This is a genomic window from Mixta mediterraneensis, assembly GCF_030283135.1.
GTDB lineage: Bacteria > Pseudomonadota > Gammaproteobacteria > Enterobacterales > Enterobacteriaceae > Pantoea > Pantoea mediterraneensis.
Genome location: NZ_JASUAZ010000010.1, coordinates 1 through 115,343, shown reverse-complemented (window position 1 = coordinate 115,343; position 115,343 = coordinate 1). Strand labels below are relative to the sequence as shown.

At 51.4% G+C, this 115,343-nt stretch carries 111 protein-coding genes, 3 tRNA genes, 1 other RNA gene, 7 pseudogenes and 1 other annotated feature (1 of these 123 running past the window's edge); of the genes and pseudogenes, 64 read left to right on the top strand and 58 right to left on the bottom strand.

What is annotated here, in order from left to right:
• Window positions 1-71 carry the end of a ribonuclease T gene (rnt, locus tag QRY16_RS09230; protein ID WP_193404062.1) on the top strand. It extends 598 nt beyond the left edge of the window, so 71 of the gene's 669 nt are visible here — the last part of the coding sequence; the start codon falls outside the window, past its left edge; it ends in the stop codon at window positions 69-71.
• 38 nt (window positions 72-109) lie between these two features.
• Here the strand turns inward: rnt and QRY16_RS09225 are convergent, their stop codons facing one another.
• Window positions 110-445, bottom strand: a complete 336-nt coding sequence (locus QRY16_RS09225) for a Grx4 family monothiol glutaredoxin (protein WP_176035873.1) — start codon at window positions 443-445, stop codon at window positions 110-112.
• Between the two features lie 361 nt (window positions 446-806).
• Between QRY16_RS09225 and QRY16_RS09220 the strand changes: the two genes are divergently transcribed.
• Window positions 807-1,577: a C40 family peptidase gene (locus tag QRY16_RS09220; RefSeq protein WP_193404061.1), complete on the top strand. Its 771-nt coding sequence runs from the start codon at window positions 807-809 to the stop codon at window positions 1,575-1,577.
• 80 nt (window positions 1,578-1,657) lie between these two features.
• Here the strand turns inward: QRY16_RS09220 and cydH are convergent, their stop codons facing one another.
• A complete protein-coding gene (cydH, locus tag QRY16_RS09215) occupies window positions 1,658-1,747 on the bottom strand; it encodes a cytochrome bd-I oxidase subunit CydH (protein WP_193404060.1) in 90 nt (29 codons plus the stop codon).
• Between the two features lie 288 nt (window positions 1,748-2,035).
• On the opposite strand from cydH, the gene purR reads away from it, so the two are divergent.
• Window positions 2,036-3,061 (top strand): HTH-type transcriptional repressor PurR, encoded by a 1,026-nt coding sequence (gene purR / locus QRY16_RS09210; protein WP_289776360.1) that lies wholly within the window; start codon window positions 2,036-2,038, stop codon window positions 3,059-3,061.
• On the opposite strand, the gene punR is transcribed toward purR, so the two are convergent.
• Entirely contained in the window at window positions 3,058-3,963 is a 906-nt protein-coding gene (gene punR, locus QRY16_RS09205; protein WP_289776359.1) for a DNA-binding transcriptional activator PunR, read from the bottom strand. The genes purR and punR overlap by 4 nt on opposite strands.
• 107 nt (window positions 3,964-4,070) lie before the next feature.
• Here punR and punC point away from each other — a divergent pair, with 107 nt between their 5' ends.
• The gene (punC, locus tag QRY16_RS09200; RefSeq protein ID WP_289776358.1) at window positions 4,071-5,273 is read left to right on the top strand and encodes a purine nucleoside transporter PunC; all 1,203 of its coding nucleotides are present in this window, start codon (window positions 4,071-4,073) and stop codon (window positions 5,271-5,273) included.
• 312 nt (window positions 5,274-5,585) lie between these two features.
• A complete protein-coding gene (gene cfa, locus QRY16_RS09195; protein ID WP_289776357.1) occupies window positions 5,586-6,734 on the top strand; it encodes a cyclopropane fatty acyl phospholipid synthase in 1,149 nt (382 codons plus the stop codon).
• 50 nt (window positions 6,735-6,784) lie between these two features.
• Here the strand turns inward: cfa and QRY16_RS09190 are convergent, their stop codons facing one another.
• A complete protein-coding gene (locus QRY16_RS09190; protein ID WP_289776356.1) occupies window positions 6,785-7,438 on the bottom strand; it encodes a riboflavin synthase subunit alpha in 654 nt (217 codons plus the stop codon).
• A gap of 203 nt (window positions 7,439-7,641) precedes the next feature.
• Here QRY16_RS09190 and QRY16_RS09185 point away from each other — a divergent pair, with 203 nt between their 5' ends.
• The 6 genes from QRY16_RS09185 (at window position 7,642) to QRY16_RS09160 (ending at window position 11,709) form a co-directional block, all read left to right on the top strand.
• Window positions 7,642-9,015: an MATE family efflux transporter gene (locus tag QRY16_RS09185; protein ID WP_289776355.1), complete on the top strand. Its 1,374-nt coding sequence runs from the start codon at window positions 7,642-7,644 to the stop codon at window positions 9,013-9,015.
• Window positions 9,016-9,168: 153 nt separating this feature from the next.
• Window positions 9,169-9,245 (top strand) — tRNA-Val (locus QRY16_RS09180).
• A 3-nt stretch (window positions 9,246-9,248) separates the two neighbouring features.
• Window positions 9,249-9,325 (top strand) — tRNA-Val (locus QRY16_RS09175).
• A 10-nt stretch (window positions 9,326-9,335) separates the two neighbouring features.
• Window positions 9,336-9,412 (top strand) — tRNA-Val (locus QRY16_RS09170).
• A gap of 343 nt (window positions 9,413-9,755) precedes the next feature.
• Window positions 9,756-11,168, top strand: coding sequence for a pyruvate kinase PykF (gene pykF / locus QRY16_RS09165; protein ID WP_289776354.1), 1,413 nt, complete (start codon window positions 9,756-9,758; stop codon window positions 11,166-11,168).
• A 304-nt stretch (window positions 11,169-11,472) separates the two neighbouring features.
• Window positions 11,473-11,709 (top strand): major outer membrane lipoprotein, encoded by a 237-nt coding sequence (locus QRY16_RS09160; RefSeq protein ID WP_006118977.1) that lies wholly within the window; start codon window positions 11,473-11,475, stop codon window positions 11,707-11,709.
• Between the two features lie 99 nt (window positions 11,710-11,808).
• Here the strand turns inward: QRY16_RS09160 and QRY16_RS09155 are convergent, their stop codons facing one another.
• Genes QRY16_RS09155 through sufA form a run of 7 tightly spaced genes read right to left on the bottom strand, consistent with a single transcriptional unit; the run spans window position 11,809 to window position 18,465 of the window.
• On the bottom strand, window positions 11,809-12,831 hold the full coding sequence (locus tag QRY16_RS09155) for a L,D-transpeptidase family protein (RefSeq protein ID WP_289776353.1): 1,023 nt from the start codon (window positions 12,829-12,831) through the stop codon (window positions 11,809-11,811).
• 56 nt (window positions 12,832-12,887) lie between these two features.
• Window positions 12,888-13,304 carry a cysteine desulfuration protein SufE gene (gene sufE / locus QRY16_RS09150; RefSeq protein WP_193404053.1) on the bottom strand — a complete coding sequence of 139 codons (417 nt, stop codon included), beginning with the start codon at window positions 13,302-13,304 and terminating at the stop codon, window positions 12,888-12,890.
• Window positions 13,305-13,325: 21 nt separating this feature from the next.
• A complete protein-coding gene (gene sufS, locus QRY16_RS09145) occupies window positions 13,326-14,549 on the bottom strand; it encodes a cysteine desulfurase SufS (RefSeq protein WP_289776366.1) in 1,224 nt (407 codons plus the stop codon).
• Window positions 14,549-15,826 carry a Fe-S cluster assembly protein SufD gene (gene sufD / locus QRY16_RS09140; RefSeq protein ID WP_289776352.1) on the bottom strand — a complete coding sequence of 426 codons (1,278 nt, stop codon included), beginning with the start codon at window positions 15,824-15,826 and terminating at the stop codon, window positions 14,549-14,551. The genes sufS and sufD overlap by 1 nt, the downstream gene beginning before the upstream one ends.
• Entirely contained in the window at window positions 15,801-16,547 is a 747-nt protein-coding gene (gene sufC / locus QRY16_RS09135; RefSeq protein ID WP_289776351.1) for a Fe-S cluster assembly ATPase SufC, read from the bottom strand. Before sufC ends, sufD begins: the two co-directional genes overlap by 26 nt.
• 42 nt (window positions 16,548-16,589) lie before the next feature.
• Window positions 16,590-18,083, bottom strand: a complete 1,494-nt coding sequence (sufB, locus tag QRY16_RS09130) for a Fe-S cluster assembly protein SufB (protein WP_289776350.1) — start codon at window positions 18,081-18,083, stop codon at window positions 16,590-16,592.
• A gap of 7 nt (window positions 18,084-18,090) precedes the next feature.
• Window positions 18,091-18,465 carry a Fe-S cluster assembly scaffold SufA gene (gene sufA, locus QRY16_RS09125; protein ID WP_193404049.1) on the bottom strand — a complete coding sequence of 125 codons (375 nt, stop codon included), beginning with the start codon at window positions 18,463-18,465 and terminating at the stop codon, window positions 18,091-18,093.
• A gap of 391 nt (window positions 18,466-18,856) precedes the next feature.
• On the opposite strand from sufA, the gene QRY16_RS09120 reads away from it, so the two are divergent.
• Entirely contained in the window at window positions 18,857-19,261 is a 405-nt protein-coding gene (locus QRY16_RS09120; RefSeq protein ID WP_193404048.1) for a hypothetical protein, read from the top strand.
• Between the two features lie 33 nt (window positions 19,262-19,294).
• Here QRY16_RS09120 and ydiJ read toward each other — a convergent pair.
• Window positions 19,295-22,348: pseudogene (gene ydiJ, locus QRY16_RS09115) on the bottom strand (D-2-hydroxyglutarate dehydrogenase YdiJ).
• Between the two features lie 210 nt (window positions 22,349-22,558).
• On the opposite strand from ydiJ, the gene ydiK reads away from it, so the two are divergent.
• On the top strand, window positions 22,559-23,674 hold the full coding sequence (gene ydiK / locus QRY16_RS09110; RefSeq protein ID WP_289776365.1) for an AI-2E family transporter YdiK: 1,116 nt from the start codon (window positions 22,559-22,561) through the stop codon (window positions 23,672-23,674).
• A gap of 258 nt (window positions 23,675-23,932) precedes the next feature.
• Window positions 23,933-24,039, top strand: an RNA gene (gene rprA / locus QRY16_RS09105) — antisense sRNA RprA.
• A 65-nt stretch (window positions 24,040-24,104) separates the two neighbouring features.
• On the opposite strand, the gene ppsA is transcribed toward rprA, so the two are convergent.
• A complete protein-coding gene (ppsA, locus tag QRY16_RS09100; RefSeq protein WP_289776349.1) occupies window positions 24,105-26,489 on the bottom strand; it encodes a phosphoenolpyruvate synthase in 2,385 nt (794 codons plus the stop codon).
• A gap of 455 nt (window positions 26,490-26,944) precedes the next feature.
• Here ppsA and ppsR point away from each other — a divergent pair, with 455 nt between their 5' ends.
• Together ppsR and QRY16_RS09090 are read left to right on the top strand one after the other, a co-directional pair.
• Window positions 26,945-27,772, top strand: coding sequence for a posphoenolpyruvate synthetase regulatory kinase/phosphorylase PpsR (gene ppsR / locus QRY16_RS09095; RefSeq protein ID WP_289776348.1), 828 nt, complete (start codon window positions 26,945-26,947; stop codon window positions 27,770-27,772).
• A gap of 153 nt (window positions 27,773-27,925) precedes the next feature.
• Window positions 27,926-28,972, top strand: a complete 1,047-nt coding sequence (locus tag QRY16_RS09090) for a 3-deoxy-7-phosphoheptulonate synthase (RefSeq protein ID WP_289776347.1) — start codon at window positions 27,926-27,928, stop codon at window positions 28,970-28,972.
• A gap of 1 nt (window position 28,973) precedes the next feature.
• Here the strand turns inward: QRY16_RS09090 and QRY16_RS09085 are convergent, their stop codons facing one another.
• The 16 genes and pseudogenes from QRY16_RS09085 to QRY16_RS09010 form a co-directional block, all read right to left on the bottom strand.
• The gene (locus QRY16_RS09085; protein ID WP_289776346.1) at window positions 28,974-30,410 is read right to left on the bottom strand and encodes a protein adenylyltransferase SelO; all 1,437 of its coding nucleotides are present in this window, start codon (window positions 30,408-30,410) and stop codon (window positions 28,974-28,976) included.
• Between the two features lie 79 nt (window positions 30,411-30,489).
• The gene (locus QRY16_RS09080; RefSeq protein ID WP_289776345.1) at window positions 30,490-31,236 is read right to left on the bottom strand and encodes an EAL domain-containing protein; all 747 of its coding nucleotides are present in this window, start codon (window positions 31,234-31,236) and stop codon (window positions 30,490-30,492) included.
• 281 nt (window positions 31,237-31,517) lie between these two features.
• Window positions 31,518-31,976 (bottom strand): NlpC/P60 family protein, encoded by a 459-nt coding sequence (locus tag QRY16_RS09075; RefSeq protein ID WP_289776344.1) that lies wholly within the window; start codon window positions 31,974-31,976, stop codon window positions 31,518-31,520.
• A gap of 73 nt (window positions 31,977-32,049) precedes the next feature.
• Complete coding sequence (gene btuD, locus QRY16_RS09070) at window positions 32,050-32,799, bottom strand: vitamin B12 ABC transporter ATP-binding protein BtuD (protein ID WP_193404039.1); 750 nt, start codon at window positions 32,797-32,799, stop codon at window positions 32,050-32,052.
• Window positions 32,800-33,346, bottom strand: a pseudogene (locus tag QRY16_RS09065) (glutathione peroxidase).
• 39 nt (window positions 33,347-33,385) lie between these two features.
• A complete protein-coding gene (btuC, locus tag QRY16_RS09060; RefSeq protein WP_289776343.1) occupies window positions 33,386-34,369 on the bottom strand; it encodes a vitamin B12 ABC transporter permease BtuC in 984 nt (327 codons plus the stop codon).
• A gap of 96 nt (window positions 34,370-34,465) precedes the next feature.
• Complete coding sequence (locus tag QRY16_RS09055) at window positions 34,466-34,834, bottom strand: DUF2502 domain-containing protein (protein WP_289776342.1); 369 nt, start codon at window positions 34,832-34,834, stop codon at window positions 34,466-34,468.
• A 202-nt stretch (window positions 34,835-35,036) separates the two neighbouring features.
• A complete protein-coding gene (ihfA, locus tag QRY16_RS09050; RefSeq protein WP_003853259.1) occupies window positions 35,037-35,339 on the bottom strand; it encodes an integration host factor subunit alpha in 303 nt (100 codons plus the stop codon).
• 4 nt (window positions 35,340-35,343) lie between these two features.
• Window positions 35,344-37,731 (bottom strand): phenylalanine--tRNA ligase subunit beta, encoded by a 2,388-nt coding sequence (gene pheT / locus QRY16_RS09045; RefSeq protein WP_289776341.1) that lies wholly within the window; start codon window positions 37,729-37,731, stop codon window positions 35,344-35,346.
• Window positions 37,732-37,745: 14 nt separating this feature from the next.
• Entirely contained in the window at window positions 37,746-38,729 is a 984-nt protein-coding gene (gene pheS, locus QRY16_RS09040) for a phenylalanine--tRNA ligase subunit alpha (RefSeq protein WP_289776340.1), read from the bottom strand.
• A 71-nt stretch (window positions 38,730-38,800) separates the two neighbouring features.
• Window positions 38,801-38,926, bottom strand: a sequence feature (Phe leader region).
• Window positions 38,877-38,921: a pheST operon leader peptide PheM gene (gene pheM / locus QRY16_RS09035; RefSeq protein ID WP_106120997.1), complete on the bottom strand. Its 45-nt coding sequence runs from the start codon at window positions 38,919-38,921 to the stop codon at window positions 38,877-38,879. (Overlaps the previous feature by 45 nt.)
• Window positions 38,927-39,041: 115 nt before the next feature.
• The gene (gene rplT, locus QRY16_RS09030; protein ID WP_193404033.1) at window positions 39,042-39,398 is read right to left on the bottom strand and encodes a 50S ribosomal protein L20; all 357 of its coding nucleotides are present in this window, start codon (window positions 39,396-39,398) and stop codon (window positions 39,042-39,044) included.
• Window positions 39,399-39,437: 39 nt separating this feature from the next.
• The gene (gene rpmI / locus QRY16_RS09025) at window positions 39,438-39,635 is read right to left on the bottom strand and encodes a 50S ribosomal protein L35 (RefSeq protein WP_004157374.1); all 198 of its coding nucleotides are present in this window, start codon (window positions 39,633-39,635) and stop codon (window positions 39,438-39,440) included.
• A 100-nt stretch (window positions 39,636-39,735) separates the two neighbouring features.
• Entirely contained in the window at window positions 39,736-40,287 is a 552-nt protein-coding gene (infC, locus tag QRY16_RS09020; RefSeq protein ID WP_193404360.1) for a translation initiation factor IF-3, read from the bottom strand.
• A 3-nt stretch (window positions 40,288-40,290) separates the two neighbouring features.
• The gene (thrS, locus tag QRY16_RS09015) at window positions 40,291-42,219 is read right to left on the bottom strand and encodes a threonine--tRNA ligase (protein ID WP_289776339.1); all 1,929 of its coding nucleotides are present in this window, start codon (window positions 42,217-42,219) and stop codon (window positions 40,291-40,293) included.
• A gap of 244 nt (window positions 42,220-42,463) precedes the next feature.
• Entirely contained in the window at window positions 42,464-43,225 is a 762-nt protein-coding gene (locus tag QRY16_RS09010; RefSeq protein ID WP_193404031.1) for a DUF481 domain-containing protein, read from the bottom strand.
• A gap of 350 nt (window positions 43,226-43,575) precedes the next feature.
• Here QRY16_RS09010 and ghoS point away from each other — a divergent pair, with 350 nt between their 5' ends.
• Together ghoS and QRY16_RS09000 are read left to right on the top strand one after the other, a co-directional pair.
• Window positions 43,576-43,884, top strand: coding sequence for a type V toxin-antitoxin system endoribonuclease antitoxin GhoS (gene ghoS / locus QRY16_RS09005; protein ID WP_193404359.1), 309 nt, complete (start codon window positions 43,576-43,578; stop codon window positions 43,882-43,884).
• A gap of 86 nt (window positions 43,885-43,970) precedes the next feature.
• Entirely contained in the window at window positions 43,971-44,864 is an 894-nt protein-coding gene (locus tag QRY16_RS09000) for a fructosamine kinase family protein (protein ID WP_289776338.1), read from the top strand.
• Between the two features lie 4 nt (window positions 44,865-44,868).
• Here QRY16_RS09000 and QRY16_RS08995 read toward each other — a convergent pair whose 3' ends face one another.
• Window positions 44,869-45,405, bottom strand: a complete 537-nt coding sequence (locus tag QRY16_RS08995) for a YniB family protein (RefSeq protein ID WP_193404029.1) — start codon at window positions 45,403-45,405, stop codon at window positions 44,869-44,871.
• 155 nt (window positions 45,406-45,560) lie between these two features.
• On the opposite strand from QRY16_RS08995, the gene hxpB reads away from it, so the two are divergent.
• The 6 genes from hxpB to QRY16_RS08965 all read left to right on the top strand — a co-directional run bounded on the left by hxpB (window position 45,561) and on the right by QRY16_RS08965 (window position 50,875).
• Window positions 45,561-46,229 (top strand): hexitol phosphatase HxpB, encoded by a 669-nt coding sequence (gene hxpB / locus QRY16_RS08990; RefSeq protein ID WP_193404028.1) that lies wholly within the window; start codon window positions 45,561-45,563, stop codon window positions 46,227-46,229.
• Between the two features lie 176 nt (window positions 46,230-46,405).
• Window positions 46,406-47,242 carry a 5-dehydro-4-deoxy-D-glucuronate isomerase gene (gene kduI, locus QRY16_RS08985; RefSeq protein WP_289776337.1) on the top strand — a complete coding sequence of 279 codons (837 nt, stop codon included), beginning with the start codon at window positions 46,406-46,408 and terminating at the stop codon, window positions 47,240-47,242.
• A 16-nt stretch (window positions 47,243-47,258) separates the two neighbouring features.
• Window positions 47,259-48,020 carry a 2-dehydro-3-deoxy-D-gluconate 5-dehydrogenase KduD gene (gene kduD, locus QRY16_RS08980; RefSeq protein WP_289776336.1) on the top strand — a complete coding sequence of 254 codons (762 nt, stop codon included), beginning with the start codon at window positions 47,259-47,261 and terminating at the stop codon, window positions 48,018-48,020.
• Window positions 48,021-48,156: 136 nt separating this feature from the next.
• Entirely contained in the window at window positions 48,157-48,747 is a 591-nt protein-coding gene (locus QRY16_RS08975; RefSeq protein ID WP_289776335.1) for a metal-dependent hydrolase, read from the top strand.
• Window positions 48,748-48,899: 152 nt separating this feature from the next.
• Entirely contained in the window at window positions 48,900-50,291 is a 1,392-nt protein-coding gene (locus QRY16_RS08970; RefSeq protein ID WP_289776334.1) for an L-cystine transporter, read from the top strand.
• A 197-nt stretch (window positions 50,292-50,488) separates the two neighbouring features.
• Window positions 50,489-50,875, top strand: coding sequence for a DUF6515 family protein (locus tag QRY16_RS08965; RefSeq protein ID WP_193404024.1), 387 nt, complete (start codon window positions 50,489-50,491; stop codon window positions 50,873-50,875).
• 62 nt (window positions 50,876-50,937) lie between these two features.
• Here the strand turns inward: QRY16_RS08965 and osmE are convergent, their stop codons facing one another.
• Window positions 50,938-51,273 carry an osmotically-inducible lipoprotein OsmE gene (osmE, locus tag QRY16_RS08960; protein ID WP_193404023.1) on the bottom strand — a complete coding sequence of 112 codons (336 nt, stop codon included), beginning with the start codon at window positions 51,271-51,273 and terminating at the stop codon, window positions 50,938-50,940.
• Between the two features lie 190 nt (window positions 51,274-51,463).
• Here osmE and QRY16_RS08955 point away from each other — a divergent pair, with 190 nt between their 5' ends.
• The 4 genes from QRY16_RS08955 to cho all read left to right on the top strand — a co-directional run bounded on the left by QRY16_RS08955 (window position 51,464) and on the right by cho (window position 55,270).
• Window positions 51,464-52,051, top strand: a complete 588-nt coding sequence (locus QRY16_RS08955; RefSeq protein ID WP_289776333.1) for a TetR/AcrR family transcriptional regulator — start codon at window positions 51,464-51,466, stop codon at window positions 52,049-52,051.
• A complete protein-coding gene (locus QRY16_RS08950; protein WP_289776332.1) occupies window positions 52,048-53,250 on the top strand; it encodes a multidrug effflux MFS transporter in 1,203 nt (400 codons plus the stop codon). The genes QRY16_RS08955 and QRY16_RS08950 overlap by 4 nt, the downstream gene beginning before the upstream one ends.
• Before the next feature lie 118 nt (window positions 53,251-53,368).
• A complete protein-coding gene (nadE, locus tag QRY16_RS08945) occupies window positions 53,369-54,193 on the top strand; it encodes an NAD(+) synthase (protein WP_289776331.1) in 825 nt (274 codons plus the stop codon).
• A gap of 216 nt (window positions 54,194-54,409) precedes the next feature.
• Entirely contained in the window at window positions 54,410-55,270 is an 861-nt protein-coding gene (gene cho, locus QRY16_RS08940) for an excinuclease Cho (protein WP_289776330.1), read from the top strand.
• An 84-nt stretch (window positions 55,271-55,354) separates the two neighbouring features.
• Here the strand turns inward: cho and spy are convergent, their stop codons facing one another.
• From spy to QRY16_RS08870, 14 genes and pseudogenes are all read right to left on the bottom strand, one after another.
• Entirely contained in the window at window positions 55,355-55,843 is a 489-nt protein-coding gene (gene spy / locus QRY16_RS08935) for an ATP-independent periplasmic protein-refolding chaperone Spy (RefSeq protein WP_289776329.1), read from the bottom strand.
• 282 nt (window positions 55,844-56,125) lie between these two features.
• Window positions 56,126-57,121: a succinylglutamate desuccinylase gene (gene astE / locus QRY16_RS08930; RefSeq protein WP_289776328.1), complete on the bottom strand. Its 996-nt coding sequence runs from the start codon at window positions 57,119-57,121 to the stop codon at window positions 56,126-56,128.
• A 50-nt stretch (window positions 57,122-57,171) separates the two neighbouring features.
• Entirely contained in the window at window positions 57,172-58,500 is a 1,329-nt protein-coding gene (astB, locus tag QRY16_RS08925) for an N-succinylarginine dihydrolase (RefSeq protein ID WP_289776327.1), read from the bottom strand.
• Window positions 58,497-59,960: a succinylglutamate-semialdehyde dehydrogenase gene (astD, locus tag QRY16_RS08920; protein WP_289776326.1), complete on the bottom strand. Its 1,464-nt coding sequence runs from the start codon at window positions 59,958-59,960 to the stop codon at window positions 58,497-58,499. Before astD ends, astB begins: the two co-directional genes overlap by 4 nt.
• Window positions 59,957-61,006: an arginine N-succinyltransferase gene (astA, locus tag QRY16_RS08915; RefSeq protein WP_289776325.1), complete on the bottom strand. Its 1,050-nt coding sequence runs from the start codon at window positions 61,004-61,006 to the stop codon at window positions 59,957-59,959. The genes astD and astA overlap by 4 nt, the downstream gene beginning before the upstream one ends.
• Window positions 60,984-62,204, bottom strand: a complete 1,221-nt coding sequence (locus QRY16_RS08910; RefSeq protein WP_289776324.1) for an aspartate aminotransferase family protein — start codon at window positions 62,202-62,204, stop codon at window positions 60,984-60,986. The genes astA and QRY16_RS08910 overlap by 23 nt, the downstream gene beginning before the upstream one ends.
• 547 nt (window positions 62,205-62,751) lie before the next feature.
• Window positions 62,752-63,657, bottom strand: a pseudogene (locus QRY16_RS08905) (bestrophin family protein).
• A gap of 100 nt (window positions 63,658-63,757) precedes the next feature.
• Window positions 63,758-65,221, bottom strand: a complete 1,464-nt coding sequence (locus QRY16_RS08900) for a YchO/YchP family invasin (RefSeq protein WP_289776323.1) — start codon at window positions 65,219-65,221, stop codon at window positions 63,758-63,760.
• Between the two features lie 182 nt (window positions 65,222-65,403).
• Window positions 65,404-66,201, bottom strand: a complete 798-nt coding sequence (locus tag QRY16_RS08895; RefSeq protein ID WP_289776322.1) for a glucose 1-dehydrogenase — start codon at window positions 66,199-66,201, stop codon at window positions 65,404-65,406.
• Window positions 66,202-66,212: 11 nt separating this feature from the next.
• Window positions 66,213-67,250 (bottom strand): ABC transporter permease, encoded by a 1,038-nt coding sequence (locus tag QRY16_RS08890; RefSeq protein WP_289776364.1) that lies wholly within the window; start codon window positions 67,248-67,250, stop codon window positions 66,213-66,215.
• Window positions 67,251-67,297: 47 nt separating this feature from the next.
• Complete coding sequence (locus QRY16_RS08885; RefSeq protein ID WP_289776321.1) at window positions 67,298-68,830, bottom strand: sugar ABC transporter ATP-binding protein; 1,533 nt, start codon at window positions 68,828-68,830, stop codon at window positions 67,298-67,300.
• 10 nt (window positions 68,831-68,840) lie between these two features.
• Complete coding sequence (locus QRY16_RS08880) at window positions 68,841-69,452, bottom strand: DUF2291 family protein (protein WP_289776320.1); 612 nt, start codon at window positions 69,450-69,452, stop codon at window positions 68,841-68,843.
• A 45-nt stretch (window positions 69,453-69,497) separates the two neighbouring features.
• A complete protein-coding gene (locus QRY16_RS08875; protein WP_289776319.1) occupies window positions 69,498-70,433 on the bottom strand; it encodes a D-ribose ABC transporter substrate-binding protein in 936 nt (311 codons plus the stop codon).
• 63 nt (window positions 70,434-70,496) lie between these two features.
• Window positions 70,497-71,294: a GolD/DthD family dehydrogenase gene (locus QRY16_RS08870; protein ID WP_193404006.1), complete on the bottom strand. Its 798-nt coding sequence runs from the start codon at window positions 71,292-71,294 to the stop codon at window positions 70,497-70,499.
• Between the two features lie 350 nt (window positions 71,295-71,644).
• On the opposite strand from QRY16_RS08870, the gene QRY16_RS08865 reads away from it, so the two are divergent.
• The 9 genes from QRY16_RS08865 to QRY16_RS08825 all read left to right on the top strand — a co-directional run bounded on the left by QRY16_RS08865 (window position 71,645) and on the right by QRY16_RS08825 (window position 82,191).
• Window positions 71,645-72,457: a DeoR/GlpR family DNA-binding transcription regulator gene (locus QRY16_RS08865; RefSeq protein ID WP_289776318.1), complete on the top strand. Its 813-nt coding sequence runs from the start codon at window positions 71,645-71,647 to the stop codon at window positions 72,455-72,457.
• A 706-nt stretch (window positions 72,458-73,163) separates the two neighbouring features.
• The gene (locus QRY16_RS08860) at window positions 73,164-73,655 is read left to right on the top strand and encodes an SH3 domain-containing protein (RefSeq protein WP_289776317.1); all 492 of its coding nucleotides are present in this window, start codon (window positions 73,164-73,166) and stop codon (window positions 73,653-73,655) included.
• A gap of 85 nt (window positions 73,656-73,740) precedes the next feature.
• Complete coding sequence (icmH, locus tag QRY16_RS08855; RefSeq protein WP_289776316.1) at window positions 73,741-74,958, top strand: type IVB secretion system protein IcmH/DotU; 1,218 nt, start codon at window positions 73,741-73,743, stop codon at window positions 74,956-74,958.
• Window positions 74,958-77,075 (top strand): type VI secretion system membrane subunit TssM, encoded by a 2,118-nt coding sequence (tssM, locus tag QRY16_RS08850; RefSeq protein ID WP_289776363.1) that lies wholly within the window; start codon window positions 74,958-74,960, stop codon window positions 77,073-77,075. The genes icmH and tssM overlap by 1 nt, the downstream gene beginning before the upstream one ends.
• 24 nt (window positions 77,076-77,099) lie before the next feature.
• Window positions 77,100-77,798, top strand: a complete 699-nt coding sequence (gene tagF / locus QRY16_RS08845; protein WP_289776315.1) for a type VI secretion system-associated protein TagF — start codon at window positions 77,100-77,102, stop codon at window positions 77,796-77,798.
• A gap of 35 nt (window positions 77,799-77,833) precedes the next feature.
• Window positions 77,834-78,973 (top strand): type VI secretion system-associated FHA domain protein TagH, encoded by a 1,140-nt coding sequence (gene tagH / locus QRY16_RS08840; RefSeq protein WP_289776314.1) that lies wholly within the window; start codon window positions 77,834-77,836, stop codon window positions 78,971-78,973.
• Entirely contained in the window at window positions 78,970-79,743 is a 774-nt protein-coding gene (locus QRY16_RS08835) for a PP2C family protein-serine/threonine phosphatase (protein WP_289776313.1), read from the top strand. The genes tagH and QRY16_RS08835 overlap by 4 nt, the downstream gene beginning before the upstream one ends.
• A gap of 17 nt (window positions 79,744-79,760) precedes the next feature.
• Complete coding sequence (locus tag QRY16_RS08830; protein WP_289776312.1) at window positions 79,761-80,714, top strand: hypothetical protein; 954 nt, start codon at window positions 79,761-79,763, stop codon at window positions 80,712-80,714.
• Between the two features lie 43 nt (window positions 80,715-80,757).
• Window positions 80,758-82,191 (top strand): serine/threonine protein kinase, encoded by a 1,434-nt coding sequence (locus QRY16_RS08825; RefSeq protein ID WP_289776311.1) that lies wholly within the window; start codon window positions 80,758-80,760, stop codon window positions 82,189-82,191.
• 197 nt (window positions 82,192-82,388) lie between these two features.
• Here QRY16_RS08825 and QRY16_RS08820 read toward each other — a convergent pair whose 3' ends face one another.
• On the bottom strand, window positions 82,389-83,066 hold the full coding sequence (locus QRY16_RS08820; protein WP_193403997.1) for a gamma-glutamylcyclotransferase: 678 nt from the start codon (window positions 83,064-83,066) through the stop codon (window positions 82,389-82,391).
• 212 nt (window positions 83,067-83,278) lie between these two features.
• On the bottom strand, window positions 83,279-83,509 hold the full coding sequence (chaB, locus tag QRY16_RS08815) for a putative cation transport regulator ChaB (RefSeq protein ID WP_193403996.1): 231 nt from the start codon (window positions 83,507-83,509) through the stop codon (window positions 83,279-83,281).
• A gap of 371 nt (window positions 83,510-83,880) precedes the next feature.
• Between chaB and chaA the strand changes: the two genes are divergently transcribed.
• Window positions 83,881-84,972, top strand: coding sequence for a sodium-potassium/proton antiporter ChaA (gene chaA, locus QRY16_RS08810; RefSeq protein ID WP_193403995.1), 1,092 nt, complete (start codon window positions 83,881-83,883; stop codon window positions 84,970-84,972).
• A 56-nt stretch (window positions 84,973-85,028) separates the two neighbouring features.
• On the opposite strand, the gene kdsA is transcribed toward chaA, so the two are convergent.
• From kdsA to hemA, 6 genes are read right to left on the bottom strand one after another with little or no spacing between them, the layout of a single operon-like run.
• Complete coding sequence (gene kdsA, locus QRY16_RS08805) at window positions 85,029-85,883, bottom strand: 3-deoxy-8-phosphooctulonate synthase (protein ID WP_289776310.1); 855 nt, start codon at window positions 85,881-85,883, stop codon at window positions 85,029-85,031.
• Window positions 85,884-85,908: 25 nt separating this feature from the next.
• On the bottom strand, window positions 85,909-86,718 hold the full coding sequence (gene sirB1 / locus QRY16_RS08800) for an invasion regulator SirB1 (protein WP_193403993.1): 810 nt from the start codon (window positions 86,716-86,718) through the stop codon (window positions 85,909-85,911).
• Window positions 86,715-87,113: a SirB2 family protein gene (locus tag QRY16_RS08795; RefSeq protein WP_289776309.1), complete on the bottom strand. Its 399-nt coding sequence runs from the start codon at window positions 87,111-87,113 to the stop codon at window positions 86,715-86,717. The genes sirB1 and QRY16_RS08795 overlap by 4 nt, the downstream gene beginning before the upstream one ends.
• A gap of 12 nt (window positions 87,114-87,125) precedes the next feature.
• Window positions 87,126-87,959, bottom strand: coding sequence for a peptide chain release factor N(5)-glutamine methyltransferase (gene prmC / locus QRY16_RS08790; RefSeq protein WP_289776308.1), 834 nt, complete (start codon window positions 87,957-87,959; stop codon window positions 87,126-87,128).
• Window positions 87,959-89,041, bottom strand: coding sequence for a peptide chain release factor 1 (gene prfA / locus QRY16_RS08785; RefSeq protein WP_193403990.1), 1,083 nt, complete (start codon window positions 89,039-89,041; stop codon window positions 87,959-87,961). The genes prmC and prfA overlap by 1 nt, the downstream gene beginning before the upstream one ends.
• A gap of 45 nt (window positions 89,042-89,086) precedes the next feature.
• A complete protein-coding gene (gene hemA / locus QRY16_RS08780) occupies window positions 89,087-90,343 on the bottom strand; it encodes a glutamyl-tRNA reductase (protein WP_193403989.1) in 1,257 nt (418 codons plus the stop codon).
• A 216-nt stretch (window positions 90,344-90,559) separates the two neighbouring features.
• On the opposite strand from hemA, the gene lolB reads away from it, so the two are divergent.
• The 4 genes from lolB to QRY16_RS08760 all read left to right on the top strand — a co-directional run bounded on the left by lolB (window position 90,560) and on the right by QRY16_RS08760 (window position 94,503).
• The gene (lolB, locus tag QRY16_RS08775; RefSeq protein ID WP_289776307.1) at window positions 90,560-91,183 is read left to right on the top strand and encodes a lipoprotein insertase outer membrane protein LolB; all 624 of its coding nucleotides are present in this window, start codon (window positions 90,560-90,562) and stop codon (window positions 91,181-91,183) included.
• Window positions 91,180-92,049, top strand: coding sequence for a 4-(cytidine 5'-diphospho)-2-C-methyl-D-erythritol kinase (gene ispE / locus QRY16_RS08770; RefSeq protein WP_289776306.1), 870 nt, complete (start codon window positions 91,180-91,182; stop codon window positions 92,047-92,049). Before lolB ends, ispE begins: the two co-directional genes overlap by 4 nt.
• A 125-nt stretch (window positions 92,050-92,174) precedes the next feature.
• Window positions 92,175-93,122, top strand: coding sequence for a ribose-phosphate diphosphokinase (prs, locus tag QRY16_RS08765; protein WP_006118899.1), 948 nt, complete (start codon window positions 92,175-92,177; stop codon window positions 93,120-93,122).
• 229 nt (window positions 93,123-93,351) lie between these two features.
• Window positions 93,352-94,503 (top strand): GGDEF domain-containing protein, encoded by a 1,152-nt coding sequence (locus QRY16_RS08760; protein WP_289776362.1) that lies wholly within the window; start codon window positions 93,352-93,354, stop codon window positions 94,501-94,503.
• On the opposite strand, the gene ychH is transcribed toward QRY16_RS08760, so the two are convergent.
• A complete protein-coding gene (gene ychH / locus QRY16_RS08755; RefSeq protein WP_289776305.1) occupies window positions 94,500-94,778 on the bottom strand; it encodes a stress-induced protein YchH in 279 nt (92 codons plus the stop codon). The genes QRY16_RS08760 and ychH overlap by 4 nt on opposite strands.
• Window positions 94,779-95,038: 260 nt before the next feature.
• On the opposite strand from ychH, the gene pth reads away from it, so the two are divergent.
• The 3 genes and pseudogenes from pth to QRY16_RS08740 all read left to right on the top strand — a co-directional run.
• The gene (gene pth, locus QRY16_RS08750) at window positions 95,039-95,626 is read left to right on the top strand and encodes an aminoacyl-tRNA hydrolase (RefSeq protein WP_193403985.1); all 588 of its coding nucleotides are present in this window, start codon (window positions 95,039-95,041) and stop codon (window positions 95,624-95,626) included.
• Window positions 95,627-95,735: 109 nt separating this feature from the next.
• Window positions 95,736-96,827, top strand: coding sequence for a redox-regulated ATPase YchF (gene ychF / locus QRY16_RS08745; RefSeq protein ID WP_193404357.1), 1,092 nt, complete (start codon window positions 95,736-95,738; stop codon window positions 96,825-96,827).
• A 205-nt stretch (window positions 96,828-97,032) separates the two neighbouring features.
• Window positions 97,033-97,224 (top strand): annotated as a pseudogene (locus QRY16_RS08740) (Arm DNA-binding domain-containing protein); the annotation flags it as partial.
• Window positions 97,225-97,459: 235 nt separating this feature from the next.
• On the opposite strand, the pseudogene QRY16_RS08735 reads toward QRY16_RS08740, so the two are convergent.
• A pseudogene (locus tag QRY16_RS08735) lies at window positions 97,460-97,938 on the bottom strand (integrase core domain-containing protein); the annotation flags it as partial.
• Here QRY16_RS08735 and QRY16_RS08730 point away from each other — a divergent pair.
• Window positions 97,931-98,095, top strand: a pseudogene (locus tag QRY16_RS08730) (Arm DNA-binding domain-containing protein); the annotation flags it as partial. The pseudogenes QRY16_RS08735 and QRY16_RS08730 overlap by 8 nt on opposite strands.
• A 31-nt stretch (window positions 98,096-98,126) precedes the next feature.
• Here the strand turns inward: QRY16_RS08730 and fliE are convergent.
• Entirely contained in the window at window positions 98,127-98,438 is a 312-nt protein-coding gene (gene fliE, locus QRY16_RS08725; RefSeq protein WP_193403984.1) for a flagellar hook-basal body complex protein FliE, read from the bottom strand.
• A 231-nt stretch (window positions 98,439-98,669) separates the two neighbouring features.
• Between fliE and fliF the strand changes: the two genes are divergently transcribed.
• The 15 genes from fliF to QRY16_RS08650 all read left to right on the top strand — a co-directional run bounded on the left by fliF (window position 98,670) and on the right by QRY16_RS08650 (window position 112,501).
• A complete protein-coding gene (gene fliF / locus QRY16_RS08720) occupies window positions 98,670-100,403 on the top strand; it encodes a flagellar basal-body MS-ring/collar protein FliF (protein WP_289776304.1) in 1,734 nt (577 codons plus the stop codon).
• Complete coding sequence (gene fliG, locus QRY16_RS08715; RefSeq protein WP_193403982.1) at window positions 100,400-101,392, top strand: flagellar motor switch protein FliG; 993 nt, start codon at window positions 100,400-100,402, stop codon at window positions 101,390-101,392. Before fliF ends, fliG begins: the two co-directional genes overlap by 4 nt.
• On the top strand, window positions 101,385-102,077 hold the full coding sequence (fliH, locus tag QRY16_RS08710; protein ID WP_193403981.1) for a flagellar assembly protein FliH: 693 nt from the start codon (window positions 101,385-101,387) through the stop codon (window positions 102,075-102,077). The genes fliG and fliH overlap by 8 nt, the downstream gene beginning before the upstream one ends.
• Window positions 102,077-103,438 (top strand): flagellar protein export ATPase FliI, encoded by a 1,362-nt coding sequence (fliI, locus tag QRY16_RS08705; protein WP_289776303.1) that lies wholly within the window; start codon window positions 102,077-102,079, stop codon window positions 103,436-103,438. Before fliH ends, fliI begins: the two co-directional genes overlap by 1 nt.
• 19 nt (window positions 103,439-103,457) lie before the next feature.
• Window positions 103,458-103,901: a flagellar export protein FliJ gene (fliJ, locus tag QRY16_RS08700; protein WP_193403979.1), complete on the top strand. Its 444-nt coding sequence runs from the start codon at window positions 103,458-103,460 to the stop codon at window positions 103,899-103,901.
• Window positions 103,898-105,154 carry a flagellar hook-length control protein FliK gene (locus QRY16_RS08695; protein ID WP_289776302.1) on the top strand — a complete coding sequence of 419 codons (1,257 nt, stop codon included), beginning with the start codon at window positions 103,898-103,900 and terminating at the stop codon, window positions 105,152-105,154. Before fliJ ends, QRY16_RS08695 begins: the two co-directional genes overlap by 4 nt.
• A 129-nt stretch (window positions 105,155-105,283) precedes the next feature.
• A complete protein-coding gene (gene fliL, locus QRY16_RS08690) occupies window positions 105,284-105,769 on the top strand; it encodes a flagellar basal body-associated protein FliL (RefSeq protein WP_289776301.1) in 486 nt (161 codons plus the stop codon).
• 4 nt (window positions 105,770-105,773) lie between these two features.
• Window positions 105,774-106,781, top strand: coding sequence for a flagellar motor switch protein FliM (gene fliM, locus QRY16_RS08685; protein WP_289776300.1), 1,008 nt, complete (start codon window positions 105,774-105,776; stop codon window positions 106,779-106,781).
• A complete protein-coding gene (gene fliN, locus QRY16_RS08680; protein ID WP_193403975.1) occupies window positions 106,774-107,181 on the top strand; it encodes a flagellar motor switch protein FliN in 408 nt (135 codons plus the stop codon). The genes fliM and fliN overlap by 8 nt, the downstream gene beginning before the upstream one ends.
• Window positions 107,182-107,183: 2 nt before the next feature.
• Entirely contained in the window at window positions 107,184-107,582 is a 399-nt protein-coding gene (gene fliO / locus QRY16_RS08675; protein ID WP_193403974.1) for a flagellar biosynthetic protein FliO, read from the top strand.
• The gene (gene fliP / locus QRY16_RS08670; RefSeq protein ID WP_419776117.1) at window positions 107,579-108,310 is read left to right on the top strand and encodes a flagellar type III secretion system pore protein FliP; all 732 of its coding nucleotides are present in this window, start codon (window positions 107,579-107,581) and stop codon (window positions 108,308-108,310) included. Before fliO ends, fliP begins: the two co-directional genes overlap by 4 nt.
• A gap of 27 nt (window positions 108,311-108,337) precedes the next feature.
• A complete protein-coding gene (gene fliQ / locus QRY16_RS08665; RefSeq protein ID WP_193403973.1) occupies window positions 108,338-108,607 on the top strand; it encodes a flagellar biosynthesis protein FliQ in 270 nt (89 codons plus the stop codon).
• Window positions 108,607-109,392, top strand: coding sequence for a flagellar biosynthetic protein FliR (gene fliR, locus QRY16_RS08660; protein WP_289776299.1), 786 nt, complete (start codon window positions 108,607-108,609; stop codon window positions 109,390-109,392). Before fliQ ends, fliR begins: the two co-directional genes overlap by 1 nt.
• 629 nt (window positions 109,393-110,021) lie before the next feature.
• Window positions 110,022-110,657: a transcriptional regulator RcsA gene (gene rcsA, locus QRY16_RS08655; RefSeq protein WP_193403971.1), complete on the top strand. Its 636-nt coding sequence runs from the start codon at window positions 110,022-110,024 to the stop codon at window positions 110,655-110,657.
• Between the two features lie 137 nt (window positions 110,658-110,794).
• A complete protein-coding gene (locus QRY16_RS08650; RefSeq protein WP_289776298.1) occupies window positions 110,795-112,501 on the top strand; it encodes a methyl-accepting chemotaxis protein in 1,707 nt (568 codons plus the stop codon).
• Window positions 112,502-112,706: 205 nt separating this feature from the next.
• Here the strand turns inward: QRY16_RS08650 and dsrB are convergent, their stop codons facing one another.
• Window positions 112,707-112,901, bottom strand: a complete 195-nt coding sequence (gene dsrB, locus QRY16_RS08645) for a protein DsrB (protein WP_193403969.1) — start codon at window positions 112,899-112,901, stop codon at window positions 112,707-112,709.
• Between the two features lie 63 nt (window positions 112,902-112,964).
• The gene (locus tag QRY16_RS08640; protein WP_193403968.1) at window positions 112,965-113,123 is read right to left on the bottom strand and encodes a YqaE/Pmp3 family membrane protein; all 159 of its coding nucleotides are present in this window, start codon (window positions 113,121-113,123) and stop codon (window positions 112,965-112,967) included.
• A gap of 316 nt (window positions 113,124-113,439) precedes the next feature.
• On the opposite strand from QRY16_RS08640, the gene QRY16_RS08635 reads away from it, so the two are divergent.
• The 3 genes and pseudogenes from QRY16_RS08635 to QRY16_RS08625 all read left to right on the top strand — a co-directional run.
• Window positions 113,440-113,673 (top strand): DUF2525 domain-containing protein, encoded by a 234-nt coding sequence (locus QRY16_RS08635; protein WP_193403967.1) that lies wholly within the window; start codon window positions 113,440-113,442, stop codon window positions 113,671-113,673.
• A gap of 355 nt (window positions 113,674-114,028) precedes the next feature.
• On the top strand, window positions 114,029-114,811 hold the full coding sequence (locus tag QRY16_RS08630) for a mannosyl-3-phosphoglycerate phosphatase-related protein (protein ID WP_289776361.1): 783 nt from the start codon (window positions 114,029-114,031) through the stop codon (window positions 114,809-114,811).
• A 43-nt stretch (window positions 114,812-114,854) separates the two neighbouring features.
• Window positions 114,855-115,217 (top strand): annotated as a pseudogene (locus tag QRY16_RS08625) (glycosyl transferase); the annotation flags it as partial.
• Window positions 115,218-115,343 lie beyond the last annotated feature (126 nt).

Below are 115,343 nucleotides of genomic sequence, written 5' to 3'. Positions count from 1 at the left end.
GCTGGAAGCGGCTTGGCGGATGGCCTTTGCCGTTTGCGCAAGGAGATGTGGCAGAGAACACCGCTGACTAGCTGACAGTAAAAAGGCCGACTGTGGTCGGCCTTTCGTATTATTCCGCTTCTTTAAACTTCTCAGCGGTTTCTTTGATTAGCGATTGCAGTTCGCCACGCTGGAACATCTCAACAATAATGTCACAACCGCCGACCAGCTCGCCATCAATCCACAGCTGTGGGAAAGTTGGCCAGTTCGCGTATTTCGGCAGTTCCGCACGAATGTCTGGATTCTGCAGAATATCCACGTAAGCGAAACGCTCACCGCAGGCTGACAGCGCCTGCACCGCCTGAGCAGAGAAACCACAGCTCGGCAGTTTCGGCGAACCTTTCATATACAGCAGGATCGGGTTTTCTGCGATCTGGCGCTGAATTTTTTCTACAGTACTCATAATTGCCTTCCTTAATTCGTCATTTCGTGTTTGTTTATTGTAGCGACTTCGTCCCCGGACTGAAAACGGGATTTTGCAGCCGCTGAGGTTAAATCGCCACGCAGGTTGCTTCGTTTAGTCAGCGATAATTCTCTGTTTCACAGACTGGCATGGATACATTAATAATTAGCAATAATTTCGCTGATATAAACCACTGAAATTGCACATTTTAACCCCAAATTAACGCGGCGAACAGATTAATAGAAAAAGGACTTACTTTTTTAAAAAAAACTGGTCTAAAATTGCTTCGGCCCTGATCGCGGATCAGAATTTTCTAACTCTGTTATGGCCTTTTTAACCTGACAGCACAACTTATAACCGGACTATGCGTTTACTGATTACGCTTTTCATCCTGGCTTTTGCCCAACTGTTTTTTAACGTCGCCTCTGCTTCCCCGCAGATGCCGGTTAATGCCAGTCAGCATAAAGCAGAGAAAAAAAGTGCGCGTGAAGACGAGCGGCGCAAGCGTCGTCCGGTGAAAAGTACCGTGAAGAAATCTCGCCAGGTTACCGTTCAGAAACTTAAACTGAAAAAAAAGCGAGCGGCCGTAGCCGCAGTTAACGCCGCCACTCAAAAAAATACGCATAAACTTTCCAGCAAGCGTCACGGTCAATCTCGATCAACGAAAATCGTGAATGAAATTAATGACATCAGCACCCTCAGAATGAGCAAATCTCACCGTCAGCGTTATCAAAAAGCGCGCGCAACCGCGATGGCGAAATTAATGGGACAGCTGGGTAAACCGTATCAATGGGGTGGCGTATCGCCGCATACCGGCTTTGATTGCAGCGGCTTAGTCTGGTACGCCTACAAAGATTTACTGAAGTTCAAAATTCCCCGTACCGCGAACGAAATGTATCATCTGCGTGATGCAGCACCGGTTAAGCGCGAATTGCTGGAGAAAGGTGATCTGGTCTTTTTCCGTATTAACGGACGCGGCACCGCCGATCACGTTGGCGTCTATTTAGGCAACGGTAAATTTATTCAGTCGCCGCGCACCGGCAAAGACATACAGATTAGCGCATTGGGTGAAGATTACTGGCAGCGGCACTATATTGGTGCGCGTCGTATGATGACGCCAAAAACCATTCGCTGAGGTATTTGCCTTCGCAGGCAGAAGAAGCCGGATGACAGAGTGGCCCTCCCAGGCAGACGCTCCGTTATCCGGCTTTTGTATTAGTGCAGAATGGCGGTAAAGCTAAATGCCAGAATCATTAGCAGCGCTGCGCCGCTCGTCATCAACGCCAGTTTTATATCGGTACTCATCACCTCTCCTTAGCCACACAGATTGTAGGGATACTGCATTTTCCCATAAGGTCCGGTAAAAATCTCGTTTTATCCGCTCAGCCTTGTTAGAATCCTGTTTTTGTTGCGCAACATGCGCAACATGCGCAACGTCGGTTCCGTTCACCGTCTTTTTTGGCATTTTTACCTATCCAGACGCCAGATCACAGGCAAAAAAATTGCATTTTGGTGGGCAAAAACCTCAGCCGACGCAATCGTTTAACATGATACTTATCAATAGGTTAAGATAAGTTCAGGAGTCTCTTTTTCATGGCAACAATTAAAGATGTGGCGAAACGAGCGGGAGTATCGACCACCACCGTCTCACACGTCATCAATAAAACGCGTTTTGTGGCAGAAGAAACGCGCAATACCGTCTGGCAAGCCATCAAGGAGCTGCACTATTCGCCAAGCGCTGTGGCGCGTAGTCTGAAAGTTAATCACACCAAAACGCTGGGATTGCTTGCGACTTCCAGCGAGGCGCCTTACTTCGCAGAAATTATTGAAGCCATTGAAAATCACTGTTTTGAGAAAGGTTACACCCTGATTTTAGGTAACGCACACAATGGCTTGCATAAGCAGCGTGCTTATTTATCAATGATGGCGCAAAAGCGCGTCGATGGTTTATTAGTGATGTGTTCCGAATATCCAGACGATCTGTTGAAGATGCTGGAAGAGAATCGAAATATTCCCATGGTGGTCATGGACTGGGGCGAATCACGCGCTGACTTTACCGATACCGTGTTGGATAACGCTTTCCAGGGCGGCTATCTTGCCGGGCGCTATTTGATTGAACGCGGCCATCGCGATATTGGAGCGATTCCCGGACAGTTAGAACGTAATACCGGCGGTGGGCGTCATGCAGGCTTCTTAAAAGCCCTTCAGGAAGCCAACATCCAACCGCGTGCTGAGTGGATAGTCCAGGGAGATTTTGAACCCGAATCAGGTTATCAGGCCATGCAGCAGATTCTCTCGCAAAAACAACGCCCGACAGCCGTATTTTGTGGCGGCGATATAATGGCGATGGGGGCCATTTGCGCAGCAGATGAAATGGGCCTGCGCGTACCGCAGGACATTTCCGTTATCGGCTATGACAACGTACGCAACGCGCGCTACTTCACCCCGGCGTTAACTACCGTACACCAACCCAAGGCGCAGCTAGGTGAAAAAGCGCTGGAAATGTTGTTGGATCGTATTACCAGCAAACGCGAAGAGTCACAAACCATTGAAGTCCATCCGACACTGATTGAACGCCGCTCGGTAGGCTACGGCCCTTTTCGCGATTATCGCCGTTAATTCTCGCTTAACCATTCCTGATTAAGTGTTTGCGCATCACCTAAATAGCTGAGCAACCAACCCAGCGCCGGTGATGCGCGATCTTCTGCCCAACTCACGCAGCACGGACTCTCTGGAAAAGCCATCGGTAGCGTTAGCTCGACAAGCTTACCGGCGTCAAGTAGTGGACGAGCCAGATGCCCTGGCACCATCGCTACACATAAACCTGCCAATACACAATCCAGCCCGGTTTGCCATTCCGGCACCACCACCCGACGCTGATTATCTAGCGTCCAGGTCATACGCCGCGGCAGCGCGCGCGACGTATCTTCCAGGACAAGTGACGGCCAGCTACGCAACGTATCATCATCCAGCTCACTGGCGAGCGTTAAAGGGTGATCGCGCTGAACCACGCAGCGCCAGTTAATTGCGCCCATATCCTGAAAGGCGAAACGTCCTCCCACGGGAATGGCCTGCGTAGCGCCAATCGCCACGTCGACGCGGCTATCTGCTAAGGCGTCCCATACCCCATTGAATACTTCATAACTGATGATCAGTTCCATATCGGGGAAATGGCGGTAAAAATCTTTCACCAGTTGTCGCGTTCGCTCAGGTTTTACAATGCAATCAATCGCAATGCTTAACTGGCCCCGCCAGCCATTTGCCAGCTGCTGACATTGACGCCGGGTCGCAAGCATTTTTTTGATAACACTTCGCCCTTCCCGGACAAAATGTTCACCGGCTGGCGTTAAAACCACTTCACGATGATGACGTTCGAATAACGGCACCGCCAGCCAGGTTTCAAGCTGGCGTACCGTATAGCTAATGGCAGAAGGTACACGATGTAGCTCTTGCGCAGCGGCGCTAAAACTCCTGCCCCGTGCTACCGCGTCCACGACTTCAAGCGCATATTCGGACCACATAATCTGCCTTCAAAAATTTTAACAGGTTAAGACAAATATTAGCGTTTCACAGCGTTTAATGCACCTTCTACACTCTGCCGCGTTCACTCTGCAAAAATGAGAATCAGATGTTATCAAATAAAGGATTTATCCCTTACCTCGCCTTACTCAGCATGCTGGGCTTTCTGGCAACCGATATGTACCTTCCCGCTTTCGGCGTGATGCAGCAAACCTTTGCTACCTCGCCTGGCATCATTAGCGCCAGTATGAGCTTATTCCTTGCGGGCTTTGCCTGTGCGCAACTGTTCTGGGGCCCCATATCAGACAGGATCGGGCGAAAACCGGTTTTACTGGCAGGTCTGGCGATCTTCGCCTTTGGATGCGCAGGGATGTTGTGGGTTACGGACGTCATTTTTATGTTGGCGCTGCGTTTTATTCAGGCGGTGGGAGTGTGTGCTGCCGCAGTCAGCTGGCAGGCTTTGGTGGTTGATCGCTATCCGCAGGCGCGTGCGAATAAAGTCTTTGCCACCATTATGCCTTTAGTCGCGCTTTCGCCGGCGTTAGCGCCCCTGTTTGGCGCATGGCTTATCAGCCATTTTCACTGGCGTTCAATTTTTTTAGTGTTAATGGTCATTGCTCTGGTCCTTATTGCCGTTACTTTGCGTTTACCCGCCAGATCGACAGACATCAGAGAAAAGCATCGCCAACCGGGCTTTCTTTCACTGCTTCGCTCGCGGGTGTTTAGCGGCAATATCCTGATCTATTCTGCCTGCTCAGCCAGCTTTTTTGCCTGGCTAACGGGTTCACCGTTTATCCTGGCTCATATCGGATTAACGCCAGCAGATATTGGTCTGAGCTATATTCCACAAACGCTCGCTTTCCTGACGGGTGGTTTTGGCTGCCGCGCGCTGCTGAATCGTTTTAACGGCGCGCGTTTGCTTCCCTGGCTGTTAGTGCTCTATAGCCTGAGCATAATGGTGCTGTTTGCCGTTGCTCTCGCCGAACTTAACAATTTGACTACGCTATTACTGCCTTTCTGCGGTATGGCGCTGGCAAACGGAGCTATTTACCCGATTGTGGTATCCAGCGCCCTGCTGCCTTTTCCCCATGCAACCGGTAAAGCCGCTGCACTCCAAAATACGCTCCAGTTAGGCTTATGTTTTATCGCCAGCCTGGCCGTTTCTGCCGGCTTACAGCACGCTTTACCTGCCGCTACGCTGATTATGGCGCTGACCGTTGTGCTGGCGTGGCTGGGTTACAAGCTACAGCATCAGGCCAGCGCACAAACTGATATTGCTTCAGCAAAATCCGTTTGCCAGGATAATCACTAAGGCAATGATTTTTTAGATAGCGTCCTAACAATAAGTCGTTGAATATTGACTCACGTGAGAATATACTCATCTGGGTCAATAAATACGCAACAAATCAATAATATATGAGCCTGTTTTTTGGCGACTTTGTCGCTGGGATGGCGTCTGCACGGTTTTAATTTTGATGGTGCCAGACTGAAGTTGTTCTGTTTTCACGCCTCTGTAATACGTCGGATACTTGACGCACGGACCCTTCCGTGACTTTTCTCACAACTCTGGAGAAATTGACTATTCTTTTTCTCAGGTTCAGGTTGAACAGGTGATGGAGAAGCTATGAGTTCATCGTGTATAGAAGAAGTGAGCCTTGAAGAAAACCATTGGTATCGCATCGTCCACGAACTACTGGAACAAGCAGATATTGAAATCAATGGCTCTCGCCCTTGGGATATTCAGATAAACAACCCTGATTTTTTCAAGCGTGTTTTGCAGGAAGGCTCGCTCGGTTTGGGCGAAAGCTATATGGACGGCTGGTGGGAATGCGAAAGGCTGGATATGTTTTTCCATCACGTCCTTAAGCATAAGCTTGATCAAAAACTGCCTCACCATTTTAAAGATACTTTACGTATCGCTGCCGCGCGCTTAACAAATCTGCAATCCAAAAAACGTGCGTGGATTGTTGGTAAAGAGCATTACGATTTAGGAAATGACCTGTTTTCGCTGATGCTCGATCCTTACATGCAATATTCTTGTGCTTACTGGAAAGAAGCTTCGACATTAGACGCGGCTCAGGAAGCCAAACTAGATATGATTTGCCGTAAACTGCAGCTTGAGCCGGGTATGTCGTTACTGGATATTGGTTGCGGATGGGGCGGTCTTGCTGCTTACGCGGCACGTCATTATGGCGTCAACGTACATGGCGTAACCATTTCGGCCGAACAACAAAAGCTTGCTCAGCAGCGCTGTGAAGGGCTAAACGTCACCATTTTGCTACAAGATTATCGTGACCTTAATCAGCAATTTGATCGCATCGTTTCCGTCGGAATGTTCGAACCTGTTGGGCCTAAAAACTATGCGACCTACTTTGATACGGTTGATCGTAATTTAAAACCTGACGGTATTTTCTTACTGCATACCATCGGCGCCATTAAAACAGATATGAATGTCGATCCCTGGATCGATAAATATATCTTCCCCAATGGATGTCTGCCTTCTGTTCGTCATATCGCCGACGCCAGCGAACCGCATTTCATTATGGAAGACTGGCACAACTTTGGCGCCGACTATGACACCACGTTGATGGCTTGGTATGAGCGATTTTTACAGGCATGGCCACAGCTGGAAAACGCTTACGGTGACCGTTTTAAACGCATGTTCTCTTATTATCTGAATGCCTGTGCGGGAGCTTTCCGCGCGCGTGACATTCAGTTATGGCAGGTGGTATTTAGTCGCGGGGTTGAGGGCGGATTACGCGTCACTCGCTGATATTTCCGCTAAATAATTAAAGGCGCTTGCGCCTTTAATTATTTTCTCCGTTATTCCTGAACGGTTTGTTCTGTGAACGTCTTTGTTGCCGCATTTTCACGCTGGGCCAGCACGCGCTCAACCGTGTCGACAATCGCCTGTGTGTGAGGGTCAATTTCAATATTAACGCGGTCACCAAATGTTTTTGCACCGAGCGTTGTGCGCTCCAGTGTTTCAGGAATCAGGTGCACACAAAATTTGGTTTTAGTCACATCACCCACCGTCAGGCTAATACCATCAATCCCGACAAAACCCTTATGCAGGATATATTTCATTTGCGCCGGATCCTGGATTTTAAACCACACTTCGCGGTTATTTTCCGACTGGATGATTTTGCAGATTTCTGCGGTGGTCATAATATGACCAGACATTAAATGCCCGCCGATTTCATCGCTAAATTTCGCGGCGCGCTCAATATTTACCACATCACCCGGGCGCAAATTACCCAGGTTGGTGACGCGTAATGTCTCTTTAATTAAGTCAAAGCTGACGCGATCGTCGTCAATGGCGGTAACGGTTAAACAACAGCCGTTGTGTGCGACTGACGCCCCCAACGCTAAGCCCGGTAATAACGCTTCCGGCAGTTTGACAATATGGGTGCGAAATAGATCTTTCTCTTCAATGGACACGATTTCTGCGGTGCCCTGCACAATACCGGTAAACATAGCCTTTGCCTCTGCGAAGTTTGCGCTAGTTTATCACAGCTAATGCTGGCTGTTAGGTTCCAGCCGTGGGTGCTGCTTTACAGCTTAGCAAAACGCATTGTGTGACAAAGATTGGAGAATTCTGTTACTCCAGTTACACTATGCCGCGCTTTCCTCAGAGATTATCAATGCGCCTTCATTAATTAACTAAGTCAGGTGTTTACGTGCAGAAGTACTTTACAGAAGCGCGTCAATTGCTGGCCCTTGCGGTTCCTGTCATCCTGGCTCAGGTGGCTCAGACTGCAATGGGATTTGTAGATACCATTATGGCCGGCGCGGTAAGCGCCACGGATATGGCCGCCGTCGCTGTCGGCACTTCCATTTGGCTTCCTGCCATTCTGTTTGGTCATGGTCTTCTCCTTGCATTGACGCCCACCGTTGCGCAACTCAACGGCTCAGGCCGCCGCGATCGCATTGCCGAGCAAATTCGTCAGGGATACTGGTTAGCCCTCTTTGTTGCCGTCCTGATCATGCTGGCGCTCTGGAATGCCGGTTATTTGATCCGGGCGATGCACGACATTGATCCGCTACTGGCGCTAAAAGCCGAAGGTTACCTTCATGCCCTGCTGTTCGGCGCACCGGGGTATCTGTTTTTCCAGGTAATGCGTAACCAGTGCGAAGGCATGTCGAAAACCAAACCGGGCATGGTGTTGGGGTTCATCGGGCTGCTGGTAAATATTCCGTTAAATTATATTTTCATTTACGGCCATTTCGGTATGCCCGCATTGGGCGGCGTGGGTTGTGGCGTGGCGACGGCGTCGGTTTATTGGGTGATGTTTATCTGTATGCGCTTTTGGGTGCGCCGGATGGGCGGCATGCGCGATATTCGCATGGCTGGCCGTTTATCGCCGCCCTCACGCCCGATCCTGTCTCGCTTAGTGACGCTGGGTTTACCCGTAGCGTTGGCGCTGTTCTTTGAAGTGACGCTGTTTGCCGTTGTTGCTTTACTGGTTTCGCCACTCGGTATTGTGGACGTCGCGGGTCATCAGATCGCGCTGAACTTTAGCTCACTGATGTTCGTGCTGCCTTTATCGCTGGGGGTCGCCGCCACCATAAGGGTTGGTTACCGTCTGGGACAAGGCTCCACTGAGCAAGCTCGCATCGCGGCCTGGACGGCACAAGGCGTCGGACTCAGTATGGTGGCAGTCACTGCCCTGTTTACCGTTATCTTCCGCCATCAAATTGCGCAGCTTTATACGGATAATCCTGCGGTTATTACGCTTGCCGCGCAACTAATGCTGCTGGCGGCAATTTATCAATTTTCTGATTCAATTCAGGTAATTGGCAGCGGAATTCTGCGTGGATATAAAGATACGCGATCAATCTTCTTCATTACTTTTATTGCCTACTGGCTGCTGGGCTTGCCTACCGGCTATATCCTGGCAATGACTGACTGGGTGTTTCCGCGTCTCGGTCCGGCTGGCTTCTGGTGTGGCTTTATTATCGGGCTGACCTCAGCAGCCATAATGATGTTATGGCGTATCCGCCGTTTGCAGCAAATACCGGATGAACTCATCTTGACCCGCGCCGCACGCTAAGTGGTTGAACGGGCCAGAAAAGGCCCGTTATGGCTAAAAAAACGACGCATAGCGCAGTTGCTCAACAGTCATGCCGGAAAAAGCGTTTTTCCGCTTGCCAGTCTCTCAACCTGCCGTTAATATTCGTCCCCGCTGTCGCCCTGACAGCATGTTGCGCTCTTAGCTCAGTTGGTTAGAGCACCACCTTGACATGGTGGGGGTCGATGGTTCGAGTCCATTAGAGCGCACCAAGTGCGTCCGTAGCTCAGTTGGTTAGAGCACCACCTTGACATGGTGGGGGTCGGTGGTTCGAGTCCACTCGGACGCACCAATATTGCAATGCGCTCTTAGCTCAGTTGGTTAGAGCACCACCTTGACATGGTGGGGGTCGATGGTTCGAGTCCATTAGAGCGCACCACTTGCTGTTTTCTCCCGTTGCGCAACTCCCCTTTTTCCTGACCTGCTTCGCTTACCCGTACCGCTTTTTAATTGGTTTTCGCATACTTAGCGTCTATACTGTGCCGCGTTGTTTACTTGAAAGGTTTCAGCGAATACGTGCTTACTGCAATAACTCAGATTATTTGCGCAACAACAACGTGGCGGTTAACTTGCATAACCGCACAACTTCCCTGCACGCCTGGCCTTCGTCACCTATTCTTACTCTGTATCGTCCTTTTCAGTTTCACTCAGAATTTTCATTTCGGTGCATTGCTATCGAAGCCCAACTTTTATCATCCATCACAACTTATAGATAATCTGTCATGAAAAAGACTAAGATCGTTTGTACTATCGGCCCAAAAACCGAATCTGAAGAGATGCTGACCCAACTGCTTGAAGCAGGCATGAACGTTATGCGTCTTAACTTTTCCCACGGCGACTACGCCGAACACGGCCAACGTATCACTAATATGCGTGCTGTGATGAAAAAAACCGGTCGTCAGGCGGCTATCCTGCTGGACACCAAAGGCCCTGAAATTCGCACCATGAAGCTGGAAGGTGGCAATGATGTCTCCCTGAAAGCGGGCCAGACATTTACTTTTACTACCGATCAAAGCGTTATTGGTAACAATGAACGTGTTGCTGTGACGTATGCTGGCATTACCACAGACCTGAAAATTGGCAATACGGTATTGGTTGATGATGGATTGATCGGCATGGAAGTCGTTGAATTTACAGAAAATACCGTGGTATGTAAAGTGCTGAACAACGGTGATCTCGGTGAAAATAAAGGTGTGAACCTGCCAGGCGTCTCCATTCAGCTGCCTGCACTGGCCGAAAAAGACAAGCGCGACCTGATCTTCGGTTGTGAACAAGGCGTTGATTTCGTGGCCGCTTCCTTTATCCGTAAACGTTCTGACGTGCTGGAAATCCGTGAGCATCTGAAGCAGCACGGCGGCGAGAATATCCAGATCATCTCTAAGATCGAAAATCAGGAAGGTTTGAATAATTTCGATGAAATTCTTGATGCCTCTGACGGCATCATGGTTGCGCGCGGCGATTTAGGGGTGGAAATCCCGGTAGAAGAAGTTATCTTCGCGCAAAAGATGATGATCAAAAAATGCAATAAAGCCCGCAAAGTGGTTATTACCGCCACGCAGATGCTGGATTCGATGATCAAAAATCCACGCCCTACCCGCGCAGAAGCAGGCGATGTGGCTAACGCTATCCTGGATGGGACTGACGCGGTGATGCTGTCTGGTGAAAGCGCTAAGGGTAAATACCCGCTGGAATCGGTTACTATCATGGCGACCATCTGTGAGCGTACCGATCGCGTTATGAAGCCACGCATTGACAGCCAAAACGACACGCGCAAACTGCGCATTACCGAAGCGGTATGTCGTGGTGCGGTGGAAACTGCCGAGAAGCTGGAAGCACCACTGATTGTGGTGGCTACCGAAGGCGGTAAATCAGCTAAAGCGGTACGTAAATATTTCCCTAACGCCACTATTCTGGCATTGACCACTAACGCCACCACCGCACATCAGCTGATCCTGAGTAAAGGTATTGAGACGCGCCTGGTGAACGAAATTGCTTCTACTGATGATTTTTATCGCCTGGGTAAAGAAGCGGCACTGGAAAGTGGTTATGCACAAAAAGGTGATGTCGTTGTCCTGGTATCTGGTGCGTTAGTACCAAGTGGAACCACAAATACAGCATCGGTTCACATGCTGTAATTATTTATTGGTTTTTTATTTAATAAGCGCCTTTTAAAGGCGCTTTTTTATTTTTCACTTAATACAAATGCTGGAAAATTCCAATCGAAAATAACTATTCAAATATGCGTTAAATTAAGGTTAATCCGATTAAATCTCTCTGTTTTCGCTAAATTTTTTTATCATATTCTGCTAACCGCTGTTTCTTTGAGCGAACGATCAAATTTAAGCATCTTCTCATCAAAAAATTATTCTCAACTTAAAAAGCTTTGTGTAATACTTGTAACGCTACATGGAGATTAACTCAATCTAGAGGGTATAAATAATGAATCGTACTAAACTGGTACTGGGCGCGGTAATCCTTGGTTCAACTCTGCTGGCTGGTTGCTCAAGCAACGCTAAAATCGACCAGCTGTCTTCAGACGTTCAGACTCTGAATGCTAAAGTTGACCAACTGAGCAATGACGTGAACGCAGTGCGTTCTGACGTTCAGGCTGCTAAAGATGACGCAGCTCGCGCTAACCAGCGTCTGGACAACCAGGCTCACTCTTACCGTAAGTAAGAGTTCTGGTTTAAAAATGGCGCCCTTGAGGCGCCATTTTTTTCTCTCCTTTATCCCTTCCCTGGGCTCGTGTTATGTCAACAACGGTATTTCCGCTTCTTAATGTGCCTGACTGCCCATCGCCTGGCTGATCGTCTTGCTCTGTCCTTCCTGTGACGTCTGGAGCACGGCTGGCAGTGGCGTATTGCCCTGCACCGCTTCCCCACTGTTTACCAGCACCGGCATGCCGGAACGACGCTCTATCGATGCTTTGATTAGCGCCGTGTCGCTGTTCTCGCTTTTCATAAATTTTTTGAAATTAGCGCTTAATGCAATCGGCATGGTCTGCGGATCGTCCTTGTCGTTGCGCGACAGCGGTTGGTGCACTTCAATATACCGTTTCCCGTCTGGCTCCACCGCGTACTTCACTGGCTGATTGATAATCTGTACCCGTGTTCCTTTCGGTACGCCATTAAACAGCGCTTCAATATCTTCAGAACGCAGGCGAATGCAGCCTGAACTGACACGCATGCCAATACCAAACTTCGCATTGGTCCCATGAATCAGATATTGTCCCGTACCGCGCGCCAGACGCAGCGCAAACAGCCCCATCGGATTATCCGGACCTGCAGGCACCACAGCCGGCAGCGTGACGCCCTCTTTCGCATAGCGCTTGCGAATATTCTGCGTTGGCGTCCAGGTTGGGTTGGGGATCTTCTGGCTGATGCGGGTGATCATGATGGGGGTGGCAGCGCCTAGCTGACCAATACCGATCGGATAAACGATGACCTTATCTTCACCTTTCGGATAATAGTAAAGACGCAGCTCCGCCAGATTCACCACAATACCTTCACGCGGCGTATCAGGCAGGATCATTTGCAACGGCACGGTCAGTTGTGTCCCGGCTTTAGGTAACCAGGGATCTGTCCCTGGGTTCGCTTCCAGCATACCCAGCAAACCAATCTTATATCTGGCGGCGATGTCCTCAAGCGGACGTTTGTTATCAGGGACCTGAGTAAGGACGTTTTCACCAATCAGGCGACTATCAGGCGGAGGTAGAGGATATTCCGTGGCAAAAGTGGGTGCAGAGAGCCCAAAACAGGACAGCAGCAGTGCACCGGCTAAACGTAAAGCAGGTTTCATGCAATTTTCTCGTCAGATAAAAAAACAGACGCCGGTTGGCGTCTGTCGAGTTTAGCTTAGGAGAGGTTCTGAGCGGTATGGCGAATAGACCGAATCATCGCTTCCAGGCCCTGCGAACGCGTGGGCGTGAGATGCTGTAGCAGAGCTAATTCACCGAACCAGTGACGTACATCAAGCGCGACAATTTCGGTGGCAGACAGGTTTTGATAAAGGCTAAAGACTATTGCAATCAACCCCTTAACGATAGCCGCGTCACTGTCACCCTCAAAGTCAATATGCCCATCGGACTGCGGCGTCATGCGGATCCATACCTGGCTTTGACAACCAGAAATAACGTTCTCTGGTTGATGCAAGCTTTCAGAGGATTCTGGGAGTTTCGCTCCCAGCTCTATGATGTAAAGGTATTTCTCTTCCCAGTTAGCGCAACGATTAAAATTGCGAACCAGCTTCTCTTTTTCTGGCAAATTCGCCATTTATGACTCCCTTTACTCTACTCAACCGCCCAGCAGACGATGAATGCGCGTCAGGCCAGCCGCCAGACGATCCGCTTCTTCTTCGCTATTGTAGAAAGCAAAAGAGGCGCGACACATTGCCGGAACGTCGTAATGGCGCATCAGCGGCATAGCGCAATGATGACCGGTACGAATCGCAATGCCATATTGATCGAGGAAACTGCCCACATCAAAGGCATGATGCTTGCCGAGGTTAAAGGCGATCACGCCCGCTCGCGCCTGTGGACCGTAAATTTGAATATCCGGCACCGAAGCCAACTTATCCAGCGCGTAATTCATTAATGCACTTTCACGTTGATGAATGGTATCAAGCCCTAATGCCTGCACATACGCCAGCGCGGCACCTAAGCCGATAATGCCACCCGTATTCGGCGTACCCGCTTCAAAGCGCCAGGGCGATGAGTTCCATGTCGTACCGGTTGGCAGAACCACACTGGAAATCATCGAGCCGCCACCTTCCCAGGGAGGCATGTCATCAAGCAACGTTTTACGACCGTACAACACACCCGTCCCGGTTGGCCCATACAATTTATGGCCGGAAAAGATGTAAAAATCACAGTCGATGTCCTGCACGTCTACTTTGTCGTGCATTACCGCTTGCGCGCCATCAATCAGCGTGACAACACCCGCCGCTTTGGCCTGTGTCACAATCGCTTTAACCGGATTGACCGTTCCGAGCACGTTAGAAACATGCGTCACCGCCAGCAGGCGTGTACGGCTGTCAATCAGGTCAGCAAGCTGTGTCAGCGCCAGCTCACCGGTATCGGTTAAAGGCAGCACGCGGATTTCGGCACCGGTACGCTGCGCAACCATCTGCCACGGCACGATATTAGCGTGATGTTCCATTTCGGTAACGATAACATTATCGCCGGGCTGCAATTGACTGCCGCCCCAGCTATTCGCAACCAGATTGATACCTTCGGTGGTCCCTTTAACAAACACAATCTCTTCTGGCGAAGACGCATTAAGAAAACGTGCCGCCTGATCGCGAACGTTTTCCATGTCGCTGGTTGCTTGTGCGCTAAGGGTATGAATACCACGATGCACGGCAGCATAGCCGTGCTGGTAGAAATGGCTTTCGGCGTTAATCACCGCCAGCGGACGTTGTGCGCTGGCCGCACTGTCAAGATAAGCCAGCGGATGACCGTTGACCTCACGCTTCAGGATCGGAAAGTCCGCCCTGATCCGCTCGAGATCGAAGTTCATCATGAGTCGCCTCCGGGAAAGCGTGCAGCAATACGTTGCAGCACTTCCTGACGCAGCACTTTATTATCCAGTGCTTCAGTCAGTTCTGCGGCAAAAGCATGAATAATCATGGACTGTGCCGCGTCCTGCTCAATACCGCGTGAACGCAGATAAAACATCTGTTCGTCGTCAATGCGGCCTACGGTTGCGCCGTGGCTACATTTAACGTCATCAGCATAGATCTCAAGCTGCGGTTTAGTGTCCACTTCAGCCAGACGTCCCAGCAACAGGTTGTTGTTGGTCATCTGTCCGTCAGTTTTCAACGCGTGCTGAGCCACTTTGATGTGACCATTGAATACCGCACGCCCTTTGTCACGCACGATGGTTTTGTGCATCTGACGGCTAATGCAATACCCTTTATTGTGCTCCAGATAAGTACGGGTATCCGCGACTTCCTGTTTCACTGGCAATACCAGGCTATTAATTGCCAGCTGGGTATTTTCACCGTTTAGCTGCGTACTGGTGTTATGACGTGTCAGCCCGGCTCCCAGCAGAAAGCTGGTGCTGCTGACCTCGGCGTCACGTCCAATCACTATGTCATTGTGCGCGAAGTGATAGCTTTGGCTGTCTTCAAACGCCAGCTTGGTGTGCGTTAAACGGGCATTATCTGCAACGTCAAAGGTAAAACGTGCACCAGTGAAGTGTGAAGTCGCGTTCAGGGTCACGTAATGCTCAATGACTTCTGCTTCTGCGCTTTGTTCAAGTTGCAGATGATGACGATGATGCACAGTATTCATGCCATCCTGCTGACCGCTGATAATATGGAGCAAATACAGCGGACGAGCCGCCGCTTTGCCACGCGCCAGGCGAATCATTGTCACCTCTTCCGCCAGGCTTTCGGTCAGATGCAAAAAGACTTCCGGTTGAACCGGCGCTGGCAGCGGACGACGTTCGGTCGCCAGGCTGTGTTGGATCTCAAACAGCTCAGTGTCAGACGCGCTCAGCGCGGGCTGGAAACGACCATCAACAAATACCAGGCGCACCGCATCCAACGGCAGCGCAAGCGCATCAACCTGTTCGGCACTGAGCGTCTGGGCCTGCGGCAGAACAAACTGCTGAGACAGTAACGACTCCAGCGGCGTGTATTTCCAGTTTTCATGCTTGCGGGTCGGTAAACCCACACGCATCAGTTGCTGCCAATGCTGCTGGGCCTGCAATGAGCGCACGTCGCCACGTGATTCAAACAGGTGATGCCACTGCTGCAGCGCATTATCACTCTTCGTCGGTAAGCCAGCCATAACCCTGCTCCTCCAGCTGTTTCACCAGCGAAAAGTCGCCAGTTTTCACAATTTTGCCTTGATACAGCACGTGCACGAAGTCTGGCTTGATGTAATCCAGAATACGTTGATAGTGCGTAACGATAATAAAGGCGCGCTTCTCATTACGCAGGCTGTTCACACCGTTTGCTACGATTTTCAGTGCATCAATATCCAGACCGGAATCGGTTTCATCAAGAATGCACAGTTCAGGTTCCAGCGCAGCCATTTGCAAAATATCGTTGCGCTTTTTCTCGCCGCCGGAGAAGCCAACGTTTACCGAACGGGTCAGCAAATCTTCCGGCATTTTCAGCAGATGAATTTTGTCTTCAATAAAATCCTGAAAATCAAACCGATCTAACTCTTCCTGCTGGCGATATTTACGTACTGCGTTAACAGAGGTTTGCAGGAAAAACTGGTTGCTAACGCCTGGAATTTCTACCGGGTATTGGAACGCCATGAAAATGCCTTCACCGGCGCGCTCTTCAGGCTCCAGTTCCAGCAGGTCTTTGCCTTTAAACGTGACGGAGCCACCGGTCACTTCATAATCGTCACGCCCCGCCAGGGTCGCAGACAAGGTACTTTTACCCGATCCGTTCGGCCCCATAATAGCGTGAACTTCACCCGGTTTAATTTCGAGGTTCAGGCCACGCAAAATGGCTTTATCTTCAACGCTAATCTGTAAATCTTTAATGCTTAACATACTTAATCCTTCACATTGCTTCCGGCAACGCGTGTGACGGCATCAGCCCACACTGTGCTCAAGGCTGATAGCTAATAGTTTTTGTGCTTCCACGGCGAATTCCAGCGGTAGCTCAGAGAATACATCTTTGCAGAAGCCGTTAACGATCATTGAGATCGCATCCTCTTCGCTGATGCCACGCTGCAGACAATAGAACATCTGATCTTCACCGATACGCGAAGTCGTTGCTTCGTGCTCCAGTTGCGCCGTGTTGTTGCGCGTTTCAACATAGGGGAACGTATGTGCGCCACAGTCCGGGCCAATCAGCATTGAGTCACATTGCGTGAAATTACGTGCATTGGTCGCGGTTGGCATGATTTTCACCAGACCACGGTAGGTGTTCTGGCTTTTACCCGCCGAAATCCCTTTGGAAATGATGGTCGATTTGGTGTTTTTGCCAATATGAACCATTTTGGTGCCGGTATCGGCTTGCTGACGGCCGCTGGTTAAGGCCACGGAATAGAATTCGCCGACCGAGTAATCGCCACGCAGAATACAGCTTGGGTATTTCCAGGTAATTGCCGAGCCGGTTTCGGATTGCGTCCATGACATTTTGCTGTGATCGCCTTCACACAGCGCACGTTTGGTGACGAAGTTCAGAATGCCGCCTTCGTTTTCACCACCGGGGAACCAGTTCTGCACGGTGGAATATTTCACTTCAGCATTTTTGTGGATAATGACTTCAACCACCGCTGCGTGCAGCTGGTAAGTATCCCGGACCGGAGCTGAACAACCTTCGATATAGCTGACGTAGCTGTCTTCATCAGCAATCAGGATAGTTCGTTCAAACTGACCGGTTTTCGCCGCATTAATACGGAAATAGGTAGAAAGCTCCATAGGGCAACGCACCCCTTTCGGGATGTACACAAAGGTACCGTCAGAAGCCACAGCGGAGTTCAGCGCGGCAAAGAAGTTATCATTTGGCGGAACCACCGTACCCAGATACTTTTTCACCAGTTCCGGATGATCGTGGATCGCCTCGCCAAATGAACAGAAGATAATGCCCTGCTCCGCCAGTTTGCTGCGGTAGGTCGTCGAAACGGAAACCGAGTCAAAAATGGCATCCACAGCCACTTCTTTACCTTCACGCACCGGAACGCCCAGCTGATTAAACGCGTTTTCCACTTCCTGCGTCAGGTAATCGCTGGCTGGCGTATTCCCGGAAGCCTGGGTTGCCCCTGGCTCAGAGGCGCAGCTGTCATCGCAATTGCCGCAGGACGGTGCGGAATAATAGCTGTAATCCTGATAATCCAGTTTTTCGTAGTGCGCTTTCAGCCAGTGCGGCTCTTCCATTTCAAGCCAGGCACGGAAGGCTTTAAGACGAAACTCCAGCATCCACTCTGGCTCGTTACGCTTTGCCGAAATTGCGCGCACCACATCTTCATTGATGCCATGCGCAAATTCTTCGGTTTGCAACTGGGTAAAGAAGCCCTCTTTGTAATTGAGCTTGCCTTCCCACATTTGTACATCGTCAGATGCTTCGCTGTGTCGTGACATATTTCACTTACTCGACGCCAAAGCTTTCACCACACCCGCAGGCATGCTGAGCTTTAGGGTTATTAAATTTAAAGATCTGATTCAGGCCCTCGCGGACATAATCCACTTCGGTGCCATCGACAAACGGCATTGCCTGAAGCGGCACAAACAGCGTTGCGCCATGAAACGAGAATTGCAGATCGTCATCGACTGGCTGTTTAACCAGATCCATGACATAACCAAAACCGGCACAGCCGGATTGTTTCACACCCAGACGCAAGCCCTTGACTTCCGGGTCTTGTGCGACCAGATTGAGAATTTGTTGCGCTGCGGTTTCGGTCAGCGTCAGTCCTTTCCAGACGAAATCGTCGGGTGAGAAAGAGTCTGCGTTAACAGATGCCATGTTGATACCTCTTGAGTCTGGACCTTTTCAGGCTATCCCCCTATGGTAGTGATCTGTGAGATCACTTCAACCTCTTGTTTTGCAGGGATAATCATCTTGTGCTGTTTTTAATCGCTGATTTATTAAGCATAGTCTCTTCACGTCACTTTGCGGAAAGGCTGCGATTAGGGAAATGCATTATGTAACCTGTTAAGAAATAGGGAAATTTCATTTCATCACTTTATGATGAAAAGCTTATTGATAGGTTACGCCTTTCTGTGATGTAAACAGATTGTTATTTCCAATTGTACTAACAGGTAATGTTAATCGATAATTTTTTCTACCGAAGCAATTGCAATCCTGATTCAATTGAATATGATAATTATTATCATTCACCTTTCAGGGCGGTTTTATGACGCTTTCTGTCTCAGCCTGGCTTCAGCAGAAAATCGATGAATACACGTTTTCTGTGCGAGACATCACTGTCGACTTCTACCTGTCGCAGGCGAAACTTGACCGGGCCGACTGTTCCATCCAGCAATTACGTCAATTCAACGATACCTGTGTAGATATGGCTGAAATCTGCCAGCTCAACGGTGATGATCACAGTTATCTGCATGCGATGGGTAAACTCCATCACCGGTTAGTGCAGGAAATGGGCAACAGCGATCGTGATCGCCTGTTCCGCATTCAGGCCTACCAACTGGCACGTTTATCCCTTACTCGCCTTTGCCATCAGCTCGCAATGGTGGGTGAGTGGAATAAAGCCACCGCGCTGCAAAGCGACTTTGTTCGTCACGCGGGCTGGATATTCTAATCCAGCCACGTCGTGACGTCGCGCACAATTTTTTTACAAAATCTCTAACAAGGCCTGAAGAGGATGGCGCATCCCATTGCCTTCCACGCGCTTTACCTGGCTACGGCAGGAGAAGCCGGTTGCCAGACAGCGTTGCCGTGGCAGCTTTTGCAATTGTGGATGCCAGGAAAGTGCATAAATTCCCAATGAATTTTCAAGGTTTTTGCTTTCGTGGCCATAAGTGCCCGCCATGCCACAGCAACCGACATTAATATTTTCCAGCTTCGCGCCGAAACGAGAAAAAATGTCCTGCCATTGATTTGGCGTTGATGGCAATGCTGTCACTTCCGTGCAGTGCGCAAATAAATACCAGGCCTCGCCACTGGTGTTTTGCACTGCACGCTCAGTTACCACGGTTTGCAACCACTCCTGCACCAGCTGCACATTGAAATCGCCACGGGTATCGCCCAGCGTCTGGCGATATTCATCGCGGTAACACAACACCGTTGCCGGATCGACGCCGACCATCGGCATAGTCAGCTGCGCGACACGATTAAGGAAATCAGCGGTTTTACGGGCAGTACGCGCAAAACGTTGCAGGAAGCCTTTAACGTGCTGCGCCTTGCCGTTCGGTGAAAAGGGCAACAGTACCGGGTGATAGCCCAGCTTTTCAATCAGCTTCACGAAATCGTTAACCAGCTTAGCTTCGTAAAAGCTGGTAAAGGGATCCTGCACCACCAGCACATAATTTGCGCGCTGCGCTTCAGTCAATGCTTCCAGCTGTTCCAGTGTCATATTCATGGCCGGATGTCCGCTTAGCTGTTGCCTGAGCGTTGGCGAGGAAAGTAACGGCAAATCCACCATGCCGATGTGCTTTTTACTGATTTCGCGTATCCATGGCTGTTTAAGGAGGAAATTAAAGGTTTTAGGCGCTTTCGCCATCAGCGGCGCGTAATTTTCCACTGCCGCGACCAGATGATCGCTCATCGGACGGAGATAGCGCGTGTGATAAAGTTGCAGAAAACGGGAGCGGAAATTCGGTACATCAATTTTGATCGGGCATTGCGTTGAGCAGGCTTTACACGCCAGGCAGCCCGACATCGCTTCTTTCACTTCATGTGAAAAATCATACTCACCTTTATTCGCATGCCAGCTATGGCGCGTGCGGCTGATAAACGTGCGCAAAGAGAGGCGATTCTCAGGTAGCTGCTTTTCCAGTTCGAGCGGATCAACGCCCTGCTCTGCCAGCAGACGCAGCCATTCGCGGGTCAGCGTCGCGCGTCCTTTTGGCGAATGAATGCGATTTCAGGTAATTTTCATTGACGGGCACATCGGACTGCGCACGTCAAAGTTAAAGCACAAGCCATTGCCATTGCACTCCATCGCGCCGCGCCAGTCGTTACGCACCGTTAAGGGAATTTGGCGATCGTATGTGCCGCGCTTGACCGCATCGATCTGCATCATTTCGGCCTGACTGTCGAAAGGCGTGCAAATTTTACCGGGGTTAAGACGATTATGCGGATCAAACGCCGCTTTAATGCGACGAAGCTCATCGAACAACGCTTCACCAAAAAATTCCGGGCTGTATTGCGCACGAAAACCTTTGCCGTGCTCGCCCCACAGCAGACCGCCATAGCGTGCCGTTAGCGCCACCACCTCGTCGGAGATCTGCTTCATCAGCATTTCCTGCTGCGGGTCTGTCATATCCAGCGCCGGACGCACATGCAATACACCCGCATCTACATGTCCAAACATGCCATAACTCAAGCCATGGCTGTCCAGCAGCGCGCGAAATTCGACAATATAGTCAGCGAGATTTTCAGGAGGGACCGCGGTATCTTCAACGAAGGGGATGGGTTTTGCGCGACCTTTGGCATTTCCCAGCAATCCCACCGCTTTTTTACGCATGTTATAGATGCGTTCAATGCCATCCAGATCATCACACAGCTGATAGCCAATTACCCCACCCTGCTGCTGTGTCATTAACGTATCCAGTCGCTGACACAGGCTGCTGAGCTGATCTTCAATCAGCTCAGCATTGTCGCCCGCGAATTCAACGATGTTCAGCCCCTGCATATCTTTATCTGGCACATCCGTAATCAGCTCTTTTACTGAGTGCCAGACGATGTCCTCCCGCGCCAGGTTCAGGACTTTTGAATCGACGGTTTCAACCGATAGCGCTTTGGCCTCAACCATAAACGGTGCATTACGCAGCGCAGAATCGAAAGAGTCATATTTAATATTAACCAGCCGACGAACTTTGGGGATCGGCGTAATATCCAGCCGTGCTTCCGTAATAAAAGCTAACGTCCCTTCTGCGCCGCACAACAAACGTGTCAGATCGAATGTCTGCATATCGTCACTAAATACGTGGCGCAAATCATACCCGGTCAGAAAACGATTGAGCCGGGGGAACTTCTCCAGAATCAGTTTGCGCTGCTCGCGACACCGGCTTATTACCTGCTGATAAATGCGCCCTTCCAGCGTCTGCGTTTGTCCCAGGTTTTCCGCCAGCGCGGTTGCCATTGGGCGCGTATCAAGAATCTCGCCGCCCAGTAACACCGCCCGCAAACCCATGACGTGATCGGAAGTTTTGCCATACACCAGCGAGCCTTGTCCTGAAGCATCGGTATTGATCATTCCGCCTAGCGTAGCGCGGTTGCTGGTTGATAACTCCGGCGAGAAAAAAAAGCCAAACGGCTTCAGATAAGCATTCAGTTGATCTTTAATGACGCCCGCTTCTACCCGCACCCAGCCTTGCTCTGGATTGATTTCCAGAATGCGGTTCATATGGCGTGACATATCAACGATAATGCCCTGATTCAGCGACTGTCCGTTGGTGCCCGTGCCTCCGCCGCGTGGGGTAAAGACCAGGCTGGTAAAACGCTCTTCACTGGCTAAACGGGCGATCAGCGCCACATCAGCAGTGGAACGGGGAAACAGCACCGCATCGGGCAGTAATTGATAAACACTGTTATCGGTGGAAAGGGAAAGACGATCGGCATAGCTGGTCGCAGTGTCGCCGGTAAAGCCTTGCTCTTTCAGCGACTCAAGGAATGTCAGCACCAGTTGAATAAGGCCTGGCGCCTGTGAAATCTGTGGGATCATGAGTGTGAGACCGAGATGTTGTAAACGTTTGCGTCTGTGTGATTTGCTTTAATCCCTCGTTTTATCACATTTTTACTGTGCCTGCCGTTTTTTCAGGAAACGTAAAAACCTTTCCCTTGTGCCCTGTTTAAACGCCATTAAATAGCTCATGATTAAACCGGGCGCGTAAAGCCCGGAATTGAAGGATGTCAACGAGGCCATATGTTAATTATGAAAAGTCAGTACCGGGACATGGATCTACCGCAGATACTGTTTACCTTAATGTTCATTTTACTGCTGATTATCGCCTGTTTATGGGTCGTTCAGCCATTTATTCTGGGCTTTTCCTGGGCCAGTATGGTGGTGATTGCCACCTGGCCGCTAATGCTTAAATTGCAGCGCCTCTTATGGGGACGACGATCGCTGGCAGTTATCGTTATGACGCTTCTGCTTCTGCTGCTGTTTATTATTCCCATCGCGCTATTGGTGAATAGCCTGATCGATAACAGCGCGCCAGTCATCGCCTGGGCAATGCAAGGTCACATGCTGCCTGAGCTGAACTGGCTCAATAGCATTCCGCTGATTGGCGAAAAGCTTTTCTCCAGCTATCAAAAGCTGGTAGCTGGCGGCGGCGCAGCGATTATGGCTAAATTGCAGCCCTATATCGGGCGCACAACGGGGTTTTTCGTGGCGCAGGCCGGCCATTTCGGTCGTTTTATGATCCACCTGGCGGTGATGTTGCTGTTCAGCGTGCTGCTTTACTGGCGTGGTGAACAAGCGGCACACGGCATCCGTCATTTTGCCTTTCGCATGGCGGGACGGCGTGGTGATGCGGCGGTATTACTGGCGGGACAGGCGATTCGTGCGGTGGCGCTGGGCGTCGTAGTGACCGCGCTGGTGCAGGGGGTGTTGGGCGGCATTGGCCTGGCGATTTCCGGTATACCTTACGCCACGCTGTTGACGGTGTTAATGATCCTTTGCTGTCTGGTGCAAATCGGCCCGTTGCTGGTACTGGTGCCCGCCATCATCTATCTCTACTGGAGTGGCGACACAACATGGGGCACAGTTTTATTAGTCTGGAGTTGCGTGGTTGGCACTCTGGATAACGTGCTGCGGCCCATGTTGATCCGCATGGGGGCCGATTTACCCATGATTCTGATTCTGTCTGGCGTGATTGGTGGCTTGATCGCGTTTGGTATGATCGGTTTATTTATTGGTCCGGTCGTGCTGGCAGTTTCTTACCGCCTGGTTTCGGTATGGATGCACGAAGCGCCTTCACCTAATGACGACCCCTTGACGGTGGTTGAGGAACTGGGTGAGCACGACGAAGAACCTCCCGCATCCTGACCTTTCAATGATTAGGGCGGTTAATGGTAATGAACCGCCCGTAATTAATTACGTCTCGTTACTCTTTTTTCCCATAAGCAGATTTTAATAAAAAAACCGGTTTATGACCGGAATCCCCTTCTCACGTTCAAAAAAGATTATTTTATACGCTGTTTCTTACCCCAAATGGCCCTGAGACCGTGACAAAAGGTTATTGGCTTTAAACTAATAAGAGGATTCTTAAAGACGCCAGCGGGCCGGGTGAATAACATGTTTCTTATGTTTTAGATCAACTCTCTGATTTTAAAACAACCTTTTTCCCCTGAGTAAGAAAAGAATTGCTGTGTGTAGTCTTTGCCCATCCCCTGCGGTGGGCTTTTTTTTTGGCTGCTAAAAAGAGGAAAAGGCCAGCAATGCTGGCCTTTGGCTGATTGTGACGCGAATTTGATAGTTATGCCGGGCTGGATAACTCAGCCAGACTTAACCAGGTTTCAACCACGGTGTCAGGATTCAGCGACAAACTATCGATACCTTCTTCCATGAGCCAGGCAGCAAAATCCTGATGATCTGACGGTCCCTGGCCACAAATGCCCACATACTTGCCCTGCTTCTTCGCTGCGCGGATCGCCATCGAAAGCAGCGCTTTTACTGCCTCATTTCGCTCATCAAACAGGGCAGAAACCACCCCTGAATCACGATCGAGTCCCAGTGCCAGCTGTGTCATATCATTAGAGCCGATGGAGAAGCCATCAAAGTGTTGCAGGAACTGATCGGCCAGCAAGGCATTAGATGGGATCTCACACATCATAATGATTTTCAGCCCATCCTGACCACGTTTCAGCCCCTGGCGTGCCAGCTCGTCAACTACCGCTTCGGCCTGGTCTACGGTACGAACAAAAGGAACCATGATTTCAACATTCGTCAGGCCCATGTCATTACGTACACGTTTAACCGCCTCACACTCCAGGGCAAAGCAGTCACGGAAGCTGTCAGCAACATAGCGCCCCGCCCCACGGAAGCCTAACATCGGGTTTTCTTCTTCTGGTTCGTAACGCTCACCGCCGACCAGGTTGGCGTATTCGTTTGATTTAAAGTCAGACAGGCGCACAATCACGCGTTTCGGCGCAAAGGCTGCCCCCAGGGTCGCAATGCCTTCCGTCAGACGCGCAATATAAAACTCAACCGGATCGTCAAAACCTTTCATCATCTGGCGGATTTGCTGCTGCAGTTCTGGCGTTTGCTGATCAAACTCCAGTAACGCTTTTGGATGCACGCCAATCATGCGGTTGATGATAAATTCCAGTCGCGCCAGACCCACCCCTTCATTCGGCAAACAGGCGAAGTCGAATGCGCGATCCGGGTTGCCGACGTTCATCATGATCTTGAGCGGCAGATCAGGCATCTCATCAACCTGAGAGCTGGTGACATCAAAATCCAGTAAATCGTCGTAGACGTAGCCAGTATCGCCTTCCGAGCATGAAACCGTGACTTTGTGACCATCTTTTAGCAAGTCGGTGGCATTACCGCAGCCGACAACCGCCGGAATCCCCAGCTCACGCGCAATGATGGCTGCGTGGCAGGTACGGCCGCCGCGATTGGTCACAATAGCTGAAGCCTTTTTCATGATCGGTTCCCAGTCCGGGTCGGTCATGTCGGTCACCAGCACATCGCCTTTCTCGATGCGGTTCATTTCGCTAATGTCGTGAATTACTTTCACTTCACCCGCACCGATACGATGGCCAATCGCCCGGCCTTCTACCACCACTTTACCTTTTCCTTGCAGGCTGTAGCGTTCCATGACCTGGCCGTTTGAGCGAACCGTTTCCGGGCGCGCCTGCACAATATACAGCTTTCCGGTATGGCCATCTTTTGCCCACTCAATATCCATTGGGCGTTTGTAGTGCTGCTCGATGAGTATCGCCTGGCGCGCAAGGGCCTGGATTTCGTCATCGGTCAGACAGAAGCGATCCCGTTCGGTTTCAGGCACATCTTCAATACGCACCTGCTCGCCATGCTCCCGTGAGTCAGCGTATACCATGCGGACTTTTTTCGAGCCCATATTGCGGCGCACAATCGCCGGACGATTCGCCGCCAGCGTTGGTTTATGCACATAGAATTCATCGGGGTTAACGGCGCCCTGCACCACCATTTCGCCAAGGCCGTATGCCGCAGTAATAAACACAACCTGATCGAAACCGGATTCAGTATCAATGGTAAAAAGTACGCCTGATGAAGCGAGGTCAGAACGCACCATGCGCTGAATACCGGCTGACAATGCAACGCCACGGTGATCGTAACCCTGGTGCACGCGGTAAGAGATGGCGCGGTCGTTAAACAGTGATGCGTAAACATGCTTCACCGCGACCATTACCGCATCGATACCCTGTACGTTCAGAAAGGTTTCTTGCTGGCCCGCAAATGACGCGTCGGGCATATCTTCAGCGGTAGCGGAAGAACGCACCGCAAAAGAAGCTTCTGCATCATCAGCAGAGAGCTGCTGATAGGCCTCAAGGATGGCAGCTTCCAGTTCCGGCTGGAATGGCGTATCCACCACCCACTGTCGAATTTGTTTGCCAGCTTTTGCCAGCTCATTAACATCATCAATATCGGTCTTATCCAGCAGTTCATAGATACGCTGGTTCAGCCCGCTTTGATCGAGAAACTGATTAAATGCATAAGATGTGGTCGCATAACCATTCGGAACGGAAACACCCAGCGACGACAAGTTGGTAATCATTTCACCCAGAGAGGCATTTTTGCCCCCCACCCGATCAACATCATGCATACCAAGCTGATTATACCAGAGCACTAACGGCTGTTCGCCTTTATTGGACATTGAGCTTATCCTTTAAATATGAGTGGGCATATGGAACATCGTGCAATTCGCCAAAACAGCCTGGCACATTGCCCAAATAAAGACTAAGTGTTGAATCGTTAAAGCTTACGATATTTTTTTAAATTCGGAATTGTACCTGTCTTTGTTTGATGTTGCGCAAACGGGCTATTTTTTGCTAAAGGGTTGATGGCGCTATAATGGGACCGATTTCAGCGGCTTATGCCATGATTTTTGTTGCGCAACAAAAAAAGCGCCTATTTTCAGTTCATCCTGAACTGGATCGTAAAATAAAGGTTTAAGAAACGTCATTTCATTTATTATTTGCAGAGCGTTAACCGGTCTCATTATGGAAAAATAAAACCTTCACAGAAGAGAATGATGGATTTTTTTGTTTTAATCTCTCTTATACACCTCGTTGAGCTTTTTACATTCCCGACCAGAAACAGGTATCCCCTATGAGTACTGACAGAAGCGTATTTTATATTTCAGATGGCACCGCTATCACCGCCGAGGTGTTGGGGCACGCGGTGCTATCCCAGTTTCCGGTAAATACCAACAGCGTTACGTTACCTTTTGTAGAGAATGTGCAGCGCGCGCAAGCCGTTAAGGCACAGATTAATGCGATCTACCAGCAGAGCGGCGTTCGTCCGCTGGTGTTCTTCTCGATTGTCACACCTGAAGTACGCGACATCATTGTCCAGAGCGAAGGATTTTGTCAGGACATTGTGCAGGCGCTGGTGGCGCCGCTACAGCAGGAGCTGGGTCTATCGCCTGCGCCTGTCGCGCATCGTACGCATGGTTTAGATGCCAGTAATCTGGGAAAATATGATGCGCGCATCGCCGCTATTGATTACACCCTGGCACACGATGACGGCATTTCATTGCGTGGTCTGGAAGAGGCCCAGGTGATTCTGTTAGGCGTCTCGCGCTGTGGTAAAACCCCCACCAGCCTCTATTTAGCTATGCAGTTCGGTATTCGTGCGGCGAATTACCCCTTCATCGCCGATGATATGGATAATCTGAAGTTGCCCCCTGCTTTGCGCCAGCTTCAACATAAACTGTTTGGTTTGACTATTGATCCTGAACGTCTGGCGGCGATTCGTCAGGAACGCGCGGAAAATACCCGTTACGCCTCAATGCGTCAGTGTCGGCTCGAAGTCGGCGAAGTTGAAGCGCTGTTTCGCACCCATCAAATTCGCTACCTCAATAGCACCAACTATTCCGTCGAAGAGATTGCCACCAAAATTCTCGACATCATGGGGCTGACGCGCCGCATGTACTGATTTCTTTCAGGGCGGCAGCGATGTAAAGCGGTGCTGCCGACAATTTTGTGCCCATTTCTGGTATCTGGGTTGAATTCGCAGACTAATGGTTTATTGTGACCCCCATCACTTCCCGGTATTTCACCGTTGCGAAGAATAGTTTTCGAGAAACCCATGAATAAAACTGACGAACTGCGTACGGCACGCATTGGTGGGCTGATTACGCCAGCCAGCCTGGCGGCAGAACATCCTATTTCTGCGGCTATTGCTGATAACGTAACCGCCGCACGTAAACGCATTGCCCGTATTTTGACCGGGGAAGATCCCCGTTTGCTGGTGGTGATTGGCCCCTGCTCTCTGCACGATCCCAAAGCCGCCTTAGATTACGCTCAGCGCCTTAATGTTTTGCGCGAACGCTATCAGGATCGACTGGAAATTGTGATGCGCGCCTACTTTGAAAAACCGCGCACGGTGGTGGGCTGGAAAGGTCTGATTTCCGATCCCAGCCTTGATGGTAGCTTTGATGTCAATCGCGGTATTGGTATTGCACGTCAGTTGCTGATTGACATCAACGCCCTGGGTTTGCCAACCGCCACTGAATTTCTTGATATGGTGATCGGGCAGTTTATTGCTGATCTGATCAGCTGGGGCGCTATTGGCGCACGGACCACTGAAAGTCAGATTCACCGTGAAATGGCTTCCGCGCTATCCTGTCCGGTAGGCTTTAAAAATGGTACGGATGGCAATGTGCGCATCGCGGTTGACGCCATCCGTGCCTCGCGCGTCAGCCATATGTTTTTATCGCCGGATAAAGAGGGTCAGATGACGATTTATCAGACCAGCGGTAATCCGTATAGTCATGTCATTTTACGCGGCGGCAAGCAGCCCAATTATTATGCTAATGATGTAGCAGAGGCGGCAGCAAACCTGCGCGAATTCCATTTGCCGGAGCAGTTGGTAATCGACTTCAGCCACGGCAACTGCCTGAAGCAGCATCGTCGTCAGCGTGACGTTGCCGTTGAGGTCGCGCAACAGATTCAGGCCGGTTCACGTGCGGTCGCGGGTGTGATGATTGAAAGCTTTATCGAGGAAGGCAATCAGAAAGTGGTAAGCGGCGAACCGCTGGTATACGGTCAGTCAATTACCGATCCTTGCCTCAGCTGGCAGGACAGCGAAGAAGTGCTGGCCCTGCTCGCCGAGGCTGTGTCGCATCGCTTTTAATTTAGCTCGAACAGCTGACTTCTAACGTTTTTCCCCAGTCTGGCGGCCGCTGTCGATATTCAGCGGCCGTTTCGTCACTAAACGGTTGCTGCAATGCCTGATGCAACTGTTCTAACGCACCTTTTTCGCCTTTTTCCGCCTCTTCAATGACCTGCTGCGCTAAATAGTTGCGTAACACCAGCGCCGGGTTAGCCGCCTTCATTGTGGCCTGTCGCGTTTCATCACTGGCTTCATCCTGCATTAAGCGTTCGCGATAGCGGCTATACCAGCGGTCAAACTCTTCGCGATCAATAAACTCATCACGCAAGGGCGAGCGCGCTTCATGTTGTTGTGTATGACTGAGCAAACGGAATGTCAGGGTGTAATCGCTGCGCTCCTTGCTCATTAACGCCAACAGACCGGTCAGAATTTCATTGTCATGGCTGTCTGCGCTAAGTAAACCGAGCCTGGCGCGCATACGCTCTCCCCAGACGCGCATCAGTTCCGGTTCATAGTGGCTTAACGCCTGTTTAAGCTGCTCGGTATTCATTAAACCTGAAAGCGCATGTGCCAGCCGGTTGAGATTCCACAAACCTATCATCGGCTGATTTTCGAAGCTGTAGCGGCCCTGATAATCACTGTGATTACAAATGAAATCCGGCTGATAGTCATCAAGAAAACCAAACGGCCCGTAATCCAGCGTCAGCCCAAGAATTGACATGTTATCGGTATTCATCACCCCATGCGCAAAACCGACACTTTGCCATTGGGCGATTAAACCAGCGGTGCGTTTTACCACATCGGTAAACCAGAGCAGATAGCGATCTTTATCATCTGTTAAGTGCGGCCAATGGTGGCGAATAGCGTAATCCGCCAGCAGCTGTACTTTTTCTTGCTGGTTGCTGTAATAGAAATGCTCAAAATGGCCAAAGCGTAAATGACTTTCTGCAATACGCATTAGCATGGCGCCGCGTTCGGTGGTTTCACGCCGTACCGGTTCATCGCCAATGGCAATGGTTAGCGCACGTGAAGTAGGTATGCCCAAATGATGTAGCGCTTCGGATGCCAGAAACTCACGAACGGTAGAACGGATCACCGCCCGTCCGTCACCCATGCGTGAATAAGGCGTTAAGCCTGCCCCTTTTAAATGCCAGTCGAGTTTGCTGCCATTGGCCAGACGTTGCTCGCCCAGCAATATGCCGCGCCCGTCGCCAAGTTGACCGGCCCAGACGCCAAACTGATGGCCGCTGTAGACCTGCGCCAGCGGTTCCATTCCCGGTAATAAGGCTGCGCCGTACCAGACGCCATCCCCCTCACCGGTAAATAAGACGGTATCCAGCGCCATATCGCTAGCCAACGGTGCATTGTGGTACAGCAAACGGCCGCCTTCCAGCGGAGTCGGTTTAAGGGCGGTGTAACATCCCTTCAGCTCATGGAACCAGCTGTTGTCAAAAAACATAGTTTCTCCCGAGCGGTAGTCATTATGCCCCGTCGTTGTAAAACTATCAGTGTAACGTTGAAAACCGGGATAAGACAGATTACTGCGGAAGCTGTGAGGTGGGCGAATGGGTATTGGCGTAAATCAACGCCTCAAGCGCATCGGATTTAACCACCGGAAATAATGCCCCTTGCAAATGCACTCCCGACAGTTTGTTTATTTTATTCAGTAATAATTCATCATCAACACCGCAAATTATCATATGCTCACAGTGAGAACGGAAATTATCTAAAATACTCTGAATAAAAGGCTGGAAGGAATCCCGCTTTGCCAGCTCCTGAATAAAATACTTATCTAATTTAATGCAGCTAAACACGTTATCGTAAACCGCGTTAGCCGGAGAGTTTCCGGCGCCAAACTGTGAAAGAGATAAACGAAACTCACGATGAAGAGTAGCGAGCAGAGGATTATGAATACCCTGCGCTAAGTGCGGAAAGGTTTCGCTAAGATCTAATAACAGAAAAGGCAGTTGCTTTATTTTTCGCGTCAAAAATTCGCTCTCAAGTATGCGAACCGACAGTTGATGGTTAATACGCATTAACGCCAGTATACCCTGTTCCTCAAAAATAGAACGGTGCTGTTCAAGCAGAGAAATTTGGCTCTGTAGCAGGCGTAACTGCTGCTCTTTATCAAGCTGCGGCAATAGTAAGTCCTGCGGCCACGTAACAGGCGCACTTTCATGAACAAACTGACTGACCAGCTCAACAGCAATTAAGTGCCCGTTCGATGCGTAGACAGGATAAAACCAAATTTCCGACTCATAGTCGGCAGACAAGTGAATTTTCATTTCTGAAGCCAGAATATGCGGCAATATGTGCATCGTATATGATTGAAAACAAGCAGGCAATAGTTTCAAACGCATGAAGAAACGGTCAGTTTTGCGCTTCCATTAAGCTTTGTTTATTAAAGTATAAACCTTAAGCCAAATAAAGAGAAAGCAATGCATTAAAGTTTGAAAACTAATTTCATAATAATGATGATAATTAAAAGCGTTTCAGTTAAGGCAGACTGTTTAAAAACTTTTCCGCTAATTTAATTTTGGCCTAAGACACGCAACAGACATACTAATTAAATGCGTCTCGCCTGCCAAAAGACTTTTCGCCAGTAGACATTATCCAGTGACGATCGAATAACACCCTGACTGGTTGATGCATGAATGAAAGCGTTATCAGCATCATAAATGCCCACATGCAATCCATTCTCGCCGCCGCCAGTTTTGAAGAACACCAGGTCCCCCGGCAGGAGATCCTCTTTATTGATACGCGTTCCCATATCGCTTTGTGCCCGTGTGGTACGGGGTAGCTGCAAAGCAAATTTATCGCGGAAGGTCAGATAGACAAAGCCAGAACAATCAACGCCGCGGCGGCTCATGCCACCATAACGATACGGCGTACCCCGCCAGTCCCCCAGCTGTTCGTTGAGCTGTGCGATGACGGTGATCGAATCGGAAAGACGTCCATTAATCGGTGGCGCATGATGGCTACATCCCACTAACAGCAGAACCAAAATCAGTAAGCCGATCCGCATCGCAGCATGTCCTTGATAAGTTGCAACTGTGCTAATGTAGCGGGAAAACAGTGAGCGTAGCAAGCCGGATGCCTCAGGGCATAACGGTTAGCAGCGTGTGTCCTTCCAGCTTCAGCTGGCGAAAAGCGATTTGATAGAGCGGAGATAAGCGTTCTGGCGTAAGAATGGCAGAGGGTTCGCCTTGCGCAATCATTTTACCCTGATGGAGCAACCAGGCCCTATCCGCATGCAGCAGGCTATGGTTAAGATCGTGACTGCTGGCGATCACGCAAACCCCAGCCCGGCACAGTTGGCTAATGACGTCATCAACGGCCTTCTGCTGTGCAATATCCAAAGCGGTCATGGGTTCATCCAGAATCAGCAGACGGCCTTGCGTATTGATTTGCGGATCAATTTGCGCGCAGCTTGCAGCCAGACGTACACGTTGCCATTCGCCGCCGGAAAGCTGGGTTAACGAACGCGTGAGTTTGTCGCTCAACTGGAACATGTTTAGCAAATCGCTAAGTCGCCGATCGGCTTGTGGCGCGTCAGATTGCAGATGCAGGCGGAGATAGTGATAAACCGGCATCTGACTCAGGGGATGTTGATGTTGCGGCAAGCAGGCTCGCAGCCGGGCTAACGCGGGGCCGCGCCATTCGTTCAACGGCTGCCCGAGTAATGTTGCCTCACCACTGTAATTTTGCAAACCAGCCAGGAGCGCTAATAAGGTGCTTTTTCCAGCGCCGTTTGGCCCAACCACATGAATCAACTTACCGGCGGTTAACCCGGCAGTAAAAGGCAGCAACCGCCCGGCGACGGCTGCGTCTTTCAGGCTAAAAAACATTTATTTCGCTAAAGCCATCTTAATACTTTCTAAAATAATCGGATCTTCCGGCGACATATCCGGCGCAAAACGCTGTACGACATGCCCATCACGATCAATAAGGAATTTTTCGAAATTCCACAAAATGTCGCCTGGCGCTTTTGGGGCTCGTCCTTTACTTACCTGGCGTTCATAAAAACCGCTGCCTTCAGGACGAACCGCGTCCGGCTTAGCGGCAACCAGCTGAGCATACAGAGGATGGCGTTCGGCACCATTCACGTCAGTTTTGGCAAACAACGGGAATGTCACGCCATAGGTAGTGCTACAGAAGGTTTTAATCTCTTCGCTGCTGCCCGGCTCCTGCTCAAGAAACTGATTGCAAGGAAAACCCAACACGCTGAATCCCTGATTCCTGCCAGGCTTTTTGCAGCTTCTCCAGCTCTTCATACTGTGGCGTTAAACCGCATTTCGAGGCTACATTAACCACCAACAGTACCTTACCCTGCCATTGTGTCAGCGAGGTTTTTTCCCCATCAAGCGTAACCAGTTCAGTTTGATAAATACTCATAACGAATTCCTGTTGTTGATGCATTAAAGCCAGCCGAAGCTAGCGCGAAGATCTTATTAATAACGCAATGAATAGTGGTGCGCCAAGTGTCGCCGTCACTACGCCAATTGGCAGTTCAGCGGAAGTTAACGCCAGACGCGCAATAATATCGGCACCTAACAGCACGCTGGCCCCGGCTAAAGCCGATGCAGGCAACAAATAGCGATGATCGTTGAGTCCGCTCAGACGTAACAAATGGGGAATCACCAGCCCCACGAAGCCTATCGCACCGGCCATGGCGACACTTACACCAACCAGCCATCCCATCGCCAGTACCAGGATATTTCGCCAGAAGAATAGTGATAATCCCAGCTGACGGGCCGACGTTTCGCCTAATGCCAGCAGATTGAGGACGCGTGAGGTTCGGGTCAAGGCTAACATCACCGGCAGCAGCGCCAGCATCATCCAGCCATAACGCCAGTCAATACCGCTAAAACCGCCCATCATCCAATACATCAACTGACGCAGATCCAGACTGGTACTGAAATACACCGCCCAGGTCATGATGGCGCTACAGATAATGCCCAGCGCGACACCGGTTAACAGCAAACGCGTGACGGATAATTGCCGATGGGCAAAATGCAGCAAAATTAAGGTGATGGTCAGCGCACCTGTCATTGCCGCCATGCTAAGGCTCCACAATGAGCCACTGCCCAGCAGTACGCCAAGCACTAAACCGATACCTGCACCATTGGATACGCCGAGCAATCCCGGTTCCGCGAGAGGGTTAGTAAACAGTGCCTGCATCACCACGCCACAAATGGCCAACGCAGCGCCAACCAGCATGACAGCTAAGGCTCGTGGCATACGTAATTGCCAGACAAATAGTCTGCCGCTTTCGCTCAACCATTGGGAGGGCGCGATCCAGCTGTCACCAGCGCACAGGCTAAGAAATAACAAAACAAGTAGCATAATAGCTAAACCGTATAACCATTTTTGGCTGTAACGATCGGCCTGGCGGGCGAGCTGGTCTGGCAGGAGCATAAGCAGGGCTGGCTGAGAAAACAGAGCATTGATTGTAGTAAGATTGCAGAAAAAAGAAAGGCGTGAAAAGCGGCGCCTTAAGACGCCGAATAAAATTTACTTATGTGGCGGGACCGGTTGTCCATTATCGTTGCCACGATTTTTATTGTCATGTTTCTGCTGCTCTTTGTGTGGTTGCTCGCGCTTTTGTGGCGCTTTCGCTGGCTGGCGATGTTCGGGACGCTGCGATTGCCAGCCATTACCGTTCCAGTAACCATGCGGGCCTTTCAGTCCGACATGACGTCCCTGATGCTGCTTCCACCATGTCGGCTGACGCCAGTCGTAACCGTCCCAGTAATAGCCGCGCTTATCGCGATCGCCAATATGAATCGATACCCCCGGCGTATGAATATTTACTGAAACGTTTGCATTCGCTAACAGCGGCATACCTGACAGGATACCTAATAAAATAGCTGTCTTTTTCATCAGCCTGACCTCTTGTTATGTGTGGGCGCTGTTATAACAAAAGCCCTAAACAGGTCACTATCGGCAGGGGCTGATTTGCCAGATACTTTCAATATACTGACAGAATCCTGACACACTGGAGAAATTGTGAAGGTTTATAATGCTGTTTGCAGCCGTCAGCAATGAAAAAGGCCACTTGCGCGGCCTTTTTTAAATACTGAAATCAGTCAGTTTCTTTAGGTGTTGCGTTCTCGACGCGGCTTTTCAGCTTCTGCCCTGGACGAAAGGTCACAACGCGACGCGCTGTGATCGGAATATCTTCTCCCGTCTTTGGGTTTCTGCCTGGACGCTGGTTTTTGTCGCGCAGGTCGAAATTGCCAAACCCAGACAGTTTTACCTGTTCTCCATTTTCCAAAGCGCGACGTACCTCTTCGAAAAACAGTTCCACCAACTCTTTTGCATCGCGTTTGCTCAGCCCGAGCTTCTCAAACAGGTACTCTGACATTTCAGCTTTTGTAAGCGCCATAGGTTCAATCCCTCAAGGTTGCCTGGAATCGCTCTTTTAATGCCGCAACACATTGACTAACGGTCGCGGCAATCTCCTCTTCTTCGAGTGTCCGGCTGGTATCCTGCAAAATCAGGCTAATAGCGAGGCTCTTAAAACCCTCGGAAACGCCCTTACCGCGGTACACGTCAAACAAGTTTACGCCAACTATATGATTTACGCCAACTTTCTTACACTCCGCAATGACATCTGCTGCCGGGACATTTTCAGCCACTACAACGGCAATATCACGACGGTTTGCTGGGAAGCGTGAAATCTCGCGCGCGTCAGGCAGGACGCGGTCTGCGACCTTATTCCAAAGCAGTTCAAAGACTAAGGTGCGGCCATTAAGATCCAGCTTACGTTCCAGCTCAGGATGAACCACTCCGATAAATCCGATTCGTTCATTCTGCAAATAAATGGCTGCACTTTGTCCTGGATGCAGTGCCGGATTCACTTCAGCACAGAAACGGACATCATCCAGTTTGCCGGTTAAATCGAGCAGCGCTTCTAAATCGCCTTTTAAATCATAGAAGTCAACCGTCTGACGCGCCAGATCCCAATGCTCCTCATAGCGATTTCCACTTAACACGCCAGCCAGCATAAGATCCTGACGAATGCCTAAATCAGCTTGCGTATCCGGTACAAAGCGCAACCCGCTCTCAAACAGGCGCACACGGCTTTGCTGGCGGTTCTGGTTATATACCACCGCGCTCAACAATCCTGTCCATAATGAGAGACGCATAGCCGACATCTCGCTTGAAATGGGGCTAGGCAGAATCAACGCCTCTTCGCCTGGATGCAGCAGTTGCTGCACTTTAGGATCAACGAAGCTGTAAGTAATCGCTTCCTGATAGCCTTTATCCACCAGCAAATTTTTCGCACGTTTCAATGACAGATCGGCTTCACGATGTTGGGTCATGACCAGGCCCGCCTGGACCGGCACATCTGGAATGTTGTTGTAGCCGTAAACGCGTGCGACTTCTTCAATCAGATCTTCTTCAATCGCCATATCGAAACGCCAGCCTGGCGCAACGGCTTTCCACTCACCGTCATTCACACTGACCTGACACCCCAGACGTGTCAGAATATCGGTTACCTGATCGTCCGCGATAACATGACCAATTAACCGGTCCAGCCTTTCGCGGCGCAAAGTAATGGTGGTCTGGGCGGGCAGGGTTTCCTGATGCGTCTGGTCAATAACCGGACCGGCTTCGCCGCCACAAATTTCCAGAAGTAACTGAGTGGCGCGTTCTAGCGCGGTGTGTTGCAGCGCCGGGTCAACGCCACGCTCGTAGCGGTGTGAAGCATCAGTGTGCAGGCCGTAACGACGCGCGCGACCGGTAATGGCCAGGGGATCGAAATAGGCACATTCAAACAGGATATTCTGCGTTTCGGTATTAACGCCTGAATGCTCACCACCAAAAATGCCCCCCATCGCCAGCGCTTTATGGTGATCGGCAATCACCAGCGTGTCGCTGGACAGCTTAACTTCGTTGCCATCCAGCAGCGTCAGGGCCTCGCCCTCTTTCGCCATCCGCACAACAATGCCGCCATCAATACGATCAAGGTCGAAAGCGTGCATCGGCTGGCCCAGCTCCAGCAACACGTAGTTCGTGATATCGACTACCGGATCGATTGAGCGAATTCCGCAGCGGCGCAGCTTCTCTTTCATCCACAGCGGCGTGGCGGCGGCCACGTTAATGCCTTTCACCACCCGACCTAAATAGCGCGGGCAGGCATGCGTGGCATCAACCCGGATCGGGAACGTGTCATTGATACTTGTCGCAACCGGCTGAATATCTGGGGCATTGAGCGGCAAACCATTCAGTAGCGCCACATCACGAGCGATGCCAATTATCCCGAGGCAGTCTGCCCGGTTTGGTGTCACGCTGATTTCAATGGTGTTGTCATCAAGTTGCAGGTATTCACGGATGTCGGTTCCTACGGGCGCATCGGCAGGCAGCTCGATGATGCCGTTGTGATCGTCCGACATTCCCAACTCGGAAAATGAACACAGCATGCCTTCAGACGGCTCGCCGCGCAGTTTGGCTGCTTTGATTTTGAAGTCGCCCGGCAGCACCGCGCCAACGGTAGCCACTGCGACTTTCAGCCCCTGGCGGCAGTTTGGCGCGCCACAGACGATGTCCAGCAGACGCTCACCGCCGACGTTGATTTTGGTGACGCGCAGTTTATCGGCATTAGGATGCTGGCCGCATGACACCACTTCACCGACAACCACGCCATGAAACGCGCCAGCAACTGCGTCAACGCCATCAACTTCTAAGCCGGCCATGGTGATTTGCTCAGACAATGCAGCACTGTCCAGGGCTGGATTTACCCATTCGCGTAACCAGAGTTCACTGAATTTCATTGGATAACCTGCCCTTACTTAAATTGTTTGAGGAAACGTAAATCATTTTCGAAGAAAGCGCGCAGATCGGTTACGCCATAGCGCAACATGGTCAAACGCTCCATGCCCATACCAAACGCAAAGCCAGAATAGATTTCTGGATCGATGCCGACATTGCGCAGAACGTTCGGGTGCACCATGCCGCAACCCAATACTTCCAGCCATTTACCGTTTTTGCCCATAACATCCACTTCCGCTGACGGCTCGGTAAAGGGGAAATAAGAAGGACGGAAGCGGATCTGCAAATTTTCTTCAAAAAAGTTGTTCAGGAAATCGTGCAGCGTGCCTTTCAGATTGGTGAAGCTGATGTTCTTATCAACGATCAAACCTTCCATCTGGTGGAACATTGGCGTATGTGTCTGGTCGTAATCGTTACGATACACACGGCCTGGAGCGATGATACGAATGGGTGGCTGCTGATTTCTCATGGTGCGGATCTGCACGCCAGAGGTTTGCGTACGGAGCAAGCGCGTAGCATCAAACCAGAAGGTATCGTGATCGGCGCGAGCCGGGTGATGGCCAGGAATATTCAGGGCATCAAAATTATGGTAATCATCTTCAATTTCCGGGCCGGTTACGACCGCGAAACCCAATTCACCGAAAAAGTTTTCGATACGATCGATGGTACGGGTCACCGGATGCAAACCGCCATTTTCAATACGACGGCCAGGCAGTGACACATCAATAGTTTCAGCCGCCAGGCGCGCGTTCAGGGCCGCTGATTCCAGCGCATCTTTGCGCGCGTTCAGACGTTCCGTGACTTGCTGCTTAGCCTCATTAATCACCGCGCCTGCGGCTGGACGTTCTTCTGCCGGTAGCTCGCGCAACGTAGTCATCTGCAGCGTCAGATGCCCTTTCTTTCCCAGATATTCAACGCGTACCGCGTCAAGGGTGGCGGTATCCGTCGCCCCGTCAATAGCCGCCGTGGCTTTGGCCACCAGTTCTGCGAGTTGGGACATGTTTTCCTCTTCTTCCAGTCAGGCTGGTCAGTTCTCGTTGGGACCTGCCGGTCCAATATACTATCGCCAGAAACAAAAAAGCCTCCACGAGGGAGGCTTTCGGCGCGATTTTTCGTTTCTTTTCTTATGCGCAAAAGCCCCTGAATGTCAGGCGCTAAAGTAAAAAAAGAAACGGAAAATAGCAGCATTCATGCTTGCGGTTACCTTGTCATTAATTTAAGGCACTATTGAAATGCGCGGCGCTGAAAAAGTCAATCATTTGCGTAAGTTATAGATAATAAAAAAGGGAGCAAGCTCCCTTTTTCATCTGACTTACGCCAGCGCTGATTTCGCTTTTTCAACCAGTGCAGTGAATGCCACTTTGTCGAATACAGCGATGTCGGCCAGGATTTTACGGTCAATTTCAATGGCTGCTTTTTTCAGACCATTGATGAAACGGCTGTAAGACAGACCGTTCTGACGCGCCGCTGCGTTGATACGAGCGATCCACAGCTGACGGAACTGACGCTTACGTTGACGACGGTCACGGTAAGCATACTGACCAGCTTTGATAACAGCCTGGAAGGCAACGCGGTAAACACGTGAACGTGCACCGTAATAGCCTTTAGCTTGTTTTAAGATTTTTTTGTGACGTGCGCGAGCAACTACACCACGTTTAACGCGAGCCATGTGAGCTCTCCTGTTCTATATTCTGTTTAAAAAATGGACTTATGCGTATGGCAGGCAGGCAATAACCAGACCCAGATCGCCTTTAGACACCATGCCTTTAGGGCGCAGATGACGTTTACGCTTAGTAGATTTTTTGGTCAGAATATGACGCAGGTTTGCGTGTTTACGCTTGAAGCCGCCAGAAGCGGTCTTCTTGAAGCGCTTAGCCGCGCCACGTACGGTTTTAATCTTTGGCATTTTAAAAAATATCCACTTCGCATTGTTGATAACATGACCCAGACAGGCGAACAAACATCCGCACAGCGCGAACGCTGCGCGGTTGATGTTACTTGAAAGCCTACTGTTTCTTCTTAGGAGCGAGCACCATGATCATCTGGCGGCCTTCGATCTTCGAAGGGAAGGATTCGACAATGGCCAAATCCAGATCTTCACACAGATCCTTACGGACGCGGTTAAGCACTTCCATACCAATCTGCTGGTGCGCCATCTCACGACCGCGGAAACGCAGCGTGATTTTGGCTTTATCGCCTTCTTCCAGAAAGCGAATCAGGTTGCGTAGTTTGACCTGATAGTCGCCATCATCGGTTCCAGGACGGAATTTAATTTCCTTAACCTGAATAACTTTTTGCTTTTTCTTCTGTTCCTTAGAAGATTTGCTTTTCTCATAGAGGAACTTGCCGTAATCCATAATACGGCAAACCGGCGGTTCGGCGTTCGGGCTGATTTCTACTAAATCAACGCCCGATTCCTCAGCTTTTTCCAAAGCCTCGCGTAGACTGACAATACCAATCTGCTCGCCGTCAATGCCGGTTAAGCGCACTTCGGTCGCGCGGATTTCACTGTTGATTCGATTTGGACGCGTCGGTTGTACTCGTTTTCCGCCTTTAATACCTTATTCCTCCAATTGGTGAAGATTTCGGCTGCGAATCTCTTGTTGCAGCTTCTCAACAAACACATCGACATCCATCGACCCCAGGTCTTTACCACGGCGGGTGCGAACGGCCACTTTGCCAGCTTCCACCTCTTTATCACCACAGACCAACATATAAGGGACGCGACGTAATGTGTGCTCGCGGATTTTAAAGCCTATCTTCTCGTTTCTCAAGTCTGCTTTCACACGAATGCCTGCATTCTGCAATTTACGTGTCAAAGACTCAACATATTCTGCCTGCCCGTCGGTAATATTCATTACCACAGCCTGTACCGGAGCTAACCAGCTCGGGAAGAAACCGGCAAATTCTTCGGTCAGGATGCCGATAAAGCGCTCCATCGACCCAAGAATCGCACGGTGAATCATCACAGGCGTCTGGCGATCGTTGTTTTCACCAACATAAGTGGCATCTAAACGCTTCGGCAGCGAAAAGTCTAGCTGAACTGTCCCGCACTGCCAGGCACGGTCGAGACAATCGTACAAGGTGAATTCAATTTTCGGACCATAAAAAGCGCCTTCGCCAGGCTGGAATTCGAATTCAATATTGTTCTCATTCAGCGCGGCAGCCAGATCTTCTTCAGCACGATCCCACATCTTGTCGGTGCCAATGCGTTTTTCTGGACGGGTGGACAATTTCACCACGATCTTTTCAAAGCCGAAGGTGCTGTACATGTCATAAACCATGCGGATACAGCTGTTTACTTCGTCACGCACCTGCTCTTCTGTACAGAAAACGTGGGCATCATCCTGGGTAAAACCACGTACACGCATTAAGCCATGCAGCGCACCTGATGGTTCGTTGCGATGGCAACTACCAAACTCTGCCATACGCAACGGCAGGTCGCGGTACGATTTCAAACCCTGATTAAAGATCTGCACGTGACCTGGGCAGTTCATCGGCTTGATACAGTATTCACGATTCTCAGATGAGGTGGTGAACATCGCTTCTTTATAGTTTTCCCAGTGCCCGGTTTTTTCCCACAGCACGCGGTCCATCATAAACGGACCTTTAACTTCTTGATACTGATATTCTTTCAGTTTGCTGCGAACAAACACTTCCAGCTCACGGAAGATCGTCCAGCCGTCGTTATGCCAAAACACCATTCCTGGCGCTTCCTCTTGCATATGGTAGAGATCAAGCTGCTTACCAATCTTACGATGATCGCGTTTTGCTGCCTCTTCCAGACGTAGCAGATAGGCAGCAAGCTGCTTCTTATCTGCCCATGCGGTGCCATAAATACGCTGCAGCATTTTATTATTGCTGTCACCGCGCCAGTAGGCGCCGGAAATCTTCTGCAATTTAAAATGGTGGCAGAAACGCATGTTTGGCACGTGCGGACCGCGGCACATGTCAATGTATTCTTCATGATGATACAAGCCTGGACGGTCGTCATGGCTGATATTTTCATCAAGTATGGTGGTTTTATAGACTTCACCACGCGCAGCGAACACGTCGCGCGCTTCCTGCCAGCTGACTTTTTTCTTCACGACATCGTAATTGGACTCTGCCAACTGATGCATGCGCTTTTCCAGCAGGTCAATATCTTCCTGGGTCAGGGTGCGATCAATATCGACATCATAATAGAAGCCGTTATCAATCACCGGGCCAATCGCCATTTTGGTGTCTGGCCACAACTGCTTGATCGCATGACCTAACAGGTGCGCGCAGGAGTGACGGATAATTTCCAGACCGGCTTCGTCTTTCGCGGTAATGATGGCAACGGAGGCATCTTCATTGATGGGATCAACCGCATCCACCAGCTCACCATTTACCCGTCCAGCGATACAGGCTTTGGCTAAGCCTGGGCCAATGTCCAGCGCAATATCCATCACACTGACAGGGCGATCAAAAACACGCTGGCTGCCGTCAGGAAGCGTAATTACAGGCATTTCATATCCTTAATTGCAGTGGTAAGCCACACGAAAGCCTACATGCAACATTGAGTAAAGTTAATTACCTGGCGTAATGTCAGACCCACATTGTCGGAATGACGCCAGATTGCAGTGCGGCGCAAATAATAGCAGTTTTACACAACAAGCAAAACCCATGCACTTTCACCTAACCACCGGAGAGAACAAAAAAAACAGCCTGACATCATGCCAGGCTGCTTTAACCGGGGTAACAGAAATATGCTTACATTGCGTAAGTCAGCATAACGGAGGTTTTAGTGTCGGTGCGATCTGGCGCAGACTCTGGAGGATTGTTATTCCAGGTCACGTTGTAAGCCAGTTTCAGCGCGAAGTGATCGTTGATTGCAACCTGTAAACCGGTTTCTGAGTTCAGCGTCGTATCTTCACCAAAGCTGCTCAATACAGAAACGCCCTGCACGAATTTAGTGGTATCCGTCAGCTGCCACTGATAGCTAATTGCGCCGTAACCCAGCGCTTTGGTTTCATGCCCACCGCCCTGGAAATCATCGTAACGGACACCCGGACCGAATTCAGCACGCAGAGAATGTACCGGGCCATTTAACAGTTGGCGTCCGTAACCGGCGGTTAATACGTCGCGTGAATCATAACCGTTAAAGCGGTCGCTTAACCAGCTAGCCTGCCCAAACAGGTAATCGTAGTTACTCAAGTTATAGCGGGTACGCGCGCCAATGTTATAAGTCTCTGAAGAGCGTTCATCGTTAGATGATGTATTTGCCGCGTTGCCCCACAAGCTGTAAGCCATGGAACTTTGATACCACGTCATGTTGGTTTGAGCAGTCAACGATGCGCTGGTGGTATTACCGGTCTGAGCGAGATACCCCGCAGAAGCAGAACCTTCAAACGGTTTTTTAGCCGTAGAAGGATCATCCATAGATGTAAAAACGGCATTATCGGCCAATGCCTGATGACAAAATGCGCCGGCAGAGAGTAAAAGAACAGCAGACAGCTTGTTGAAGGCTTTCATTAAGTGTGATCCGTGCGACAGTTTAAAAAACGAAGATTTTTGCAGCGTTTCCTTGAGCAATAAATGCTATTTACGGTAAGTTTTGTAAAAAAATATTAACGCCATAAAAGCGCCTGTACTCAGTTGGTAATTATTGAATTATGGGAACTTTCTTATTCACGCGGCGCATTATCCGGGGAAATTACCGTAGACACAGGCCAATAAACAGGAGAAATATCTTATCCTGTCTTTGTCGTCTTACGTCGCTTTGCGTAGATAATTAAAAAATCGTCTTCTCATCTCCTTAATAATTCGCCCATTTTTTTATCGTAGTCTACGCTGAGGACAGTCTAACCAGGCAGAGGTGAATGATGAGCAAGCAATCGTTAACCCGTTATATTGCTACGTTCCATTTTCAGGAATCCGGTCTAAGCGACATTCTCGAACTGACCAGCGCCATGACGTCGGCGGGCTTTACCACCGCGCTAATCGATGATGAAGGTCATTCTCATGAGCTGGGTACCAATAGTTTTGGCATTATCACTACCCTTGAAGAGGCTGAACTGCAACAGCAAGTCACCGCCGCAGGCGAAAGTGTGCTGGGGCAGCAGCCAGAAGTGACAATTACCACGCTGGAAGATTTCTTGCGTAGTGCGCCAGATAAAAATTCAACCGTCTGAGCAGATAAGCCGTGCACCAGCACTGGTTTTGGTGAATATTTAAGCGTTACAATCGTTCTTACGCAGCGAATAAAGAGGATAGCCCGATGTGGTCAGCCATTAGTCGTCTGTTAAGCGAGCAGTTAGGCAACGCCGAAATCACACAACGCCATGAACTTCCCGGTGGAGACGTTCATCCTGCCTGGCATATTCGTTATGGCGATTATGACGTGTTCGTCAAATGTAATAGTCGGGAAATGTTATCGCTATTTACCTGGGAGGCCGATCAGCTAGCGCTGCTTGAACGCACGCAAACAGTTCGCGTGCCTAAAGTTTACGGCGTTGGCAATGATCGCAATGACAGCTTTCTGTTGCTGGAATATATCGCGCCACAGCCTCTGAATGAGCACAGCGCGTTTCAGCTCGGCCAGCAGCTGGCCTGTCTGCACCAGTGGAGCGAGCAGACGCAATTTGGCCTCGACTTCGATAACAATATTACGACGACGCCGCAGCCAAACAGCTGGCTCCGGCGCTGGTCAGTTTTCTTCGCTGAACAACGCATTGGCTGGCAGCTCCAAATCGCCGCTGAGAAGGGTATTCAATATGGCGATACTGACTTGATTGTCGCCTGTGTACAGCGCGTTCTGGCGTCTCATCATCCGCAACCTTCTCTCCTTCATGGCGATCTCTGGCCGACAAACTGCGCGGGCAGCGCGCAAGGCCCATGGATTTTTGATCCCGCCTGTTACTGGGGCGATCGTGAATGTGATTTAGCGATGCTAAACTGGTTTGACCATCTGCCACGCCAGATTTTTGAGGGGTATCATACTGTCTGGCCGCTGCCGGATGGATTCTCCCAGCGGCAACCGGTTTATCAACTCTACTATTTACTTAATCGCGCCAATGTTTTTGGCGGTAACTGGCTTAGCGAAGCGCAATTCGCCATTGGCCAGTTATTAGATGAAGATGAAGCGGCACAGCGCCAGGCTAAACCGGCCTGAGTGCTTAAACCAATCCCAGCAGTGACAGCACAAAATACCCGACTACCGCAATCACTATGGGCAAAATATACAGCGGGAAGATTTGTAAAAAAATGGTATGGCGCGGCACACGTACTTTCTCTTCAAGTTGCTGACGTGAGCGCCCTTCGCTGCCTTTCGTTTGCTCCAGTATCATCTGATCTTCAATTCCTTCTTTAATATGGCGTGCCTGGCGCGCCATTCTTGCGCCTGATGCTTCCAGCGCCAGCCCAACGAAAATCAAAATATAGATAAGCCAAAAGCCGATATTCATCTGACCATTAAACTCTGGCACCGGCGAGTTGTGCCAGAAGAAGCCCAGAAACGGCGTATTAAAGCGCACCATATCGATCATCACATGGACAAAATCCAGCATTACAGCATCAATGCCAGGCTGCTTTTCGCTGTGCTTAAACATAAAACTCAGCACAGAAATCACCGTTGAAAGTAACGCCAGTAAAAAAATCACCCAGCCAGCCACACGCTTAAGGATGGCGATGCGGCCAGCCTGTTGATAGGTCATGGTATCTCCTGAACCCAAAATCCAATGTGCACTAAGTTTACCTGTGCATACGAAAATTTCCCAAAAAAATGAGCGGGCTGCGACCGTCAGGAGCCGTCTACGCCGTCGTCGAACGTTTATGCTAAGGTAGCGCAAACTTCACAAGGAGACGCTGTATGCCATATCACCGCCCTGTTCTTGCCGCTTTGTTTGATATGGATGGATTAATTATCGATTCTGAACCGCTGTGGGATCAGGCCGAAATGGATATTTTTTCTACGCTTGATGTAGACCTGACTCGCCGCAGCGAACTGCCCGACACGCTGGGTTTACGCATCGACCAGGTAGTGCGAATGTGGTACGAAACGCTGCCATGGCGTGGCCCAGACCAACAGGAAGTCACCCATCGCATTATTACGCGTGCGCTGTCATTGATTGAAGAAGCTCGTCCGCTGCTGCCTGGCGTTGAAAACGCGCTGCAACTTTGCCAGCAGCAAGGGTTAAAGACTGGCCTCGTTTCTGCTTCTCCGTTATTTATGCTTGAGCGCGTTTTAGAAATTTTTAATCTGCGCCACTATTTTGAGGTGCTGGTTTCTGCCGAAGCATTGCCTTACAGCAAGCCGCATCCCCAGGTTTACCTTGATGCGGCTGCTAAGCTCGGCATCGATCCACTTAACTGCGTAACGCTTGAGGATTCATTCAACGGCATGATTGCCACCAAAGCGGCGCGTATGCGTTCTGTTGTGGTGCCTGCCGCTGAATACCGTCACGATCCGCGCTGGTCGTTAGCCAACGTCAGACTCGACGATCTGACGCAGCTTACCGTGGCACATTTGCAGGGTTAACTTTCCACCCGCCTGAATAAAGGCGGATTTTTAATGCCTGCCTGGTGACAGTATTGACCTGCCCCACAAATAAATAAAACAATGTTTCATTTTTATTGAATTCAGGTATCACTCTTCCTAAGATGCGCAAAGACACCCCAGTCGGGGCGCGTAAAACTTTTGCAGAGAGGTCTGAGATGGACGTTCGTCAAAGCATTCACAGCGATCACGCCAGACAGCTGGACACCGCCGCACTACGTCGCGAATTTCTGATTGAGAAAATTTTCGAAGCCGATACGTATACGCTGACCTACAGCCATATTGACCGCATCATTATCGGCGGCGTGATGCCGGTAAATCATTCGGTGACCTTTGGGGATGAAATCGGCAAACAGTTTGGCGTGAGCTATCTTCTTGAACGGCGCGAACTCGGTGTGATCAACATTGGCGGCCCTGGTGTGATCGATATAGACGGCAAAACCTGGGAAATCGGCAGTGAAGAAGCGTTATATATTGGCAAGGGCGCGCGTCATCTCACCTTCCGCAGCGCCAGTCCTGCTCAACCGGCTAAGTTTTATTACAACAGCGCCCCCGCCCATCACACTTTTCCTGATAAAAAAATCACGTTGCAGGATGCCTCTTCCGTCACGACAGGCAGTGCAGCTACCTCTAATCGTCGCACTATCAATAAATTTATTGTCCCGGATGTGCTGCCAACCTGCCAGCTCACGATGGGATTAACCAAACTGGAAGAGGGCAGCCTGTGGAACACCATGCCGTGCCATACCCACGAGCGTCGCATGGAGGTGTACTTCTATTTCGATATGCCTGATGAAGCTGCAGTCTTTCATATGATGGGCCAACCGCAGGAAACGCGTCATTTGCTGATTCACAATGAGCAAGCGGTGATTTCACCCAGCTGGTCCATTCACGCCGGGGTCGGCACACAACGCTATACCTTTATCTGGGGCATGGTAGGTGAAAATCAGGTCTTTGATGATATGGACCCTCTCAACATCAGCGAGCTGCGCTAAGCGAAGGAGAAACAAGATGGTACTGGATGCGTTTAATCTGGAAGGCAAAGTGGTGCTGATCACCGGCTGTAATACCGGCCTGGGGCAAGGAATGGCATTAGGACTGGCACAGGCTGGTTGCGATATTATCGGGGTTAACCGTACTGACCCTGCGGACACGCAAAGCAAAGTGGAAGCGCTTGGCCGCCGGTTCTGCTCGCTACAGGCTGATCTTACCCACCCGGAAGTGGTGACACAAATGGTCGAACAGGCTGTTGCCGCCTGCGGTAAGATCGATATTCTGATCAATAACGCTGGCATTATTCGCCGTGACGATGCGCTGAATTTCAGCGAGCAGGACTGGGACGATGTGATGAACGTCAACAGCAAAAGTTTGTTTTTTCTGTCTCAGCAGGTTGCTCGCCAGTTTATCGCACAAGGTCACGGCGGCAAGATCATCAATATTGCTTCAATGCTGTCATTTCAGGGCGGAATTCGCGTGCCCTCTTATACTGCATCGAAAAGCGCGGTGATGGGTTTAACGCGTCTGATGGCAAATGAATGGGCCAGACATAACATCAACGTCAACGCCATTGCGCCGGGTTATATGGCCACCAATAACACAGAACAGTTACGTAACGATGAATCACGTCGTGAAGAAATCCTGGCACGCATTCCGGCCGGGCGCTGGGGCATCCCGGATGACATGATGGGACCCGTTGTTTTTCTCGCCTCTGCCGCTTCAGATTACGTCCACGGCTATACCCTTGCCGTGGACGGGGGCTGGCTGGCACGCTAACGTTCAGGACGGGCAAGATCCAATCGCCCGCCGCTTTTAAAAAAATTAATGCTTCGTTACAGCGTCACATGTTCTCATTTACTGGTTAAATCCCTATACTGGATGCATTGACAGTTTGTTGCAGCCAGGTTTTATCATGACGGCCGAAGGCCATATCATTTTTGCCATTGCCAGCGCTATTTTCGTTAAACGTGCCGAACTCACACCCGTGATGGCGCAGGCAGACTGGTGGCATTTGGTCCCGGCAACGTTATTAACCTGCCTGCTGCCCGACATCGATCATCCTAAATCCGTATTAGGCCAGCGCCTGCGATGGCTTTCTCAGCCCATTGCGCGCGCCTTTGGTCATCGTGGCTTTACGCATAGCCTGCTTGCAGTCGCTGCGGCGCTGTGGCTATTTCAGATCAATGTTCCTAAAGACTGGCCGCTGCCTGCTGATGTGCTGCAAGGTATGACGTTAGGTTATCTCAGCCATATCGTTGCCGATATGCTGACACCCGCCGGGGTCCCATTATTGTGGCCGTGCCGCTGGCGCTTCCGCTTACCCATCCTGAATAGCCAAAAAGGTAACCAACTGGAGCGCGCCTTATGTCTGGGTTTAGTCGGCTACGCGCTGTGGTTTCCTGTTGGCCTGCCTTCTTTTGGGGCAAATGGCTGGCCCAGCCAGCTGTTTGATACGCTACAAAACGGCGTCAGCCGCCTTATCTCTGACCAAAGTGCACACTAAACAAACGAATTTAACCAGTAAGTTATATGCCATTCCATTTGGGTATAAGGCTGCACCATAACCTACTGCTACCATTACGGCACGCTTAATTCGTGATTAACATTATGCTGCCTGTCACCTCACTTAGCGCAGCATTATCCTGGAGTTTCAGTATGGGTCTTCCCCTTATCCTTAATATCGTGACCTTTGTCGTGCTACTCGTGCTGCTGTCACGTCTTGGCCGTGAAAAGTGGAGCCTGTCGAAAAAAGTGCTGTCTGGCTTAGTCATCGGCGTGCTTTTTGGCCTGGCATTGCAGCTCATTTATGGTGAAAACAGCGAGGTGGTAAAAACCTCCCTGAACTGGTTTAACATTGTCGGCAACGGTTATGTGCAACTGCTGCAAATGATCGTCATGCCGTTGGTATTTGTCTCGATTCTCAGCGCGGTGGCGCGTCTGCATAATGCCTCTTCTTTAGGTAAAATCAGCGTGCTGACCCTTGGCGTACTGCTGTTTACTACCGCGATTGCGGCCCTGGTTGGTGTGTTTGTTACCGGTCTGTTTGGTCTCAGCGCTGAAGGATTAGTCCAGGGTGCACAGGAAACCGCCCGCCTCAGCGCCCTTCAAAGTCACTACGTCAGCAAAGTCTCTGACCTGAGCGTGCCGCAGCTGCTGCTGTCATTTATCCCGAAAAATCCGTTTGCTGATCTGACAGGTGCGAATCCGACTTCAATCATCAGTGTCGTGATTTTTGCCGCCTTCCTCGGCGTTGCCGCACTGCAACTGTTGAAAGACGATGAAATAAAGGGTCAGCGCGTACTTGTGGCGATTGAGACGCTGCAATTCTGGGTGATGAAACTGGTGCGTCTGATCATGAAGCTGACGCCTTATGGTGTGCTGGCATTGATGACTAAAGTGGTGGCCGGTTCAAACCTGCAGGACATCATCAAGCTAGGCAGTTTCGTGGTGGCCTCTTACCTTGGCCTGGGAATCATGTTTGCCGTGCACGCGCTGCTACTGTCGGTCAATGGGATCAATCCGCTGCGCTACTTCCAGAAGGTCTGGCCGGTGATAACGTTTGCTTTTACCAGCCGCTCCAGCGCAGCCAGTATTCCTTTAAGCGTCGAGACACAAACCCGTCGCCTGGGCGTGCCGGAATCCATTGCCAGCTTCTCAGCTTCGTTTGGTGCGACTATCGGCCAAAATGGTTGTGCCGGACTTTATCCAGCCATGCTGGCCGTGATGGTTGCGCCTACGGTTGGCATCAATCCCTTTGATCCGCTGTGGATTGCAACGCTGGTCGGTATCGTTACGCTAAGCTCTGCAGGCGTAGCGGGCGTCGGTGGTGGTGCAACTTTTGCCGCGCTAATTGTACTGCCTGCAATGGGCCTGCCGGTTACGCTGGTTGCCCTGTTGATTTCCATCGAACCGCTGATTGATATGGGCCGCACTGCTCTGAACGTTAATGGCTCAATGACCGCCGGTTCACTGACCAGCCGTTGGTTAGGTTTAACCGACAAAAAACGCCTGGAAAGCGACGAGCACGTTGAACTGGCGCATCGTTAATTTCCCCTGCAACCTGGCGTTTTTGCGCCAGGTTGGTTGCTTTTTTCCAGCGTAACCTCTCCACAATTCCCTGCCTTCATGGCGTCTCCGTTAAGAAAACGTTAAGCATGGTAAAGAGGCGAAAAAACGCCCTTTTTACGCTTGTCTTTACCCGCTAAAAGGAGAATCCTGCATCCAGTCTTTCCAGGAGAATGCTCATGAAAAAAGTTATCGCCTCGATGCTGGCGTTAACCCTGTTATCGCCCGCTTTTGCTTTTGCCCATGCCGATGGATGGGGCCCCGGTCCGGGACCCCACCGGGGTGGACCTGGACCGCACTGGGGCGGGCCTGGCCGGCTGGGTTTTCTGCCCGACGCGGCTACCGCCGTGTTGATCGGTGGTCTGACGTATTACCTGCTGAACGGCAGTTATTACCAACGTCAGGGGGATAACTACGTGGTGGTTGAGCCGCCAGCAGAACCGTCAGGCAGTGCCATGCGTGTGCTTGATTTCAACGGCAAACGTTTTTATGTACAGGCAGGACATTACTACCAGCGAGAGATCAATGGCGATTATGTCGAAGTCCCTCGTCCTGCTGGGTTGTAACTTATCCAACGAAAAACGGCCCGTCATTGACGGGCCGTTCATTATTTTATTCTGTCTGCGATTTACTGACTGGCTTGCGGATCGGTATCGTAATCTGCACAGCTCTGGAAACCGTAGTTCATTACGCGACCGGTATCGTTATAGCTCACGAAATAGGTCTGCGGCTTACCGTTGCGCTCGCCCAGAACATAGGTCTGACACGTACCACGTGCGTGAACCATGGTAATTTCAGTCGACGGGGTTCCCGCAATCTGGCGAACCTGATCGCGCGTCATCCCTTTTTTAACGTCCTTCACTACCGGCTTAGTCACGTAGCTTTCAGCGCGATCGTAAGTCGTACAACCAGACAGAGCAGCCAGCGTCAGCGCCGCAGCGATACATCCCATCACTTTATTCATCTTGTTGTTCCTCATTTATTGTCCATGTGGAAAAAGCCTGGAACATAAATCCAGATTTATCAAGTTAATGCCGAACTTTAAGTGAATTCTGAAGCGTCAGGTTTTAGTAAAGAAAGCTGATTTACCGGCACAGCATCCGTATAATCGCCAGCGAGAATAAGCACTCTCAAAACTATTATCTGGAGCTGGCATGAACCAACAGCGCGACACCCGCGAGGAGCGCCATCGTACCCGTCAGGATGAAATTATCATGGCGGCACGACAATGCTTTCGCCAGTACGGTTTTCACGCCGCCAGCATGGGACAGCTGGCAAGTCGCGCAAACCTCAGCGTAGGCCAGATCTATCGCTACTTTCCCAGCAAAGATGCGCTGATAGAAGAGATGGTAAAACGTATTGTCGATAACCGGGTTGCCGCAATGAGCGACCACGTTGACGCGCAACACATTGCCGCCATGCTCGCCTGGCGAGAAACGCTGAGCGAGGATGATGAAATGCTGATGCTGGAAGTAGCCGCAGAAGCCAGTCGCAACCCACGCGTGGCCGACATTTTACAAGCCGCCGATGCCCATATTTTCAGCAATGCCTGCCGCAAAGTGCGCCTGAACTATCCCCATCTCAGCGATGTGCACATTACCGCCTGCGTTGAAGTGCTGGCAGTGCTGGTTGAAGGCACCGCATTTCGTCGACTGACGCCGCAGAAAGCTTCAGCGACCTCACTTCAGGCCCTTTATCAACAATTGATCCACCACATCATTAAACATTCAGAGGATAAATGACACCTGCACATTCTAACCGGCTGGTCTATGCCATCACGCTGGGATTACTGGCGGCGCTTGGGCCGCTTTGTATCGATCTCTACTTACCCGCTTTGCCACAGCTGGCTCAGGATTTAAACACGGAAACGTCCACTGCACAGCTCAGCCTGACCGCAGGATTACTGGGCCTGGGCGCCGGGCAACTTCTGTTTGGTCCGATGAGTGACAAGTTTGGCCGTATTCGCCCGCTCATGTTATCGCTGGTACTGTTACTCATCGCCTCAATCGGTTGTGCGCTGGCCCAGGATATTAACCAACTGCTGCTGGCACGTCTGTTTGAGGGCTTAGCGGGTGCAGGCGGCGCGGTATTATCGCGTGCAGTGGCACGCGACATGTACAGCGGTCATGAACTTACTCGCTTCTTTGCCCTGCTGATGCTGGTTAATGGTTTAGCCCCGATAGCGGCTCCGGTGTTGGGTGGCGTATTAATGACGATGCTGAACTGGCGTGGCATTTTCGTGGTGCTGGGCTGCATCGCCGTATTGTTGATTTTTCTTGCTCGCTGGAAACTGCACGAAACGTTAGCGGAAGATCGTCGCAGTAAAGGATCGCTGTTCTCAGCTTATGCTGCGTTAGGGCAAGTGATCACCCATCGACCATTTATGGGCTTCTGCCTGACGCAGGGCTTTATGATGTCTGGGATGTTTGCCTATATTGGCGCTTCACCTTTTGTCTTGCAGCAGGTTTACGGTTTATCGCCCCAGGCATTCAGCTTTTATTTTGCCACCAACGGTATCGGCCTGGTTATCGCGTCACAAACCAGCGCCCGTCTTTGCCCTTTATGGGGCGAATACCGGGTGCTGAAAGGCGGTCTGACGCTGGCGTTTGTCGCCTCCAGTATGCTGCTACTGGCAGCGCTGACCGCCGCACCGCTACCGTTGCTGCTGCTGGCGCTGTTCTTTACCATCGCCAGTAATGGTGTCATTGCAACCACCGCGTCTTCCCTGGCTATGCAAAGTCAGGGCCACCGCGCAGGTAGCGCCTCGGCGGTGATTGGCGTCACCATGTTTAGCCTTGGAGCGATTGCAGTACCGATCACCGGGATCGGTGGCACATCGGTGCTAAGCATGACGGCGACTATCTTTGGCTGCTTTATGTCGGCTATCGTGCTATTCATACTGCTGGCTAAAAAACCTGAGCCAAAGGTAAAAACTGCCTGATTTAGCAATGATTAACTGAAAACAGCAACCGCTTTAGCTTGTTGTTTTCGGTTATGCACGTTAGCTTTAATACACCGTTTGCATCGTGCCGACAGGCTACTGACTTGAGGAGATGTTCATGTCACAGCAGCAGGAAATCATTGAAGCCTTTGGCGTTCAGCCAACCATTGACGCTCAACAAGAAATTCGCACCAGCGTTGATTTTTTAAAGTCCTATCTGAAGCGCTATCCCGGCATAAAAAGTCTGGTACTCGGCATCAGTGGCGGCCAGGATTCGACTCTGGCGGGTAAACTGTCGCAGCTGGCTATCAGCGAATTGCGCGAAGAAACCGGTGATAACGATTACGCATTTATCGCGGTACGTTTGCCTTTTGGCGTTCAGTCTGATGAGCAGGATTGTCAGGATGCGCTGGCATTCATCAAACCTGATCGTTCATTGGTGGTGAATATTAAAGAGGCGGTTTTAGCCAGTGAACGTGCCCTGAAAGAAGCGGGTATTACGCTTTCAGACTTTATCCGCGGTAATGAAAAAGCCCGTGAACGCATGAAAGCACAATACAGCATCGCCGGAATGGCTAAAGGCGTGGTGGTTGGAACCGATCACGCTGCAGAGGCGGTTACTGGCTTCTTTACGAAATACGGCGATGGCGGCACTGACATCAATCCCCTTTTCCGTCTCAACAAACGTCAGGGCAAAGCGCTGCTGAAAGCGCTGGGCTGTCCTGAGCATCTTTATTTGAAGCATCCCACCGCCGATCTGGAAGATGATCGTCCAGGCTTGCAGGATGAAGTCGCACTCGGCGTCACGTACGAAATGATTGATGATTACCTTGAAGGCAAAACGGTTGCGCCAGAAACCGCCCGTATTATCGAAGGCTGGTATCTGAAAACTGAGCATAAACGCCGTCCTCCCATCACCGTATTCGACGATTTCTGGAAATGAACCATATTCTCCCTCGCTTTTTGTGCAGGGAGAATCCAGCCTGGGATTGCTTAATGCCCTCCCGCTTGCCCATGCCCGCTGACTGGTTTAACGGCAATCATGATGAGTCTGCCGGGATCGACAGGCTGCTGGCTGGCGATGCAGGGAGATCAAGCCGCTGGCGCACATTTCACCACCCTGTTATGCTGTATGGACAACCAGTAAATGGAGTCCATCTTGGTACGACGTGCAGCAACGCACCGCCTCGAATTTGACGCGGCTGCTATTTATCAATATCCCGAACACCTGCGTGAATGGCTGGAAGATCTGCCCAACGTGCCTGGTGTGTATACCTTTCATGGCGAAAGTGACACCTTACCGCTCTATATCGGCAAAAGCGTTAATTTACGATCGCGCGTTATGTCCCATTTTCGCACGCCAGATGAAGCCAAAATGCTGCGCCAGTCGCGGCGGGTGACATGGATCCCAACAGCGGGGGACCTTGGCGCGCTGCTGCTTGAAGCTCAGATGATCAAAATGCAGCAGCCGCTGTTCAATAAGCGTTTACGTAAAAACCGCCAACTCTGCTCCCTGCAAATCACCGAGGGCAAGCCGCAGGTGGTTTATGCGCGCGAACTTGATTTTACCCAGTCGCCCAACCTGTTTGGTCTTTATCGCAGCCGTTTTGCCGCGCTGGAAAGGCTTAAACAACTTGCCGATGAGTATCAGCTATGTCACGGATTGTTAGGACTGGAAGCCCTTAGCCCACAACGCGGCTGTTTCCGTTCGGCATTGCGTAAATGTGCCGGCGCCTGCTGTGGTAAAGAACCGCTCAGCGATCATCAGGATCGCCTGCTGACGGCGTTAGAAAATGTGCGGATATTTTGCTGGCCGTGGCAAGGCGCGGTGGGGTTAGTGGAAAAAGGCGAAACCATGACGCAAATCCACGTCATTGATCACTGGTTCTATCTTGGATCGGTCAATACCCTTGAAGAGGCGAAGCAATTAAAGCGCGCACCCGATGGCTTTGACCATGATGGCTATAAAATTCTTTGTCGGCCGGTGCTTTCCGGTCATTATCCCATCCATCCGTTATAAAGCCTGAACGAAACCGCCGACGCTGCCCACAACATAAATGCGGTGGACAACGTCGGCGGTCTCAACGTCTTGCTTTAGCGCCAATTACTCTGCTGGCGGTGGCGGCATTTTACCGGCGTGTGGGCCTTTATCGGTCAAATGCTTCTCGAAATTGGCGTTGTACTGTTTTTTCTGCTCAGGCGTCAGTACGTTATACAGTTTGTTCTGGGTTTCCATCATCGCGACCGCATTCTCTTTCGCATTTGCGGTCATTTTTTCTGCCTGCGCTTCCGCTTTGGCTTTATCGAAGCTGTCAGAGGCAATAATGGCATGATTGGCGCGGCGCTCTTCCAGCGACGGACGTTTCATTTCTTTGCGGCTCTCTTTCATGATGTCACGCATTTGCGTTTTCTGCGCATCGGTCAGATTCAGACCTCTGAACATCATATGCATACCAGGGTGCATCGGCGGCTTATGCATCGGCTTTTCGCTACCAGCTGGCGGTGGCGTCAGGTTGTCAGCCGCAGCGTGGACAGCGCTGGCTGCACCAAACGCCAGCGAGGAAGCCAGTAAAAGGGAAGTCAGTTTACGCATAATAGTGTCCTTATAATTCAGTTTGATGACGACAGCGCTCTGTCGCGTCTTCGGAAACAAGCATACGATGCTGAACGTCAACTACTCAGAGCCTGAGTAAAGCCGTGAAAGCATAAAAGACAGAAAACCGGCAATCATGAAGAGAATGCGAAGAATTACGTGAGGAATTGCAAAACTGTATGAATTTACAGAAGAATCGGTAGAAATCATGAAGGAGTGTAAGGGTTCTGGTAGGAAAGCAGAAGGGAAACTTCCGCTGTTTTATGAGAAAAACATGATTATTTAAAGCGGCAGGGCCTGAGTTTGTTCGCTTTCTTCAATCAGCATTAAACCTGCACGCAACCCCAGCGCGACATCAGGATTCGGGAATAACACATATTCTCGCGCCTGTTGCACGTAATAACGTGTGTCACTATCTTCTGCCAGTAAAGTCCCTTGCGGAAATGCGGTAAAATTCAGCGTGTCACTGCCCATATGCAGGACAAAATCTTCACTCTGGCGAGTAATTTGCTGGGTGACACGATAATGTTTTGGCTGTGATGCTGAAGCGGATACAGCCTCACCGTACAACAACCCGGCCAGTGCCTGCTCAGCGGCAGCGAATTGTGATAAATCGTTTTTGCCAAATGGCCTGGCTTTGCCCAGCTCCAGCGTACAGCTGGCAGCCGCAAAGTGTTCGCAGCTAAAATGGGTAAAAGTGCCGCCTGGCGCACGATGAAACACCAACGCCTCCATCCCAGCTGCGGCCAGCCAGTGCATAAACTCTGGCGGCCATGGCCGCTCAGTATACGGCATCAATCCAAAGCGCGCATGATACGACCCGCGAATCGCGGTATGCAGATCCAAATGCCAGCGTGTCTCCTCCGTTTCGCAAGCCTGCCAGAACGTTTCTACCGCCTGTTCAAGCCGCAATACGCGATGCGCTTCATCACCATCAACGATCTGCTGCCAGCGTCCGCCAAACAGCCGGTTGATGTCGTAACGCAGATATCGCTTACCGGTTTTTAACGCAACCGGATTGCCTAAGATCACCAGCAACCGTTGCTGTAACGGCTTTTCTCCCCTGAGTAACGGCAACAGCAGGTGATTAACCATTTCGACCGGCGCGGTTTCGTTGCCGTGGATCCCCGCCGACAGCACCAGCGCGCGACGCGCTTTTTCTTTTGGCTCCATCAACAGAATGCCGTAATCCAGCCACTGCCAGCAAAGGAAGTCAGTTTCACCCTTGCGCTTTCGCGGCGCGCTACCAGACAGCGTCTGCTGCAAAAAATCCTGCATCGCTCCTCCTTTTCGCATGAAATAAAAGGCAGCCCGCAGCTGGCTGGCTTTTACTGCTGAAATGCATACACATTTCCTAAGTCTAGCAGCCGGGTTAAGGTATCCAGCGCTTCACGCCCTTCACGCAGCAGTTGCGGGTCGGCCAAATCGGCTTGCGTGAGGCGATCGCGATAATAACGATCAACCCAGTTATTCAGTGCGGCGAACAGGCGATCATTCATTAATACCGCCGGATTGACCGCGCTTTGCTCCTCCGGCGTCAAGACCACCCGCAAACGTAAACAGGCCGGGCCGCCGCCATTCGCCATGCTTTCACCCAGGTCAAATACCTTAAGCTCGCGCAGCGGCCCGCCTTTTTCAACTTCCTCGCAAAGAAAATCCCATACGCCCGCGTGTTGTCGGGACTCTTCAGGCAAAATCAGCATCATGCTGTCGTCAGATCGGCTCAGTAGCTGACTGTTAAACAGATACGTATTTACCGCCTCCTGGACGCTAACCCGGTTTTCAGGGACTTCGATGGCAATAAAACCCGGTACGCGCTGTTTCAGCTGCGCCAGCAGCGCGGCCTGGTTAACAAATGCGTGTTGATGGCAGAACAGAACCTGCCGGTTGCTGACGGCGATGACATCGTTATGAAATACGCCCTGATCGATAACCGCCGGATTCTGCTGCGCAAAGATCACGTTCTCAGGTGAAAGCTGATGCAGGCGCGCCACTGCTTCACTGGCTTCACGTGTTTGCCGGGCAGGATACCGCTGCGGCGCGCTGCCATCGTGACGGGCTTCACGGCCATAAACAAACATCTGCACGCCCGGTTCGCCATACTTACCAGCAAAACGATTATGGTTAGCGGCCCCTTCGTCACCCAACATCGCCACCTGCGGCAACGCGTTATGCACGCAGAAGTGCTGCGGATCGCGAAAGATAGCCCCTAAAAGCTGGGCGGTTTCCGGTGCCTCAATGGCGCGGTGAAACTTGTTATTGAGATTGGCAACGGTGAAATGCACCCGGCGATCGTCGCTGTCGACAGAAGGCGAAACCGTGGCGGCATTGGCCACCCACATCGCTGAAGCAGAACTGGCAGATGACAACAAACCTGGCGCGGTGTGTGCCGCTTTAGCCAGCACCTGTTCGTCGCTCCCGCTAAAGCCAAGCTGGCGCAAAACATGCAGACTAGGGCGCTCATGTGGCGGGATCACTCCCTGCACAAACCCCATATCGGCCAGCGCTTTCATTTTCAGCAGACCCTGTTTAGCCGCCAGGCGCGGGTTCGAAGGCTGCAATTGATTACGTGTCGAGGCCACGTTACCAAACGACAAGCCAGCGTAATGATGGGTCAGGCCCACCAGCCCGTCAAAGTTAGCTTCTAATGCTTTCATTTGGCTGCCTCCGAGAAATCCAGCCCCGGCGATAAAGATGCAGGCAGTGTCAGCTCTGGCGTTTCCAGTGACGCCATTGGCCATGCGCAATAATCAGCCGCATACCAGGCGCTGGCGCGATGATTCCCGGATGCGCCAATACCGCCAAACGGTGCCGTACTGGCCGCCCCGGTTAACGGTTTATTCCAGTTTACAATGCCGGCACGTGCTTCCAGCAGCAGCCGATCGAAATGAGCGCGCGACGGTGAGATCAATCCACACGACAAGCCGTAGCGCGTCTGGTTTGCCAGCCGAATCGCTTCGTCATAATTATCATAGCGAATCACACCGAGCAGCGGCCCAAACACCTCTTCATCCGCCAGGTTTTTGATCGCCGTCAGATCAATAATGCCAGGCGTTAATAACGCGCTCTGGCGATCGGGCCAGCGCATTTCCAGCAGCACGTTGCCCCCCGCCGTCACGCGCTGCTGCCATTCATGGAAAATTTTTTCCGCTGCGCTACAGGAAATAACGCTGCCCATAAAGGGTTGCGGTTCCGCATTCCACGCAGCCGGTTGCAGGCGGGCGCTGACTTCGACTAATCGCTGCAAGAAGGCGTCACCCGCTACACCACGTTTCACCAACAGGCGACGCGCACAGGTGCAGCGCTGCCCGGCGGTAATAAAGGCCGATTGCAGCGCTATATGCACCGCTGCATCAATATCTGCCGGGTCTTCAACGATCAGGGCGTTGTTGCCGCCCATTTCCAGCGCCAGCATTTTTTCAGGCTGGCCGCCAAACTGGCGATGCAGCTGATAGCCGGTATGCGCGCTGCCGGTGAATAATAAGCCATCTATCTGCTGATCTGCAGCCAGCGCCTGCCCGGTTTCACGCCCGCCCTGCACCAGCGCCAGCACGCCTGCGGGCAAACCGGCTGCCAGCCATAACTGCACGGTTTTCTCGGCCGTCAGCGGCGTCAGTTCGCTGGGTTTAAACACGACGCAGTTTCCTGCTAACAGCGCCGGTACGATATGGCCATTCGGCAAATGGCCGGGAAAATTGTAAGGCCCGAATACCGCCAGTACGCCGTGTGGACGATGACGCAGTGAACTTTCGCCGTCTGTCTGTTCACCGGTGCGCGCGTGGTAGGCTTTGACAGAAATAGCGATTTTGTTAATCATCGCGCCCACTTCGGTCAACGCTTCCCAGCGCGGTTTACCGGTTTCGCGCGCGATAGTTTCGGCCAGATCAACTTTATTCGCGGTCAGCTGGGCCGCAAATTTCTCAACCCTGGCCTGACGCTCAGCAAAAGGTAACGCTGCCCACGCCGGAAACGCCGCTCGTGCGGCTTCACATGCGTTAGCGACCTGTGTCGCTGAGGCTGCCTGCCCTTGCCACAGCGTCTCCCCGCTGACCGGATCCTGTTTAGTGATTGTCTCCGCACCGCCCGTCAACCATTGTCCATTAATCATCTGCGTCATGCTTTTTTCTCCTCACGGCACGATGTCACCACGCGCAGGTTGTCGCCCGGCTGACATTTCAATGCCTGCATCTGTTCATCGGTTAACTGCACGCTGTCGCGCTGGCTATCGACAGGCAAAAGCGCCACGCGAAACTGACGATAATCGGTGTTAGCGACCAGGCAGAGTGGCGCATCCGCATTAGCCTGTCCTTTTTCCGCCGTACGCAAGCGGCTTTTCCGTACTGCACGAATGCGGTCGATTTCGCACTCCAGCGTCGGGCCGCCATCGAAAATATCGACATAGTTGAGATAGCGGAACCCTTCCGCTTCCAGAACAGCGCGCGCCGGGGCTGTTTTAGGGTGTACCTGACCAATCACCACCTGCGCTTCAGGCGTGAGGTAATGTATATATAAAGGGTGCTTTGGCATCAGCTCGGCAATAAAGGCTTTCTGCCCGGTGCCGCTGAGGAAATCGGCCTTACTAAAGTCCATCGAGAAGAAGCGGCTGCCGACGCTGTCCCAAAAAGGTGAATAGCCGTTTTCATCGCTGACGCCACGCATTTCTGCTACCACGCGATCCGTAAAGCATTCGCGGAAATTCGCCATAAACAGAAAGCGCGATTTCGACAGCAGATAACCATTTTTGCCATCACGATAATCGGGATCGAGAAACAGCGTACAGAGTTCGCTACTGCCAGTGTGATCGTTACTTAAATACAGCGTGGGCAACGCCGCATAGACGTTGAGCTCTTTCGAAGCATGCACATGGGTGCCAACGCGGAAGTTGTACCAGGGATCCTGCAGGCCTACCGCAACTTCGATGGCGCAAATACCCACTGCCCGGTTGTCTTTATCGTCGGCCAGGACAAAAACATAGCCCTGCTCGGCCCGCGGTAGCGTCCCTTCCCAGGTTTGCAACGAACGCTCAATGCGCGCCTGCAGGGTGGCACTGTCAACAGGCAGTGAGGTTAGTCCCCCTCCCGTTTTCCCCGCCAGCACCATTAGCTGGCTGAGATCATCACGTTCAACCGGGCGGATCCCATCATGATGACGTTCCTCGCACAAAGGAGCCGCAAGCCTCAGCAAAGCGCGCCATCCCCGTTTTGAGCTCCTGCTCGCTGATATTTAGCGCCGGGGCAAAACGCACCACACTGGCGCCAGCAATTAATACCATTACGCCCAGCTCGGCCGCAGCGAGGTTGATCTGTTTGGCTTTTCCGGCAAATTCATCGCTGAGTACGGCCCCGATCAACAGGCCAAGCCCACGTACCTGTTTAAACAGCTGCAACTGCTGATTGATCTCCTCCAGCGCTTCAACAATCCACGCATGTCGCTGGGCAACCCCTGCCATTATGTCAGCCTGGTTGATCAGCTCCACGACCTTTCCCGCCACTGCCCCTGCCAGCGGATTGCCACCGTAAGTGGTTCCATGGGTGCCGACGCCCATCACTAAGGCCAGATCTTCACGCGTTAACATGGCGCCAATCGGGAAGCCGCCGCCGAGCGCTTTGGCACTGGTCAGTACATCTGGCGTGACGCCGTAGTGCATGTAGGCATACAGCGATCCGGTACGTCCTACGCCGCTCTGCACTTCATCAAAAATCAGCAGTGCCTGATGTTTATCACAGCGTTCGCGCAAGCCGCGCAGAAAAGCCGGGTCAGCGGGCAGCACGCCACCTTCACCCTGAATCGGCTCAACGATTACCGCACAGGTATTGTCATTAATTAACGCCGCAGCCGCGTCAAGATCGTTAAATGCAGCGTGTTGAATGTCCGGTGGTAGTGGCGTGAAATCTCTGGAGTAGGCGGGTTGCCCACCGGCAGAGACGGTAAACAGCGTACGGCCATGAAACGCATTGTTGAAGGCGACGATGCCGCTTTTTTCCGCACCAAAGCGATCGTGCGCCACTTTACGCGCCAGTTTTAACGCGGCTTCGTTTGCTTCCGCGCCCGAGTTACAAAAAAATACGCGGTCGGCAAAGGTGGCATCAATCAGCTGTTTCGCCAGGCGGAGAATAGGTTCATTGGTGTAGCCATTGCCGGTATGCCACAAGCGGGCAGCCTGTTCTTGCAGCGCCTGCTGCAACGCCGGATGCGCATGTCCTAAAGCATTAACGGCAATGCCTCCCGCAAAATCGATATAGTCTTTTCCATTCTGGTCCCAAACGGTGGAGCCTTCAGCACGGACCGGCACAAAAGCAGCGGGAGCATAGACAGGCATCATCCATTGATCGAAATCGTGACGTGAAACTTGCAGTGACATAACCATCTCTCCTGCTTTCCCTGGCGGGTAAAGCGTTTGTTTTAAAATTGTTAAAGTCCGGGTTAACGCAGCTCTACTCTAGATTGCAGATAGCGTGCCAGCCAAGGACAAAAATGCATAAAACGATTTGAGTTATGGAATATCAAGGAGTTACGACAACACCTCATTCACTTAAAATGCATATTTAGTGAATAACAATCTTAACGGAGTGCTTACGGCGAGGATTAAATAGCGGAATTATGCAATTACGCTATGAAATAGCGCTTTTGTGATCGCCAGTAAATTATTTGTCCAAAAATGCGCGTGTATTGCGCTTTTATCGGGCGGCTTGCCTCTTGCCGGTGCAATTAACCCACACGAGCCGAAGAAAGGAATAAAAAGAAAGAAATAAAAGGCAGGCAGAAAATCTAATCCGGTTTACCTGATGGCCCGGCTTATCTCGCCGGGCTTTTTTTGAGGGAGTTTTAGTATTGCAGTCGTAAATAAAAAGCAGTCAGTGAAGGCGGCATGAAAACAGTTTGCCTTCACGCCTGACGCAACGGAAATATCACGTCAAACGATAATATTTATCCGGTCTCATTGGCTGCGGTAAGTCATGCTCACCGGCCATTTCACGTAAGTTGATTTCAATATTGGTGCAAATCGCATCCATGGGCAGATGGTTATTCTCATAACCGAACGGCATTTCCAGTTCTTCTGCCAGCGTATCCAGCGACAAAAAGGTGTAGGCGATAAACACAGAAACCAGCGGCGTTATCGCATGCAGATCCGGAGCCAGCGCAAACGGCAGTAATGAGCAGAAAAGGTAGACGGTACGATGCAGCAGCAGGCCATAAGCAAAAGGTACAGGCATACTGGCAAGGCGTTCACAGCCGCCTAATACTGCGGCAAGCTGGTTGAGGTTGTTATCAATATTGCCCCACACCAAATCACTGATTTTCCCCTAGCGACGCTGTTCCGCCAGCCAATGGGACAGCTGTAATTGCAACACATTCGCGGGCGAATGTCGGCTCAGTACCCACCCGGCCTCCTCACCTAACAAACGCGTCAGATCTTCACGTGCATCGGTGCGGCGTAATTGATGTTTAAGACTGGCACAAAAGGCCAGTAGCAGCGTTTGTACACGTGGTACATCCGCCGGACACACCGCCATCACCTGGCGTTGAATCGTGCGGCAGGCGATCAGCAACGATCCTAAAAATTGTCTGGCTTCACTAAAGCGAGCAAAACATACGCTGTTGCGAAAGCCGAGAAAGACGGCGATAGAAACGCCGAGCAGGCTAAACGGCGCAAGCGTCAGCTTAATCCCCAGTGTTTCATACCAACCTAACGATGCCAGTGCGATTAAGGACATCATTAAATTGAGTGATAAGCGAAACAGAATATCAGGCAGCACGGAGCCGTGCCAGGCGAACAAACGAATGAACCAGTGGCGTTGCGGACGAAGGATCATAGTGTGCAGGTGAACAGGAATTTTCGCCGATTCTGCGAGTTTCCTTAAAAACTTTCCACCAGAAAAGTGTGACAATTGTCACGCTTTTCTGCGTACCTCCTCAGAGGTTTAAACCGGCAGATTTTTCATCGGGTGCCATCAAATCATAACGCTCATCGGAGTGCTCGTTTAACGTCATCGGCGGCTGCAATTTCAGGGTAATCCAGTTTGAAGTGACGCGTTGCTGCTTAGCGTCTTCCAGCGTTACCGACAAATGATATTCATTGGTCGCGCCAGGAGAATTGTCCCATGGTGGCAGGATGACGCTCCAGCCTTGCGGATTGTTATTATTGGCAGGCGGCGTCAGGCTTAATGCCTGCGTGTCGCCCTGCCAGCTTACCGCTTTAATGGCATTACTGGCGCGTATTTGTAACTTCAGCGACAAATTTTCACTGCCGTTTAATTGCCACGGCGGTGTTGCAAGAAACACAGATAATGTCTTGCGCTGGCGGAAAGATAAAACCGGCGTATCGCTACGCGTCACCCTGTCGTAACGGCTGCCTCGCAGAGAGTGTGCAACTGCCACATTACTGGCGTCCAGTTGTTTACGCAGCGCAACGCCAAAACGGTAATTCAGTTTCAGTCCGAGCTGATCCTGGCTTTCGCCCGCACTGCTGGTTTTATGCGTCGCAGAGAATGTCACCAGCGGCACCGGCGTATAAGAAACGCCAAAGGTCATTGCCGAAGGATTGTGATAACGGTTGCCACTGTTGAACAGATCAACGTTTTCGCCAAGGTATTGCTCCCAGCTTAATGACATGCCTAGCTGACGGTAAAAGGGCAGATAACTTTGGCTGGTTACGTCATATCCGCGCGCCATACGCTGCTGTTGCATATCACCAAAGTTTTTCCAGCCGGAAAGCGGATGGTAATAGTTAGCCGACAGACGGAGATTATCGCTCCACGCTTCGGTGCCAACTGAGGCTCGTTGCAAACCGCTACTGAAGGTGCGATCAACAAAAGTGTTGTAACCAAGCAGCCAGTGCCCAGTCTCCCAGCGCTGGCCCAGTCCCGCATTCCCTACCAGACCGTCGGACGTATCATGTAAGCCAACCTGACTGAAGGTAAGCGAGTTGCGTTCGTCTGCTAAGGTGCTAAACAGATCGCCGCCGGTGCCGGTAAAATTACCGTCCATATCCACCATCAAATCCAGCGATGCATTGCCATAAGGCGACAACAGTGATTGCCCTTTATTTTCAACCCGCTCGGCAACTTCGTCACGCAGATGATTGAATGCCCAGATTCCCGCCTGCTGGCTAAATGAGGCATCGCTATCGCTGTTTTTGCTGGCTTCACCAATGCTTTTTGCAACCTCTGCCAGTTTCTTGCTCCACTCGCTGCTGTCATTATCATTCCCCAACGAAGGCAGGTTATCGAGTGACTGACGAAAGCGTGTAGGATCGTCAAACGGCGTAGCCGACACGCTGGATTCGCTTTGTTGCGCAGCAACAGGCGCAGCGCAGACGATGGCTAAAGCCACTAGCGAGAAAGCCAACGATTTCCGATTCAATAAAGCAAAAGTCATAGGCAATAAGTAGGTCTCTGCCAGGAAGATTTACAAAACCAATAACGATTACCTTAACATATTGTGATGATCATGCAGGACGCGTCCCGATTTTTGTGCCTGTGTGAGAGCATTCTGAAGAACTGCGGGGAAGAGGGTTTGCGGCTGAGCAAACCCTGATGTTAGATGATAAGCGATGGCGATCAGGAAAATATTAACCCGCCATCCACATTGATAGTTTGTCCGGTGATGTAACGCGCATCATCAGACGCGAGAAATGCCACCAGCCCGGCGACGTCATCCGGCTGTCCGGCACGTTTTAAGGGTATATTTTCTACCCATTCCGCCATCAACTCACCTTTACCGTAAGTTTTTTTATCGCTGCTCAGGATCTCGCCCCAGACGCGATCGTTATAATCCCACATTTCGCTTTCGATAATACCCGGACAAAACGCATTCACGGTGATATGCCAGGGCGCCAGTTCTAAAGCCAGGCTCTGCGTAATCCCGATCACGCCCATTTTGCTGGCCGCATAGTGCGGCGTATAGATAAACCCCTGTCGGCCTTGCCCGGAAGAGGTATTAATCAGGCTGCCACCGTTCTGTTTCACCATGTATTTCGCCGCCTCGCGACAGCACAGCCAGACGCCGGTGGTATTCACTGCCAGAATCTTTTCGAAATCTGTTTTTGGCATCGAATCGAACTTATCAATGGTGATGACGCCAGCGTTTTGAATCGACACATCAATGCTGCCGAACCGTTCAGACGCTTGCTGATAAAGCTGCTGTACTTCGGTTTCATCGGTCACATCGATCTGCAATGCCAGAATCTCGCGGCCAGATTGTCGTTGCAGACGTTCAGCCGTTTCAAAAACGCGTTCAGCATTTGATACCATCACCAGGTTCGCGCCGTCGCGGGCAAAACGAGCAGCAATGCCCGCCCCGATGCCACGACAGGCCCCGGTAATCACCACCGTTTTTCCATTGAAATCACGCGTCATATGGCCTCCTGTTAACCGTGACTGACCTTAGATACTGGGGTTGTCTGCTGCTTTTTTTCATGACGACGCAACAGCACCACTTTGCTTTGTAAACGTTGCTGGAATTGATCGATAACCACGGCGGTGACAATCACTAACCCCTTAATCACCATTTGCCAGAAGTCGCTGACCCCCATCATCACCATACCGTCGGCGAGGAAAACGATAACAAACGCACCAATAATTGAGCCGGAAACACGCCCGCGCCCCCCCGCCAGTGCGGTGCCGCCTAAAACGGTGGCGCCGATGGCGTCCATCTCAAACATATTACCGGTCATGGGGTGCGCGGTTTGCAGCTGCGAGGCAACGATTAATCCCACCAGCCCCGCACACAGGCCGGAAAAAGCGTAGACAAATACTTTGACTTTAATAATTGGCACACCGGCAAGGCGCGCCGCCGATTCGTTACCGCCGGTAGCGTAGATATAACGCCCGAGCGGCGTTTTGCGCGTCAGATACAGCCCGAGCAGCAGAAAGCCCAGCATCAGCCAGATCGGCAGATAGACACCCAGCAGCGTACCTGAACCGAGAATGGCAAAACCGGTATTACCCAGCGCAGGCAGGCCGACCAGATTGGCGTAGGTGCTGCCGTCGTTAAACAGCAATGCGGCGCCACGGGCCACATACATCATGCCGAGCGTACAGATAAAAGGCGCTACACCGAGGCGGGTAATCACCGCGCCGTTTACTAATCCCACCAGCACGCCAAAGATCGCAACTACCACGATAACTTCCGGCACGTTCAGGAACAGCATATTGCCTCCCCAGAGCGGCACGCCATTGGTCAGCAGCGCGCCTGCAACCATGCCGCAAATGCCCGCCACCGCGCCCACCGACAAATCAATCCCGCCGGTCAGGATCACCAGCGTCATGCCGATCGCCAGTAAGCCTGTAATAGCAACATGTTGCGTCATGATCAGCAGATTGGAGGTAGTGAGAAAGTTAGGCACCATCACGCTAAAAAAGCCGACGACAATCAGTAGCGCAATAAAGGTGCGTGCCTTCAGCAGTTACATATAAAACAGATATTTTTGATTCATGGAATTCTCCGGCGATCTTAGGCTTGTGGTGTAGAAGCGCTGATCAATTTTTCCCGTGTCGCCTCGGCGCGTGGAAGATCGGCAGTAATGCGTCCGTCTGCCATCACCAGAATGCGATCGGCCAGCGCCATGACCTCATCCAGTTCGGATGAGGAAAACATCACCGCCAGCCCCTGTTTTGCCAGGTCGCCAATCAGGTGATACACATCCGTTTTTGCACCCACATCAATGCCGCGCGTGGGTTCGTCCAGCAGCACCACCTGTGGCCCGGTCATTAGCGCTTTGCCCAGCACCACTTTTTGCTGATTTCCGCCGCTCAGTGAGGTGATCGGCAGCCCGGCATCGCTGACTTTGATTGCCAGATGACCAATCATTTCGTTAACCCGCTGATTCTCTTTAGCCGGACTCAGCATACGCAGCGCACGACGAAAGCCACGCAGGCTCAAATCAGAAAGCGTCATGTTGGCAGTGATCGACATCAGTGCCACGACCCCCTCGCCTTTACGATCTTCTGGCACCAGCGCGATACCGCGCTTTAGCCGCTGTTGGAAGGTGCGTTTCTCCAGGCTTTGCCCGTCTAAATGAACCTTGCCGGACTGGCAGTGCATCAGGCCAATCAACCCCTTGAACAGCTCGGTGCGACCGGCCCCCAGCAAGCCATAAATCCCAATCACCTCGCCTTTACGTAGCGAAAAACTGACGTCGTTAAGCTTGTAGCCACCGTTTTGATGCAGTGCGGTCAGCCCTTCAACCTGTAACACCGTTTCACCCTGCGGCGCGGCCTGATAATCGAAATGCTTTTTCTTATCGCCGACCATCTGTTCGATGATCCACGGCACGCTGACATCGCGCACTTCGCGTTCGCTGATAAATCGCCCATCGCGGAAAATAGTGATGTGATCGCCAATCTCCATCAGCTCTTCCAGCCGATGCGAGATATAAATAATGGTGACTCCGCGCCGCTTCAGCTGGTCGATAACGTTGAATAGCACTTTGACTTCAGACTGGCTCAGCGCGCTGGTTGGCTCATCCATAATCAGCACGCGCGTGTCTTTCGACAGCGCGCGGGCAATTTCCACCAACTGTTGATGACCAATGCCCAACTCGTTCAGCGGTGCGTAAGGGTCAACATCCAGCTCCAGCCGTTCCAGCAGTGATTTTGCCAACGCGTATTGGTACTTTTCATTGATAACGCCGCGCTGAAAAAACTCATTGGCGATGAAAATATTGTCCATGACGTTCATGTTGGGAAACAGGTTCAGCTCCTGAAAAATAATGCTGATCCCCTGTTTTTCTGCCTGCTGAGTAGACGACAGCAATACCGCCTCGCCATCCAGTAAAATCTCGCCGGACGAGGGCATTTCTACCCCCGCCAGCATCTTCATCATGGTGGATTTGCCGGCGCCGTTTTCGCCAATCAGCACGTTCACTTTATTGCGATAAACGCGGTAATTGACCTGATCGAGCGCGGTGACGCCGGGATAAATTCGCGATACGTTGCGTGTTTCGATAATCACGTCAGGGGCCTGCTGCGCCTGGGGATTTTGCATACTGCGCTCCTTACTGCCGCGTGATCTGCGCTGGCGTGATAACAGGCGGCTGTTGCGGAATATCCCAGGCGCTGAAGACCCCCGCCACCGTGACATTGTCACCGACTTTCGGCTTGAACTGTTGCATCAAAGTGGAAGCCTGCTGGTTAATGGCTTTGCCGTAATCGCCAAACAGCACCTGATCGTTAAAATCCTGATAGCTGGCACCTTTATACCCATCGCGTAGCGCCGTGCCGCGAATAATCGGTCCCATCTGAATAGTGACGCTGTCACCTGAACGCGCATTGACTATCATTTTACCGCTGCGTGAGGTGGTATTAACGGCGGTGACGGTGCCGCTCACGCTCACGCTGAACACACAAGGGTTTTCGACCTGGCTACGGTAGCCGTAAGTTTTACAGGCGGTGTCGAAATCTCCGGCTGACTGCAATGACTTCATCAATTCAGCCAGCGGTTTCGCTTCACGGACAATTTGTGGCACCAGCTTTTGCTGCCAGGTTTGTGCAATGTTAACCATCTTTGGATTGGGGGGATTTTTCAGGTCTGCCAGCTCTTGCTGCGTCACAATGCGGCAACCACCAAGCAACACTACAGCCAGCGTCAGCCAGAGTCGTTTGTACATCTCATTCTCCCTGGCGCCCGTTTACACGGACGCTGCGGCGGTTAATTACGACTTATAATTGAAGTCCTGCACATCATTAGCATTTTCCGGGGTGATTAAAATGCCGCGGAACATCACGCGCTGTTTCGCCGGTTTGGTTCCTTTCTGAATGTAGTTGTCAAGATCGCTCACGCCCTGCGCCGCAATGGCCTGCGCCTGAAGCATCACGGTAGCCTTCAGCGTACCGGCTTTCACCGCATCACGTTCATCATTGCTGCCGTCAATGCCTACAACGATAACGTCATCGCGTCCCGCCGCTTTCAAGGCAGCAATCGCACCTAACGCCACCGGACCATTACCACAAATCACGCCTTTCACATCCGGGTGCGCCTGTAAAATGCTGTCCATGATGCGCTTGCCGTCAATCAACGTGCCTTTCGCGTCCTGCCTGGCCACGCTTTGCATATCAGAATATTGATCAAGCACCTGATGGAAGGATTTGGAACGCGTCACACAGTTATTGTCCGCCAGGTTACACGTCAGTTCGGCGTATTGGCCTTTCTCGCCCATTTTTTCAACAAAGACATTGGCCACGTCTGAACCGGCCTGGAAGTTGTTGTGCGTAATTTGCTCCAGGGCCACGTCATCAACCGGAATTTCGCGGTTAATCAGCACGACCGGAATGCCCGCATCTTTGGCTTTTTTGATCGCGGCTACGCTGGCAGTGGAATCGGCGTTATCCAGAATAATGCCCTGCACTTTTTTACCGATAGCCGCATCAATTAGCTCGCTCTGTTTTTTTACATCTTCACCATGTGACAGCACGGAGGTTTTGTAACCCAGCTGTTGCGCTTTAAGGTTGGCACCTTTGGCTTCCGAGGCGTAATAAGGATTATCAAGCGAGTTAACCAAAATCATGATGGTGCCTTTCCCGGCGGCAAAAGCCGCATGAGAAACCAGGCAGGCCGCCATTGCAGTGCACAGCAAAGTACGTTTTTTCATGGTGATGTTCTCTCTGTTTATCGTTATCGCAGGGTGATGTGTTGCACTTGCAGGGGTACAGCATTACCAAATGGTGAAACCACCATCGATCATCAAATCGGCACCGGTAATCATGTCGCTGCCGTTGCTGGCAAAAAACAGTACGGCGGCAGCAATTTCGTCGGTATAGGCAAACCGGCCTAAAGGGATCAGTTTTTTCATCTGTTCGCCTTTTTCACCGCGCCAGGCTTTTTCCCCCATTGGGGTGAGGACGACGGTAGGAGACAGGGTGTTGACGTTAATGCGATGCGGCGCGAACTCTTTTGCCATTACTTTAGTCATGCCAAGCAGACCGGCTTTCGCGGAGGTATAAGCAACGTGGCTATCGATCGCAATGGAGGCTGCCTGCGAAGCGATATTGATGATTTTGCCGCCGTTTCCGGCCTTGATCATATATTTCGCCGCCGCTTGCGAGCACAGAAACGGTCCTGTGAGGTTAACGGCTATCTGCTTCTGCCATTCGTCAAAAACGGTTTCCAGCACCGGTTGCAGCATCACATAACCCGCGCAGTTCACCAGAATATCGATATGGCCGTAATGCGCGTCAACCAGGGAAAATGCCTGCTCAACTGAAGCCGGATCGGTGACGTCGCAGCAGACAAACTGCACGCTTTCCGCTGCAAATTCACTGCTCATCCTCTCCACTTTTTCCGCTTCAAAGGGTGGATACAACAGCGCCAGGCGCGCGCCCTTTTCCAGTAGCATGGCATTGCTGGCCATAGCGATACCGCCCAGTCCACCGGTTATCACTGCCACCTTGCCGCTGAGATCCTGTGCCGTATCCACGCCGTAGCGCAGATTGACGTCATATTCACCACTCATCCGTCCCCCTCCTTCAGATTTTAGCTTTCGCGGTTTCGCCCTTTCATTTTCGAACAAAAATATAAACTATCGAATTGAAATGATGTGTGGGTGAGATCAAATTTCATACAACTGGCATAAACTTATTTTTATCACGTTGAAATAGCGTGATTTGGGTTACAGAGTGGGAAAATGACGGTAATAAAGCCAGAAAGCAAAACGATAGAATTCAATAATCTGTTTATTATTTATTTTCGTTCGAAAATCATTGACACTTTTGGCCATCTCGCATTCGCCAAAGTGGCGCGGTAAACTCAGCGACAGATCCTTACTCGCCTGAAAAATTGCGACTGGAAAAGGGAGCATTTCGATTGAAAAGCAAGACTGAGCAGCTGGCCGATATGCAGCAACGCCGCGAAAAGATTCTGGAGATGATCCGTGAAGATGGCACGGTGACGGTGAAGGCCTTGACAGAAACTTTCGGTCTGACAGAAGCCACGCTAAGAACTGATTTGCGGATGCTGCAAAAACAAGGGTTTGTACAGCGCTACCACGGCGGCGCAACGCTAATGACCGGAAAACAGAATACCGGCGCATTACTGCTGGAGCGGCAAACCCATCTCGATGAGAAAGAAGCGATAGGCCGTCTGGCAGCGCAGCATATCGAAAACGGCGATACGGTGATTTTCGATTCGGGCACCACAACCACAGCGATCGCCGAAGCCATTAGTCATATTCGCCGTTTATCGGTCGTGACCACGGCAGTAAATATCGCGTTAAAACTGGGCGGCGAGCCGGGGATCAATATTCTGTTAACCGGCGGCACCTTTAAGTTTCCCACCTTATCAACCTCCGGCGAAAAGGCAGCGAACTTCTTCGAAAACGTGCTGGCAGAGAAGTTATTTCTTGCTACCGCCTGTATTTCCCCCCGACTGGGCTTGAGCTTTCCCAGTGAAACCGACATCAAAGTGAAAATGGCGATGATCCGCTCAGCCAACACCGTGTATGTGGTAGCGGATTCAAGCAAAATCGACAAAGTTTCGATGTTCGCGCTGCCGTGCGACTGGAGCAATATCCATTATCTAATTACCGATAACGGCATTAGTGCGACGCAGGTGGCGGCATTTGAGGCGTTAGGCGTGAAGGTATTGGTGGCACCACTGCCGTTGAAGCGAGCAATGTAAACCCCGCTGAAAAAGCGGCTGAACTATAAAGATGATCAGCGCCCGCTGTAGTGGGCAGGTATCGCATTCGGTAATCGCCACTGCTGTTGCCAGTTGTTTGCGGCGTGCCCTGCCCGGCTAAAGCGGTGGCACTGGCCGTTCTTTATCCTGCATCAATTACGTCGCTTCCGCATGAAGTCTGCCGCTACGTCAACGTCTTTATCAGCGCTCTCCCTCTTTGCCGTAAACAGGATGCTCATACAAAAATCACGCCACTTTTAAGAACCGACTGTGACGGCGGTTGTCCAGGAAATTCTGATTTTAATGAGATTCTTAAACCAAACGGGTAAAATTTTATGGTAAAAAGTGATTAGGAAATCTTAATGGTTTCCCGTTATAAGTGTGGCATGACAGGAGGAGCGGTCCTTCCCTGCTGTCTCGGGTCGCCTTAATCATTTAATTCACTTTAACTATCACAAAGTAAAGCGCTTTCCCTGCGTCTTCTTTGCGCCTTCTCTGCGCGGAAAACCGCGTGCTATCACGCATCGACCAGAGGCGCAATGGTTTGAATTCTCAAAAGTCTTAGGTAGACTGAGCGCAGCATTATCTTAATGTAAATTGACCATTTCTCAGCCGGTCAATTTCAGGCATGACGCAAAACCCGCTTCTGCGAATAACTGCATGATGCCGGGCAATGTGCCGATACTTTGATGGGATCACGAGGAACATGGTGAAAAAGAGTTTCGCGTTAACGCTGCTGGCGGTGTTCGCTTTAGCAGGCTGTAAGGCCCCGCCACCGCCTGTCAATGATGATACGCTGGTCACCAGCGTGGTTAATAACGTCAAATTGGTACACCGCTATGCCGTTGTAGCACCCAAAGAATTTGAGCCGCTCAACCAGACCTGGCGCGCTTTATATAGCGCTTCGGTGATGACCACCCCCGATTACGGCGGCAAAGTAGTGCGTTATCTGGAAAGCGGTAAACCTTTTGAAGTCCTGGGTAAGGTTGAAAATAACTGGCTGGCAATTGCCGAAGACGCAGAAGGTCCAATGATCGGTTACGTCCCGCTGAAAGCCGGGGTTGAAAGTAGCCGTTATGAGGCAACCATTCGTAGCGATCGCCCACGTCCACGTAAGACGAAACAAGTTTGTGTTGCTGTTGGCGGCACAAGTAAAGCCTGTCGCACTAACAATACCGCGACCTGGATCTTAGACTAAATATGGAATCCGGCGCATATTGCCCGCAGCACCGTCCTGGGCTGCGGGTTCAGGGATTTGCCATTGGCTGGAAGAACACAAATTAATGACTGTGGAATCCCCTGCGCGTGAGGCATTATCCTCAGGCAATGAGAATTTATTACTTAACGCTGCAGCGCCTTTGCTGAATGCTGTGGTGCAAATTCGTCAGGCGGCTACGCATGACGATCCCGCTGGATTACGCCAGTCCCTTATCGATGAAATTCGTCAGTTTGAACAGCGTTGTAAACACGCCGGTTTGCCGTTTGAGATGATTATCGGTGCGCGTTACAGCTTATGCACCGCGCTGGATGAAGCCGCCGCGCAGACACCGTGGGGCACGCGCGGTGTCTGGTCCGGTAATGGCATGCTGGTGACTTTTCATAACGAAAGCTGGGGCGGCGAAAAATTTTTTCAGCTGCTGTCACGCATTTCACAAAGCCCACAGCAGCATCTCTGGTTGCTGGAAGTGGTGCATTATTGTTTGCTGCTCGGTTATGAAGGCCGTTATCGCGGGAGCGATAGCGGTCGTGCGCAGTGTGAAGGCATTCGTAAACGTCTGGCAACGTTGATTGATGAGACGCGCGCGCAGCGGGACGCACCGCAGGCGCCAATGATTGAAGTGCATCCGCTGGTGAGCACGCTGGCGCGTCCGATGGTGCCGCTCTGGGCCTGTGCCATGCTGGTGGCACTGATTGCCTGTCTGATTTACAGCGGATTGAACTGGCGGCTGGGTAATGCGGCTGAACCGCTGCTGCGTGCCATCTATCAAACCCCTCTTCCGCAAATTACCGCGGGCCGTCGTCCCTCTTCTCCACAAGCCCTGCTGGATTTACGTCAACGCCTGAATGATGTGATTGCGGCAGGCCAACTGGAAGTCAGCGATGGCGCATTTGGTAGCAAAGTGATTATCCCCGCCGATAAGCTGTTTGCTGCGGAAGGCACCGCCATTAATCCGGTGGGTCGAGCCCTGCTGGCGCGCGTTTCTGCGGCGATGAAAGGTGTGAAAGGCACGATTCTGGTGTCGGTGTTTACTGACGATCGTCCGGTCGATAATGGCCGTTTCGCCTCCAGTTATGAATTTTCTTTTGCCCGCGCCCGCGCTGTCACCCAGCTAATGCAGGTGCAGCTTGCAGACGGACATACGATTCGTTCGGAAGGCCGCGGTGACAGCGATCCGCTGCTGCCTAATGACAGCAGTGAAAACCGCACCCGCAATCGTCGTGTTGAAATCACTTTATTCGCTGCGCCCGAAGCCCTCAGTAACCACCAAGGAGCTCAATGATGCGCGCTTCCATGCGTTTGCTTTTAACTCATCGGCTGCTGTGGAGCTTTATTGGCGTCACGGCGCTGAGCTGTCTGCTGTGGATGCTTGGCCCACTGTGGGTCTGGGATGATTCTCGGCCGCTGGAGCTGGCACTGCATCGCCAGCTGGCTGTCGGCGTGCTGTTTTTCGTATGGGTATTGTTCCAGCTTATCCCGTCGTTATATCGCGCCTGGTTTAACAGCCGGTTGCTGACACAACTGCAATTATCCGATAGCGACGATCCCGCGGAACGACAGATCACCGAAGAGTTGCTCAACCAACGCTTTAGCGATGCGGCAACGCAGCTAAAGCGCGCCCAGTTTGGCCGTCGCCCACAAAACGGCGGTTGGTTATCTCGCATCAGCGCCAATTATCTTTACCAGCTACCGTGGTATCTGGTGATGGGCGCACCGGGCGCGGGTAAAACCACGGCGCTGTTAAATGCCGGCCTTGAGTTTCCGCTCACCGACAGTTTTGGTAAAAACGCTATTCGCGGCGTCGGTGGCACGCGCAACTGTGACTGGTGGTTTACCAACAGCGCGGTATTAATCGATACCGCCGGACGCTACGCATTGCAGGAAAGTCAGCGCGCGCGTGATGCCAGCGAATGGCGCAGTTTTATTAATTTACTGAAACGCTATCGCACCCGCCAACCGATTAATGGCGTGATCATGACCATCAGCGTCGCCGATCTGTTGAGTGATTCAGCCGAAGCGCGCATTGCCCAGGCTACAGCGCTGCGTGAACGCATGGTCGAGCTACATCACCATACCGGTATTCACTTCCCGGTTTACGTGATGGTAACTAAGACGGATTTGCTGAAGGGCTTTATGAGCTATTTCGCTGCGCTCGAAAAATCTCAGCGTGATGCGATATGGGGCTTTACCTTCAATTGGGATCTGGGCAAGCCACATAAGGACGACTGGCACCCTAATTTTTCTCAGCAGTTCCAGCGGCTTGAGCAACAGTTACAGCTACAGTTGGCGCAGCAGATGGCGCAAGAGCGCGACCTTAATCAACGCGCCGAAGCATTTTTGTTCCCACAGGAGTTCGCTTCACTACGGCCCCTGCTGAACGAATACCTCAATGTCGTCTTTTCCGATCATAAAGAGACGGTGGCCTGGAGTCCGCGTGGCCTGTTTTTCACCAGCGGCACGCAGGAAGGTTTACCGTTTGACCGGGTTATGGGCGAGCTGAGCCGTAAGCTGCAGCTGCGTCAGGCGGGCGAGCACTCGATTGCCGCCTGGGATAGCGTCAATCGCAGCAGCCCTATTCCGGGTAATAAAGGACAAAGCTTTTTTATTCGTGATCTGCTCAGTTCATTGATCTTCAAAGAAAGTGGGCTGGCGGGCAGCAACCGTCACTGGGAATATCGCAACCAGCTTTTCCACTGGATTGGCTATGGCGTACTGGCAGGCGTACTGCTGATTTTATCGGGATTGTGGACCCTCAGCTATTACCAGAATCAGCGTTATTTGCAGCAGGTAGCCGCGCGCGTGCCGCCCATTATTGCGCAAAGCCAGCAGGTGATTCATCAGCCAGCCGATAATATTTTTGATCTGCTACCCTTTCTTAATAGACTGGTAAAACTGCCGCTCTCAGAGCGTTTTTCCCTGGATAATCCACCGCTTACTATGCGGGTTGGCTTATATCGCGGTACGCAAATCAGTGATGCGGCATGGATACTTTATCAAAATGCACTTAAGTCTTTGCTGTTACCGCGCGTGGCACAGCAGGTGACGAATCTGCTGCGTAGCGATCCGGGCGATGATAATCATTACAGTCGAAATGCATTACGCGCTTATCAGATGCTGTACGAACCGCGTAATTATGATGGCGAATTCCTGCGCGCCTGGCTGTTGCAGAATTTACAACGTACCCTGCCGGATAACGTCAGCGCACGCGATTTACAGCAGCTTGACTGGCATTTAAGCCAGTTACTGGATCAGCAGATCCAGTCTTCGCCTTATGCACGCGACAACGCATTGATGATGCGTAAACTTGCCGAGAACCTGAATAATGCGGGTCAGGATGGCACTACGTTCGCGGTAGCACCTGCACGTATTGCGCAGCAGTTGACGTCGCATAGCGAGTAATGAGCGAATAATGGGGAGGTGAATATGGCTGCGTATACTGCCCCCGGCTGGTATGGCAAACTGCCATCGACCGGCGATTTTCTGCACCATCGACTCAGCGAGAAGCAGATTTCCCCGTGGAATCACTGGTTTCAGCAAGGGTTAATGCACTGGCACCAGCAAGGCAACCCCTCCACTGCGGCTTTTTTGCGTGCGCCGGTATGGAATTTTGTTTTGCCGATTGCCCCTGGCCGACAGCAGATACAAATGGGCTGCTTATTGCCCTCTTGCGATCGCGTGGGCCGCGCCTGGCCGCTGCTGGCGCTGCACAGCTTTTCGCTGAATCAATGGCATCCGGCACAGCTGACTATTTCCGGCGACTGGTTTCAGGACCTTGGCTCAACGTTACTTCAGGCCGTACAGATGCCGCTCAATGCCGAACAGCTTGAGCAGCGCATCCAGAAGCTGTTGCCGCTGCTGGTGCCGATGAAGCAGCAGTCCGACATCATGGATGTGATAGGTTTTCAGGATTTGCCCTGCACGCTCAGCTGGCGTGAAGTCGCAGATCGTTTTGACCCTCAGCAGCATATCAGCTACTGGTGGAGTAATCGCAGCGACGGTTTCGCTCATGCGACTCACAAACACAGCGGCAACCTTACAGCTCAACTGTTTTCGTTACTGTTTAACCCGGCGGCAGGTGCACAGCCGGGACGTAATGGCCTCTATCCACCGATGTTTGAGTGAGGCTGGTGCGTTTGCCCTTCAATACGGGATGACTCATGCAATTTACCATTGTGCAATGCACGACAGATGTTCCGGTGAAAACCGTGGCGTTTCAACCGCCCGGTGGCACCATTGGTCGCAGTCAGGATAACGATCTGGTATTACCCGACGAAGCTCGGGCGATTTCGCGTTTGCAGGCGTTGGTGCATGTATCCAGCGAAGGCGATTGCCGCCTGACCAGCCAGGGCAGCGTGACGCCCGTTGAGCATAATGGTGTGAAGCTGGAGCGTGGGATGCAGGTGCTGCTTAAGCACGGCGACGCGCTGCGTATTGGTGAATATGCACTAGAAGTACGCGATCCCTCCCGCAGCGATGAGAGCAAAGACGATCCCCTCGCTTTGTTTACTGCCGAAACCGATCATCAGGCTAATCCGTTAGGCATTGACGATCGGCACGCTGCTGAAGCGTCGCTGCCCGACACGGAAAACCCTGCGCCACGCCAGGAACGTCATAACGATGCCCGGCTGGCGATCGATCCGCAGGCCAGTGAGCCGCAGCGTCTGCTCCAGAGCCAACCGCACGATCAGGATAAACTGGTCGCGGCGCTGCTTGAAGGCATGGGACTGAATAATGGTCATGTCACGCCGATTGATGAAGAACAGATGCGCATCACCGGACGTATGCTCAGCCTTTTTTCGCAAGGCACCGTGGCCTTGATGTCATCGCGTTCGATCCTGAAACGCGGTGTGAAAGCTGATATGACAATGATCCTTAACGAAGCCAATAACCCTTTTAAAATTTTACCGTCCGGCAAAACCGTTTTAATGCAGATGTATCAAAGCCAGATGCCAGGATTTATGCCGCCAGAGCAGGCGGTACGCGATGCGCTGGTCGATCTGCAAGCGCACCAGCTCGGTATGATTGCGGGTATACGCGCCATTATCGCTGCGATGCTGCAATCCTTTAACCCACAACGCCTTGAAGAACAGGCGCGTGCCGATGGCATGCTGCCCAGACAGCCCTTTTCGAGCATTAAAAAAGCGGCTTTGTGGGATTACTTTATGCGTAACTATCAACGCACCGCGGGGGAAATCGAAGACGACTTCCATACCTTATTCGGCGAAGCCTTCCTGCATGCCTATGACACGGAAGTAAATCAGTACAAAGATTCCCAAACGCGGGTGGATGACGTATGAAGATTGTTTTTGCCAGCCGTTCCCAGCAGGGTTTACGCAATGAAAATCAGGACCGAACCGGCGCTGAACTTGACCCCAGTAAAGCCTGTTTTGTGGTGTGTGATGGCGTCGCGGGGTTACCGGGCGGTGACCAGGCGGCACAGCTGGTGCGCGACAGTCTGCTTCATCAGTTCAAGGATTGCCCGGCGTTTACCCCCGCGTTTACCCAGCAGGCGATTGAACAGTGCCGAACTCTCCTGTATGAAGCACAAGGAAAAAATCCGAAATTTTCGCGCATGAGCACGACGCTTGCGGCCCTGTTTATTGACCGTGAAACACAGCGTGCATGGTGGGCGCACGCAGGCGACAGCCGGGTTTATCACTTCCGGCGCGGCATACTGCATGAGGTGACGCGCGATCACAGCCTGGCCCAGCGACTTAAAGAAGCAGGCTATGAAAATACCGGCATTAACAGTAATTTACTTTATAATGCGCTCGGCGCAGAACCGTCACGTCCTGTCAGTTTCTCAGAACAGATCCTGCTGGAAGATGGCGATGCCTTTTTAGTCTGCACCGACGGGTTTTGGCTTAACCTGACCACTCACGAAATGGAGCAGGCATTGCGTATGGTTAACGCCTGCGAAGAGTGGTTAGCACTGATGGAAGATGCGGTTAACCGTAACGTAAAAAAAGATAATCTCAGTGCCCTGGCTGTTTGGATTGGTGAGCCGCAGGAAGCCACCTTGCTTTATTCACTGGCTGATTCGGCACGTTTTCTACCGCCTCGTTAATGATTCCAAGGATTCATATGAAATTGTGGTTGCCCGGCATTGCCACCTTGCTGATAGCTTTTAACGTGCAGGCCGACGATTATCGCGTAGTTTATTCGCCCAGCCTGGCGCTGGAAGTGTATATCGATAATGTAGTGAGCAAAGCGCCTGACGACTGGTGTAAAGAGACGCTACCGTTGCGTATTGTTTCAGGTAAGAGCAAAGACTCCGCAGTGCTGACCACTTTTTTACCGCGCGTAGGTACGCTGCTGGCCAATCAATGTGGCACGCTTGATGTACTGCCGTGGCAGATGACCGATAAAGATGGCAGTGTGTTAGCCAGCGGCAGCGCCAGCAAACTGCAAAACTGGCGCCCAATCGTCATGGCAGACGCCACCACCAGCGTCAATGAAAGCAATGCTGCTCCTCTGGATTTATCGCGGCCCGCTGACAGCACGCCGTTGCAACACTTTGATTTACCAAGCGGTTGCCATTTCCGTACCGCGTGGGATGATAATGCGGCGTCAATGTTTATTCCTGATGTCAGCAAGCAGCAATGCTCACCTGATGGCTGGCTAGAAGGAAAAAGCGAATTAACCCTCGCCAGCGCAGACAAACCCTCGTCTGTACCCGTGACTTTCTATCAGGGGTATCCCGTGGCTAACCTGGCGATTAACGACAGCAAGCTGGTTGTGGTTTCTGCTAATAACCAGCGCATGATTGTAACGCGCCCGGACGCAACCGATAGCTGGCTGGTATTGCCGTTTGATGCAAAACAGCATCTCTGGCGCTTTAACGGTACTTTATTAGTGAAGATGGATAAGAAAACAGCGCAGCAGGATGCTGACGCAGTGAAATCGCGCGTCGAAACCTTGCGCGGCCTTTGGGCACCGCATTTCATGCCACAGCAAAAAGTGAATGTGTTACTCATCGACACCCTGCACGCGGATCTGGTTGATCCGGCCATTGGTGCCTGGCGTAACATTAATTAATCACCGCGCAGCCTGGCGAACAGGCGTGTTCAGAGAGTTCACCATGTCGGCTAATGATAAACAAAATACGGTTCCGAATGCCCTGCCTGACGGGTACCGATTTAACGAGTTTGAGATCAAGGAAGTGATTGGCGGCGGCGGCTTCGGCATTGTTTACCGCGCCTGGGATCACCAACTTGAACGTACTATCGCAATCAAAGAGTACATGCCGGTTTCGCTGGCACAACGCACCCCGGATTTAACCCTTGAACTACGCGGTGAGCGTTTTCAGAAATTATTTAACGCCGGACTGAATAGCTTTATCCAGGAGGCGCGTCTGTTGGCGCGTTTTAATCACCCTGGACTGCTGCATGTGCTGCGTTTTTGGGAAGAAAACGGCACGGCCTATATGGGTACCCTGTATTATAGCGGTATGACGTTGAAAGAGTGGCAAATTACCAGCCCGGAACCGATTTCTGAAGTCTGGATCCGCCGCTTACTGCCACCGCTGTTGGGTGCTATCAGCACGATTCATCAGGCCGGGTATCTGCACCGTGACATCTCGCTTGATAATATCCAGATCCAGGACAATCAGTTGCCCGTGCTCCTCGACTTCGGCTCAGCACGCAAAGAGATTGGCAATCTGTCTGACGAAACGGAGATCATGCTCAAACCCGGCTTCGCCCCCATTGAGCAATACAGCGAAGAAGGAGAAGTCGAACAGGGTCCATGGACGGATATTTACGCCCTTGGCGCAGTGTTACACAGCCTGATTACCGGCAATCCACCGCCAGTAAGCGTGGTACGTTGCATTGAGGATAATTATCAGCCGCTGGTTGAGCGCAAACCGGCGGGCTTTTCACTTCCGCTGCTACACGCGGTGGATTGTGCGCTGGCAATGAAGCCAGGCGATCGTCCACAAAGCATTGACGCCTTTGCTGCTCTGATTGATTTGCCGGTAAGCGACGTTGAAGCGATAGTCAACAGCCTGCAGGCTGCGGCGGAGATGCAGCCTGCGTCCATCCTCATGACCGAAGAGGCGGTTGAGGCCCCTGAACCCGTGGTGATGGCGGTGAATCACGGAGCCTCTACCATCGAACCGGTCACGCCACGCAACGTACGTCGCTTGTCGCCGGGCTTGCTGGGAATGGCTTTTGTCGCTTTGCTCGCTGTTATCACCGTCGTCTGGATGGTCAACAAGCGCAGCGTTGCGCCGAAAATGGAGAACACGCCTGCGGCCTCATCAGAAGCACCCGCCGCCCCTGGCGTTGCCACTACCCCTGCAACGCTGGCGACGGTTTATCTCAAGCTGGGAAATGGTCAAAACGTTGTGCTGAACGGTCAGCCGTTCGATGTTAAACCCGGCAGTAGCGGTTTCGCGGCACTCAGCCTGGCGGCCGGGCAATATCGCATTGAAGTGCATGCTGGCAGCGTCACGCATGTGCAGTCGCTGACCATTGATAAGCCCGGAACCTGGTTGATTAATCCGGGAAAGTAAGGGTTTACGTTTGAAGGGAAATAACGAGGCGTAAACGGGCGCGCCCATTGTCTCGTCTTTCTCTGGATTTTGAGCACAAGCAGTGGCGATGGGCAAGGTTCGCCTGGAAAGTACAACGTCGGGATAGCAAGGCCGGTTTATGATTGTGCTTTACCATCAGGTAAATCTTGCCTGACACGCACCCTCACGAAATGGGGTTATCCCTGCATCAGACTCACGCAGGATTGCAAAGCACGAACCTGATGCGCCAGCCGACTCAGATTCTCCTCTTCCATGCCGCGCCTTGCCAGCTCCTGCTCCAGTGAGAACAGGTATTGCGCATTGGAGCCGAGCGGACCGCTTGCTGCCGCAATCAATGGCGCAACGGCATCCGGGCAGGAGTCAGATTCATACAGCGGATGCCGTGGGTCCATAATAAACACCAGCGCCGTCACGCTTCGCCCGTCATCCAGCGTCAGTTCACACCAGGTTGGCAAATAGCAGCCGGTGACCATTTCGCGCTTCCACAACAGCTCAAGCTCCTCATGCAAACGCTCCTCTGGCAACCGAAAAGCCAGCCCGCTGGTTCTGCCGCCCTCTTTCAGCGCTAACATACGACCTGGATGACTTGAGGTGCCGCGCCCCGCAATCAGACGCAGACAAAAGGCGCGATGCCAGCCATCCAACGCACCTGCTGCAATTTCATCGGCTTCAAAAACAGGGTTCCACATCAGCGATCCGTAGCCGAAGATCCATACCGGGCTGTGATCGGGACGGCAGGCCAGCGTGGCCGCCAGCGAAGCTGCGCGCTGTTCGCAGCTCCATACCAACGTTTCTTCAATATCGCCGAATGACGTTTTGCAATCCGCTTTTAATAAAAATTCCCGGGTTAACAATCTGACCTCCTCAACGCCTGCGACATCCCGTCTGAAATATTCTCCTGGTACGCGCTCAGCTGATGTAGCGCTTCGTTCATTAAAACGACATTAATTCATTTTTATTGCGGGTTTCAAGGGTGATGGGATTCACAAGATGAAAAAAAGCAGGCAAGTCGCGTAGGGAAACAAGAAAAGGGCCAGATTTTTCTGGCCCTCAGGGTTAATGTCAGTCAGTGTTTTGGATGCCACTTGTCATCTTCGCCCTTTTTGTACTCTTTTTTCACGGCCGACCAGGCGACTTTATGCGCCACTTCTTCCCGTGACTCATCACCACGACGATCGTCTTCGTCTTTGTACTGCGACCAGGCGCTGTTAAATGCTTTTTGATAAATATCTTGCGCGTGTGCTGGCAAAACATGTTTGACACTGTCCGGTAATGCGCTGCGGCTACGGTAAGGCATAATTTCTCCTTAGGTTAAGACTCCCTTTAAGTCTGGCTGAAGTTGGAAAAATCTCAAATACAGAATAATGAGGATCTAACAAATTTAGTTCAGTTAAGCTGCAATAAATGCCATTCATCATAGTAAAATAACGCATAAAAACGAGTATTTATTGAAAATTATCGTTAACCACTTCATTGATTAATAATGAATATATTTTGATAAGTTCTTGTTAAAACCATTATATAGAAATTATCAATAAAAGTAAAAAGTAGTAAATTTCTACCCTCGCTAACGCATGAAAGTTAAACTGTTTAAGATAATTACTTTCATACTACTTTACGGGAATAGTGATTTGTCCCGCCAACATAAACAGCCTGAGAGGATGGTGGATGCCGACACATGAAAAAACGCGTCACAAAGAGTTTTCGCTGATTTTTCCCATTATTACGCCAGGCGTGCTTTATTTTTTTAGCGGGCAGATGGCAATGCCTGTCGTTATTGGTATTAACCTGCTAGCGCTGGTTGCTATTCTGTGTAGCGCATTTAGTGTGGTACGCCACGCCGATGTCCTCGCGCATCGCCTTGGCGAACCTTATGGCTCGCTTATTCTCAGCTTATCGGTAGTTATACTGGAAGTAAGCTTGATCTCAGCACTAATGGCAACCGGCGACGCCGCACCCGGCCTGATGCGCGATACCCTTTATTCAATCATTATGATTGTTACCGGCGGGCTGGTTGGCTTTGCCCTGTTGCTGGGGGGACGTAAGTTCGCCACACAATACGTCAACCTGGCGGGCGTTAAGCAGTATTTGATCGCTATATTCCCGCTGGCGATTTTAGCGCTGGTGTTTCCGAACGCGCTGCCGGGCAGTAATTTTACCCCCGCTCAGGCACTGATTATTGCGGCCATCTCAGCCGCGATGTACGGTGTGTTTCTGCTGATTCAAACCAAAACCCACCAAAGCCTGTTTGTTTATGAACATGAAGATGAAAGCGACGATGGCGACCCGCATCACGGTAAACCTTCGGCGCACAGCAGCGTATGGCATACGGTATGGTTGATCGTTCATTTAATTGCGGTTATTGCCGTGACCAAAATGAATGCCAGTACGCTGGAGCATTTGCTGTCAGAAATGAATGCACCGCAGCAGTTTACCGGTTTTCTGGTCGCGCTGTTGATTTTGTCGCCGGAAGGATTAGGTGCGATTAGGGCGGTACTGATGAATCAGGTACAGCGCGCCATGAATCTGTTCTTCGGTTCAGTGCTGGCCACCATTTCTTTAACCGTGCCCGCGGTTACCCTTATTGCCACCCTGACCGGTCAGGAACTGATATTTGGTCTGGCGCCACCGCAAATGGTGATGATGATGACGGCACTGATTTTGTGTCAGCTCTCCTTCTCCACCGGCCGTACAAATGTTCTGAACGGTGCGGCGCATCTGGCTTTATTTGCGGGTTATTTGATGACTATTATGCTGTAACGAGGTTGTTTTATAGGCAAAAAAGAGCGATTGCTCGCTCTTTTTTGTCAGGCGCGTTACTTACTGGTATCAAGCTCAGGGAAGCTTTTCACCAGCTCATCAATAGCTTTCATCTGTACCAGGAACGGCTCAAGCTTGTCGAGCGGCAGCGCTGATGGACCATCACACAGCGCATTAGCGGGATCCGGGTGCGCTTCAATGAACAAACCGGCAATACCTACCGCCATCCCAGCGCGTGCCAGTTCAGCAACCTGGGCTCGGCGCCCCCCTGAAGCAGCCCCAAACGGATCGCGCGTTTGCAGGGCATGAGTGACATCGAAAATCACAGGACTGTTGTTAGTCACTTTCTTCATCACGTTAAAGCCCAGCATATCGACCACAAGGTTGTCATAACCGAAGTTGCTGCCGCGATCGCACAGAATCACTTTATCATTGCCGCCCTCGGCGAATTTATCAACGATGTTGCCTATTTGGCCAGGGCTGACAAACTGGGGTTTTTTCACGTTGATGACAGCACCGGTTTTCGCCATGGCTTCAACCAGATCGGTCTGACGTGCCAAAAATGCAGGTAACTGAATCACATCAACCACATCCGCAACTGGCTGCGCCTGGGCAGATTCGTGTACATCAGTAATGATTTTCACGCCGAAGGTCTGCTTCAGTTCCTGAAAAATCTTCATGCCCTCTTCCAGACCAGGGCCACGATAAGAATGAATAGATGACCGGTTCGCTTTGTCAAAAGAGGCTTTGAACACATAAGGAATACCGAGTTTATCGGTCACCTTTACGTAGTGCTCGCAAATGCGCATGGCAAGATCACGCGATTCCAGCACGTTCATGCCGCCAAACAGAACAAACGGCAGATCGTTTGCTAACTTGATGTCACCAATACTCACGACTTTCTGTGTCATGCCCTTTCCTTAATTGTGAATGCGCTTAATGCAGCGTCACCTGTTTTTGTTCAATTGCGTGAATCTGAACTTTGATCATTTCACTGACCGGGTCCTCGGGACACTGCTCAACGAAGTAAGTTAAATCTGTTAAGGCGATATGTTCGCACTCAAGCTGCGCATAGATCAAACCACGATCGCGAATTTCATAAGGATCATCGGGGTCAATGCGTAACAGCACCTGGCTGACGTTAAGCGCCAGTTCCATCTGCTTCTCTTCCATCAATGCCGCTTTCAGCGTATCCAGCATTTTACGCATCACATTAATGGTTTTGGCGCCATCCAGATCGTCGTCATACAGACGGGCGGTTGGGCTGATATTGCCCTTCAACCACACTTCGAGCGTATGCTTATCAAGCGTTTCACCGTTGAACGGATTGATTAGCCATTTATCTCCATCAATCCAGTCAGCGCGCAGAATCAGCTGGGTGGGGAAAATCACCGGCATCAGCGGTAGTTCCAGCTCGGCTGCGATATGCAAAAAAATGATACCCAGCGACACGGCAGTGCCCTGGCGGGTTTTCAGCACATTATCCAACCATAGCGCATCGGACAGATTATAAATACCGCTCGCGCCGCCAAATCCCCACTGGCGATAAAACAGCTCCAGCAATTTTTCGAGCTGCAGGTCGGCATCCTGTTCGCAGCTGACATAATCACGCGCTTCAGCAACTAAGGCAGACAACTGCTTCTCTACCGACAACGCCGGAAAATCGGCCCGGATAGCAAGCGTGGCGCCAATCACCGCTTTACATAGCGGCGTCTGGCTAAAATCTAATCGTTCAGTGGAGGTCATACTATCCCCAATAATGGCATTTTGCTCACCGCCAGCTTAATGACAATCACCAATGCAATCAACGCGATAAGAAAGGCAATCCAGCGGGTGCGGTCAGTTCGCGGGCGACGACTCAGTGCCACGGAAGCTAAGGCGATGTAGATAATAACCCCTAACAGCTTTTCAGTCAGCCAGCTTCCTTGTGGAGAAAATGGATAGAAGTGGGTGATCATCACCAACATGACTCCGCTAACCAGCAGTAATGTGTCGTTAACGTGCGGCAGAATGCGCACCCAGCGGCGTGTCAGCATGGCTGAGCCGCTGCGTTGCCAGTAGAAACGCAGCAGGAAAAGCGTGATAGTGATCGCCTCTGTGAGTAAGTGCAGTTGTTTGATCAAAGGATAATAAGCAAACATGTCAGGTCCTTGTTAATTTGCTATTTGACCGAAAGTCACACGCGGATTGCCGCCATAATCACTGGCGGTTGCCACCGCCTGGTAGCCGTTTTTCAGCATCAGTTGACGCACCGCGTCATCCTGCTGCCAGCCATGTTCCAGTAGTAGCCAGCCGCTTGCTGTTAACCAGTCTGGCGCTTGCTCAATCAGCGTCCGTAAATCAGCTAAACCCGACTCATCGGCCACTAACGCGCTGCGTGGTTCAAAACGTACATCACCCTGTCCGAGATGCACATCGTTGGCATCAATATAAGGTGGATTACTGACGATAAGCTCAAAGCGGTTGGGAGAGAGTTCACGGAACCAGTGGCTGAGCAAAAACGTGGCGTTAGAAAGATTGAGGGAGTCGGCATTGTGCTGTGCCAGCTCAACGGCGGCTTCGATGCGATCTACGCCCACCACCTGGCAATCGGGCCGTTCGCTGGCAATCGCCAGGGCAATGGCGCCCGTGCCGGTGCCAAGATCGAGGATACAGGAAGGTGTCGCGGGCAAGCGCGCCAGCGCCTGCTCAACCAGTATTTCGGTATCGGGGCGGGGAATTAACGTAGCATCGTTAACGCGCAGCGGTAGTGACCAGAATTCGCGTTCACCCACCAGATGAGCCACGGGTTCGCCTTGCGCGCGACGTGCCAGCAAGGCGTCAAGTTGTGCACGCTGTTCGTCGCTGAGCGGTGTCTCATCAAAGGCCACCAGCCAGCTTCGCGACTTACCGGTGACAAAACTCAGCAGGATTTCTGCGTCACGCTTTGGGCTATCACCCCCGCATAAGAGGGCAACGGCTTGTTTCAGCCAGTGACGAATATCCATTAATCCTGACCAGCCAACGCGGCCAACTGATCGGCCTGATATTCCTGCACGATAGGTTCAATCAGGCTTTCCAGCTTGCCTTCCATGGTCTCATCCAGACGGTAAATAGTCAGATTGATGCGATGATCGGTAACGCGCCCCTGCGGAAAGTTATAGGTGCGAATACGATCGGAACGATCGCCGCTGCCCAGCAAGTTGCGACGCGTACTGGCTTCTGCCGCCTGACGTTTCGCCATTTCGGCAGCATGAATACGCGCGCCTAACACGGCTAACGCTTTGGCTTTGTTTTTATGCTGCGAACGCTCATCCTGACACTCCACCACAATGCCGGTCGGCAGGTGGGTAATACGAATCGCCGAATCGGTGGTATTAACGTGCTGACCACCCGCGCCTGACGAACGGAAGGTGTCAATTTTCAGATCGCCCGCATTAATTTCTGGCATATCTGCTTCTGGCAATTCCGGCATTACCGCAACGGTGCAGGCAGACGTGTGGATACGCCCTTGCGATTCGGTCTCCGGCACACGCTGTACGCGATGGCCGCCCGATTCAAATTTCAGCCGACCATAAGCACCTTCACCGATGATACGGGCAATGACCTCTTTATAACCGCCATGTTCGCCATCACTGGCGCTGACGATTTCAACACGCCAGCGACGTGCTTCAGCGTAGCGGCTGTACATACGGAACAGATCGCCAGCAAAGATCGCGGCTTCATCACCGCCGGTTCCCGCCCGGACTTCAACAAAACAGGCGCGCTCATCGTCGGGATCTTTTGGCAGTAGCAACACTTGCAGCTGCTGTTCCAGCGTTTCACTTTGCTCCCGCGCCTGCTGTAACTCCTCCTGGGCCATATCTCGCATTTCAGGATCGTCGAGCAGCATTTTCGCGGTTTCGCTATCTTCCTGGACCTGCTGCCAGTCGCGGAAACAGCGTGTCACGTCACTGAGTTGAGCATATTCACGCGAAAGTGCCCGAAAACGTTCCTGATCGGCAATGACAGCCGCATTACCCAGCATCGCTTCCACTTCTTCGTGGCGCTCCTGCAGCGCTTCCAGTTTGGCAACAATTGAGGTTTTCATTTAAATGTGGGATTCCCGTAACAGGTGGCAACAGCCAGAGGGTATCTACTCAAGACCCAGGCTGTCGCGTAAAATCTGCAGGCGTTCTGAGTCGCCGTCGCGGGCGGCCTGCTGAAGAGATTTGGTTGGTGCGTGAATTAAGCGGTTAGTCAGTTTATGCGCCAGATCCTGCATGACTTTTTGCGGATCGGCTCCCTGTTGCAGGGCCTGCAATGCGCGACCTTCCAGCTCGGCGCGAATATCGTCTGCCTGTGAACGGTATTCGCGAATGGTATTTACGGCTCCTTGCGCACGCAGCCACGCCATAAATTCGCTGCTTTCCTGTACCACAATACTTTCTGCCTGAATCGCTGCTGCTTTGCGCTGCGCCAGATTTTGTTCAATGATGGCCTGCAGGTCATCGACGCTATACAGATAGGCGTTGGCCAGTTTGCCGACTTCCGGCTCCACGTCGCGCGGAACCGCAATATCCACCAACAGCATCGGCTGATTACGGCGTGCTTTCAGAGCGCGTTCCACCATCCCTTTACCGATAATGGGTAACGGGCTGGAGGTTGAAGAGATAATAATGTCAGCTTCGGTCAGACGGGAATCAATATCCGCCAGGCTAATCACTTCCGCTCCGACTTCCGCCGCCAGCGCTTCGGCACGTTCGCGAGTACGGTTAGCGATGATCAGCTTTTTCACTTGGTGTTCACGCAGATGACGCGCCACCAGCTCAATGGTTTCACCCGCCCCGACCAGCAGCACGTTAACGGTAGAGAGAGATTCAAAAATTTGGCGCGCCAGCGTACAGGCAGCAAAGGCAACGGAAACGGCATTGGCCCCAATCTCTGTTTCGGTGCGCACGCGCTTGGCAACAGAGAAGGTTTTCTGGAACATGCGCTCCAGCTCACTGCTCAGGGCATGTCCGCGTTGTGAATCAGCAAACGCTTTTTTCACCTGGCCCAGAATCTGCGGCTCGCCCAGTACCAGCGAATCAAGACCGCTGGCAACACGCATTAAATGGCTGACCGCGTCGTTATCCTGATGCCAGTAAAGACTGTTGCGCACATCTTCTTCATTTAGCTGATGATATTCGCACAGCCAGCGTACCAAACGCTCTTGCAGATCAATCTGTTGTTCTACGCTCAGGTAAAGTTCGGTGCGATTACAGGTTGATAACACCACGCCACTCTGCACCATTGGCTGAGAGAGCAGGCTGTTTAAAGCCAGCTCCAGCGTCTCCGGCCCGAACGATACACGTTCGCGCAGAGCAACGGGGGCAGTTTTGTGATTGATTCCGAGTGCGAGCAGCGTCATGGTGATTTGAGTTGGGATGTCCCAATAATGTCAGGGTTTTGTGAAGCGCATTCTACAAGATGCGACAGATCAAGAAAAGCCATACAAAGGCTATGACTGTAATAAGATTAACCTGAACTCGCGCAATTTCGCGTATAACAGCATTGACTGCTTAAATGCGGATGGTTAGCGTTATCCGTTACGAATTAAAAATGTGTCTGAGGAGATGACCACTTGATGCTTAATTCCCCACGTAATCTGTTGCGCCTTTTGCCCTTTGCCAGCGTGTTGCTGGCTGCCTGTAGCGTGAACAAACCGCAAGGGCCAGGTCCAGACATTACCGCACCACAGTGGCAACAGCATCAACAAGCGGTTACTAAAGTGACGCATTACCAGACGCGCGGCGCGTTTGCTTACTTATCGGATAAGCAAAAAGTCTACGCACGCTTTAACTGGCAGCAAACTGCGCCTGATCGCTATCGTCTGCTGTTAACCAACCCACTGGGTAGCACCGAATTGCAGCTGGATGCCCAGGGATCGGTCGTTCAGCTGGTTGATAATAAAGGCAAGCGCTACGTCAGCAACGACGCTGAAAAAATGATTTCACAGCTAACCGGCATGGATATTCCGCTGGCTAATCTGCGGCAATGGATGATGGGGTTACCAGGCGATGCCAGCGACTACCAGCTGAACGATAAGTATCAGTTGCGTAGCCTGAACTACAGCCGCAACGGCCAGCAATGGCAGGTTACCCTCTCTGGCTATGACAACAGCGTTACGCCCCCACTGCCCGCTAATCTGGAGCTGAAAGAGGGCGATCAGCGCATTAAGCTACGTATGGACAGCTGGACCGTTCAATGATTACAACCTGGCCCGCTCCGGCAAAACTGAATCTTTTTCTCTATATCACTGGCCGTCGCCCTGACGGCTACCATAATCTGCAGACGCTGTTTCAGTTTCTGGATTATGGCGACACGCTGCACATCACACCTGACCAGAGCGGCGTTATCAGCCTGTTAACGCCGGTTGCAGGAGTGCCTGACGCGCAAAACCTTATTGTCCGCGCGGCAGAACTGCTTAAAAATGCAGCCCAGCGCAGCCATTCGCTGCCGAAAAATGCCGGCGCACAGATCAGTATCGTGAAAAAATTGCCGATGGGTGGCGGATTAGGCGGTGGCTCCTCAAATGCAGCGACAATTTTGGTGGCGCTAAATTATTTATGGCAGTGCGGATTAACCCCGGATGAACTGGCAAACCTTGGCCTGCAATTAGGGGCCGACGTACCGGTTTTTGTTAAAGGTTTTGCCGCTTTTGCTGAAGGGGTCGGCGAGCAGCTACAGCCCGCTCTGCCTGACGAAAAGTGGTATCTGGTAGCCCATCCTGGGGTCAGCATTAGTACACCGGAAGTATTCAACGATCCTGCCCTGACGCGGGACACACCGTTGCGTGATTTAGCGACACTTTTGCGTGCTCCATTCAGCAATGATTGTGAAGCAGTGGTAAGAAAACGTTTTCGCGAGGTTGATGCGCTTGTTTCCTGGCTGCTAGAATACGCGCCGTCGCGCCTGACGGGCACCGGCGCTTGTGTGTTTGCTGAATTCGACACCGAGTCCGCTGCACGTCAGGTGCTGGAACTTGCTCCGAAAGGAATACGCGGTTTTGTGGCAAGAGGCGTTAACGTCTCTCCGCTTCAGCGTACACTTTCTAAGCGACCCGCGACTGCGTGACAGTGTCACTCCGTTCCAGACATTGCACGTCTCGCATTAACACACCCGTGTGAACGCTCATGAACGTATTCGCCGGTTACTGTCATGACGTTCATTCTCTGGACGCAAAGCCTGAGGTTCTTCTCGTGCCTGATATGAAGCTATTTGCTGGTAACGCCACCCCGGAACTAGCACAACGTATTGCCAACCGCCTTTACACCAGCCTGGGAGACGCCGCAGTGGGTCGTTTCAGCGATGGTGAAGTAAGCGTACAGATCAATGAAAATGTACGTGGTGGTGATATTTTCATCATCCAGTCCACCTGTGCTCCCACCAATGATAATCTGATGGAACTGGTTGTGATGGTCGACGCGCTGCGTCGTGCTTCTGCTGGTCGTATTACCGCAGTCATTCCTTACTTTGGTTATGCCCGTCAGGATCGCCGCGTACGTTCTGCGCGTGTGCCGATTACTGCCAAAGTAGTGGCAGACTTCCTTTCCAGCGTCGGAGTTGACCGTGTTCTAACGGTTGATTTACACGCCGAGCAGATCCAGGGCTTCTTCGACGTCCCGGTTGATAACGTATTTGGCAGCCCGATTCTGTTGGAAGACATGTTGCAGATCGGTCTGGAAAACCCGATTGTCGTGTCTCCCGACATTGGCGGCGTAGTACGTGCTCGCGCTATCGCCAAACTGCTGAACGATACCGATATGGCCATCATTGATAAACGCCGCCCACGTGCGAACGTTTCTCAGGTAATGCATATTATTGGTGACGTTGCTGGCCGCGATTGCGTGCTGGTCGACGACATGATCGACACCGGCGGCACACTATGCAAAGCGGCTGAAGCCTTGAAAGAACGCGGAGCAAAACGCGTGTTCGCCTACGCCACTCACCCGATCTTCTCTGGTAACGCCGTTGAAAATCTGCGTAAGTCGGTCATCGATCAGGTCATCGTCTGCGACACCATTCCGCTGTCTGAAGAGATGAAATCTCTGCCAAACGTCCGCACGCTGACGCTGTCTGGCATGCTGGCTGAAGCAATTCGCCGTATCAGCAACGAAGAATCTATCTCGGCAATGTTCGAGCATTAATCTTCGCCAAACCGGGCCTCGTGCCCGGTTTTTTCATTCTCTTTTGGCAACATCTTTTTTAATACCGATTAACCCGCTTCCTCATCCAATATTCCCGCGATAATTTTGCTCTAATACGGTCATTCTCAAAGCCAAATACTGTTTTGATTTAGGGCTGGCACTAATGCTTCTGCTGTAAATTAAATAATGGTATTTTGCTCGGCACTTTTTGATGAGAACGCCGACCACGATGAACCTCGATATTTACACACTGTTTATTTGCGAGCTTTACGTGCTGGGGTTTTTAAGCATCATTATGGTTTTTGCCTGGATGGGCGCGCAATACAATCGCGTGCTTGGCTTTACCTGCATTTCACTAACGCTAACGCTCGTCGCGGTTTTTCTCAGCAGTTTGCGCAGCAGCGGCTTGCAGTTTTTACCTGTAGCCGTCGGTAATATATTGATGATGTTAGCATATGGCGGACTATTGAATGCGTTTCGCCAGTTCTGTGGTAAACCATTTGGTGTCAGCTGGTTGCTCGGTGCGCTGCTCTGGGCAGTTTTGTGTTTATTCCCTACGTTTTATTATTCGATGCCAAAGCGCATTTTAGTGATGTGCATCGTCTGCATGTTATATATCAGCGCGTTAATCCAGTTATTATGGCTCAAGCGTGACATGCTCAAAGTAACGTTTTGGCCGGCCCAGTTATTATTGTGGATACATTTGTTGTTTAACGGGACGCGCATCTTTCTTGATAACGCTACCGCCAGCCCGTTAAAAGGTGCCATCGGCGGCTCCAGTTTTTCGGTCTATGTGATCCTGGAATCTATCCTGTTTGTGATTGGATTGACGTTTACTATTCTTGCGATGGTAAATGAACGCACGCAGATTGCGCACCTTAATGCTTCGCTGCACGATCCTTTAACCAATGTCTGGAACCGACGCGCACTTTTCAACTATGCCGAACGCATGGTCGCGCACCGCTTACGCCAGCAGAAACCGTTCACCGCAGTCATATTCGATCTCGATCATTTTAAGAGCATCAACGACCGCTTTGGTCATCAACAAGGCGATCGCGTGCTGGTTGATTTTTGTGGTGTTGTGCAAACGTTATTGCCGAGAGAAGGGCGTTTCGCCCGCCTGGGCGGGGAAGAGTTTGCTGCAATTATTCCGGCTCATGCCGCTGAGGCGTGGTTGTGGTGTGAACGCATTCGGCTTGCCGCTCAGCTCTCTCAACCCGATAATATTGCGTACTCAGTCAGTATCGGCTTTGCTGCTTCAAACAACAGCGAACAACGCTTTGAAGCGCTGCTGGCGCTGGCCGATGAAGCGCTTTATCGCGCCAAATCCAGCGGCAGAAATCGCACTGAGCAGTATCTCGCCCTTTCTACTGCCGTTTAGTGATGGGAATGGTGTGAACGGCGGCAGCGCTTATCGCCATAATGGCGTAGCCAGTAATAACGATCTTCAACCTTTTCACGACCGCTTATACATGCGCCAGCCAGCCACAATAATGCGCCAATAAAGATACTGAACATCGCCCCATGAGCCAAAAATTGTGGCAGGTGAAGCGATGGCATCTGGTTAAGAATTGAATAGCCAACCCCCAGCACCATCGTAAGCAAACCCAGCACCATTAAGGTATTACCCGCTACACGAGAATGATGACGCTTCATTTTCCACCTCCATTGTTATGAACGATTGAAAACCGCACACAATGTTAACTGACCATAAGTCTAGGCAATGAATGGCATCCCGGTTGCGCCTGAGATCACACAATAGAAATAAACGCTGACACATCTTTACGGATACCCTGTTGATTTAGATGAAAAATGATTAATCACCTCACTTAATTACTTGCCTCGTGCGGTCTTTGTCATCTCGTCATCGGCGAAGTAAACTATCGCCCTTTCCGTACAACAGCAGGATATTCATCGTGAGCAGCATTAAACTGATTGTTGGCCTCGCCAATCCGGGCGCAGAGTATGCCGCCACGCGACACAATGCGGGTGCCTGGTATCTGGATTTGTTGGCTGATCGTCACAATCAGTCATTAAAGGAAGAGAGCAAATTCTTTGGCTACACGGCGCGACTGGCGATTGCCGGTGAAGATGTACGTTTACTGGTGCCGACAACTTTTATGAATTTAAGTGGTAAAGCGGTCGCCGCGATGGCGACTTTTTATCGCATTACGCCGGAAGAAATTCTGGTGGCGCATGATGAACTCGACTTACCCCCTGGTGTCGCTAAATTTAAGCAAGGCGGCGGTCATGGCGGCCACAATGGGCTAAAAGACATTATCAGCAAACTGGGGAATAATAATAATTTCCACCGGCTACGTATTGGCATTGGCCATCCCGGCGATCGCAATAAAGTGACCGGCTTTGTGTTAGGCAAACCACCAGCAAGCGAGCAAAAAATGATTGACGATGCGATTGACGAAGCCGTGCGCTGCACCGAATTGTGGCTAAAAGAGGATCGCATCAAAGCAATGAATCGTTTGCACGCCTTCAGACCAGACTAAACGTCCAGATTCGTCGCAATTATGTGTATAATGCGCGAAATTTTTTATTTCGTTTCCGATAGAACATCCCGCGATGTTTTATTCATCCAGTTATAAAGGGTATCAAACCATGGGATTCAAATGCGGTATCGTGGGCCTGCCGAACGTCGGTAAATCCACTCTGTTCAACGCGCTGACTAAAGCGGGCATCGAAGCGGCTAACTTCCCTTTTTGCACCATTGAACCCAACACTGGTGTGGTGCCAATGCCGGATTTACGCCTCGATCAGCTGGCAGAGATTGTTAAGCCACAGCGTGTCGTGCCGACTACCATGGAATTTGTCGACATCGCCGGCCTGGTAAAAGGCGCCTCCAAAGGTGAAGGTCTGGGCAATCAATTCCTGACGAACATCCGTGAAACGGAAGCTATTGGTCACGTGGTGCGCTGCTTTGAAAACGACAACATCATTCACGTTGCGGGCAAAGTAAACCCGGCCGAAGATATTGACGTAATCAACACCGAGCTGGCGTTGTCTGATTTGGACACCTGTGAACGTGCGATTCAGCGTGTGCAAAAGAAAGCCAAGGGCGGCGATAAGGACGCTAAAGTCGAGCTGGCTGCGCTGGAAAAATGCCTGCCGCACCTGTCAAACGCAGGTATGCTGCGTGCCCTGGATCTGGATGCCGACGAAAAAGCGGCCCTCCGCTATCTGAGTTTTCTGACCCTGAAGCCTACCATGTACATCGCCAATGTTAACGAAGACGGCTTTGAAAACAATCCGTATCTGGATCAGGTTCGCGCTATTGCTGAAGCCGAAGGCTCGGTGGTAGTGCCGGTATGTGCCGCCGTTGAATCCGATATTGCTGAGCTGGAGGACGAAGATCGCGCTGAGTTTATGGCCGAGCTGGGTCTGGAAGAGCCAGGCCTGAACCGCGTAATCCGTGCCGGATATTCGCTGCTTAATCTGCAAACCTACTTCACCGCTGGTGTAAAAGAAGTACGCGCATGGACCATTCCGGTTGGCGCAACGGCTCCGCAGGCCGCTGGCAAAATCCATACCGATTTTGAGAAAGGTTTTATCCGTGCGCAAACCATCGCGTTCAATGACTTTATCACCTTCAAGGGCGAGCAAGGGGCTAAAGAAGCCGGTAAAATGCGTTCGGAAGGTAAAGAATATATTGTTAAAGATGGCGATGTGATGAACTTCTTGTTCAACGTCTAGTTTCTACTGCCTTACGTGGTTTCAGTAAAGCTCACGAAGACTAAAAAACCTCCTAAAATCCACGCAATTGCGTGGATTTTTCGTTTCGAGGGGTCACACATGACCTTATGAACTCCAGGTCAAAAATGAGTACGATCAACTTCCATCTTCATTTCAGGCAAGCACAATGACTGTATAAAAAAACATAAAAAAATCGTTATGCTCACTGATACTTAATACCGTACTGCCTAACGTAAAGGTCTACCAGCTCAATGATTTCAACGGACTGTACCTCGAAGTGAAACCCAGCAACAAAAAGACGTGGCGCTATCTGTTTAAACTTAACGGCAAATCAAACATATTTGTATTGGGTGATTATCCAGCGGTGAAACTTGCTGAGGCGCGGGATAAATGTGAGTAAGCATGGTGCAGATGAGATGATTGTACTCAGCGTCGCCAGCAGACTAAGGACCCGCATTCTTCCCGCTGAGCGGCTAGAACTGGCTCGCAGACCGAACCCAAAGCAACAGATCACAAAACTTCTATGCCTGCCTTTTCTCATCCGCCCATTACTGGGGATTCCTCAGCGCTATTGCGGGTTGGTTGATGAGCTAAATGGATTTGACCCTATATATCCAGACGCCTTTACTCTCTTACGGTTGCGATAACTTCCTGCGTATATATTCCCGTGGTGAGCGGTATCCCAGCGCGCTGTGCGGATGATGCTCATTATAATGGCTGAACGCCACTGCCAGATTCATCACCGCTGCCTGACTGTCTGGTTTCGGCACGATGCTGATGTAGTCACGCTTTATCGTTTTTACGAAGCTTTCTGCTATACCGTTGCTTTCCGGGCTGCGCACTCTTGTCGTGCACGGTTCAAGCCCCAGCATTCGGGCGAATGCCCTGATTTCATGCGCTTTATAGGCTGAACGTTATCCGTCAGCCATTCCAGCGACTCTGTGGGCAACTCCCTGCCGAAGCGTTTTTCCACCGCGCCCAACATCACATCCTGCACCGTTTCTTTATCATAGCCTCCGGTGCTCGCTGCCCAGTCAACTATCTCCCTGTCGCAGCAGTCCTGTGCGAAGGTCACCCGCAGCTTTTCACCATTGTCACAGCGGAATCCAAACTTCATCGCCAGTCAGATGGGTCACGCAAATGCGCAGATGGTTTACCAGGTCTATGGCGCCTGGATGTCAGAGAACAATACGGATCAGCTTTCCCTTATCAACACGAAAATGAACGATCTTGTGCTACATACGTGCTTCGCTAAAGTGGCCGTATAGTATTTTTTAGTATTTTCAGCCAGTTACCCGCTTAAACCTGCATATTCATCACATCTGTATACGCCGACACCAATTTATTCCTGACCTGAATTCCCATCTGCATGGAAATCGATGATTTCTGCAGATCGACCATCACATCATTCAGCGCAACGCCAGGCTTACCCATTTCAAAATCCTGCGCCTGGGCGCGGGCGCTGGTTTGGGTTTCGCTGATCTTGTCCAGCGCCGCTTTCATGGTTGCGCCGAAATCAACCTGATTGCTGGTTTCGCTGCTTTTATTGCTCGCCTGCAGTGAAGCCGTTTGCAGCTGCTGCAGCACACCGTCGATTGCCTGAATGGTCATTGCCGATACCTTATTTGAAGACAGATAATTTTCTACGTTCGGAAAGTTAGCACATTGTCAATGAGACAAAGGCGCTAAATGACCCCAAAAAACCCGGCTTATTCAGCCATCAAATTTTGGGTTTCATCAAATAATGCCAGGCACTGAAGTGGAAATTTTATTTACGCAGATCAGGGAGTCTGTTTTGCCATTACAACTAACCCGGTCAATTACGTCAGGCAGGAATCGGTCATGAATGCGAGTGCAGCCGCCACACAGGGTCAAGAAAAGAAAGGGTTTAGTGATCTTCTCGCCCGCCTGCGCGCCAACCCGCGTATTCCTTTAATGATTGCTACCGCTGCGGCTATCGCGGTGGTTTTTGCATTGGTGTTATGGGCTAAAGCGCCAAATTACAGCGTGCTGTACAACAATCTGACCGATGAAGATGGCGGCGCGATTGTTACTCAACTGACCCAGATGAATATCCCTTATCGCTTCGCCGCGAACGGCGGTGCGCTGATGGTACCCGATGAAAAGGTACATGAGCTGCGTTTGCGTCTGGCCCAGCAAGGTTTGCCAAAAGGCGGTTCGGTTGGTTTTGAATTATTAGATAAAGAAAAATTTGGCATCAGCCAGTTCAGCGAACAGGTGAATTATCAGCGCGCACTGGAAGGTGAGCTGGCACGTACTATCGAAACGCTGGGTCCGGTAAAAACAGCGCGCATTCATCTGGCGATGCCAAAACCAACACTGTTCGTGCGCGAACAAAAAGCGCCGTCAGCATCAGTCACCTTAACGCTGCAACCAGGACGTGCGCTGGATGAGGGCCAAATTCAGGCCATCGTCCATATGGTGTCGAGTGCCGTTGCTGGTTTACCGCCGGGCAATGTCACCGTGGTCGATCAGACCGGTCGTCTGCTGACACGTTCTGATGCCGCCGGTCGTGATCTGAACGATGCACAGCTTAAATATGCCGCCGAAGTTGAAGCACGTTATCAGCAGCGTATCGAAGCGATCCTCAATCCCATTCTGGGACAGGGAAATGTTCACGCTCAGGTGACTGCGCAAATCAACTTTGATAGCCGCGAGCAGACTGACGAAAAATATCAGCCAAACGGACAACCGGATAACTCAGCGATCCGCTCACGTCTGACCAGCATCAGCGAACAGTCAGGTAGTCCTTATCCCGGCGGCGTGCCGGGCGCGCTGTCAAATCAACCTGCACCAGCCAATACCGCGCCGGTTAATGCACCCGTTAACAATGCGGCTAATGGTCAAAACGCCAATGGCCAAAATGCTAACGGACAAACTAACGCAGCGAACAGTGGGAAGGCACTCAGCACCGCTGCCAGTTCAGGCCCCACTAATTCTCATCATGAGGACACCGTTAACTATGAGCTGGACCGCACCATTCGTCACACCAAGATGAATGTGGGAGATGTGCAGCGTCTGTCAGTCGCCGTGGTGGTGAATTATCGCACAGACGAAAAAGGCAAAGCGGTTGCGCTGAATGAACAACAGCTGAAGCAGATTGAAAATTTAACCCGCGAAGCGATGGGTTATTCGCAAACGCGCGGTGACAGCATCAACGTGGTGAATTCGCAGTTCAATACCACCGAGCCGACAGTGACCGATCTGCCCTTCTGGCAGCAGCAAGCCTTCTTTGATCAGCTGATAAGCGCCGGTAAATGGTTGTTGATTGCGCTGGTTGCCTTTGTTCTCTATCGCAAGCTGGTGCGTCCGCAACTGATGCGTAAGCAGGATGCAGAGAAAGCGACCGCCGAAGCGGCAGCTGCCCAGCTCTCCGCCCAGAAAGATGAAGAAGCCTTTAACGTTCAGCTCAGTAAAGATGAACTGGATCAGGAACGTAAATCGAACAACCGTATGAGCGCTGAAGTTTTAAGCCAGCGCATCCGCGACATGTCTGAAAACGATCCGCGCGTCGTCGCGCTGGTTATTCGCGACTGGATGAGTAAAGAACTATGAGTCTGACCGGTACTGAAAAAAGCGCCATTTTGATGATGACCATTGGCGAAGAGCGCGCTGCGGAGGTGTTCAAACACCTGAGTCAACGTGAGGTGCAGCATCTCAGCGCCGCGATGGCCAATATGCGTCAGGTATCACACAAGCAGCTGACTGAAGTGTTGCGTGAGTTTGAAGCAGATGCCGAGCAGTTTGCCGCGCTCAGCCTTAACTCCAACGACTATCTGCGTGCGGTGCTGGTCAGGGCGCTGGGGGAAGAGCGTGCTTCCAGCCTGCTGGAAGATATTCTTGAAACGCGCGAAACCACCAGCGGCATGGAAACGCTCAACTTTATGGAACCGCAGGCAGCCGCCGACCTGATTCGCGATGAGCATCCACAGATTATCGCTACCATTCTGGTCCATCTCAAACGCAGTCAGGCAGCCGATATTCTGGCGTTTTTCGACGAACGCCTGCGCCACGATGTGATGCTGCGTATCGCCACTTTCGGCGGTGTTCAACCCGCAGCGCTGGCGGAACTGACCGAAGTGCTGAACGGCCTGCTGGATGGCACCAACCTCAAGCGCGCGAAGATGGGCGGCGTAAGAACCGCAGCAGAAATTATCAACCTGATGAAAACGCAGCAGGAAGAAGCGGTTATCGAAGCCGTTCGCGACTTCGATGGCGAGCTGGCCCAGAAAATTATCGACGAGATGTTCCTGTTCGAAAACCTGGTGGAAGTGGACGACCGCAGCATCCAGCGTCTGTTGCAGGAAATAGAATCTGAGCAGTTGCTGATCGCCCTGAAAGGGGCCGAGCAGCCGCTGCGCGAAAAGTTCCTCAAGAATATGTCGGCGCGTGCCGCCGACATTCTGCGCGACGACCTGACCAACCGGGGCCCCGTGCGTATGTCTGCGGTGGAGAACGAGCAGAAAGCCATTCTGCTGGTGGTACGCCGCCTGGCCGAAGCTGGCGAAATGATGATTGGCGGCGGCGAGGAAACCTATGTCTGATGCATTTTCCGCCCGCCCGTGGCAATTGTGGCAGCCGATGGATTTAGGCCGTGTTGACGAGCCGGAAGCGGAACCACAGCCGGAAATCGCTACCTTCGCAAGCGAAGCGGACGAGCAGCAGCAACAGCTTGAACGCCTGCAACAGCAGATGCGCAAAGAAGCACAGGGACAAGGCTATACCGAAGGCCATCAGCAGGGTTTTGCAGAAGGCCAGAAAGCCGGTTATGACGCTGGTTTTCAGCAAGGGTTAGCCGATGCCCAGCAGCAGCAGGCACCCTTGCAGGCACGAATGCAGCAGCTGGTAACGGAGTTCCAGAATACGCTGGAGTCGCTGGACAGCGTGATTGCGGCGCGTTTGATGCAGCTGGCGCTGGAAGCCGCACGTTCAGTCATTGGCCAGGCCACCACTGTGGATGGCAGCGCCCTGCTGCGTCAAATCCAGCAGCTGATACAACAGGAGCCGATGTTCAGCGGAAAACCACAGTTACGCGTACATCCTGACGATTTACAACGCATTGAGCAGACGCTCGGCCCGACGCTCGATCTACACGGCTGGCGCCTGCTGGCGGATAACACGCTGCATCCGGGCGGTTGCAAACTCAGCGCAGAAGATGGCGATCTCGACGCCAGCGTGGCGACGCGCTGGCAGGAATTATGCCGCCTTGCCGCGCCGGGAGAGCTGTAATGACCACGCGCCTCAATCGCTGGCTTGGTGCGCTCGACGCGTTTGAAAACCGCATTGCGCAAGTGCAGGCGGTTCGCCGTTATGGCCGTTTAACGCGCGCCACCGGTCTGGTACTGGAAGCGACCGGCTTGCAGTTGCCGCTTGGCGCCACCTGCGTTATTGAACGTAACGATGGCAAAAATATTACTGAAGTTGAAAGTGAAGTCGTGGGTTTTAACGGTCAGAAACTGTTTTTGATGCCACTGGAAGAGGTGGATGGCATTTTGCCAGGCGCCCGCGTTTATGCCCGCCAGACCAGCGAAAATCCGCAGGCCGGTAAGCAGTTATTGCTGGGCCCACAGTTGTTGGGTCGCGTGCTGGATGGCAGCGGACGTCCGTTGGATGGCTTACCCTCACCTGATACGGGCTATCGTGCGCCACTGATCACCCCACCGTTCAACCCGCTGCAACGCACCCCAATTACAGACGTGTTGGATACCGGCGTGCGCGCAATTAACGCCCTGCTCACCGTGGGACGCGGCCAGCGTATGGGCCTGTTTGCCGGTTCCGGCGTAGGTAAAAGCGTGCTGCTCGGCATGATGGCGCGTTACACCGAAGCGGATGTGATTGTTGTTGGCCTGATTGGTGAACGTGGCCGTGAAGTCAAAGATTTTATCGAGAATATCCTGGGTGCCGAAGGCCGTGCCCGCTCAGTGGTGATCGCAGCGCCTGCCGATGTGTCGCCTTTATTACGTATGCAGGGTGCCGCTTACGCCACCCGCATCGCCGAGGACTTTCGCGATCGCGGCCAGCATGTGCTGCTGATTATGGATTCCCTGACCCGCTATGCCATGGCACAGCGTGAAATCGCGCTGGCGATCGGCGAGCCACCGGCAACCAAAGGCTATCCACCTTCGGTATTCGCCAAACTGCCTGCACTGGTGGAACGTGCCGGTAACGGCATTGACGGCGGCGGCTCCATCACCGCCTTTTATACCGTTTTAACGGAAGGTGATGATCAGCAGGACCCGATTGCTGATTCGGCGCGTGCCATTCTCGATGGCCACATCGTGTTATCGCGCCGTCTGGCGGAAGCCGGTCACTATCCGGCCATTGACATCGAAGCTTCGATCAGCCGCGCCATGACGTCGTTGATTGATGAGAATCACTACGCCCAGGTTCGCCAGTTCAAGCAATTGCTGTCCAGTTTCCAGCGCAACCGCGATCTGGTCAGCGTCGGCGCTTATGCGGCAGGCAGCGACCCCATGCTGGATAAAGCCATCAAACTCTATCCACAGATGGAAGCCTTTCTGCAACAAGGCATCTTTGAACGCAGCGATTACGACGACGCCTGCCTGCATCTGCATGCCCTGTTCTGTTAGTTAACGCGAGGTAACGGCAATGAAAACAGCGAATGCTATCGACACACTGCGCGATCTGGCGGAGCAAGATCTGGAAAAAGCCGCCATTTTTTTAGGCGACATGCGCCGCGGCCAGCAAGCCGCCGATCAGCAGCTCACCATGTTGCTCGATTACCAGGACGAATATCGCCACAAGCTCAACACCGATATGTCGAGCGGGATCGCCAGCACCCGCTGGACCAACTATCACCAGTTTATCCAGACGTTAGAAAAAGCCATTGAGCAGCACCGTAACCAACTCCAGCACTGGAACCAGCGCCTGGAGCAGGCGCTGGTGAACTGGCGCGAGAAACAGCAGCGCCTGAACGCTTATCAAACGTTAATTACGCGCGCGGCTGAAAATGCATTACGACAAGAAAACCGTCTCGATCAGAAACGGATGGATGAATTTGCCCAACGGGCCGCATTAAGGAGAGGCGAATGATTACGTTACCGAACATAAGCACCCAAACCGCTGCGAGCGGAAACACGGATGCGTCCGTTTCATCGGACATCTCACCGGGCGCTGATTCGCAGCCACAGGGCTTTGTGACAGCGTTGAGCCAACATTTATCGACGCTGGCAAAGCAGCAAGGCAGCGCAACGCAAATAGCTGATCAGACGACAGAAAATGATGCGGATAGTAAGTCAGACAGCCCGCGCGATGCCCTCCTGGCAGCGCTGGCAAATCCCGATGCGCTTAATGCCCTGCTGAAGCCGGAAAATATTAAAGCCGACACAAAATCAGCCGATGATAAAGATAAACAAGATGCCACTACCTTAAGCGCCAGTGACATGCAAAACATGCAGGCGCTTTTCGCGATGTTACCAGCAACTACGACCCGCGACGCCAGCCAGGTTGCCAGCAGCGCGTTAATACCGGGGGATGCGCGTCGCAGCGTCTTGTCAACGCTATCGCAGGCGGTGAACAGTGCGCTAGCCAGCCAGCACGACAAGCCGGAAGGAAAAGGCGCAAAAGCCAGCGATGCGGGCCTGGTAAACAGTACTGTTAATGCAACGGCCAGTAACAGCAGCCCGGCAGCAGCGAATAACAGCACGATGCAGGATCTTGACGGCAATTTTCAGCAGGCGTTGAACGGCTGGAGCAAGCAGGACGATCAGCCTGCGGCGAAGGACAGCGCCAGCGATAACGTGCTGCTAACCGGCGCGTCGCTCTCCAGCACCCGTTCGCTGGCTACGCCGTTGAATGCATCAGCAACCACTAACACGCCGTCAACGCCAATGCTGAATGCGCAGCTTGGCAGTAACGAATGGCAGCAGGCGCTGAGCCAGCAAATTGTAATGTTCAGCCGTAACGGTCAACAGAATGCAGAGCTGCGTTTGCATCCGGAAGATCTGGGGAGCATCCAGATCAGTCTGAAACTGGATAACGACACGGCCCAGATAAATATGGTTTCCAGCCACAGCCACGTTCGGGCCGCACTGGAAGCCGCGCTGCCTCAGCTGCGAACCGCGCTGGCTGACAGCGGCATCAACCTGGGCGAGAGTCAGGTGAGCAGTGACAGTTCCGCACAAGGCCAGAGCTTCCAGCAACCACAACAGGAGGCGCGGCGCGACGGACAGCACGGCAACTTCTCTCTCTCTCAGGACAGTGATAATGATATAACGCCCATTGCCGTACCGGCTGCCCTTCAGGCGCGTCTGGCGGGCAACGGTGCAGTCGACACTTTTGCCTGATAGCAACAAACGCTGAAGGTAAGCCTAAAACCCGCGTCTTTTCTTCCCATTGTTTGACTTAAGACGCGGGATAATCTGTCCAGGCGAGCCGAGAGGCTTGTTCATAATTCACAGGAAGTAACTGCAAAAATGTCTGATACAGCGGAAGCTAAAGGCCGCAAACGTTCAATTTTAATTCCGATGTTACTCATTGTAACTCTCGCCGCTTGCAGCGTAGCAGGCTATGCAGTCTGGCGAATGATGAATAAACACAAGGACGATAAGCCGGAGGTTGCGAAAGTCGAACCGCCTGCCGCCCCGGTCTTTTTTGCACTTGATACATTTACGGTTAACCTGGTCAATCCCGACAACGATCTTGATCGCGTGCTGTACGTAGGTTTTACCCTGCGTCTGCCGGATGAAGAAACCCGTCGTCGGATGAATGATTATCTGCCTGAGGTGCGCAGCCGTTTGCTGCTGCTGCTCTCGCGACAGAGCGCGGCTGCGCTAGCGTCGGAGCAAGGAAAGCAAGCGCTTATTGAGCAAATCAAACAGGTGCTGGCACCACCGCTGGTAAAAGGTCAACCTCCGCAGGTCGTAAGCGATGTGCTGTTTACTGCCTTCATTTTGAGGTGAATCAATGGGCGATAACATTCTCTCCCAGGCTGAAATTGACGCGCTGTTAAACGGCGACAGTGACAGCCCGGCAGATGAAAAGCAACAGAACGGGCCGGAAGGCGATATTCGCCCTTACGACCCGAATACGCAGCGTCGCGTCATCCGTGAACGTCTGCAGGCGCTGGAAATTATTAACGAGCGTTTTGCTCGTCAGTTCCGTATGGCGCTATTTAACCTGCTGCGCCGTAGCCCGGATATTTCCGTCGGTGCGATCAAGATTCAGCCCTATCATGAGTTTGCCCGCAATTTACCGGTGCCAACTAACCTGAACCTGATCCACCTGAAGCCGCTACGTGGTACAGCGTTGGTGGTGTTTTCGCCAAGCCTGGTCTTTATCGCAGTTGATAATCTGTTTGGTGGGGATGGCCGCTTCCCGACAAAAGTGGAAGGCCGTGAATTTACTCACACCGAACAACGCGTGATTCGTCGCATGCTGAAGCTGGCGCTGGAGGGCTACAGCGATGCATGGAAGGCCATTTATCCGCTGGAAGTGGAATATGTGCGTTCCGAGATGCAGGTAAAATTTACCAATATCACGACTTCACCCAACGACATTGTGGTTAACACGCCGTTCCAGGTGGAGATTGGTAACCTGGTCGGTGAATTTAATATTTGTATTCCGTTTTCGATGATTGAGCCGCTGCGCGAACTGCTGGTGAACCCGCCGCTGGAGAATTCCCGTCAGGAAGATAATCACTGGCGCGATACCCTGGTGAAGCAGGTACAGCACTCTGAACTGGAGCTGATTGCGCATTTTGCTGAGACTTCACTCCGTCTGTCACGCATTTTGCAGCTGAAACCAGGCGATGTGCTGCCCATTGAGAAGCCCGAACGCATTATCGCCCATGTGGATGGCGTTCCGGTATTGACCAGCCAATATGGCACGATGAATGGCCAATATGCCCTGCGTGTCGAACATCTGATTAACCCAATTTTGAATTCGCTGAACGAGGAACAGCCCAATGAGTGACAGCAAGAAACCGTCCGATGATAACATCTCTGCGGACGATCTGTGGGCTGAGGCAATGAACGAGCAAGCTGGCACCAGCGCGCCGCAAAGCGACGATGTGTTTAAAACGTTTGAGAGCGCTAACGTGACTGGCTCACTGCAGGACATTGACCTGATCATGGATATTCCGGTGAAGCTCACCGTGGAGCTGGGTCGCACTAAAATGACGATCAAAGAACTGCTGCGCCTGACGCAGGGTTCAGTGGTGGCGCTGGATGGCCTGGCGGGTGAACCGCTTGATATTTTGATCAACGGTTATTTAATCGCCCAGGGTGAAGTGGTGGTGGTAAACGACAAATATGGCGTGCGTATCACCGATATTATTACGCCTTCTGAACGTATGCGTCGTCTGAGTCGTTGATAATGAATACCTCGTCACAAACCCTGCATCCTGCAACGCCGCAAACGCAGGCAATCTCTGCCGGTTCGGTGTTGACTCAGGTCAGCGGCGTGTTAGTCGTAATTGTATTGTTGATTCTGGTCTGTGCCTGGCTGGCTCGCCGGCTCGGTTTTGCTCCCCAAAAGGTAAGCAGCCAGGAACTGAAAATGACCGCCAGCGTGCAGGTGGGGCAGCGTGAACGCGTAGTGATTGTTGATACCGCCGACGCGCGCCTGGTATTGGGCGTAACGGCACAGCAAATCACGCATCTGCACACGTTGCCGCCCAGCGGGCCGGATGAAAATCCACCGCAAAGCATTGCGCCACACGATTTTCGTCAGCTATTACAAAACCTGGTTAAACGTCCCGGAAAACCTCAATGATGCGTCGACTGTTTGCTCTTCTGCCGCTGCTGCTGGCACCGGTTGCTCATGCTCAGTTACCGGGCCTGGTCAGCCATCCTTTAGCGAATGGCGGCCAAAGCTGGTCACTGCCCGTACAGACGCTGGTGTTTATTACCGCTCTGACGTTTATTCCGGCTGTATTGCTGATGATGACCAGCTTTACCCGCATCATCATTGTTTTTGGACTGCTGCGGAATGCCCTGGGCACGCCTTCTGCTCCACCGAACCAGGTATTACTTGGCCTGTCGCTGTTCCTGACCTTCTTTATCATGGCGCCGACTTTCGACAAGATTTATCAGGATGCTTATCTGCCGTTTAGTCAGGATAAGATCAGCATGGACGTGGCGATTGAAAAAGGTGCGCAGCCGCTGCGTGATTTTATGCTGCGTCAGACGCGCGAAGCCGACCTTGCTTTATTTGCCCGCCTGGCGAATACGCCGCCTATTGCTGGCCCGGAAGCCGTGCCGATGCGTATTCTGCTGCCCGCCTATGTTACCAGCGAACTGAAAACGGCTTTCCAGATTGGTTTTACCGTCTTTATTCCGTTCCTGATTATCGACCTGGTTGTTGCCAGTGTCTTAATGGCGCTGGGTATGATGATGGTGCCACCCGCGACAATTTCTCTGCCGTTTAAGTTGATGCTGTTTGTTCTGGTGGATGGCTGGCAGTTGCTGGTCGGTTCACTGGCACAAAGTTTTTATTCCTGATTTCCCCTTCTCTGACAGGAGCGACATATGACACCCGAATCGGTAATGGTGATGGGGCAGGAAGCGATGCGCATCGCGCTGATGCTGGCCGCTCCGCTGCTGCTGTCTGCGCTGGTCAGCGGTCTGCTGATCAGCCTGCTACAGGCCGCCACCCAGATAAACGAACAAACCCTGTCGTTTATCCCGAAAATTCTTGCCGTTGCGACGACTGGCATTATCGCGGGACCATGGATGTTGAACCTGGCGCTGGATTATATTCGCACCGTCTTTACCAACCTGCCTTATATCATTGGCTGATGATTACTCTCGACAGTAGCCAACTTGTTCACTGGGTCAGTCAGTTTTACTGGCCGCTGGTGCGCTTGCTGGCGTTATTTGCCACCGCACCACTGCTAAGCGAACGCGCAATTAGTAAACGGGTCAAAATTGGCCTGGCGGTGATGATTACCTGGCTGTTAATGCCCATGCTGCCGCCGGTTGAGGTGACGCTCTTTTCACCTGCCGGATTTTGGTTACTCATCCAGCAGATGCTGATTGGTATTGCGCTCGGCTTTACTATGCAGTTTGCTTTTGCCGCCGTACGGGCGGCGGGAGAAGTGATTGGATTGCAGATGGGTTTGTCATTCGCCACTTTTTTCGATCCGGGCAGTCGGCTCAACATGCCGGTTCTTGCGCGTTTTCTCGACATGCTGGCGATGTTACTGTTCCTGACCTTCAACGGTCATTTATGGTTAATCTCGTTGCTGGCGGACAGTTTTCATACGTTACCCATCGGAGGACATCCACTTAATGCCCATGCTTTTATGGCATTAGTGAAATCGGGCGGATTAATTTTCCTTAATGGCATGATGTTAGCGTTACCCCTAATCGTTTTGCTGCTCATGTTAAATCTGGTACTAGGTTTGTTAAACCGTGTTTCACCACAGTTATCAATCTTCGCGATCGGTTTCCCGATTACCTTAACAGTAGGTATTTTGACCATTAGCCTACTGATGCCCCTCCTTGCCCCGTTCTGTGAGCATTTATTCAGTGAAGTATTTGATTTACTCGCGCTGTTCTTATCGGAACTATCTCGTCCCTGAACATTAAGTATCTAACTACTCCGCGACAGTGATACTTAAACATTTTGATACCTTTAGTGCATTTTCTGAACCATGTTTTTCAGAAATCAACCAAGGAAATTCTGATAAATGTACCGGGAGTCTGAAAATAATTCTTATTAAACCCCGCTTCGCGTATTTTAGTTGGGCGGTTCACAAAAACTGTAACACTGTGGATTTATTGACAAAACCGGCAATACATTGAAATTGAACAAAAAAAATCCTTCAATGATTTTTCTTGTCAGAAATTGTTTTTTCCGGCATTGTCAATACGCGTTGAGATGTCACACTTTCGTGAAACAAATGTTTTTAAGATTTGTCCTATCAGAAAACTCTGGGTTTTCAGCGATAGTGATCAAGCTCCCAAAAAAGCAGGTTTTACCCGTACTTCGGTAACTCGCCAGCAATTTCCCCTATTGCTGAGAGGTGTGTGACGTCAAAGCAGCACAATTTTTTTGCAGAACGGGTCAGGGAAGAAGACTTTTACAGGCGTTTGCCTGTTGCCACACTGCATAAGCAGAATAAAAAAGTATCTTAGAAATCTCTCTCGTACCGCAACGCGTAATTCATCGTTGATTTAAACGGATAACAAATTGGTGAGGGTCGCTAACATGCCAACGATTATTATGGATTCCTGCAACTACACACGCCTGGGATTAATGGACTATATGTCTTCTAAAGGAGTTAAAAGGAAAAATATTACTTCTGCCTCTGACATTGAACAATTACAGCAACGTTGTGAGCAATTAAAACCTGGTGTCGTTTTTATTAATGAAGATTGCTTTATTCATGAACCTGACTCCAGTGAGCGTATCCGCAGTATTATTATGCAGCACCCTGAGACCCTTTTTTTTATCTTTATGGCGATCAGCAATATCCATTTTGAGGAATATCTCTACGTTCGTAAGAACCTGATTATTACATCAAAATCGATAAAAACATCTACATTAGACTCGCTGCTGAGTACGTATTTGCAAAAGAAACTTAATCAATCTCCACGTATTTCCTCCGGGTTGGACATCCATCCTTTAACCCTGAGTCAGACTGAATCAAATATGTTGAAAATGTGGATGTCAGGTCATGACACCATTCAGATTTCCGACAAAATGCAAATAAAAGCAAAAACGGTTTCGTCACATAAAGGTAATATTAAACGCAAAATCAAAACCCATAATAAACAAGTTATCTATCATGTGGTGCGATTAACCGATAATGTTACCTCGGGCATTTATGTCAATGTGAGATAATAACACAGCTAAAACAACCGACTTTTATGGTCGGTTGTTTGTATTAAATTGCGAGCCAGATCTCACTTAACTGCCTAATCCTTTCTCAGAAATTGCCGATGTTAGCTCTATAACAACATCTTTATGAGAGCAAGGATATGAACACAGCGCAGGTGATTGATGGGCAATATAAACCGGGCATTTGGCAAAACACCCGACTCGTTCCCCTGTTTAGTATGATTTTTGGCTGCATTCTGTTGCTGTTCGCACTCTGTATCGGCCTCGCCAGCTATTTTCTTATTCAAAGTAACCAGTCTCTGCAAAATGCCACCGAAGAGATTCAGGTGCGCATGGGAATCTCCAACAGTTCAAATCATCTACGGACCGCACGGCTAGCGATAATCCAGGCGGGAGCAGCGGCGCGTATTGGTGAAATGGATACGTTTCGCGCTAACGTTGCGGCAACCGAGGCACGTATTCAGCAAGCGAAAGCGGGCTTTAAGCTATATATGAACCGTAAAGTGAAGACGCCAGCCGATATAGCGCTGGATGCGGCTTTAACTACACGTTTCACTGAATACGTTGATAAGGGCCTGATGCCGATGATTAACGCGGGCAAACAAGGCAGTTTTGAAGGCATTATCGCGCACGAAACGGACGTCACGCGTAAGCTCGATGCCGCTTATAATGATGTTCTGCTGAAAGCCATCAAGATTCGTACCGATCGGGCGCAGGCGATTAATGTCGATGCGGAGCATCAGTCGCGTATCGGCTTTATTGCCATGGCAGTCGCCTTCTCTGCCGCACTGGTATTGGTACTGTTGACCTTCGTCTTTCTTCGTCGGGTGGTGATTAATCCGCTTCGTCAGTCTGTGACACGCATTGAGCGCATCGCGCAGGGAGACTTGACCGCCCCTGCCCTGCCGCATGGTCGCAGTGAAATTGGTTCGTTGATTCATAATCTGCAACTGATGCAAGCGGCGCTGGTCAAAACCGTCGGCACGGTACGTGAAGGTGCTGTCGCGATTTATCAGGGCTCAGGTGAAATCTCAGCAGGCAATACCGATCTTTCATCACGTACCGAACAGCAGGCTGCGGCGCTGGAGCAAACTGCTGCCAGCATGGAGCAGTTAACAGCAACGGTAAAACAGAATGCCGAGAATGCGCATCATGCCAGCCAGCTGGCAGCCGATGCTTCCGGTAAAGCGCGTAGCGGTGGCAACCGGGTAAACGGCGTAGTAAAAACCATGACCGATATCTCCGGCAGTTCGAAGAAGATTGCTGAGATCACTAATGTCATTAACAGCATTGCCTTCCAGACCAATATTCTGGCATTGAACGCTGCTGTAGAAGCAGCGCGAGCCGGTGAGCAAGGCCGTGGCTTTGCCGTTGTCGCCAGCGAAGTGCGCAGCCTGGCCCAGCGTAGCGCACAGGCGGCAAAAGAGATTGAGACCCTGATTGCCGAGTCGGTTACGCTTATTAATGATGGTTCACAGCAGGTCGGCGAAGCAGGCACCACCATGAGCGAAATCGTTGAGGCGGTGCGCCGGGTGACCGACATCATGGCCGAGATTGCCGCCGCCTCGGACGAGCAAAGCCGTGGCATTCAACAGGTGAGTCAGGCCGTTACAGAGATGGATAACGTGACGCAGCAGAATGCAGCGCTGGTAGAAGAAGCGTCAGCGGCGGCCTCTTCCCTGGAAGATCAGGCGGGCAAACTGACACAGGCCGTTTCAGCCTTCCGCCTGCATGAAACGCCGCTACCAAAAGACGTTGTAAGTACGCCTGTACCTGCGTTGAAATCCTCTCATTTAACGCCGCGTCCGGCGCTGGCTTCAGCTAATGACAACTGGGAAACGTTTTAAGGCGCTATCGGAACAGTGAAAAGCATGGCTCCCAACGGCTTCATAGATAGCCTGACCGGTTAAAAGAAGCGCGAGCAGCTGAGGAAAATGACAGATGAGCCGGTAAAAAACGGATAACGTTCACATCCGTCATTCAAAGACAAAGCGCCTGATGCGGTTTATCAGGCGTTTTACAGGTAAAAACGTCAGATACAGCATAGTGCGCTCAGGCTGATTCAAAAGGCTCGACGAAAATGCCGTCCGCATGTTCAGTTTCGTTGAAAAACCAGATCCCCAATGGATAATCATCTAACGCCACCAGAAACATAGTACCTTCGTTAAACGGCTCAACGGCAAGAATGACCCCAACACGACGTGGGCCACCATCGGTTTTTACCGTGACGCGGTCACTTACTTTCATTCTCGTTTCTCCCGATAACGCTTTGTGGCACAGTTTAAACCAATAGCAGCCATGATCCAGAGATTAGCGACGTGCAATAACCCAGACGGCATGTACGATGCCGGGAATATAGCCACATAGCGTTAACAAAATGTTCAGCCAGAAGGCTCCGCCAAAACCCACCTGCATGAATACGCCTAGCGGCGGCAGTAAAATAGCGATAATGATACGAATAATATCCATAAGTCTCTCCTTGAGACGTTGATAAAAAACAGCTTTATCGTTAACTATAGTCGTTTCTGCTGCTTTTAAAGAAAAAGCAGGTAAAGATGGGTCAATGCGGATTTTTCACTTTCTTAACGTTTATCAACAAGACTTCTGACGCAAAGACCTTTTACACTTCTCAGCACTGCACTAACCCCAAAGGCGCAGTCAACCTAAAAGTAACAAGGATTTTTGCCCGCGCAGCGCGGGCTTTTTTTTGCCTGTCTTCCCGCCCCTTATCCTTTTCCCGTCTCAGTCTATACTCAAATATCCTCTCGTCTTCAGGAGGCAGACTATGACAACGGCAAAAGAGTACAGCGACAATGCGCAGCGGGAAGTGAATATTGACGTGGACGCGTTGTTAGAAGCCATTCAGGCGAAAATAGCCGGTGACGTACGCGACGCTATAGCACCAGAACAGCCGCATCGGCTAACCGTGGAGGGTAAACGCGTCAAAACCTATACCGAACTGGCTGACGCGTTTGAACTGGATATTCGCGACTACGCTATTAGCGAAGTGAACCATTGAGTGGATTAGCAAAAAAATACCCGGCTGAGTGGCCGGGTAAAAAATTCAATTCGTTACATCAGGAAATTCTTAACACCTTTGCAGATTACGCTTTCCCTGTCTTAAGACAAGTCTCAACCCTGCGCGATTCTACTGCGCAGCGGCTATTCTGATGGCATGTATCACTGAAAAAACCTTGCGCAACAAGCCTTAAAGCCATGCTAAAACCATGCAGCAAAAATGAACTATCCGTTGCGTTTTAAGATTACTCCTGGAAGTTCACGGGTTAAGCATAAGAAAAAAATGTGACATAGATTCAACTATAATATTGAAAAATCGCTACTTTAGCGGCGAACGTGACGAAAGGAGCCAAATGATGCCCACGCTTCAACAGCCACTTATCGTTGTGACCGATCTTGATGGTTCTTTACTTGATCACCACAGCTATCGCTGGGACGCGGCCGAGGAGTGGCTTGAGCTGCTGCAGCAACACAATATTCCGCTGGTAATCTGTTCGAGTAAAACGGCGGCCGAAATTCTGCCGCTGCAAAAGAAACTCGGTATTGACGGCGCTCCGTTTATTGCTGAGAACGGCGCATTGGTTCAGCTTGATCCAACCGAGCGTATGCGCATTCCGGCTGACAGCATAGCTTATGCAGCGCTGTGCCAGACGTTATCGGTATTGCAAAGCAAATATCGTTTTACCGGCTTCCATGATTTTACCGACCGCGACGTCTCTGCCATGACCGGATTAAGCGAAGCCGATGCAGCATTATCCCGCCAGCGCGACGCCTCAGAAGTGTTGGTATGGCGCGACAGCGAAGAAGCCTTTGAAGCCTTTCGCGCAGAACTGGCCGCACTCAACCTGACGCTGACCCAGGGCGGTCGTTTTTGGCACGTGATGCCCGCAGGCAGCGGTAAAGGCGAAGCGCTACGCTGGCTTTTGCATCAGCTTGAAGGTGAACCGCGTATCACTGTCGGGCTTGGCGATGGCCCTAACGACGGTCCCATGCTAGACACCGTTGATTACGCAGTGGTGATCAAGGGATACAGCAAAACGCCAGTCAGCCTGCAGCGTCAGGATCTCTCTCACATTTATCACACTACGCATTACGGCCCCGAGGGCTGGTGTGAAGGTCTGGATTATTTTCTTACTTAGCCCTGATTAGCGGCAATGGCTGCAAAACGATAAGGATAATGCGATGAGTGACTTTTATCAGAATGGCGTAATAACCAATTTCCATAACCTCACCCACCGCAGCGTGACATCGCTGGAAAAAGAGCTGGTGCGTTTTTCCCGTAAACGGAAAATGGGTTTAATATTGCCGTCGCTGTTTTCGGAGCTTGAAGGGCCGGCATTGAGCAATATTGTCGATGAACTGGCTCAGGTTCCTTATCTCAATGAGATTGTTATTGGTCTGGACCGTGCCGATCGCGAACAGTTTCTTTATGCCCGCGAGTTTTTCTCTCGCCTGCCACAGCGTCACCGCATTTTGTGGAACGATGGTCCCCGCCTGAAAGCGATCGATGCCGAATTAGATAAAGAAGGATTATCACCGAGCCAGTTGTCAATACCGATCGAATTCTGACCCACCCTGCCAAAGTAAAACTGACCCACCCCCTTTGAATCATTCGAGCGTTGTTGCTTTCGTTTTCTTCTGGAGTTGACCGCTTTTCAGCTTATCTTTCAG

Coding starts and splice junctions, on each gene's coding strand:
- kduD (WP_289776336.1), top strand. CDS start 47,259: ATGGTACTGGATGCGTTTAATCTGGAAGGCAAAGTGGTGCTGATCACC.
- astB (WP_289776327.1), bottom strand. CDS start 58,500: ATGAAAGCATTAGAAGCTAACTTTGACGGGCTGGTGGGCCTGACCCAT.
- purR (WP_289776360.1), top strand. CDS start 2,036: ATGGCAACAATTAAAGATGTGGCGAAACGAGCGGGAGTATCGACCACC.
- btuC (WP_289776343.1), bottom strand. CDS start 34,369: ATGCTCCTGCCAGACCAGCTCGCCCGCCAGGCCGATCGTTACAGCCAA.
- fliO (WP_193403974.1), top strand. CDS start 107,184: ATGAATACCTCGTCACAAACCCTGCATCCTGCAACGCCGCAAACGCAG.
- btuD (WP_193404039.1), bottom strand. CDS start 32,799: ATGTTTTTTAGCCTGAAAGACGCAGCCGTCGCCGGGCGGTTGCTGCCT.
- osmE (WP_193404023.1), bottom strand. CDS start 51,273: ATGAATAAAGTGATGGGATGTATCGCTGCGGCGCTGACGCTGGCTGCT.
- ispE (WP_289776306.1), top strand. CDS start 91,180: ATGATTACAACCTGGCCCGCTCCGGCAAAACTGAATCTTTTTCTCTAT.
- QRY16_RS08830 (WP_289776312.1), top strand. CDS start 79,761: ATGAAATTGTGGTTGCCCGGCATTGCCACCTTGCTGATAGCTTTTAAC.
- lolB (WP_289776307.1), top strand. CDS start 90,560: ATGCTTAATTCCCCACGTAATCTGTTGCGCCTTTTGCCCTTTGCCAGC.
- fliF (WP_289776304.1), top strand. CDS start 98,670: ATGAATGCGAGTGCAGCCGCCACACAGGGTCAAGAAAAGAAAGGGTTT.
- ghoS (WP_193404359.1), top strand. CDS start 43,576: ATGAGCAAGCAATCGTTAACCCGTTATATTGCTACGTTCCATTTTCAG.
- QRY16_RS08875 (WP_289776319.1), bottom strand. CDS start 70,433: ATGAAAAAACGTACTTTGCTGTGCACTGCAATGGCGGCCTGCCTGGTT.
- tagH (WP_289776314.1), top strand. CDS start 77,834: ATGCAATTTACCATTGTGCAATGCACGACAGATGTTCCGGTGAAAACC.
- QRY16_RS08900 (WP_289776323.1), bottom strand. CDS start 65,221: ATGACTTTTGCTTTATTGAATCGGAAATCGTTGGCTTTCTCGCTAGTG.
- pheS (WP_289776340.1), bottom strand. CDS start 38,729: ATGTCCCAACTCGCAGAACTGGTGGCCAAAGCCACGGCGGCTATTGAC.
- fliG (WP_193403982.1), top strand. CDS start 100,400: ATGAGTCTGACCGGTACTGAAAAAAGCGCCATTTTGATGATGACCATT.
- cfa (WP_289776357.1), top strand. CDS start 5,586: ATGAGTTCATCGTGTATAGAAGAAGTGAGCCTTGAAGAAAACCATTGG.
- punR (WP_289776359.1), bottom strand. CDS start 3,963: ATGTGGTCCGAATATGCGCTTGAAGTCGTGGACGCGGTAGCACGGGGC.
- sufE (WP_193404053.1), bottom strand. CDS start 13,304: ATGGCGAATTTGCCAGAAAAAGAGAAGCTGGTTCGCAATTTTAATCGT.
- QRY16_RS09010 (WP_193404031.1), bottom strand. CDS start 43,225: ATGAAAGCCTTCAACAAGCTGTCTGCTGTTCTTTTACTCTCTGCCGGC.
- icmH (WP_289776316.1), top strand. CDS start 73,741: ATGACTGTGGAATCCCCTGCGCGTGAGGCATTATCCTCAGGCAATGAG.
- fliH (WP_193403981.1), top strand. CDS start 101,385: ATGTCTGATGCATTTTCCGCCCGCCCGTGGCAATTGTGGCAGCCGATG.
- sufA (WP_193404049.1), bottom strand. CDS start 18,465: ATGGCATCTGTTAACGCAGACTCTTTCTCACCCGACGATTTCGTCTGG.
- astD (WP_289776326.1), bottom strand. CDS start 59,960: ATGACGCAGATGATTAATGGACAATGGTTGACGGGCGGTGCGGAGACA.
- QRY16_RS08880 (WP_289776320.1), bottom strand. CDS start 69,452: ATGTACAAACGACTCTGGCTGACGCTGGCTGTAGTGTTGCTTGGTGGT.
- QRY16_RS08630 (WP_289776361.1), top strand. CDS start 114,029: ATGCCCACGCTTCAACAGCCACTTATCGTTGTGACCGATCTTGATGGT.
- QRY16_RS09090 (WP_289776347.1), top strand. CDS start 27,926: ATGAATAAAACTGACGAACTGCGTACGGCACGCATTGGTGGGCTGATT.
- rpmI (WP_004157374.1), bottom strand. CDS start 39,635: ATGCCAAAGATTAAAACCGTACGTGGCGCGGCTAAGCGCTTCAAGAAG.
- ydiK (WP_289776365.1), top strand. CDS start 22,559: ATGAAAAGTCAGTACCGGGACATGGATCTACCGCAGATACTGTTTACC.
- chaA (WP_193403995.1), top strand. CDS start 83,881: ATGCCGACACATGAAAAAACGCGTCACAAAGAGTTTTCGCTGATTTTT.
- QRY16_RS09000 (WP_289776338.1), top strand. CDS start 43,971: ATGTGGTCAGCCATTAGTCGTCTGTTAAGCGAGCAGTTAGGCAACGCC.
- QRY16_RS08825 (WP_289776311.1), top strand. CDS start 80,758: ATGTCGGCTAATGATAAACAAAATACGGTTCCGAATGCCCTGCCTGAC.
- pykF (WP_289776354.1), top strand. CDS start 9,756: ATGAAAAAGACTAAGATCGTTTGTACTATCGGCCCAAAAACCGAATCT.
- QRY16_RS08910 (WP_289776324.1), bottom strand. CDS start 62,204: ATGTCACTGCAAGTTTCACGTCACGATTTCGATCAATGGATGATGCCT.
- QRY16_RS09155 (WP_289776353.1), bottom strand. CDS start 12,831: ATGAAACCTGCTTTACGTTTAGCCGGTGCACTGCTGCTGTCCTGTTTT.
- fliE (WP_193403984.1), bottom strand. CDS start 98,438: ATGACCATTCAGGCAATCGACGGTGTGCTGCAGCAGCTGCAAACGGCT.
- fliQ (WP_193403973.1), top strand. CDS start 108,338: ATGACACCCGAATCGGTAATGGTGATGGGGCAGGAAGCGATGCGCATC.
- sufB (WP_289776350.1), bottom strand. CDS start 18,083: ATGTCACGACACAGCGAAGCATCTGACGATGTACAAATGTGGGAAGGC.
- sufD (WP_289776352.1), bottom strand. CDS start 15,826: ATGGCTGGCTTACCGACGAAGAGTGATAATGCGCTGCAGCAGTGGCAT.
- tssM (WP_289776363.1), top strand. CDS start 74,958: ATGCGCGCTTCCATGCGTTTGCTTTTAACTCATCGGCTGCTGTGGAGC.
- QRY16_RS08650 (WP_289776298.1), top strand. CDS start 110,795: ATGAACACAGCGCAGGTGATTGATGGGCAATATAAACCGGGCATTTGG.
- ihfA (WP_003853259.1), bottom strand. CDS start 35,339: ATGGCGCTTACAAAAGCTGAAATGTCAGAGTACCTGTTTGAGAAGCTC.
- QRY16_RS08885 (WP_289776321.1), bottom strand. CDS start 68,830: ATGCAAAATCCCCAGGCGCAGCAGGCCCCTGACGTGATTATCGAAACA.
- prfA (WP_193403990.1), bottom strand. CDS start 89,041: ATGAAAACCTCAATTGTTGCCAAACTGGAAGCGCTGCAGGAGCGCCAC.
- QRY16_RS08635 (WP_193403967.1), top strand. CDS start 113,440: ATGACAACGGCAAAAGAGTACAGCGACAATGCGCAGCGGGAAGTGAAT.
- prmC (WP_289776308.1), bottom strand. CDS start 87,959: ATGGATATTCGTCACTGGCTGAAACAAGCCGTTGCCCTCTTATGCGGG.
- QRY16_RS08695 (WP_289776302.1), top strand. CDS start 103,898: ATGATTACGTTACCGAACATAAGCACCCAAACCGCTGCGAGCGGAAAC.
- QRY16_RS08760 (WP_289776362.1), top strand. CDS start 93,352: ATGAACCTCGATATTTACACACTGTTTATTTGCGAGCTTTACGTGCTG.
- kdsA (WP_289776310.1), bottom strand. CDS start 85,883: ATGACACAGAAAGTCGTGAGTATTGGTGACATCAAGTTAGCAAACGAT.
- QRY16_RS09075 (WP_289776344.1), bottom strand. CDS start 31,976: ATGCGGATCGGCTTACTGATTTTGGTTCTGCTGTTAGTGGGATGTAGC.
- kduI (WP_289776337.1), top strand. CDS start 46,406: ATGGACGTTCGTCAAAGCATTCACAGCGATCACGCCAGACAGCTGGAC.
- sufC (WP_289776351.1), bottom strand. CDS start 16,547: ATGTTAAGCATTAAAGATTTACAGATTAGCGTTGAAGATAAAGCCATT.
- QRY16_RS09190 (WP_289776356.1), bottom strand. CDS start 7,438: ATGTTTACCGGTATTGTGCAGGGCACCGCAGAAATCGTGTCCATTGAA.
- astE (WP_289776328.1), bottom strand. CDS start 57,121: ATGCAGGATTTTTTGCAGCAGACGCTGTCTGGTAGCGCGCCGCGAAAG.
- tagF (WP_289776315.1), top strand. CDS start 77,100: ATGGCTGCGTATACTGCCCCCGGCTGGTATGGCAAACTGCCATCGACC.
- QRY16_RS08965 (WP_193404024.1), top strand. CDS start 50,489: ATGAAAAAAGTTATCGCCTCGATGCTGGCGTTAACCCTGTTATCGCCC.
- QRY16_RS08950 (WP_289776332.1), top strand. CDS start 52,048: ATGACACCTGCACATTCTAACCGGCTGGTCTATGCCATCACGCTGGGA.
- QRY16_RS09160 (WP_006118977.1), top strand. CDS start 11,473: ATGAATCGTACTAAACTGGTACTGGGCGCGGTAATCCTTGGTTCAACT.
- sufS (WP_289776366.1), bottom strand. CDS start 14,549: ATGAACTTCGATCTCGAGCGGATCAGGGCGGACTTTCCGATCCTGAAG.
- QRY16_RS09055 (WP_289776342.1), bottom strand. CDS start 34,834: ATGAAAAAGACAGCTATTTTATTAGGTATCCTGTCAGGTATGCCGCTG.
- QRY16_RS08970 (WP_289776334.1), top strand. CDS start 48,900: ATGGGTCTTCCCCTTATCCTTAATATCGTGACCTTTGTCGTGCTACTC.
- QRY16_RS09120 (WP_193404048.1), top strand. CDS start 18,857: ATGACGCTTTCTGTCTCAGCCTGGCTTCAGCAGAAAATCGATGAATAC.
- QRY16_RS09080 (WP_289776345.1), bottom strand. CDS start 31,236: ATGAAAATTCACTTGTCTGCCGACTATGAGTCGGAAATTTGGTTTTAT.
- chaB (WP_193403996.1), bottom strand. CDS start 83,509: ATGCCTTACCGTAGCCGCAGCGCATTACCGGACAGTGTCAAACATGTT.
- QRY16_RS08895 (WP_289776322.1), bottom strand. CDS start 66,201: ATGACGCGTGATTTCAATGGAAAAACGGTGGTGATTACCGGGGCCTGT.
- QRY16_RS08640 (WP_193403968.1), bottom strand. CDS start 113,123: ATGGATATTATTCGTATCATTATCGCTATTTTACTGCCGCCGCTAGGC.
- QRY16_RS08795 (WP_289776309.1), bottom strand. CDS start 87,113: ATGTTTGCTTATTATCCTTTGATCAAACAACTGCACTTACTCACAGAG.
- ppsR (WP_289776348.1), top strand. CDS start 26,945: ATGAGTACTGACAGAAGCGTATTTTATATTTCAGATGGCACCGCTATC.
- rcsA (WP_193403971.1), top strand. CDS start 110,022: ATGCCAACGATTATTATGGATTCCTGCAACTACACACGCCTGGGATTA.
- QRY16_RS08860 (WP_289776317.1), top strand. CDS start 73,164: ATGGTGAAAAAGAGTTTCGCGTTAACGCTGCTGGCGGTGTTCGCTTTA.
- ychH (WP_289776305.1), bottom strand. CDS start 94,778: ATGAAGCGTCATCATTCTCGTGTAGCGGGTAATACCTTAATGGTGCTG.
- ppsA (WP_289776349.1), bottom strand. CDS start 26,489: ATGTCCAATAAAGGCGAACAGCCGTTAGTGCTCTGGTATAATCAGCTT.
- hxpB (WP_193404028.1), top strand. CDS start 45,561: ATGCCATATCACCGCCCTGTTCTTGCCGCTTTGTTTGATATGGATGGA.
- fliR (WP_289776299.1), top strand. CDS start 108,607: ATGATTACTCTCGACAGTAGCCAACTTGTTCACTGGGTCAGTCAGTTT.
- sirB1 (WP_193403993.1), bottom strand. CDS start 86,718: ATGACCTCCACTGAACGATTAGATTTTAGCCAGACGCCGCTATGTAAA.
- QRY16_RS08955 (WP_289776333.1), top strand. CDS start 51,464: ATGAACCAACAGCGCGACACCCGCGAGGAGCGCCATCGTACCCGTCAG.
- fliP (WP_419776117.1), top strand. CDS start 107,579: ATGATGCGTCGACTGTTTGCTCTTCTGCCGCTGCTGCTGGCACCGGTT.
- fliN (WP_193403975.1), top strand. CDS start 106,774: ATGAGTGACAGCAAGAAACCGTCCGATGATAACATCTCTGCGGACGAT.
- QRY16_RS09085 (WP_289776346.1), bottom strand. CDS start 30,410: ATGTTTTTTGACAACAGCTGGTTCCATGAGCTGAAGGGATGTTACACC.
- pheT (WP_289776341.1), bottom strand. CDS start 37,731: ATGAAATTCAGTGAACTCTGGTTACGCGAATGGGTAAATCCAGCCCTG.
- nadE (WP_289776331.1), top strand. CDS start 53,369: ATGTCACAGCAGCAGGAAATCATTGAAGCCTTTGGCGTTCAGCCAACC.
- QRY16_RS08975 (WP_289776335.1), top strand. CDS start 48,157: ATGACGGCCGAAGGCCATATCATTTTTGCCATTGCCAGCGCTATTTTC.
- fliI (WP_289776303.1), top strand. CDS start 102,077: ATGACCACGCGCCTCAATCGCTGGCTTGGTGCGCTCGACGCGTTTGAA.
- ychF (WP_193404357.1), top strand. CDS start 95,736: ATGGGATTCAAATGCGGTATCGTGGGCCTGCCGAACGTCGGTAAATCC.
- QRY16_RS09220 (WP_193404061.1), top strand. CDS start 807: ATGCGTTTACTGATTACGCTTTTCATCCTGGCTTTTGCCCAACTGTTT.
- QRY16_RS08995 (WP_193404029.1), bottom strand. CDS start 45,405: ATGACCTATCAACAGGCTGGCCGCATCGCCATCCTTAAGCGTGTGGCT.
- rplT (WP_193404033.1), bottom strand. CDS start 39,398: ATGGCTCGCGTTAAACGTGGTGTAGTTGCTCGCGCACGTCACAAAAAA.
- punC (WP_289776358.1), top strand. CDS start 4,071: ATGTTATCAAATAAAGGATTTATCCCTTACCTCGCCTTACTCAGCATG.
- fliL (WP_289776301.1), top strand. CDS start 105,284: ATGTCTGATACAGCGGAAGCTAAAGGCCGCAAACGTTCAATTTTAATT.
- cydH (WP_193404060.1), bottom strand. CDS start 1,747: ATGAGTACCGATATAAAACTGGCGTTGATGACGAGCGGCGCAGCGCTG.
- fliJ (WP_193403979.1), top strand. CDS start 103,458: ATGAAAACAGCGAATGCTATCGACACACTGCGCGATCTGGCGGAGCAA.
- fliM (WP_289776300.1), top strand. CDS start 105,774: ATGGGCGATAACATTCTCTCCCAGGCTGAAATTGACGCGCTGTTAAAC.
- hemA (WP_193403989.1), bottom strand. CDS start 90,343: ATGACGCTGCTCGCACTCGGAATCAATCACAAAACTGCCCCCGTTGCT.
- QRY16_RS08870 (WP_193404006.1), bottom strand. CDS start 71,294: ATGAGTGGTGAATATGACGTCAATCTGCGCTACGGCGTGGATACGGCA.
- QRY16_RS08835 (WP_289776313.1), top strand. CDS start 78,970: ATGAAGATTGTTTTTGCCAGCCGTTCCCAGCAGGGTTTACGCAATGAA.
- spy (WP_289776329.1), bottom strand. CDS start 55,843: ATGCGTAAACTGACTTCCCTTTTACTGGCTTCCTCGCTGGCGTTTGGT.
- thrS (WP_289776339.1), bottom strand. CDS start 42,219: ATGCCTGTAATTACGCTTCCTGACGGCAGCCAGCGTGTTTTTGATCGC.
- dsrB (WP_193403969.1), bottom strand. CDS start 112,901: ATGAAAGTAAGTGACCGCGTCACGGTAAAAACCGATGGTGGCCCACGT.